Source organism: Amycolatopsis sp. NPDC031561 (assembly GCF_055580625.1).
The window spans coordinates 1-115343 of the sequence record NZ_JBVILA010000006.1 but is presented as its reverse complement, the minus strand read 5'-3'; the positions used below and the strand labels follow the sequence as shown (position 1 = coordinate 115343).

Sequence of the window (115343 nt, the reverse complement as noted above, 5' to 3'; positions counted from 1 at the left end):
ACTTCGCTCACCGAGTCGCGTGTGGACACCGTGCTGCGGCCTAAGGCGTTCGCCGCCTGGCACCTGCACGAACTCACCCGAGACCGGAACCTGGCGCGCTTCGTGCTGTTCTCCTCGGCCGCGGCCACCTTCGGCGTGGCCGGGCAGGGCAACTACGTCGCCGCCAACGCTTTCCTCGACGCCCTCGCCGCCGACCGGCGCGCGGCCGGCCTGCCCGGCACGTCCCTCGCCTGGGGCATGTGGGCCGAGGTCAGCGGCCTGACCAGCACGCTCACCGACGCCGAACGCGCCAAGATGGCCCGCGACGGCGGCGCGCTCAGCGCAGACGAGGGCCTCGAACTGTTCGACGACGCGCTCGACCGGGCCGAGGCCGTCCTGGTGCCCGTGCGTCTCGATCTCGGCCGGCTGCGGACCCAGGCGGCCCGAGGCGGCGACGTCGCGCCGTTGTGGCGGGCGCTGCTCGGCGGCCCGGCTCGCCGGAGCGCTTCGTCCGGCTCGGCGGGCGCGGATTCGCTGCGCGAGCAGCTCGCCGCGCTGTCCGCGCAGGACGGGCACGAGGTGCTGCTCGGCCTGGTGCGGACCCATGTCGCCGCGACACTGGGGCACGCGACCGGCGAAGCGGTCGATCCGGAACGGGCGTTCACCGACCTGGGCTTCACCTCGCTGACCGCGGTGCAGCTGCGCAACCGGCTCAGCACCGCGACCGACCTGCGGCTGCCCGCGACCCTGGTCTTCGACTACCCGAACCCGACCGCGCTCGCGGTGCGGCTCGCCGAACGGTTCGGCGGGGTCACCGCGGGCCCGGCCGCGCCGGTCGTCACCGGTGGGGCCACCGACCACGAGCCCATCGCCATCGTCGGGATGAGCTGCCGGTTCCCCGGCGGGGTCGACAGCCCGGAGGAGTTCTGGCGGCTGCTGGACGGCGGTGAGGACGTCATCTCGGCGTTCCCCGCCGACCGCGGCTGGGACCTCGACGGCCTGTACGACGCGGACGCCGCGCACACCGGCACCTCCTACACCCAGGCGGGCGGCTTCCTCTCCGACGCCAGCGCGTTCGACGCCGCGTTCTTCGGGATCAGCCCGCGCGAGGCACTGGCAATGGACCCGCAGCAACGCCTGCTGCTGGAACTGTCCTGGGAGGCGTTCGAACGGGCCGGGATCGACCCGACCTCGTTGCGCGGCAGCCAGACCGGGGCGTTCGTGGGCGGCTACACCTCCGGCTACGAGCAGAGCGTGCTCGCCGAAGAGGGCAGCGCCGACCTCGAAGGCCACCTGATGACCGGCATCGCCACGAGCATCCTTTCCGGACGGCTGGCCTACACGCTGGGCCTCGAGGGCTCCACGATGACCGTGGACACCGCGTGCTCCTCCGCGCTGGTGGCCCTGCACCTGGCCGCGCAGGCGCTGCGCAGCGGCGAATGCTCGATGGCGCTGGCCGGCGGGGTCACGATCATGGCCACGCCGGGCACGTTCGTCGAGTTCTCCCGTCAGCGCGGGCTGGCGCCGGACGGCCGGTGCAAGGCCTTCGCGGCGGGCGCGGACGGCACCGGATTCGCCGAGGGCGCGGGGCTGCTCGTCTTGGAACGGCTGTCGGACGCGCGCCGCGCGGGGCACCCCGTGCTCGCGGTCGTCCGGGGCAGCGCGACCAACCAGGACGGCGCCTCCAACGGCCTCACCGCGCCGAACGGCCCGTCGCAGCAACGGGTCATCCGGGCGGCGCTGGCGAACGCGCGCCTCACCGCGTCCGAAGTGGACGCCGTGGAGGCGCACGGCACCGGCACCTCGCTGGGCGATCCCATCGAGGCGCAAGCGCTGATCGAGACCTACGGGCAGCATCGCGCGGCGGAGCGGCCGCTGTGGCTGGGCTCGGTGAAGTCCAACATCGGGCACACCCAGGCGGCCGCGGGCGTGGCCGGGGTGATCAAGATGGTGCTCGCCCTCCGGAACCAGCGCCTCCCGCGGACCCTGCACGTGGACGAGCCCTCGCCACACATCGACTGGTCGGCGAGGGAGGTGCGGCTGCTCACCGAACCGGTGTCCTGGCCCTCGGACGGACGGCCCCGACGAGCCGGGGTGTCCTCGTTCGGGATCAGCGGCACCAACGCACACGTCATCGTGGAGGAAGCCCCGGCCGCGGCTGAACAACCGGAGCGGTCCGGCGGCCCGGCGGTGGTGCCGTGGGCGCTGTCCGCGCGGACCGGGGAAGCGGTGCGGGCACAGGCCGCGCGGCTGCGGGCGCACCTGCTCGACCGGCCGGACGCGGACCTGGTCGACGTCGGTTTCTCCTTGGCCCGCACCAGAACGGTCTTCGGCCACCGTGCCGTCGTCGTCGGCCGTGACCGCGACAGCCTGCTCGCCGGGCTGTCCGCGCTCGCCGACGGCACACCGTCGCCGGAAGTGCCGACGGGCGTCGCGACCGACCGCAAGGCCGTGTTCGTCTTCCCCGACAAGGGGTTCGGTCCGCTGGCTGAGCTGATGGACGAGTCTCCCGCCTTCGCGGCGAGCATCGCCGAGTGCGCGCGGGCGCTGTCCGTCGAGTTGGACGAGGCGGTGCGAACCGGCTCGGACCGGCCGGAAGTCCGCTGGGCCGTGCAGGTTTCGCTGGCCGAGCTGTGGCGTTCGGCGGGCGTGCGCCCGGCAGCTGTCGCCGGGCAAGGGATCGGCGAGCTTGCGGCCGCGACGGTGGCAGGGGAGTTGACCCTGGCCGAAGCGGCTGCGTCGCTCGCCGCGGACACCCCGGCGGAACGGCACGCGGGACGTGTCCCGGTGCTGCCGGTGGAAGAACTCGGCGGGTTCGGCGAATACGTGGAGTTCGGCGCCGAGCGGCTGAGCCCGGCGGAACCGGAGGCCACGGTCACCGCCGCACTGTCCGGTGCGGTGCCCGGCCTGAGCGCGGTGCTGACCGCGCTTTCCGCGGTGCACGTCCAGGGCACCGCGGTGGACTGGACCGCGCTGCTCGGCCGCGGACGAAGGGTGGACCTGCCGACGTATGCGTTCCAGCGCAACCGGTTCTGGCCCGCCCCGCCCGCTGTGCACAAGCAGGTGCCAGGGGAGCGGGAGTTCTGGGCCGCACTCGACGGCGGTGACCTGACGGCACTGTCCGAAGTGCTCGGTACGACCGAGCAGTTGAGTGCCGAAATGCCGCTTTCCGCGGTGCTGGAACGGATCGTCGCCTGGCGCGGTGCCGACGCCGAGCCCGGCGGGGAAGCCGCGGCGGAGTCGCGGTGGCTGCCGCTGCTGGCGGGGAAGACCGAGGCGGAGCGCCGGGAAGTGCTGCTCGGACTGGTCCGCGAGGAGATCGCCGGCGTGCTCGGCTACGCGTCGGTCGACGAGGTCGGGCCGAGCACGGACATCTTCGATCTGGGCGCGACGTCGATGTCGGCCGTTCAACTGCGCGAGAGGTTCGACGCGCGGACTGGTCTTAAGCTGCCCGAGGGTTTCGTCTACGACAACTACCTGCCGGAAGCCATCGCGGACTTCCTGGCGAAGGAACTGCACGACCCCGCCGGTTCGGCGGGGTAGGCGAAAGCGCGCGGGGCCGCCTTTTCCCGGGCGGTCCAAGGGAATCGTCGCGCGCGTTCGCCGTCCGCGAGCGCGGGGAACCTGGCCGTCCGACTTCGATGATGGGATCTACCAGTGCCGAACGAAGAATCGTGGAGCGTGCTCTCCGCCCCCACGTCGAACTCCGTCGTCCTCGCCGTCGATTTTCCCGCGCCCGGCCGTCCCGAAGCGGGATTCGCGGATCTGACCGCGGTGATGGGCTCCGCGTGGTCCGCCCACGGCGTGCTCCAGACGAAGCTGCCCGCGGTGACCCTCGCCGATCGGCCCGGCCCGGAGACCTACCTCGACTACTGGACCGGCGACGAGCAGTTGAGCGGCCGCGAGGTGGTCGCGGTGCTCGGCTACTGCCTCGGCGGCGTCTACGCGGCGGAGATCGCCGAGCGGATCGCGCGGCGGCAGAGCACCGAACCGGCCGTGGTGCTGTTCGACGGGCAGGTCACCGACAAGCAGCTGCTCGCGGTGGAGATCGACAAGCTGATCGCGCTCGGCGGCTCGGTGCTCTCCGCGGAGGAAGCGAGCCAGGCCCGGCTGCGGGCCGTCGAGATCGTGACCACGCCGGGGATCGCGCTGGCCGACGCCACCGAGGAGATCGTCGCGCTCTACCGCGAGGTGGCCACCGGCGCGTTCCGCAAGGTCGGCCTCGCGCCGGAACGCGGCGAAGAGGTCGTCCGGTTCTTCGAGATCTACATGGCGTGGCTCACCGCCGCCGAGGGCATCGACCCCGCCTCCGCCTGGGGCCGTTCGCTCGCGCTCACCTCCACCGATTACGCGGCGCTGGAAGAGGACGGCGCCCCCACCGCGGTCAACGCGACCAAGCTGATCGACAAGCGGTTCCGCCTCGAAGTCAGCCACGCCGACCTGCTGCGCGCCGACGAAACCGCGCGGGTGCTCCGAGACCACTCCGGGTTCTGAGCGCGATGGCCGCCACGACGACCGCGACGACCAACAAAGAAAAAGCACTGTGGCTGATGGAGGAACTGGTCCCCGGCGCGGGGATCAACAACCTCGGCTTCGCCCTGCACGTGGCGGGGCGGCTGCGCCCGGACGCGCTGCGCGAGGCGCTGGCCGTGGTGGTGGCGCGCACCGAGGCGCTCCGCACGGTCTTCCGCGCCGGTGGCGCTGACCTGGTCAAGGAGATCCTGCCCGCCGACTCGGCGGAGGTGTCCGAGGTGACGGTCGAACCGCTCGAACTTTCCGGCGCGGAGCTGGAAAAGGACCTCACCGCGTTCGTGGACCGCCCGTTCCCGCTGGAGGGCGATCTGCTGATCCGCGCGGGACACGCCCGCGGCCCGGACGGCGACCTGTTCTGCCTCGGCGTGCACCACCTGGCGTTCGACATGACCTCCGCCGCGCTGTTCCTGCAGGAGTTCCTCCCGGTCTACGAGGCGATCGTCGCCGGGCGTCCGGTGCCGCCCGCCCCGGCGCGGCCCTCGGCGGGCGTGGAAAGCCGGCCGCGGCCCGCCGATCTCGAGTACTGGCGCGAAAACCTGAGCGGCTTCACCCCCGGCACGCTCGACCTGTGGTGCGGACGGCCCCGCGTCCACCGGCCGATGATGCGCGGCGACCACGCGCGCCACCCGCTCTCCGGCGAAGCGCTGGCGGCGATCGGACAGTTGCAGCGAAAGCTGCGCGCCCCGGTCGCGGCGGTGCTGCTGGCCGCCTACTCCGCGCTGCTCGTCGCGCACGGCGCGGGCGCCGATCTGGTGGTCGGGACCCCGGTCGACGTCCGCGGCGAGAACAGCGGCGCCATCGGCTACCACGTGAACGTGGTGCCGATCCGGATGCAGGTGGATCTGGCGGCCGGGTTCGGCCCGCTCGTCCGGCACGCCCGGGACGCCTTCCTCGGCGCGATGGCGCACGCGCACACCTCGGTGGAGGAGCTGACCGGCGAACTGCCCGGCATCGGCTCCACCTGGCAGACCGCGCTTTACCGGCACCTGTTCAACTTCGTGCCCGACTCGCCGGTCACCGAACTGGCCGTGGCCGGCCATTCCGCCCGGCTGCTGCGGGTGGACAACCCCTACAGCAAGTTCGACCTCGAACTGGTCGCCTCGCAGACCACCCCGGAGATCCAGTTCCGGTACTCCACCGAGAACTTGGACCGCGCCGACGTGGCGGCGCTGCTGCGGCGGCTGGACGCCCTGCTGGTCGCCGCCGCCCGGTCACCGGACCGGCCGCTGGCCGAAACCGCCGGGTGGAGCGAGACCGACCGCGAGATCGTCGAACGTGCCCATCGCGCACCTATCGCCGTGACAGTCCCCGCAGCCACTCCGGCCCGCGCGGCGGCCGCGTTGGAGGAACGGCTCTCCCTGACTCCCGGCGAACGAGCACTGTCCGGCGGCCGAGTCTCCATCGTCGCTCCGGACGGACGGGAACTGCCCGTCGGCGTCCGCGGCGAACTGTGCCTGGACACCGGCGATGGCCCTGCGCGCACCGGAGAACTGGCCCGCTGGTCGCCCGACGGCGCGATCGAATGGCTCGGTCAGCTCGGCCGCCGGTTCGACACCGCGCACGGTCCGGTCAACCTCGGCGACCTCGAAGCGGCGCTGCTGGACGAGCCCGGCGTGTCCGCCGCGGCGGCGGTCGCCGTCCCGACGGACGACGGGGAACACACCGTCGTCGTCTTCGCGGTGGCAGCGAAACCGTTGGCAGCGAAGGAAGTTCCCTGGCCGGTGGTGTCGCTGGAGGCCTTGCCGGAGACCGCCGACGGCAGCCTCGACACCGAGGCGCTGCGGCTGCTCGCCGAACGGGAGACCCAGCCGGAAACCGGCGACCGCGACCACGAGGACGCAGTGGTCGAAGACCTGGTGCGGATCTGGGCGAAACTGCTCGGCGGTGAGGCCACCGCACGGACCCACTTCTTCGAAGCGGGCGGCCATTCGCTGCTCGGCGCCGTGCTGGCGCAGCAGGCCGAAGAGCTCACCGGAACCCCCCTCGGGCTGACCGAGGTGTTCGAGCACCCGACTCCCGCGGCGCTGGCCGCGTGGGTGCGCGCGTCACAAGCAAGGCAGGAATCGGCTCACGAGACCGCAGGGAAGAACGTATGACCACGGCTTACGAAGATCACCGTCTCGCCGTCATCGGCGCCGGGGTGATGGGCACGAACATCTCGACACTCGCGCTCGGCCACGGCGTCCCGGTCGTGCTGGTGGACATCGACGAGTCCGTTCTGGACACGGCGAAGGCCACCATCGCGCAGAAGACCCGGCACGCCCAGCTGATGGGCGTCCTGCCGGACCGCCCGGCGGCCGAACTGACCACCAGCACCTCGCTGTCCTCGATCGCGGACGCGACCACCGTCGTCGAGGCCGTCACCGAGGTAGCCGAGGTGAAGGAGAAGGTGCTCACAGAAGCCTCGCGGATCGTGGCCCCGGGCACCACGCTGATCTCCAACACCTCGTGCATCCCGATCGACGAGATGGCCGCCTGGACCGCGCGTCCGGAAGAACTGGTCGGCGTGCACTTCATGAACCCCTCGTACCTGATCAAGATGGTCGAGGTGATCCGCGGCCCGCGCACCGCGCCTGCGGTGCTGGACAACGCCGTCGGGCTGCTTTCGGTGCTCGGCCGGGAATCGCTGGTGATCGAGGACTCGGCCGGGTTCGTGATCAACCGGCTGCTGCACCCGCTGATCAACACCGCGGCGATGCTGGTGGAGGAGGGCGTCGCCTCCGTCGAGGTGGTCGACGGCCTGCTCGAAGGCTGCCTCGGCCACTCGACCGGACCGCTGCGCACCGGCGACCTGATCGGCCTGGAGAACCTGGTCGATTCCCTCAACGTGCTCTACGAGCGCCGCGGCGACGAAAGCTGCCGCCCCTGCGACCTGCTGCTGCAGAAGGTGGCGGACGGCCACCTCGGCCGGAAAACCGGCCGGGGCTTCTACGACTACGGAAAGGTCGCGTCATGACTACCGGGGAGACCACCGCCACGTCGCACACCGCGGAAAGCCTCCAGCAGGAGCTGCTCGGCTTCCTCAGCGAGCGCATCAAGACCGACGTCGAGGCCGACCAGGACCTGTTCACCTCCGGCGTCGTCTCCTCGATGTTCGCGATGCAGCTCGTCGTGCACCTCGAATCGACCTACGACATCGCCATCGTCGGCCCGGACCTCAAACTGGACAACTTCCGCACCGTGGTGGCGATGACCGAGCTGGTGCTCCGGCTCCAGGACGGCGATGTTTGAGAAGATCGCCGACGAGGTCGCCCTGCTCGGCGAGCTCGTCGGCGACCGGGCCGCGGGCTGGGACGTCGAGGGCGAGCTGCCGACCGGGCTGCTGCGGGACCTCGGCTCCCGCGGCCTGCTCTGCGCGCAGGTGCCGGAGTCGTTCGGCGGACGGGGCCTGAGCAGCGCCGAAAACGGGGAGTTCACCGCCGAGGCCGGCGGACTGTGCAGTTCGCTGCGCAGCATCATGACCTCGCAGGGCATCGTGGCGTGGACCGTCCAGCGCTTCGGCGACAAGGTGCAGCGCCGCGAGCTGCTCGGCAGGCTCACCGGCGGTGAGCTGACCGCGGTCGGGTTCAGCGAACCGGGCGCGGGCAGCGATCTCGCCGCCATGCGCACCCGTCTCAAGCCGGAAGGGGACGGATTCGTCCTCGACGGCGAGAAGAAGTGGGTCACCGGCACCCGCTACGCCGATTTCGTGCTCATCGTGGCCCGCCACGGCGACGGGGACGGCGCCGCCGCGGTCGTGGTGCCCACCGACGCCCAGGGCGTGCGGGTCGAACCAGTGCCGCATCCGATGGGGTGCCGGGCCGCCGGGCACGCGAACATTTTCCTGGACAACGTGGCGATCCCCGCCTCCGCGGTACTCGGCGGGGGTGAGCAGCCGCTGTCGCTGCTGTTCACCACGGCGCTGTCCTACGGCCGGATGTCGATTGCCTGGGGGTGTGTCGGCATCATCCGGGCTTGCCTCGACTCCGCCGCGCGGCACGTCGCGCACCGCCGCCAGGGCGGGGTGGTGCTCGCTGAACACCAGCTGGTGCAGGAACACCTGGCCGAGATGTACGTGGCCGAGCAGCTGAGCCTGCGCGCCTGCGAACACGCCAGCCAGGGCTGGGACAGCCTCTCGCCCGACCTTGGCGCGCTGACGGTGCTCGCCAAGCACGTGAGCGCCGGTTACGCGGCTCGTGCCGCCGCGGCCGCCGTTCAACTGCACGGTTCGACGGGCGCGGGGGACGGGCACGTCGCCGCCCGCGCGTTCCGCGACGCGAAGCTGATGGAACTGATCGAGGGCAGCAATGAGATCTGCAAGCTGATCCTGGCCGATCACGTCTTGCGCAACCGGGGAGGAGAACTTCCGTGACCGACAAGCCGACCTTGGTCAAATGCCTGGTCTGGGACCTGGACAACACCGTATGGGACGGGACCCTGCTGGAGAACCCGGACGTGGAGCTGTTCCCGGGGATCCGGGAGACCATCGTCGAACTCGACTCCCGCGGCGTCCTGAACTCCATCGCCAGCAAGAACGACTACGACCTCGCCTGGAAGCACCTGGAGAAGCTCGGCCTCGCCGAGTACTTCGTGCATCCGCAGATCGGCTGGGGCCGCAAGTCCGACTCGGTGACGCAGATCGCGGAGCGGCTGAACTTCGCGCTGACCACCATCGCCTTCATCGACGACCTGCCGACGGAGCGGGCGGAGGTGAACTACCACAGCGACGCCGTGCGGTGCTACGACGCCACGCAGGCGGGCGAGCTGACCGGGCTGCCGGAGTTCAGCCCCGAGGTCGTCACCGTCGACGCGCTCCGCCGTCGCGAGATGTACCAGGCCAGTTTCCGCCGGGACGCGGAGAAGGAGACCTTCAACGGCCCGGACGAGGACTTCCTGCGCAGCCTCGATTTGGTGATGGCGATCAAGCGCGCCGACGAGGTCGACCTGTCGCGGGTCGAGGAGCTGACCCTGCGCACCAGTCAGATGAACGCGACCGGCGTGCACTACTCCGACGCGGACCTGCGGAAACTGCTCGCCGACCCCGACCACGAAGTGCTCACCGTCACCCTCACCGACCGGTTCGGCCCGCACGGCGCGGTCGGCGTGCTGCTGCTGGAACGGCATCCGCGGCTGTGGCACCTGAAGCTGCTCGCGACCTCCTGCCGGGTGGTCACTTTCGGCGCGGGCGCGGTGCTGCTCAACTGGCTGATCGACGAGGCCGCGCGGGCGGGCGTGCATCTGGTCGCGGACTTCCGGGCCACCGATCGCAACCGGATGATGGAGATCGCCTACCGGTTCGCCGGGTTCACCACCGACGCCTGCGACTGCCTCGCCGTGCTCGGCGAAGCCGCCGCGGACGGCCTGCAGCACCTGCACTTGGTGGCCGACCGGCGCGACGCCTCGACGACGATGAGCCTCACCGCACCGGAGCTGGCCGTCGCCGCCGAAACCGCGGTGCGTCCCGGCTGACACCGGACTCGCCCCGACCCCCACCGGGCGGGGAAGGCCCGCGTCCGCGCGTCCTTCCCCGCCCGCCGCCCGTGCCAGGTAGCGGCGGGATTCGCGCAGCTATCGCAGAAGATCTCCGGAATGCCGAGGGTGTTGTGAACGAGACTGACCGAACGAACGGCACGGGATGCGCGGCCGACGGCGCGGAGCCGGTGGCCGTCGTCGGCATGAGCTGCCGGTACCCCGGCGGCGTCCACTCGCCCGAAGACCTCTGGGAGCTGCTGGCCGAAGGCGGGAACGTGCTGTCGGCGTTCCCTGAAGACCGGGCGTGGCGGCCGGACCTGCACGACCAAGATCCGGAAGCCGCCGGGAAGACTTACCTCGCCCGCGGCGGTTTCCTCGACGACGCGACCGGTTTCGACGCGCGGTTCTTCGGCATTCCGCCGCGCGAGGCGCTGGCGATGGAACCGCAGCAGCGGTTGCTGCTGGAAGCTTCGTGGGAGGCCCTCGAACGGGCTGCCATCGTCCCGGAGTCGCTCCGGGGCACCAGCGCCGGGGTTTTCGTCGGCGCGGAGCCCCGGGAGTACGGCCCGCGGCTGGAGGACGCGCCCTCGCCGGTGAAGGGCTACCTGCTGACCGGCACCACGACCAGCGTGCTGTCCGGCCGGGTCTCGTATCTGCTCGGGCTGCACGGGCCGTCCCTCACCGTGGACACCTCCGCGTCCAGTTCGCTGGTCGCGATTCACCTTGCCGCACAAGCATTGCGCGCCGGCGACTGCTCGCTGGCGCTGGCAGGCGGCGTCTCCGTGATGTCGACGCCCGGCAACTTCGTCGCGTTCAGCGGCCTGCGGGCGCTGTCGCCGGAGGGGGACTGCCTGCCGTTCTCCGCCGCCGCTGACGGCACCGTGTGGTCGGAGGGGGTCGGCCTGCTCGTGTTGCGGCGGTTGTCCGACGCCATCCGCGACGGACAGCCGGTGCTGGCCGTGCTGAGCGGTTCCGCGGTCAACTCCGACGGCGCGAGCGACGGCCTGACCGCCCCGAACGGCGAGGCGCAGCAGGCGGTGATCCGCCAGGCTCTGGCCAATGCCCGGCTCGACGCGTCCGAAGTGGACGCAGTGGAGGCGCACGGCACCGGGACCACTCTCGGTGACCCGATCGAGGCGGAAGCCCTCTTCGCCACCTACGGCCGGGAGCGGGACGAGCCGTTGTGGCTGGGCTCGGTCAAGTCGAACCTCGGGCACACCCAGGCCGCGGCCGGGGTGGCCGGGGTGATCAAGATGGTGCTCGCGCTGCGCAACGGCGTGCTGCCCGCGACCCGGCACGGCGAGGAGCCGACCCCGCGCGTCGACTGGTCGCGCGGCACGGTCCGGCTGCTGAGCGAACCGGTGCGGTGGCCGGCGGGCGACCGTCCACGCCGGGCCGGGGTGTCCGGATTCGGGCTCAGCGGCACCAACGCGCACGTCATCGTGGAAGAACCCCCCGGCACTACGGGGCAGGTGCCGGTGCCGGAAGCGGTCCCGGCCTGGGTGCTGTCCGCTCGCTCGGCCGAGGGGCTGCGGGCGCAGGCGGCCCGGCTGCGAGACTGGGTGTCGGCGCGGCCCGGGCTCGAACCGGCTGAGCTGGCCTGGTCGCTGGCCACCACCCGGACCCCGTTCGAGCATCGCGCGGTGGTGACCGGGGACCTGCGGACCGGGTTGGCCGGTCTCGCCGACGGGGTGCCCGGGGCCGAGGTCGTCTCCGGGGTCGCGCGCGGTTCCGGGCGGCCGGTGTTCGTCTTTCCCGGCCAGGGTTCGCAGTGGCGGGGCATGGGGCTTGCGCTGGCGCGGACGAATCCGGTGTTCGCGGCCCGGCTGGCGGAGTGCGCGGCAGCATTGGAGTCCTTTGTGGACTGGAAGCTGCCCGAGGTGCTCGAAGGCGAGCTGGAGTCGGCGGACGTCGTGCAGCCCGCGTTGTGGGCGGTGATGGTTTCCCTTGCCGCGGCGTGGGAAGCCGCGGGTGTCGTGCCCGCTGCGGTGGTGGGCCACTCCCAGGGCGAGATCGCGGCGGCCACGGTCGCGGGGATGGTGTCCCTCGAGGACGGTGCGCGGATCGTTTCTCTGCGGTCGAAATCGCTGACCGCGCTCGCGGGTCTGGGCGGCATGTTGTCGGTCAACGCGACCGTGGCCGAAGTGGAAGAGCGGCTCGCCCGGTGGGGTGAGCGGTTGTCGCTGGCCACGGTCAACGGGCCGTCCGCGGTGGTGGTCTCGGGTGAACCGGCGGCGCTGGCGGAGTTGAAGGCGGAGCTGGACGCCGAGGACATCCGGGCGCGGATGGTTTCGGTGGACTACGCGTCGCACTCCGCGCAGGTGGAGCGGCTGGAAGAGGAGATCCGTGCGGTGCTGGCGGGGATCGAGCCGCGTCGTGGCCGGGTGCCGATGGTGTCGGCGATGACCGGCGAAACTCTGACCGGCGAGGAACTGGACGCCGGGTACTGGTACGAAAGCCTGCGGGCGCCGGTGCGTTTCCACCGTGCCGTGCGGGTTCTCGGCGACCGGGTGTTCATCGAGGTGTCCCCGCATCCGGTGCTGACCGCCGCGATCGCCGACACCTTGGAGGACGCCGGTGCGGTGTGCGGCACGCTGCGCCGCGACGAGGGCGACAGCGCCCGGCTGCTCGCCTCTCTCGCCGAGGCGTACACGCACGGCGTGCCGGTGGACTGGACGGCCGTGCTGCCCGCGGCGAACCGCGTCGACCTGCCCACCTACGCCTTCCAGCACGAACGTTTCTGGCTCGACGCCGGAGCTCCCCGCCGGCTCGACGGCGTCGCCGCGAGCCTGCCGGAACCCGTGGCCGCCCCGGTCTCCGGGTGGGCGCGGACGCTGGCCGGGAAGTCGGCCGCGGAGCAGGTCACGCGGGTGCTCGACCTGGTCCGGGCGCAGGCCGCCGCCGTCCTCGGGCACGCGTCGCCGGAGTCGGTGGATTCCGCGCTGACCTTCAAGGAGATCGGCTTCGACTCGGTCACCGGGGTCGACCTGCGCGGTCGGCTGTGCACGGCGCTGGGGCGCAAGCTGCCCAGCACGCTCACCTTCGACCATCCGACCCCGCTCGCACTGGCCGAGTTCCTGCGAACCGAACTTCTCGGGCTCGCCGACGCCGCGCGGACACCGGAGCGCACCGGCGCGGCCGCGGACGAGCCGATCGCGATCGTCGCGATGAGCTGCCGCCTGCCCGGCGACATCAGCGACCCCGAGCAACTGTGGCGGCTCCTGGCCGCGGGCGGCGACGCCGTCGGGCCGCTGCCCTCCGATCGGGGCTGGGACGGCCTCGGCGACATCGCCACGCTCGGCGGCGGATTCCTTGCCGCGGCGGGAGAATTCGATGCCGCGTTCTTCGGCGTCAGCCCGCGCGAGGCGCTGGCGATGGACCCGCAACAGCGGATGCTGCTGGAACTGTCCTGGGAGGCGTTCGAACGCGCGGGCCTCGATCCGAAACGGCTGCGCGGTTCGACGACCGGTGTGTTCGTCGGCGGCGCGGCCTCCGGGTACGGCGGCAACGCGCCCGAAGAGCTTCAGGGGCATCTTCAATCCGGGATCGCGCCCAGCATTCTCTCCGGCCGGGTCTCCTACACCCTCGGCCTGGAAGGCCCCGCGCTCACCGTCGACACGGCGTGCTCCTCGTCGTTGGTCGCCCTGCATCTGGCGGCGCAGTCGTTGCGTGCCGGGGAGTGCTCGCTGGCGCTGACCGGCGGCGTGACGGTGCACGCGACGCCATCGTGGCTGGAGTGGTTCACCCGTCAGCAGGGCCTGGCGCCGGACGGCCGCTGCAAGGCCTACGCGGAGCAGGCCGACGGCATGGGCATGGCCGAGGGCGGCGGTCTGCTGCTCTTGGAGCGGCTTTCGGACGCGCGGCGCAACGGGCATCGGGTGTTGGCGGTGGTGGCCGGCAGCGCGGTGAATCAGGACGGTGCGTCGAACGGGTTGACGGCGCCGAACGGTCCTTCGCAGCAGCGGGTGATCCGCGCCGCGCTCGCCGACGCGGGCATCGAGGCCGCTGACGTCGACGCCGTGGAGGGTCACGGCACGGGGACCCGGCTGGGCGATCCGATCGAGGCGCAGGCGTTGCTGGCGACCTACGGTCAGGACCGGGACCGTCCACTGTGGCTGGGGTCGGTGAAGTCGAACATCGGGCACGCGCAGTGGGCCGCCGGGGTGGCGGGCGTGATCAAGACCGTGCTCGCGCTGTGTCACGAGGAACTGCCCGCGACCCTGCACGCGGGCGAGCCATCGTCCCAAGTGGACTGGGAATCGGGCGCCGTGCGGTTGGCGACCGAGGCGGTGTCGTGGCCGGAGGTCGGTGACCGTCCTCGTCGGGCGGGGGTGTCGTCGTTCGGTATCTCGGGGACTAACGCGCATGTGATCGTGGAGCAGGCTCCGGAGGTCGCGGAGGCTCCGGTCGAGGCTGATGTCGTGTTGCCGGTGGTGCCGTGGGTGGTGTCGGCTCGTTCGCCGGAAGGGTTGGCTGCGCAGGCCGGGCGGTTGGCGGGGTTGGTTGATGAGCCGCTGGACGTGGGGTGGTCGTTGGCGGCCAAGGCGGCGTTGGAGCACCGTGCGGTCGTGTTGGGTGATCATGGCGAGGGGTTGGCTGCGTTGGCCGGGGGCCGCGAGTCCGCCCAGGTGGTGTCGGGGTTGGTGGGGTCGCTCGGCAGGGTCGGGTTTGTTTTCACTGGTCAGGGTGCGCAGCGCTTGAAGATGGGGTTGGGCCTGTACTCGGTGTTTCCGGTGTTCGCGGAAGCCTTTGACGCGGTGTGTGCCGGGTTGGAAGAGCATTTGGACGGTTCGCCCGCTGGGGTGATCCGGGGTGAGTACGGGGATATCAAGGACACGGTGTGGGCGCAGTCGGGGTTGTTCGCGGTCGAGGTCGCGTGGTTCCGGTTGTTGGAGTCGTGGGGTGTGCGGCCGAGTGTGGTCGCGGGCCATTCGATCGGCGAGTTGGCGGCCGCGTATGTGGCCGGCGTGTGGTCGCTTTCGGACGCGTGTGCGGTGGTGGCGGCGCGCGGCCGGTTGATGCAGGAGTTGCCGACCGGTGGGGCGATGGTCGCGGTGGAGGCGACTGAAGACGAGGTTCGGAAGGTGATCGCGGGCCGTCCGGGCGTGGGCGTGGCTGCGGTGAACGGGCCGACGGCGGTGGTGATTTCCGGGGTGGAGGACGAGGTTCTCGCGGCCGCGGCGGAACTGGAGGGGTGTCGGACGAAGCGGTTGTCGGTGTCGCATGCGTTCCATTCGCCGTTGATGGAGCCGATGCTGGCGCGGTTCGCCGAGGTGGTCGCAGGGGTGGAGTGCCGCAGTCCGGAGCTGCCGCTGGTGTCGGGGTTGACCGGGCGCGTCGTGGCCGATGAGGTGACCGACCCGGGCTACTGGGTGCGGCATGTGCGCGAGGCGGTGCGCTTCGCCGACGTGGCGGGAACCCTGCGGGACCAGGGAGTCCGGACCTTCGTCGAGGTGGGTCCCGACGGCGTCTTGTCGGGGATGGGGCCGTTGAGCCGCCCCGACGACGCGGACGAGGCGTGGATTCCGGTGGCGCGGCGCGGACGTGATGAGGTCCGTGCGCTGCTGACGGCGGTGTCCAAAGTGTACGCGCGCGGCCTGGATGTGGAGTGGCACAACGTTTTCGACGGCACGGGTGCTCGGCGGGTCGAGCTGCCGACCTATGCGTTCCAGCGTCAGCGGTACTGGCTGAAGGCGGTCGCGAGCGGTCGCGTCGACGATTTCGGCCTGCACAGTCCCCGGCATCCGTTGCTGGGCGCGGCGGTGGAGCTGCCCGCGACCGGCGGGGTGATGCTGACTGGTCGGCTTTCGCTCGGCGAACAGCCGTGGCTGGCCGACCATGTGGTGGCGGGTCGGGTGCTCGTGCCAGGCACCGCGCTGCTGGACATGGTCGTCCGCGCCGCCGACGAGGTGGGCTGCGACCACCTGGACGAGCTCCTGATGGAAACGCCGCTGGTACTCGAGGATTCGGTGCGGGTCCAGGTCACGGTGAGCGGACCGGGCCCGGACGGCAGCCGCGAAGCTGCCCTATACGCCCGTACCGGCGACGACTGGGTGCGCCATGCGGCGGGCACCGTGCGGCCGGGTGCCGCCGTCGAGGCCGTGCGGTTCGCGCAGTGGCCCCCGGCCGGGGCGGTGCCGGTCGATCTGGAGAACTTCTACCCGGCGCTGGCCGAAGCCGGACTCGGCTACGGGCCGGTGTTCCGGGGCGTCCGCGCGGTCTGGCGGCTCGGCGCGGACCTGTTCGCCGAGGTCGTGCTGCCCGAGGACACCGAGGTCGCCGGTTTCGCCGTGCACCCCGCGCTGTTCGACGCCGCCCTGCACGCGGTGGTCGGCGCCGACGGCGGGCGGCTGGAGGTCCCGTTCGCCTGGCGGGACGTCCGGGTCCACGCGACCGGTGCGACGACCGCCCGGGTCCGGATCAGCCCCCAGGCCACCGACGGAGTGTCGCTGGTCCTCGCCGATCCGGCGGGCGAACCGATCGCCACCGTGGGCGCGCTGGCCCTGCGTCCGCTGCCGTCCGGCCGGGAAACTCCTCGAGACGACCTGTTCCGCCTGGAATGGGCGCCGGTGCCGTCCGGCTCCCCGGACGCCGGTCGCTGGGCGGGGTGGGGGAGCAGCGAAGACGCCGATTTCCTGGTCCTGCGGGTGAATCCGGCCGCGGGCCCAGTGCCCGAACAAGCGCACGCCGCGGCGGCCGAGGTGCTGGCCGTGCTGCGGGAATGGCTCGCGGCGGGCACCGAAACCCGGCTGGTCGTGGTCACTGAACGCGCGGTGGACGCCGGTGACGGCCTGCCCCTCGACGTGGCCGCCGCGACGGTGTGGGGCCTGGTCTCGGCCGCGCAGGCCGAGCATCCCGGCAGCATCGTCCTGTGCGATGTGGACGACAGCGCTGACGAGCGGACGCTGAGGGCCGGAGTGGCCGCCGGGGAATCGCGGTTCGTGGTGCGTTCCGGCGAGGTGCGGGTCCCGCGGCTGGCCAAAACGACCGCGCCGCGTCCGGCTCCCCGGACCCGTCCGGGCACCGTGCTGGTGACCGGCGCGTCCGGTGCGCTGGGCGGACTGGTCGCCCGGCACTTGGCCGGGACCGGCGCTGCCGCGCGGCTGATTTTGTTGTCCCGCAGGGGAGCCGAGGCACCGGGAATGCCGGGGCTGGCGGCGGAACTGGAACGGTCCGGTGTCGAGGTGACCGTCGTCGCGTGCGACGTCGCCGACCGGACGCAGCTGGCCGCGGTGCTGGACGGCGTGCCGATCACCGGTGTGGTGCACACCGCCGGAGTGCTCGACGACGGGGTCGTCGAGTCGCTGACGGCCGAGCGGACGGCCGCCGTGCTGCGGCCGAAGGTCGACGGTGCGTGGCAGTTGCACGAGCTGACCGAGGGTGCTGAGCTGGACTTCTTCGTCCTGTTCTCGTCTGTCGCCGGGGTATGGGGCACCGCCGGACAGGCGAACTACGCGGCGGGCAACACCTTCCTCGACGCGCTCGCCGCCCATCGCCGCCGGCAGGGCCGCGCCGCGGTGTCGCTGGCCTGGGGCCCGTGGGACACCGGCATGGCCGGAGAACTGACCGGGACCGATCGCACCCGGCTGTCCCGCCAGGGCCTGCGGACCCTGTCCGCGGCGCAGGGCCTCGCCGTGTTGGACCTGGTGACCGGTCCGGTCGCCGCTCCCGCGCCGCTGCTGGTCGCGGCCCGGCTGGACCTGGCCGCGCTGCGGCGGGCAGGGGAGGTGCCGCCGGTGCTGTCCGGGCTGGTCGGCGCCTCGGCACCCGCCCGGCGCACCATCGAGCAGTCGTCCGCCGACGGGAACGCGCTGGCCGAGCGGCTCGCGTCGCTGGGCGAGGCCGAGCGCGCGGACCTCGTGCGGGATCTGGTGCTGGCGCAGGCCGGACAGGTGCTCGGCCTGACCGGAGACGCGACTGTCGACATCGGACGGTCCTTTCGCGACTCCGGGTTCGACTCGCTGACCGCCGTGGAACTCCGGACGCGCCTGGGCACGGCCACCGGCGTCCGGCTGCCCGCCACCGTGGTGTTCGACTATCCCACCCCGGCCGCACTGACCGCGTTCCTGCTGGGCGAACTGACCGGCCGGAGCGAGACCGCCCCCGCGCGCGTCGCACCGCGCGCGGCCACCGGAGAGGACCGCATCGCCATCGTGGGCATGGCCTGCCGGTTCCCCGGCGGCGTGTCCTCCCCGGCGGAGCTGTGGGAGCTGCTCGCCTCGCGCACCGACGCGGTCGGGGCCTTCCCGACCGACCGGGGCTGGCCCGCCGACCTGGTCGACTCCGATCCGGACGCGGTGCGGAAGAGCGTCGCCGCGGAGGGCGGCTTCCTTTACGGGGCCACCGGTTTCGACGCGGAGTTCTTCGGCATCAGCCCTCGCGAGGCGCTCGCGATGGATCCGCAGCAGCGGGTGTATCTGGAGACTTCGTGGGAGGCGTTGGAGGACGCCGGGATCGACCCGAACTCGTTGCGGGGCAGTGACACCGGTGTGTTCGCCGGGCTGTTTTACCACGACTATCTGTCGTGGCATCAGGTCCACGAAGACTCGGAAGGCTACCTGGGCACCGGCAGCATGGGTTCGGTCGCTTCCGGCCGCGTTTCCTACGCGCTGGGCTTGGAGGGTCCGGCGGTGACGGTGGATACCGCGTGTTCGTCTTCGCTGGTCGCGTTGCATTTGGCAGCGCAGTCGCTCAACACGGGGGAGTGCTCGCTGGCGCTGGCCGGTGGCGTGACGGTGATGTCCACGCCGGGCGCGTTCTTCGACTTCTCGCGGCAGCGTGGCCTGTCGCCGGATGGCCGGTGCAAGTCCTATGGGGACGGTGCCGATGGTGTGGGTTGGGGTGAGGGTTCTGGGGTTTTGGTGCTGGAGCGGCTTTCGGACGCGCGGCGCAACGGGCATCAAGTGCTGGCCGTGGTGGCCGGCAGCGCGGTGAACCAGGACGGTGCGTCGAACGGCTTGACCGCGCCGAACGGTCCGTCGCAGCAACGGGTGATCCGTGCGGCACTGGCCAGCGCGGGACTGGAGCCGGACGGCGTGGACGTCGTCGACGGGCACGGCACGGGAACCCGGCTGGGCGACCCGATCGAGGCGGAAGCCCTGCTGGCCACGTACGGACAGGACCGACCGGCCGACCGGCCGTTGCTGCTGGGGTCGGTGAAGTCGAACATCGGGCACACACAGGCCGCCGCGGGGGTGGCCGGGGTGATCAAGATGGTGTCGGCGATGCACCGCGGCGTGGTGCCCGCGACCCTGCACGCGGAACAGCCCTCCACCCGGGTGGAGTGGGAATCGGGTGCGGTGCGGTTGGTGACCGAGGCGACGTCGTGGCCGGAGGTCGGCGATCGGCCGCGTCGGGCGGGGGTGTCGTCGTTCGGGTTCTCCGGGACGAACGCGCACGTCATCGTGGAGCAGGTGCCGGAGGTTGCGGAGCTTCCCGTCGAGATCGACGTCGAGCTGCCGGTGGTGCCGTGGGTGGTGTCGGCTCGTTCGCCGGAAGGTCTGGCCGCGCAGGCGGCGCGGTTGGTCGGGCTGGTTGATGAGCCGCTGGACGTGGGGTGGTCGCTGGCTTCCCGGGCGGCGTTGGAGCACCGTGCGGTCGTGCTGGGCGATCACAGCCAGGGATTGGCCGCACTGGCCGAGGGCCGCGAGTCCGCCCAGGTGGTGTCGGGCGTGGTGGGGTCGCTCGGCAAGGTCGGGTTTGTTTTCACCGGTCAGGGTGCGCAGCGGCTGGGCATGGGTGCCGGGCTGCACGCGGTGTTCCCGGTGTTCGCGGAAGCCTTTGACGCGGTGTGTGCCGGGTTGGAAGAGCATTTGGACGGTTCACCCGCAGCGGTGATCCGGGGCGAGTACGGGGATATCAACGACACGGTGTGGGCGCAGTCCGCGCTGTTCGCGACCGAGGTCGCGTGGTTCCGGCTGCTGGAGTCGTGGGGGATGCGGCCGAACGTGGTCGCGGGCCATTCGATCGGCGAGCTGGCGGCCGCGTATGTGGCCGGCGTGTGGTCGCTTTCGGACGCCTGCGCGGTGGTAGCCGCGCGCGGCCGGTTGATGCAGGAGTTGCCGACCGGTGGGGCGATGGTCGCCGTCGAGACGGCCGAAGACGAGGTTCGGAAGGCGATCGGGGGCCGCGCCGGGGTGGGTATAGCCGCGGTGAACGGCCCGAAGGCGGTGGTGATTTCCGGCGTCGAGGACGAGGTGCTGGCGGCCGTGGAGGAACTGGCGGGCGCGGGGTGCCGGACGAAGCGGTTGTCGGTGTCGCACGCGTTCCACTCACCGTTGATGGAGCCGATGCTGGCGCGGTTCGCCGAAGTCGTGAACCGGGTCGAGTGCCATCGTCCCACGATCCCGTTGGTGTCGGGGTTGACCGGGCGCGTGGTCGGCGACGAGGTGACGGACCCGGGCTACTGGGTGCGGCATGTGCGCGAGGCCGTGGACTTCGTCGCCGTCGCGGGCACCCTGCGGGACCAGGGAGTCCGGACCTTCGTCGAGGTGGGCCCCGACGGCGTCCTGTCGGGAATGGGCCCGCTGAGCCGTCCCGACGGTCGTGACGAGGCGTGGATTCCGGTGGCACGACGCGGACGCGACGAGGTCCGTGCACTGCTCACCGCAGTGTCCAAAGTGTACGTTCGCGGCCTGGAATTCGACTGGCACAACGTTTTCGACGGCACGGGTGCCCGGAGGGTCGAGCTGCCCACCTACGCTTTCCAGCACCAGCGGTACTGGCTCAACGCGATCACCGGCGGCCACGCCGACGACCTCGGCATGGACAGCCCCGAGCACCCGCTCCTGGGCGCTGTTGCGGAACTGCCCGCCACCGGCGGGGTCATGCTCGCCGGTCGGCTCTCGCTCAGCGAACAGCCGTGGCTGGCCGACCACGCGGTTGCCGGGCAGGTCCTCGTGCCGGGCACCGCGCTGCTGGACATGGTCGTCCGCGCCGCCGACGAGGTGGGCTGCGACCACATCGACGAGCTGCTGATCGAGGCCCCGCTCAAGCTCGAAACCGGGGTCTCGGCCCGGATTCAGCTCACCGTCGACGGTCCGGACGACACCGGCCGCCGCGCGCTCAATGTCTACGCGAAGAGCGGCGACGGCGAATGGGTCCGGCACGCGGCGGGCGCGGTGTCCGCCGGAGCCGCCCCCGCTGACGGCTCAGACCTGGCGCAGTGGCCACCGGCCGACGCGGAGCCGATCGACCTGGACGGTTTCTATCCGGAGCTGGCCAAGACCGGGCTTGAATACGGGCCGGTGTTCCAGGGCGTCCGCGCGGTCTGGCGGCGCGGCGACGAGCTGTTCTCCGAAGTCGAACTGCCCGAAGGCGTTCCCGTCGCCGGGTTCGGCGTGCACCCCGCCCTGTTCGACGCGGCGTTGCACGCGGCCGGAGTGGACACCGAGGGACTGCGGCTGCCGTTCGCCTGGAACGACGTGGTGGTGCACGCGTCCGGCGCTTCGGCGGCCCGGGTGCGGATCTCGCCGGTGCCGGGCGGGATCGCGCTCGCGCTGGCCGACGCCTCCGGCGAGCCGGTGGCGTCGGTCGGGACCCTGGCGCTGCGCACGGCAAGCGTTGAAGAGCTGACCGCGAGTTCCGACGGCTCGACCTACGCGGTCGAGTGGACGTCGGTCCCGCCCGCCGACTCCTCGAACGCCGACCTCGAACTGCTGACGGTGCCGACGCTCGACGGCGAACTGCCGGAACAGGCCAACGCCGTCGCGCTCGACGTGCTGGCCCGGCTGCGGGCATGGCTCGCCACGGACACCGAAACCCGGCTCGCCGTGGTCACCGAACGCGCGGTCGACGTCGGCGACGGGCTCGCCCTGGACCTGGCGACCGCGCCGGTGTGGGGCCTCGTCCGCGTCGCGCAGTCGGAGAACCCCGGCCGGATCGTGCTGTCCGATGTGGACGATCTGGCCAGTCCCGCCGTCCTCGACTGGGTGCGTGCCGGGATCGCGGCGGGGGAGTCCGAGTTCACGGTGCGCGCCGGCGAGGTGCGGGTGCCGAGGCTGACCCGGGTTTCGCCGCCTGCCCCGGACGACACCCGAGCCGCGGGCACGGTGCTGATCACGGGCGCTTCCGGGGCCTTGGGCCGGCTGGTGGCCCTGCGGCTGGCCGAAACCGGTATCGCCAAGCGGTTGCTGCTGCTGTCCCGGCGCGGCGCCGACGCCCCCGGCCTCGCCGAGCTGGCCGCGGACCTGGAACAACGCGGCGTCGAAACCACGATGCTGGCGTGCGACGCCGCTGACCGCGAGCAGCTCGCCGGAGTGCTGGACGGCGTGTCGCTGACCGGCGTGGTGCATGCGGCCGGGGTCCTCGACGACGGGGTCATCGGCTCGCTGACCGACGAGCGGATGACCGCGGTGCTGCGCCCGAAGGTGGACGCGGCCTGGCATCTGCACGAGCTGACGCAGCCGATGAACCCGGACTTCTTCGTGGTGTTCTCCTCCGTCGCCGGGATCTGGGGCAACGCCGGACAGGCCGCCTACGCGGCGGGCAACACCTTCCTCGACGCGCTCGCCGCGCACCGCCGCCAGCGGGGCCTGCCCGCGGTGTCGATCGCGTGGGGTCCATGGGAATCCGGGATGGCCGGCGAGTTCACCGAAGCCGACTGGCGGCGGATGGCGCGCCAAGGGCTGGCTCCGCTGCCGGAACCGGAAGGGCTGCGCGTGCTCGACGCCGCGCTGGGCCAGTGCGGTCCGCTGCTGGTGGCGGCCCGGCTCGACCTGGCCGGGGTGCGCCGGTCCGGGGAGGTGCCGCCGCTGCTGTCGGCCCTGGTGCCCAGCGCCCGGCCCTCGGCGCCGACCCGCCGCGCGGTCGGCGAACGCGTCGTGGACGCCCGCAGCACGCTTCACGACCTGAGCGAACCGGAACGCCGGGACGCGCTGCGCGAGCTGGTCAGCACGCAGGCCGCGCTGGTGCTGGGCCTGGCCGGGACCGGCGGGCTCGACGCGGACCGCCCGTTCCGCGAAGTCGGCTTCGACTCACTGACCGCGATCGAGCTGCGCAACCGGTTGAACGAGGCCACCGGGGAACGCCTTTCGCCCACCGCGGTCTTCGACTACCCGACCTCGAGCGCACTGGCGGACTTCCTGCTGGAAGGGATGTTCGGCGCCGAGACCGGGGAGGCCGCGGAGCAGCCCGCGCTGTCGGCCTACTCGGGCCTCGACCGGCTCGAAGCCTCGCTCGCCGAACTGCGGGCCGACGACACCGCGCGGGCGAGGGTCGCCGCCCGGCTCACCGACCTGCTCGCCGCGCTGACCGAATCGGAGGGCGGCGCCGACGATTCGGTCGCCGACCAGCTCCAGTCCGCCAGCGACGACGACATGTTCGACTTCATCGACAAACAGCTCGGGATCTGAACTCCGCGCACGAAAGAGGAAGGACTCCCGGATGTCGAACGAGGACAAGCTCCGCGACTATCTGAAGCGGGTCACCACCGAACTGCACCAGACCCGCGAGCGCCTCCGCGAAGCCGAGGAGCGCAAGCAGGAACCTGTCGCGATCGTCGGCATGGCATGCCGGTTCCCCGGCGGGGTCTCGTCCCCGGACCAGCTGTGGGAACTGCTCGAAGCGCGCACCGACGCGATCGGCCCGCTGCCCGCCGACCGGGGCTGGCCCGCCGACCTGCTCGACCCCGACCCGGACGCGCTCGGCAAGAGCATCTGCGCGGAGGGCGGCTTCCTCTACGGGGCAAGCGGATTCGACGCGGAGTTCTTCGGCATCAGCCCCCGCGAAGCTCTCGCGATGGATCCGCAGCAGCGGGTGTATCTGGAGACTTCGTGGGAGGCGTTGGAGGACGCCGGGATCGACCCGAACTCGTTGCGCGGCGGCGACACCGGGGTATTTGCCGGGCTGTTCTACCACGACTACCTGATCTGGAACCAGGCGCGCGAGCAGTCCGAGGGCTACCTCGCCACCGGCAACATGGGCTCGATCGCCTCCGGCCGGATCTCCTACGCGCTGGGCTTGGAAGGTCCGGCGGTGACGGTGGATACCGCGTGTTCGTCTTCGCTGGTCGCGCTGCATTTGGCTGTGCAGTCTTTGAACGCGGGGGAGTGCTCGCTGGCGCTGGCGGGTGGGGTGACGGTGATGTCCACCCCGGCCACGTTCATCGACTTTTCGCGGCAGCGGGGTCTGTCGCCGGATGGTCGGTGCAAGTCCTATGGGGACGGTGCCGATGGTGTCGGTTGGGGTGAGGGTTCTGGGGTTTTGGTGCTGGAGCGGCTTTCGGATGCTCGGCGCAACGGGCATCGGGTGTTGGCGGTGGTGGCGGGTTCGGCGGTGAATCAGGACGGTGCGTCGAACGGGTTGACGGCGCCGAACGGTCCGTCGCAGCAGCGGGTGATCCGTGCGGCGTTGGCGCGTGCGGGAGTGGGGCCGGACGGCGTGGACGTCGTCGACGGGCACGGCACCGGGACCCGGCTGGGCGACCCGATCGAGGCGGAGGCCCTGCTGGCCACGTACGGACAGGACCGGCCCGCGGACCGGCCGTTGCTGCTGGGGTCGGTGAAATCGAACATCGGCCATGCGCAGGCGGCTGCCGGGGTGGCCGGGGTGATCAAGATGGTGTCGGCGATCCGTCGGGGCGTGGTGCCCGCGACGTTGCACGCCGAGGAGCCGTCCACGCGGGTGGAGTGGGATTCGGGTGCGGTGCGGTTGGCGACAGAGGCGGTGTCGTGGCCGGAGGTCGGTGACCGGCCGCGTCGGGCGGGGGTGTCGTCGTTCGGGTTCTCCGGGACTAATGCGCATGTGATCGTGGAGCAGGCTCCGGCGGTCGCGGAGGCTCCGGTCGAGGCTGATGTCGTGTTGCCGGTGGTGCCGTGGGTGGTGTCGGCGCGTTCGGCGGAGGGTCTGGCTGCGCAGGCCGGGCGGTTGGCCGGGCTGGTTGATGAGCCGCTGGACGTGGGGTGGTCGTTGGCGGCCAAGGCGGCGTTGGAGCACCGTGCGGTCGTGTTGGGCGACCACGGCCAAGGGCTGGCGGCGTTGGCCGAGGGTCGTGAATCCGCCGGCGTGGTGTCGGGTGCGGCGGGTTCGCTGGGGAAGGTCGGGTTTGTTTTCACCGGGCAGGGTGCGCAGCGCTTGAGCATGGGGTTGGGCCTGCACTCGGTGTTCCCGGTGTTCGCGGAAGCCTTTGACGCGGTGTGTGCCGGGTTGGAGAAGCATCTGGACGGTTCGCTGACGGCGGTGATCCGGGGCGAGTGCGGGGATATCAACGACACGGTGTGGGCGCAGTCGGGGTTGTTCGCGGTCGAGGTCGCGTGGTTCCGGCTGCTGGAGTCGTGGGGTGTGCGGCCGAGTGCGGTGGCGGGCCATTCCATCGGAGAACTGGCGGCTGCCCATGTTGCCGGAGTGTGGTCGCTGCCCGACGCGTGTGCGGTGGTCGCGGCTCGCGGCCGGTTGATGCAGGAGTTGCCGACCGGCGGGGCGATGGTGGCGGTGGAGGCGACCGCGGAGCAGGTGTCGGAGGTGATCGCGGACCGTCCGGGCGTGGGGGTGGCTGCGGTGAACGGCCCGACAGCAGTCGTTATTTCCGGCGTCGAGGAAGAAGTTCTCGCGGCCGTGGCGGAACTGGAGGGGTGCCGGACGAAGCGGTTGTCGGTGTCGCATGCGTTCCATTCGCCGTTGATGGAGCCGATGCTCGCGCGGTTCGCCGAGGTGGTCGCCGGGGTGGAGTGCCGCAGTCCGGAGCTGCCGCTGGTGTCGGGGCTGACCGGGCGCGTCGTGGCCGACGAGGTGACGGACCCGGGCTACTGGGTGCGGCATGTACGCGAGGCGGTGCGCTTCTCGGACGTGGCGGGAACCCTGCGAGAACTGGGGGTGCGGACGTTTGTCGAGGTCGGCCCGGACGGCGTCTTGTCGGGGATGGGGCCGTTGAGCCGCCCCGACGAGGTGGACGAGGCGTGGATTCCGGTGGCGCGGCGCGGACGTGATGAGGTCCGTGCACTGCTGACGGCGGTGTCCAAAGTGTACGTGCGCGGCCTGGACTTCACCTGGCACAACGTTTTCGACGGCACGCGTGCCCGTCGGGTCGACCTGCCCACCTACGCTTTCCAGCACCGGCGGTACTGGCTGAACGCGGTCGCGGGCGGCCGTGCCGACGACTTCGGCCTGCGCAGCCCCGAACATCCGCTCCTGGGCGCTGTTGCGGAACTGCCCGCCACCGGCGGGGTCATGCTCACCGGTCGCCTCGCGCCGGGAACCCCGTCCTGGCTCGCGGACTCGACACTGGCAGGCCGGACGATCCTGCCCGCCGCGGCGCTGGCGGACCTGGCGATCCGCGCCGGGGACGAGGCCGGATGCGGTCAGCTCGAAGAACTTCTCGTCGAGACGCCGGTGGTGCTGCCGAGCCGAGACAGCCTGTCGATGCAGGTCACCGTCGGCGAAGCGGACGCCGAGGAGCGGCGGCCGGTGGCGGTGTACACCCGGATCGGCGACGCCCCGTGGGTGCGGCACGCGTCCGGCACGCTCGCCCCTGGCGGCCACGACGCCGGACTGGCCTCGTGGAGTTCGCAGTGGCCACCGGCCGGCGCGGAAACCATCGATGTCACTGCGCTGTACGAAGAATTGGCCGCCTCGGGAGCCATCCACGGGCCCGCCGTGCGCTGCGTCCGCGCGGCGTGGCGGCGCGGCGACGAGGTCTTCGCGGACGTAGCCCTGCCCGAGGGTACCGACGTCGCCGGATACGGCGTCCACCCCGCGTTGCTCGACGCCGCCCTGCATCTGACCCAGCTGGCCGAGTCCACCGGCGGTGCGCCGTCGCTGCCCACGATGTGGAGCGGTGTGGACGTGCACGCCTCCGGCGCGATCGCGACGCGGGTCCGTCTGGCCCCGGCCGCCGAGGGCGTCGAGGTGACCTTGGCCGACCCGGCCGGACAGCTCGTCGCCTCCGCGCAGTCGGTGGTGCTGACCCCGTTGACCGCCGCTTCGCTGGACCGCACCCACGACGGGCTGTTCCGGATCGAATGGGCGCCGGTAGAGCTGCCCGACGCGGCTCCCGTCCTTTCGTCGGCCGTCCTCGGCGCCGACGGCGGACTGGCCGTGCCGGGTGCCATGGGCTACGCGGACGTCGCGGGGCTGATCGCCGCGGTCGAGGCCGGGGCCGCGGTGCCCGAGGTGGTCGTCGTCTGCTGCCCTCGCGGCGAGGACCTGGCGGCAGGCATCGCCGGGCAGGCCCGCGAGGCCGTGCTGCACGTGCTGGACGTGGTACGCGATTGGCTCGCGGCGGACGCGATGGAGAGTTCGCAGCTGGTGGTGGTGACCGAACGAGCCGTGGCCGCGACGCCCGGCGTCGGCGTCCGTCTGGACGGGGCCGGGGTCGTCGGCCTGATTCGCGGCGCCGCGGGCGAACACCCGGAGCGGATCGCGCTGGCCGACGTGGACCGAGTCGACGGCACCGGCGCACTGGTGCTGGCCGCGACCGTGCTGCGCGAGCCCGAATTCGCGATCCGCGGCGCGGAAGTGCTGGTGCCGCGCCTGCACCGGGCCGAAGCGGACGGCCTCGCCGTGCCCGCCGGACCGGACTGGCAGCTCGGCTTCACCGCGCCCTCGCTGGAAGACCTGGAACTGCGCGAGAAAGACCGCGTCCCGCTCGCGGACGGCGAGGTCCGGGTGGGCATCCGCGCCGCCGGGGTGAACGTCGAAGACGTGCGCACCGTGCTGGACGGCGGTTCCGCGCCCCTGGGCCGAGAAGGCGCCGGAGTGGTGCTGGAAACCGGCCCCGGCGTGACCCGGTTCGCCGTCGGGGACGCGGTCCTGGGCGTGTTCGACGGCGCGTTCGGCCCCACCGCGGTGACCGGTGCCCGGTTGCTGCTGCCGACCCCGGCGGGCTGGTCGCACCCGCAGGCGGCCGCCGCTCCGCTGGCGTTGCTCGCCGCGTGGCACGCGGTGGCCGACATCCGACCAGGACAACGAGTGCTCATCCGCGACGCCGCGTCGGCGGCCGGGCTGGCCGCGGTGCGGCTGGCGCGGCATCAGGGCGCGGACGTCGTCGCGGTCGCGGAACGGTCCGCGTGGCGCGTGCTGTCCGAAGCGGGGCTCGACGAGGAGCACCGCACCGAGAACGCCGCTTCGGCTCCCGGACGGGAAACCGTGCGTGTCGACCAACTTCCGACTCCCGAAGCGTTCGGCCCGCTGCTGGCGTCGCTGTCGACCCCGCTCGCCGAAGGCGTGCTGCGCCCGCTGCCGGTGGAGTGCTGGGACATCCGACACGCGGCGGCGGCGTTCGCCCGGGTGAACCGCGGCGGGCCCGAGAAGATCGTGCTGACCGTGCCCGCGCCGTCCGGTCGGGCGGGGACCGTGCTGGTGACCGGGGCGTCCGGCGCGCTCGGCGGACTGGTCGCCCGGCACCTGGCGCGGCCGGGCGGGGCCAAGAACCTGCTGCTCGCCTCGCGGCGGGGCATGGGCGCGGCGGGCATGCCCGAACTGGCGGGCGAACTGGCCCGGTCCGGGGCGAGAGTGCGGGTGATCGCCTGCGACGTCGCCGACCGCGACCAGCTGGCCGAAGTGCTCGCCGGATTGCCCGAGACCGAGCCGCTGACCGGCGTGGTCCACGCCGCGGGCGTGCTCGACGACGGCGTCGTCGGTTCGCTCACCCCGGAGCAGATCCACCAGGTCATGCGCCCCAAGGCCGACGCCGCCTGGAACCTCCACGAGCTGACCAGGCATCTCGACCTCGACACCTTCACCCTGTTCTCCTCGGTGGCCGGGGTCTGGGGCAGTCCCGGACAGGCCAACTACGCGGCGGGCAACACCTTCCTCGACGCGCTCGCCGCGCACCGCCGCCAGCAAGGACTGCCCGCCGCCTCGCTGGCCTGGGGCCCCTGGGAGAACGGCATGGCCGGGGAACTCACCGAAGCCGGACGGCAGCGGATGACCCGCCACGGCCTGCGCCCGCTCGCCGTGGCCGACGGGCTCTCGCTGCTGGACGTCGCCACCGGGCGGACGGACCCGCTGCTGGTCACCGCCCAGCTGGACCTGGGCGCGCTGCGCCGCTCCGGCAGCCCGGTCCCCGCGCTGATGACCGGGCTGGTCCGGCCAGGACGGCGGACCGCCGGAGCCGCCGACCCCGGCCGGACCAGCGCACTGGCCAGGGAACTCGCCGCGCTGCCGCCCGAACAGCTCGAAGGCGCGATCCTGAACGCGGTGCTCGCGCAGGCGGCGCTGGTGCTCGGGAAATCCGGCCCGGAATCGGTCGAGGCGGCCCGGTACTTCCGCCAGCTCGGCTTCGATTCGCTGACCGCGCTGGAATTCCGCAACCGGCTCAGCGGCGCGCTCGGCCTCCGGCTGCCCGCCGCGGTGGTCTTCGACCATCCGACCCCGGCGGATCTCGCCCGCTACCTGCATGGGCAGCTCGCCGACCGGGAAGCAGACCACCGTCCGGTGCTGGCCGAACTGGACCGGCTGCGGTCGCTGCTGGCCGGGATCGGCGCGCGGGGCGAGGGCAGGGCCCGCCTGGCGGACCGGCTGGAGCTGCTGGTGGAGGAATTCCGGGGCAGCGCACCGGATCCCGGGTCCGTCGACGATTCCGACGACGACATCACCGAGGCGACCGACGACGAGATCTTCGATCTCATCGACAAGGAACTGGGTATCTGACATGGACACGACGCGTGCCTGGCAGGGCGAAGAACTGGCTTGCGTGGCACCGGCTTCCGGCGAACCGGCCGCGGCCGCGCGAATCGGGCACCGGCTGTCCGCGGACACGGTCCGCGCAGTCCGCGCACAGGCCGAATCCCTTGGCCTCCCGGAGTTCGAGGTGCTGCTCGGCGCCTTCGCCGTGCTGCTCGAAACGCATGGCGCCGGACGGGACCTGTTCGTCGGGAACGTGCACCGGCGACTGCTCGTCGATCCACTGTGGACCGTTCGAGAACTTCTTTTCCAGCAGGGGGAAAATCCTGCGGAGTCGTCCAGGCACGCGCGGTACGCGTTCTCCCGGGACCTCGGTGCCGACGACGGCGTCGAACTCGAGATCGCTGTCGATGGCGACCTGGTTTCGGCCCGGTACCAGCCCGAACTCCTGCCCGAAGAGCAGGTCCGCCTGCTGCTGGCCCGGTACGAGACAGTGCTTTCCGCCGTGGCCGAGGACCCCGAGCGCCGCGTCGGCGACCTGCCGTGGTGGAGTGCGAAGGACCACGAAATCATCTCAGCGGCCAACGACACCGCGCGACCCGTCGAACCGGCCTCGGTGCTCGAAGCCGTCCACACCCGCGCCGTGCGCGCACCTGAGACCAGCGCCGTCGGCGAAGGGGATCGCTTCGTCGACTACGGCCAGCTGTGGCACGCGGCCGTCGCCCAATGCGCCGTGCTCCGGGAAGCCGGGATCGGCCCGGGGGACAGGGTGGCCATCTCGCTCCCGCGCGGCCCCGAACTCGTCACCGCGGTCCTCGGCACCTGGCTCGTCGGCGCGGCCTACGTGCCCCTGGACGCGGCACACCCCGAGGACCGAATCCGTTACCAGCTCGCCGACTCGGGCGCGAAAATCCTGATAGCGGCTGGAAACATGGGCCAGTTCGCCACCTCCGACCTCGCCGTGCTGTCCGCCTCTCCCGCCGAGGACGCGCTCCCGGCGGACCACAGCGCGCCCCCGGCACCGGATCCGGCCTCCTGCGCGTACCTGATCTACACCTCCGGCTCCACCGGACGTCCTAAAGGGACACTCATCACGCACGGCGCGCTGGCCAACGTCGCGAGCCACTTCGCCCGGCAACTGGACGCCGGCCCGGCGGACACGATGCTGTGGACGACCACCTTCGCCTTCGACATGTCCGGCGTGGAACTGTTCGTGTCCCTGGTCTCCGGATGCCGCCTCGCCGCCGCGCCGGACCCGGCCCGCAGCGACGGCCGGGTGCTGCGCGAACTGGTCGAACGGTACGACGCGCGGTTCGTGCAGGCCACCCCGACCACTTGGCGGCTGGTCCTCGACCGCATGGCGGATTGCTTGCGCGGCCGCAGCGTCATCACCGGCGGCGAACCGGTTCCGGTATCGCTGGCCCGTCGCCTGCTGACCGCCGGCTGCGTGCTGCACCACGCGTACGGCCCGACCGAAACCGCGATCTGGTCGACCTCCCGCGTCATCGCCGACGACCCCGGACCGCGGCTCGACGTCGGCGGCCCGATCGCCAACACCCAGGTGCACGTCGTGGACCGGCACGACCGGGAACTGCCGGTCGGAGTCCGCGGCGAACTGTGCATTTCGGGGGCCGGAGTGGCCATCGGCTACCACGACCGCCCAGAACTGAACGCGGCCCGCTTCGGCGTGCACCCGGTGCACGGCCGCTTCTACCGCACCGGAGACCTGGCAGGCTGGCGCGCCGACGGCACCCTGGACCTCTTCGGTCGCGGCGACCGCCAGGTCAAACTGCGCGGCAACCGGATCGAACTCGGCGAGATCGAAACGACCCTGCTGGCCCACCCCGAAGTCGCCGCCGCCGCGGTCCTGGTCGTCGGCGACCCGACGGCCGATGCCGTACTCGTCGGCTGCCTGGAGCCGTCCGGGAGTGGTGTCGACCTGGACAGCGTCCGCGAGCACCTGCGCAAACGCCTCCCCGCCTCGATGACCGTCGGCGAGCTTCTGGTCTTCGAGTCGATCCCGATCAACGCCAATGGGAAGGTCGACTATCCGGCGCTGGACCGCTCGCTGGCGGAACGGCCTCGCACCGCCGGCCCGGCTTCGGCACCGGGGTCGGGTTCGGGTTCGGTGCAGATCACCGACGGGTTGATCGAGGTCTGGCGCACTGTGCTGCGTCGTGACGACGTGGACGAGGACACTGATTTCTTCGCCCACGGCGGGAATTCGATGCTGGCGGCGGTGGCGATGCAGGAGCTGCACAAGGTGAGCGGTGTGTCGGTCGGTCTCACGGAGTTCTTCGAATGCCGCACGCCGCGGGCTCTCGCGGAGCGGGTTCCGTTCATCGGGACCGCACTGAGTCGGTGACCGCGGCCCGCACCGTCGACCGCCATCCCCGTCAATCCGATGACAGACAGCGAACAGCCCCCTCGGGAAACCCGAGGGGGCTGTTCGACGATCGACGAGGGCGCTCGGCCGGAGCGTTACTTCACTTCTTTTGCTTGCGGAACGCCGCGCGGACCTGGCTGTTGCGGGTCAGCACCGCGACCCCGATCAGCGGCAGCGCGCCGATGCCCTGCATGACGGCGTACCAGGCCGGGCAGATGCCCGGGATCAGGTCCACCGCGATGATCGCGATCGGCAGGATGACGGAGACGGTGGCGAGCCGGTCGTACGGACCCCCCGCGCCGTTGGCGGCCTTGTTGACCCAGCTCAGCATCAGCGGGGCGACCAGGAGCAGGATCGCGCCCCGCACCCACATGAACGTCGTGACCTCCTGGTGCATGAAGGCGACCACCACGCAGGTGGCGAGCACGATGGCGCTGACGATGCCGAAGAAGCCGACGCACTTCTTGATCGTGTCGAACGCCTGCTTGGTGCGGGGGTCGTTGAGCGCCGCGGTGTCGATCGTGAAGTTGGCCATGTCCGGTTCCTTAAGTCTGGTGGTGCGTTCGAGGTCTTGCGATGCATTCGAAGTTACTGACCGGCCGGGCTGTCCGGTATGGGTCTGGACGTCCGGCCGAGTAGGGACAGCCACACTTCGTTTCCCGGCGGCTCCGGCTCACCGGCGCGTACGCCGTCGAGCCTGGGAAGCCTTGCTGCAGAAGTGAATAGCAGCACCCGTCGGCCGATGTCAACGACGCGGCGGCCATCCGGTGGAAAAGCATTAAAGCCCGGCCGGGACCGGCCGGCGAATGCGCTCGCCGACCCGGGAAAGGACCGGTGAACGGCGGCCTAATTCCCCGGGAAGCCCGCGCGGCGGTCCGGCCGCTCGGCCCCGGTCCGGCCCCCGCCGGGTTCTGGACGGCCCTGGGAGCCGCTCGCGCCGCGCACGGAGTCGATCACGCTTCGATCAAGAAAACTGCCAGGTCATCGGCCAGATTGGGCCATCAGGGGAGTGAGCGGCGGGAGACGAAGCGGGGAAAAACTACTGTCGGCGCGCCCTACCCTGTCAGTCGTTGACGGGCCTGCCGGGCCGTTGATATGTTCAACTGGCAGTTGAACAGGACTGGGACCTATCGACCACTCGATAATGGGGGACATTATCAAGCACGTTCAGCCATGAAGTAGCTAGACAAAACAAGCTTTGCCGGAAAAAGCGGCAAAGTTCCGATTTTCCGCGACGGCGCGGCAGACCGTCGGGGGAGTTCGCGGACCCGCAATCATGAGTCGTCGGCGTCGTCTGCGGGCACGGTCGAGCCGGGCGGTCTGGGGAAACACGATCCCGCCCGGGTGGGCGTTCCCGTATGTCCTCTCCCGCGCGGGAAGCACCGCCGCGGGGGAGGTATTGAGGAGTAAGTCGAATGTGCCGTGACCGAGCCTCTGCGATGAAGGACGCCCTCGCGGGTGCGGTTCTGGACCGGTCAGCGGGCGCCAAATCGGTCCTCGAGTGTCCATGGGGGAACGCTCTGGCGGCTGAATGTCTGGTTGATGGCTAGATGTGCGGTTTGAGGGGGGTCGTGAGTGATAAAGAGGGTTAGAACGCGCATTGCCACTCACGACCCTGCTTGCAAAGCGTTCAAATAGGCATCAATCAGACATTTGCTCGCTCGCAAGTGTCCTCTGTGGACTGTCGGGATGCGGCCGGCTCTCGTCGGACGGCCAGATCCGCGACGCTGTTGCCCTCCTCCTCGATAACCGCTGGGGAGCAGGCAGGCGAGAAAAGAGGCGAGACGATCCGGAGCCGAGTGCGGCGCCGGGTCTCTCGGGACCGCGAGAACCGGGGCCGGACGGCCGCGGGGAATCCGGGCGATCGGCGCCTGTTCCCCCGGCGCGCCATGCCCTTGTCTCGCGCTCACACCCTCCACTCAGGACATTCCGCGACACTGGCGAACCGACGAGGAAAGACAAGAGGCGGCTGGTCCGATGAAGCGGATTCGCTGTGGACAAGGGGGAGCCGGGTCTGGGAGCTGGGGAAGTCGAGGGAGATCCACCGGTGGGTCGTCGTGGTGCTCCGCGCCTCGGCGGCACGGACGGAGCAGCGCGTCGGTTTCGGTGTGGTGGAACAACTCCTGCTCGGCCTGCCAACCGGGAGATCAGCGCGAAACTGTTCACCACCGTCAGCACAGTTGAACAGCACCTCACCCGCATCCACCGGAAACTCCAGGTGCGCAGCGGGGCGGAGCTCCCAGGACGGCTCCGGATGGCCGATTGTGTCGGCGATGCGAGCTGATCCGGCCGCGACAGTGTGTAATATCCGCCCGGACATCGCGGGCGGGCCGGCGAACGCCCGAAATGTGACGGTATTGCCGGGAAGTGCGAATGTCCAGTTCGGCCGTGGGGGTTCTGAGCCGGAGCGGGGGTTCGCCCAAGAATTCTGGGGTCGTTGATGAATGCATTAGGCAGGTTTTTGCACGGCCGCGCCAAGCGGGTGGTGACGGTGGCCTGCGCCGCCGTGCTGCTGCCCGGCGCGGCCGCCTACGCGGTGACCGAAAGCGGATCCCCCGGTGGGCCCCGGTCTTCCTTCGGCCCGGAGCGCGTGCGGGCGCTGGTGGCGGAGATGACCGTGGACGAGAAGCTGTCGTTCGTCTCCGGGACGGCGGACCCGAATTCGGTCGGGGAGGCCGGGTTCATGCCCGGCGTGCCGCGGCTGCAGATCCCGCCGCTGCGGATCACCGACGGGCCGGCGGGCGTCCGGATCGGCAAACCCGCCACCGCGCTGCCCGTTCCGGTGGCGCTGGCGTCCTCGTTCAACGACGGACTGGCCAAACAGTACGGTTCGGTGCTGGGCGCCGACGCCCGCGCGCTCGGCGCCGACGTGGTGCTCGGCCCGATGATGAACGCGATCCGGGTGCCGCTCGGCGGGCGCAATTTCGAGACCTTCAGCGAGGACCCACTGGTCACATCGCACATCGCGGCGGCGGAGGTCTCCGGGATCCAGTCGCGCGGCGCGATGGCCTCGGTCAAGCACTTCGCCGGCAACAACCAGGAGCAGGACCGCTACAGCGTCGACGCCAGGATCGACGACCAGGCCCTGCACGAGATCGAGCTGAAACCGTTCAAGGCGGCCGTCGACGCGGGCGCGGCCTCGGTGCTGTGCTCCTACAACAAGGTCAACGGCGAACAGGCCTGCGGGAGTTCGTCGCTGCTGACCGACATCCTGCGCCAGCAGCTGGGCTTTCAGGGTTGGGTGATGTCGGACTGGTACGCCACGCAGTCCACCGATTCCCTCGTCAAGGGACTCGACCAGGAGATGCCGGACAGCAAGTTCCTCGGCCGGGCGCTGAAGTCGGCACTGGACAGCGGCACGATCCCGATGTCCGCTTTGGACACCGCGGTGACCCGGATCGTGACCCAGATGGGCCGCTTCGGGCTGCTCGACTCCCCGCCGCCGGCCCGGCCGGTCCAGGACCCGGCCGCCGGGGCGAAGGTGGCTCGGCAGGTCGCCGAACAGGGCGCGGTGCTGCTGCGCAACGAGGGCGGCACGTTGCCGCTTTCCGGTGCGACGGGCCAGAACCTGGCGTTGATCGGCCCCACCGCGAAGGTGCCGAAGGTCGGCGGCAAGGGCAGCTCTCTGGTGACCCCGGCGCACGCGTCGTCCCCGCTGGACACGATCACGGCACGGGCGGGCAAGGGCGCGCAGGTGTCCTACTCGCAAGGCATCAGCGAGGACTACGCGGCTCTCCCCGCAGCCCAGGTCTCGCCCCAGTTCCCCGCGGCCGCCGACGGCGCGATCACCGTGGCGCCGAAGCAGGTGCACCAGGGGACCTTGGACGTGCCCGAGACCGGCGACTACCGGTTCACCGCCGACGTGACCGGTCCCGGCGTCGCGCTGCTGACCGTCAACGGACGGGCGAAGGCGTTCATCCCCGGCACCCCGGCGACGCTGCGGGTGCACCTGGAGGCGGGCAAGGTCCCGGTCACGCTGGGGCAGCTGGACGGTTTCGCCAACGGCGACATCACCACCAAGCTGAAGTGGCTCACACCGACCCAGGCCCACCAGAAGTTCGGCGAAGCCGTCGCCGCGGCGAAGAAGGCCAAGACCGCCGTCGTGTTCGCCTACGACGACGAGAGCGAGGGCATCGACCGCGAGTCGCTGTCGCTGCCCGATTACCAGGGCGAGCTGATCTCCGCGGTCGCCGACGCCAACCCGAACACCGTGGTGGTGCTGAACACCGGTTCGTCGGTCGCGATGCCGTGGCTCGGCAAGACCAAGGCGGTGCTGGACATGTGGTACCCCGGCGAGCAAGGCGCCGAGGCGACCACGCGGCTGCTGTACGGCGATGTCGCGCCCAGCGGCCGGCTGACCCAGACCTTCCCGATGTCGGTAGACCAGACTCCGGTCGGCGGCAAGCCAGAGGCGTACCCGGGCAAGGACGGCACGGTGCAGTACTCCGAGGGCATCCAGGCCGGCTACCGGTGGTACGACAAGAACGGCGTGCGGCCGCTGTTCCCGTTCGGCTACGGGCTGACCTACACCAAGTTCGGCTACCAGGACCTGTCGGCGGCCTGGCGCAACGGCGGGCTCGACGTCGAATTCACCTTGTGCAACACGGGTTCGGCGGCGGGGGAGGAAGTGCCGCAGGTGTATCTGGGCGCCAGCCCGGAGGTCAAGGCGCCGCAGGCGACCAAGGCGCTGGCGGGATATCAGCGGGTCAAGCTGGCCGCGGGGGCGTCTACTCGGGTGAAGATGCATATCGACGGGGCCGAGCTGACTTACTGGGACACGTCGACGAAGAGCTGGCGGGTCGGGACGGGGGACCGGAGCGTTCTGGTGGGTCCGTCGGCCGCGGTGACGCCGTTGAGTCATTCGGTGCGGATCAGGTGACTGGAGGGGCCGGGTGAGCGGGAGTTCCCGTTCACCCGGCCCTGGTTTCGGTTCCGCGGTCGGGAAACCCCTACGCAGACCGCAGCGCAGAACTGGCGACCCGAGAGATCTCCTCGTTCACCGCCGCACCGTGTACGTTCAGGAAGAAGTGCCCGCCGGGGAAAGTCTTCATCTCGAAGTGCCCGGAAGTGTGCTCGCCCCAAGCCCGCACGTCCTCCACCGGGGCCTTCGGGTCCGCGGTTCCGCTCATCGCGTGGATCGGGCAGGGCAGCGGCTCTCCCGGCTCGTAGCGGTAGGTCTCGGCCGCCTTGAAGTCGTTGCGGATCGAGGGCAGCGACATGCGGAGGATCTCCTCGTTGCCCGAGACCGGGTCCTCGTCGCCGGACAGCTCGCGCACGATCTCGATCAGCCGGTCGTCGCTGCTGAGGTAGTTCTCCTCAGGGAAGTGCCGGGACGGGGCCCGCCGCCCGGTGACGACCAGCGCCAGCGGGGGACGGCCCTGTCCGGTGAGCACCCTGGCCACCTCGAAGGCCACCGTGGCGCCGAGGCTGTGTCCGAAAAGGACGACCGGTTTGTCCAGCCAGGGCAAGAGATTCTCCACGCACGCCGACACCAGGCCGGGCACGTTGTCGATGCCCGGCTCGGCGCGCCGATCCTGGCGGCCGGGGTACTGCACGGCCAGCACGTCCAGCTTCGGCGCGAGCGTCCGGGCGACCGGGAAGAAGTAGCTGGCCGAACCCCCGGCGTGCGGAAAACAGACGAGCCGGGTCGCCGCGTCTTCGGCGGGCTGGAACCGGCGGATCCACGGTTCTGTATCACTGATGCTTTTGGGCACGCGAAATCCGTCCTTCAGGGGTCACAGCAAGCGGCCGTAGTCACCCCTCACTGTTCTCGAACCCGGCCCGTGTGGACACCCCTACTGTCCACGCCGAACCCCAGAACCGGCGCTCAGGCGCGGACGGGCAGTTCGGTGAGACCGCGGATGAGCAGGCTGGACTGCCAGTTCAGCGAGCCGGGCTCGACGGCGAGGGCGAGCGTGGGCATCCGGTCGGCGAGCACCCGGAAGGCGATCTCGCCCTCCATCCGGGCCAGCGCGGCACCGAGGCAGTAGTGGATGCCGTGCCCGAACGCGAGGCTCTTCCCCCGCGGGCGCTGCAGATCGATCTCGTCGGGCCGCTCGAACACCTCGGGGTCCCGGTTCGCCGACCCGATCGCCAGCAGCACGGTCGAGCCGGGCAGGACGGTGGTCGCGCCGATGGTCACCGGCTCGGTCGCGAACCGCACGGTCGCGGTGTTCACCGGACTGTCGATGCGCAGGAACTCTTCGACCGCGCCGGTCAGCAGCGCGGGTTCCCGCCGCAGCCGGTCCCACTGGGCGCGGTCCTTCAGCAGGGCGAGCACACCGTTGCCGATCAAGTTCATCGTCGTCTCGTGCCCGGCCACGAGCAGCAGCGAGGCCATCCCGGTCGCTTCGGAGTCCGACAGCCGGTCGCCGTGCTCGTCCGCCGCGACGATCGCGGAGAGGATGTCTTCGCCGGGGCGTTCCCGTTTCTCCGCTACCAGCAAGGAAAGGTACTCCGTCATCTCCGCCGACGCGGTCACGAACTCCGCGGGCGAAGCGGGCGACAGCACCGCGTGCGACCACTTCCGGAAGGCGGTCCGGCGGTCTTCCGGCACGCCGAGGATCTCGCAGATCACCTTCATCGGCAGCGGGAACGCGAGCGCGTCGATGAGGTCGACCGACCGTTCGCCGTCGGCGAGGCGCTTGGCCAGCGCGTCGACCAGTTCCTCTGCCAGCTCTTGGATCCGCGGGCGCAGCCCGGCGACGGCGCGGGTGGTGAACGCCTTGGTGACCAGCTTCCGCAGCCGGGTGTGCTTGGGCGGATCCGAGTTGAGCATGTGGTCGTGCGCGTCGAAGTCGTCAAGCGTCACCGCCGCGACCCCGGCCCCCGCCGCGCGCAGATCGTCCAGCGCGGCCGTGATGTCCTTGGACAGCCGCCGGTCGGCGAGCCCGGCGCGCACGTCCTCGTACCGGGTGACCAGCCAGGCGGGCGGCCCGCCGGGCACCTGCACCTTGGTGACCGGACGCTGCGTGCGCAGCAGCGCGTACAGCGCATACGGGTCCTCCGCGAAGCGCGGGGTGAGCAGGACAGCGTCGCCGTCGGTGTCGAATTGCGCGTTCATCTCAGTCCGCCTCGCGGGTAAGCGTGATTTTCGCGCCATTCGGCGGGCGCTCGGGCTTTGCCGGAGCGTATCGCTTCGTGATCACCGGACAACCCCCTATGTCCGTTGCCCTGCCCCGTATCCGGTGCGGCCGAACGCGCGCCGACCGCCCCTGAACTCGGCAGCGCACGAGAGCGGAACGGGCAGTGCGGGGCGGAAGTCGTTTCCCCGCACTGCCGCTCAGTTTCCTCACTCGGCGATCTTGGTGCGTCCCGTCCAGTGGTAGACCGCGACGCGGGCCTCGTCGACCTGCTCGAACTCCCCGCGGTGCGAGAAGTGCTCGTATCCGCCGTCGACGCAGATCTTGACGTTCTCAGTGAGGTCGTCCACGTAATGCCCGTCGCCCAACGGGCTGAGCCGGGACGGGGAACCGACGAGGTTGATCCTGATTCGTGCCATGGTCATTCTCCCATTCGCTCGACAATCGTCAGTACAAGTCGTCACAGGGTCCGGGCGGCGGTGGCTCCGGTCGGCGTCAGCACGTCGACGATCGTCCGGACGACTTTCGGGGCCTGCGCGGCGAGATAGAAATGCCCGCCGGGATAGGTGGTCAGCGTGCAGGACGCGGTGGTGTGGTCGCGCCAGCTCTCGGCCTCTTCGACGGACACCTTGGGGTCGTCCTCGCCGAGCAGGACGTGGATGGGGATCTCCAGCACCGTCCCGGGCGGACAGCGGTAGGTTTCGGCGGCCCGGTAGTCGGCGCGCAGCACGGGAAGGACCATCCGCAGCAAGTCGTCGTCGCCGAAGACCTGCGCATTGGTCCCGCCGAGGGATTTGACCGCTTCGAGGAACCGGTTGTCGTCCGGTTCCTGGTGCACCCGCTCGTCCCGCGCCCGCGACGGCGCGACGCGGCCGGAGGCGAACAGCGCCCGTAATTCGGTGGCTCCGTTGGCTTCCAGCCGTCGGGCGACCTCGAAACCAAGGGTGGCCCCCATGCTGTGGCCGAACAGCACCGTCGGCCGGTCCAGCCAGGGCCGCAAGGCCTCGGCCGCCTCGTCGGCCAGTTCCGCGATGCTCTCCAGGCACCGTTCCGACCGCCGGTCCTGGCGTCCCGGGTACTGGACCGCCAGCACGTCGGCCGCCGAGGACAACGCCTTCGCCATCGGGAAGAAATAGCTCGCGGACCCGCCCGCGTGCGGAAAGCAGACGATCCGGAACGGCGCCCCGTCCCAGGGATGGTACCGCCGGATCCACCGGCTGCTGTCTTGTCCGCTGTCTTGTCCGGACACGGGCATCCCTTTCGTTGTCCGCGCTCTCGGCGAATGCGAGAAACCGCAGGTTCGAGGGTGCCGGAGGATCCGCGACGGCATCAACCCCTATTAAGTCCGCGCCGCCCCCAGCGGATCCGGCGGAAAAGCCCGCGCTTGTTTCACCTCATTGGCGGCTCCGTTCACCGAGCGCAGGCGGCCCGGTGAACGGAGGAGGAACGCGGGCGCACGCGGACAGGAATTCTAGCCGGGGCGAGGTGAAATGCGCGACGAAACGGCGTTCGGTCCCGTTGTCTGGGATGTCGGTATTCGGGGCAAGTCACCGGCGGTGTGCGGCGGTCGCGACGGCGCACTCGCCGACGCGGCGGGATTGCGAGCGCTGTGGGTGCTCGCTAAGATCAGCGATGACGGGAATAAACGTACAGAGACCCAATATTGTCGCTTATGTCCGAATAGGGTATCTGCTGCAATGGTTTCCGGATAGGTGAAGAAAAGACGGGCACGCATCTAGGGGGAATCATGGAGGCAGGCCGGACGGATCCTTCGCCGGCGCGGGACCGGCGGTGGCCGGGGCTGCCGAGGGCTCGGCCGGTAGCTGCGGCGATGGCCAGGGCACCGCGAGCGAGCGGGAGCCGCAGCGCGGTGGCCGGTCGGGTCGCGGGGCCGGTGTTCAGCGGCTGACTTCGTGGTTTGCCAGTTGTGACGTCTTTGGTCGGGTCGGGGTTCGGCGGGAGCGAGGAGTTGGCCCCTTGGGACCGCGCGTCGGTCGACAGGGCCGTCCTCGGGCGGGGCGGCCTGGCAAGACGGTGAAAAAAGTGCGGAACGAACTGGGGTGGGCAACGGTGCGCCCGGGGGCTGCGCGGCTTCTCGGGAGCGAGGCGAGTCACCTGGGGTGATATCGGCGGTTCTGCGGCGCGCTCGCGTGCTGCCCGGCGTTCCGCTGTCGAATGCTTGGGGGCAGGACGACAGTGTTGATCGAGCGCGGAAACGAAATGAAGTTCCTGGAGGAGCTGTTTTCCGAAACGGATTCCGGGAACGGGAGAATAGCTCTGGTCAATGGCGCAGTTGCCAGTGGGAAGACCGAACTGCTCCGTACGTTCGCCGAACAACGGGCGAGTGAGGGCGCGGTCGTGCTGACGATGACGGGAGACCGTGACCGGGAGACCCGCGCGTACGGCAGCCTGCAGCGGCTCGTTCGGGATTTGCCGGTGCCGCGGGCGAAAACCCTCGAGCTGACGCGGTTGATCGCGCGGTCCTCGAACGGTGTTCCGCCTTCTTCGTTCGACGTCGCGAACATCGTGCTCGAACTGATGTTGGAACTGGCGGAGAGAACGCCCCTGCTGATCACCGTCGACGACGCGCAGCACGTGGACGCGTCTTCGATGGACTGCCTGCTCCGCCTCGCCGAGCGCACGCGCTCGGCCCGGATCATGCTGGTGCTGGCGGAGTTGGCGCACGGCCGGTCGGCGCACCCGTCCTACCGCATCGAGCTGGTCCGCCAGTTGCACTTCCGGCGGCTGGGCCTCGCGCCGCTCTCGGCGGCGGGGGTGGCGAAGCTGCTGGCCCGGCATCTCGATCCAGACGCGGTGGAGCGGCTGGCCGCGGGGTGCTACAAGATCACACGCGGAAACCCTCTTCTGGTGCGTGCGCTGATCGAAGACCAGCTCGACTGGCCGGAACCCGGCCAGGACGCGCGCCCGGTGGTCGGCGACGCGTTCCGGCACGCGGTGCTGACGTGCTTGCGGCGCAGCGGATCCGACGTCCTGGCGCTCGCCCGCGTGGTGTCGGTGCTCGGCCCGGACAGCACGGTGGAACGGCTCGGCGGGCTCGTGCACCGCAGGCCCGCGGACGTCGCGCGCGCGTTGCGGGCCTTGCGCACGGGCGGTTTTCTGAACGGTAACGATTTCCGCGACCGGTCCTTCCGCGAGGCTGTGATCGACTGCATGGAGCCAGAGGACCTGGCGAAGCTGCACGTGACGGCGGCGCGGGCGCTGCACGCGGACAAGGCGGGCGCGGGCCGGGTCGCCCACCATCTCCTCGCGGCGGGCGGCGAACCGGACGCGTGGGCGGTGGAGCAGCTGCACAGCGCGGCCAAGGAAGCGCTGCGCGCGGACGACGCCGGACGGGCCGCCGAATACCTGGAGCACGCGCTGACCGGGCAGCCGGACGGACCGCACGCCGCCGCTCTGCGCGTCCTGCTGCTCCGCGCCGAGCTGCGCGGCGGTTCCGTCGCCGACCGGCACCTGACCCGCCTGTGCGAGCACGAGCGCGCCGGCGACCTCGAGCCGGAACAGAAAGTCTTCCTGGTGCAGCGCCTGCTGTGGGCGGGCCGACAGCCGGACGCTGAGCCCGTCCTCGACCGGCTCGGCCGCGAGTACGCCCGCCGCCGGTCGCTGAACAGCACGGTGGCCGACGTCGGCCATTGGCTGCGGCACGCGCATCCCGCGCTGGCGCCGCGCTGGGCGGAAGCGACCGGCGCGGCGGCTCGCGAGGAAGCGGAGTCGGCGCGGTGGGCGGCGTCCGCGTCGGAAGCGCTGATCACGGTGCTGGGCGGCACGGACGAGCACGGCGCGGTCTCGACGGCGGAAAGCCTCCTCGAGGCGACGCCGCTCGACGACCTGACGGTCGGCGCGATGTCGTCGGCGTTGCACACGCTGATCTACGCCGACCGCCTGGAGAACGCGACGAACTGGTGCGACGCGCTGCTCGAAGAGGCGAAGGCCAGAGGAGTGGCGTGGTGGCAGGCGGTGTTTTCGGCCTGCCGCGCGGACATCGCGCTGCGGTACGGGGAACTGTCGAAGGCGTCCGGCTACGCGCGCGACGCGATCGAGGCCGTCGGAGCCGAACGGTGGGGCGTCGCGATCGGGATGCCGTTGGCGGTGCTGATCCGCGTCGCCACGGTGATCGGCGACCACGAGGCGGTCCGCGAACACCTGCGGCAGCCGGTGCCGGAGGAGATGTACCGCTCCGGCTACTGCCTGCCGTACCTGCGGGCCCGCGGCCGGTACTGCCTGGCGACCGGCCGCGTCGAGGCCGCGCTCGCCGATTTCGAGCGGTGCCGGGAGCTGATGACGGCGTGGGGGTTCGAAGCTCCCACGCTCGCGCCGTGGCGGACCGACAGCGCGAAGGCGCACCTGCGGCTCGGCGACGCCGACCGGGCACGGGAACTGGCGAACCGGCAGCTGGCGCATCCCCGGTTCCGTACGCCGCGGGTGCGCGGCGCCGCGCTGCGGATGCTCGCCGCGACCGAGGACGTGAACTCGCGGCTGGCCATGCTGAAGGAAACCGTCGAGGTCCTGAACGCCAGCGGTGATCGGCTGGAGCTGGCGCAGGCGCTGTTCGACCTGAGCCGGACGCACCAGGCGATGAAGCAGTTCGCCAAGGCGCGGATGGTGCTGCTGCGCGCGCGGCGGTTAGGCCAGGCGTGCCGGCTGGAGATGACGCCGCCGCGGGGGAGCGAGGAGCCCAGGCCGGAGTCGGGTGCCGAATGGACAGCGCCGGCCCAAGCGGCCGCGGTGGCTCCGGCGGCTGATGCCTCCGATTCCTCCGGTGCTGCGGCCGCGGCTGAGCAGAATGACCAGATCCTGCGGAACCTGACGTCGTCGGAGTACCGGGTGGCGACGCTGGCTTCGTTCGGGTACACCAACCAGGAGATTTCGACAAAGCTGCACGTCACGCCGAGCACGGTGGAGCAGCATCTGACCAGAGTGTTCCGGAAGCTGAAGGTGAGCAAGCGGACGGACTTGCCGGTGGACCTCCAACTGGAGGCGGCACAGGCCGGCGGGATGCGGACGGCGGGGAAGTCGAGGGTGTCCGGGCGGGGGCCGCAATCGGACACGCCCTGAACGGACCGCCGAGTGGATTTCGGGGTCGATGGCCACTCTGGCACCGCTTCGTCGGCGAGTTCCGCCAGATCGCGGACGGGGCCGTTGCCCGGGTCGCCGCCCCGGCGACGGGAAAACCCCCCAATGCCACGTAGCTTAAGTTGATCTTGGGCAGATCTTGATCATCGCTGGTGATGATTGTCGCAGGTCATATGCTTGGTTGCCCTGACTGATGGGAGCCGACCAGTGCTAGGCGTCCACTGTGGACATTTGTCGCTGACCGGATACCCGATTTGCGACTGAATGGGGCAATTCCATCAAGGGGTCGTGAGTGGTAAAGAGCGTTAGAACGGACCGGTATTTGCCTTCCTGCGCGTGACCAGGGTGAAGGTGGGGTGCGGGAGTCGAGGAGCCCGCTCCGTTCTGGGAGCTTGATGACACCGGGATCTCACCGCGACAGGGTTCGTGTGTGGAGGATTTGGGACGTTCACCGTCCTGAATCCTCCACGCTCGGTTCACGCGGCCACCTGACCAGTACGGGGTGGTGGCTCAGCGGGTGCCGAAGTTGACGATGAAGGAATTGGGACGTTGAGTGTCCCGATTCCTTCATCGTCGAGGGGGGTGTTCGGGTCTCGGTGCTTGATCGACAGAGGATCGGGGGCATTCAACGTCCCCGATCCTCTGTCGATCAAGACCGTCCCATCCCCGCGACCCCGCGGACGGCAGCCGAGCGGGGAAGATTTGAGACGCTGAACGTCCCGAATCCTCCCCGCTCATCCATCACAACCCTCTCGTACGACTACGCAAAGCGCCCAAATCAGGCGCTTCGATCCCGGAAGCGTCCTCTGTAGACGGTCGTGCCCTGGTTCGGTGCTGGCGACTCATTCAGCTTGATCGATCAGAGCGACAGTCACCGAAGGGCGCATTCCAGGATCAACTCAAGCTACGTGGCATTGGGAAAACCCCGGCATAAATACCGTCCCCAAGACGAATCGTCCCGTCGGCATCCTGAATTCCGGGCTACCCCCTAAGCGCGGGAGCAGGGCACGATCGCGGCATAGGGGGTTGTCCGGCGTCGCGGGCGATCGCTAGTTTCGCTGGACCATTTCCGAGTCAGGAAAACGGAACTCGACGAAATCCCGATTGACGGGACGCCGTCGGCGCGGACCGTTTTCCGGCACGAGTCCGCGCGGGTATCGCCGAAACGGAATTCGTTCCGGCAGGACGGAAAGTGAGTGTTTGGCAATGGGAACAGCGAGCCGCTCCGGGCAGTTTTCGCCGTCGGACGCCACCAGCCCGCAATCCGCGTCGGTCGAAGGGGCTGACCGTATCGTGTCCGCCCCGGCGGCCGCCTGAGTCACCGACACTCGAAACGGAGACGGCTGGTTCCATGGCCTTCGACAGCGGCACTGCTTCCGCGTCCCTGGCGGTCGTCGGGCTCGCGTCCGGACCGGAGCCGGCGGCGGAGATCGCGCGCCGGGCACTGGAGAACTCGGCGATCGTCCCCGGGCTGGCGGACGTGGTCGGGGTCTTCGCCGCCGGGCACCCGCCGGTCGGCGCCGAACTCGGCCTGACCGGTCCGGCGGAGACAGCGGAAGACTCGGCGATCCGCCTGGCCGCGGACAGCCTCCGCTCCGGAGCGTCCACTCTCGCGCTCGCCGGATGGACCTCGCCGGACCGCACCGTCTACACAGTACTGAAAGGCGCCGACCGCGCCGTCGCCGACGACGATCCGGTCCACTGCCTGCTCACCCCCGACGCTGTCGACGAGGATTTGTCCGAACTCGTGCAAGGCCTCAGCCCGGCCTCGGCGCTGCCGCCGCCAGACCGTCCCGCGACCCCTGAGAACAAGACGGCGGTGCCGATCCTCCTGTCGGCCGAAAGCCCGGAGGAACTGCGCGGCAAAGCCGGCACTTTGCTGGCACACCTGGAAAAAGCCGAGCCCCCACCACTGCGGGACGTCGCGCACACTCTGGCGGTCGCCCGGCCGCACCTGGCCTGCCGCGCGGCCGTGGTCGCCGCCGACCGCGAGGAGGCGACCGCCGGGCTGGCGGAACTGGCGGACGGAACGGCAGCTCCGGTCCGAGCGGGGAACGGGCGCAAGGTCGCGCTGATGTTCCCCGGCGAGGGCGGCCAACGCCCAGGCATGGGACGAGAGCTGTACTCACGGCTTCCGGTGTTCGCGGAAGCACTGGACGAAGTCTGCGCGCACCTGGACGCCGTCTCGACCTGGTCGGTCCGCGAACTCCTCCTCGGCGAAGGCGGAACCGGTGTCGACCCCGCCGACGAAGCCCTCTCCAGCCAAGACGCCCTGTTCGCCCTGCAAGTCGCGCTGTTCCGTCAGTTCGAGCACTGGGGCGTACGCCCGGACTTCGTGGCCGGCCATTCCGTGGGCGAGTTGGCCGCGGCCACCGCCGCCGGGGTGTTCACCCTCCCGGACGTGTGCGCGGTGCTCGCCGAGCGGATCCGGTTGTTCCGCACGAAAACGACGGTCGGCGGCGCGATGGTGGCGATGCGCGTCACCGAGGCCGAAGCCCGCGAATCACTGGCCGGCCTGACCGGCAAGGCCGAGATCTCGGCGGTCAACGCGCCGCGGTCGGTGGTGCTCTCCGGCGACCGCGACGTCGTGCTGCGGATCGCCGAGGACTGGGCACGCCGCGGCCGCAAGGTCAAGCAGCTCGCGGTCGACCGCGCCTTCCACTCCCCGCACATGGCGCCGATGGCGGCCGACTTCGAAGAGTTCATCCGCGGCTTGCCCGCCCGGCCGCCGCGCATCCCGATCATCCCGGTGCATCCCGGGCTCGGCACCGGCTCCGACGTGGTGTGCCGTCCCGAGTACTGGGGCGCGCAAGTCCGCGGCACCGGCCATTTCCTCGACTGCGTAAGGGGCTTGGCCGCCGCCGGGGTCGACACCTATCTCGACATGAGCGCCAACGGCGTCCTCGCCGCGCTCGTCGAGGAAACGCTCCCCGAGGCCGCGCGCGGCGACGTCTTCGTGACGTCGGCGTTGCGCAGCGCCCGATCCGAACTCCACGCGGTGCTCGGCGCGGCGGCCGGACTGCACGGGCACGGCGTGCCGCTCGCGTGGCCGAGCATCGTCGCGGGCCACCGGGTGCACCTGCCCGCCGAGACCGCCGAACCGGTCGAAACCCGCTCCCCGGCAAGGGATCTGGCCCGGGTCATCCGGGCCGAGACCGAGGCGTTGACCGGCGCGGACTACCGGGCGGACCGGACCTTCCTGGAACTGGGCCTCGACTCCGTGGCGGCGGTGGAACTCGTCCGGGTGCTGCGCCGCCGGACCGGCCTCCCGATCGCCACGACCGCGCTGTTCGACCACCCGACCCCGGAGCGGCTCGCCGCGCACCTGGACGGCGCCGGACCCCAGACCGTGGTGGCCCCGCGCCCGGCGTCGGACGAGCCGATCGCCATCGTGGGCATGAGCTGCCGGTTCGCGGGCGGCGTGCAGAATCCCGACGACCTGTGGCGGGTCGTCGCGGACGGCCGCTCGGTGATCGGGCCGATGCCCGAGGACCGCGGATGGGACGTCGAGACCCTCTACGACCCGGACCGGGTCCGTCCGGGCACCAGTTACGTGCGCGAGGGCGCGTTCCTGCACGACGCCGCCGAGTTCGACAACGCCTTCTTCGGCATCGGCGGACACGAGGCGCTGGAGATGGATCCGCAGCAGCGGTTGCTGCTGGAACTGGCCTGGGAAGCGTTCGAGCAGGCCGGGATCGACGCGACCACGTTGCGGGGCTCCGACACCGGCGTCTACGCCGGTTTGGCGCACGACGACTACGGCGCCGGTGGCCTCGGCACCCACGAGAACCTCGCGATCGGGACGGTCTGCAGCGTCGCGTCCGGGCGGATCTCGTTCGCCCTCGGCTTGCAGGGACCCAACCTCGCCATCGACACCGCATGTTCGTCGTCGCTCGTCGCCGTGCACCTGGCGGCGTCCGCGTTGCGCCGCGGCGAGTGTTCGCTCGCGCTGGCGGGCGGCGTGGCGGTGATGTCCTCACCGACGGTGTTCGTCGAGTTCAGCCGGCAAGGCGGGCTGGCGCCGGACGCGCGGGTGAAGCCGTTCGCCGAGGGCGCCGACGGCACCGCGTGGGGCGAGGGCGGCGGAATGTTCGTGCTGGAGCGGCTCTCCGACGCCCGCCGCCACGGCCACCCCGTCCTCGCGCTGGTCGCCGGGTCCGCGGTCAACTCCGACGGCGCCAGCAACGGCCTCACCGCCCCCAACGGCGCCGCCCAGCAACAACTTCTCGCCACCGCGCTCGCCGACGCCGGGCTCACGCCCGGCGGGGTCGACGTCGTGGAGACACACGGCACCGGCACCAAGCTCGGCGACCCGATCGAGGCCGGGGCGCTCGCCGCGGTCTACGGCGCGGACCGTCCGGCGGACCGGCCGCTGCTCCTCGGCTCGCTTAAGTCGAACCTCGGCCACACCCAGGCCGCCGCCGGGGCCGCCGGAGTGCTCAAGATGGTGCTGGCGATGCGGCACGGCACCATCCCCGCCACGCTCAACGTCGACCGGCCCAGCTCCCATGTGGACTGGACCGGGGGCCTCCGCCTGGTCACCGAGGAGACCGAATGGCCGGACGGCGACCGCGTCCGGCGGGCGGGCGTCTCGTCGTTCGGCATCGGCGGCACCAACGCCCACGTGGTACTGGAACAACCTCCGGCAGAAGACGAACCCCCAGCGCCCGACGAGGCTTCCCCCGCTCCACTGTGGACTTTGTCGGCCGGCTCGCGGGACGCCCTGCGCGCACAGGCCGCCCGCCTGCTCGCGCACTCCGCCGCACAGGCCGACGCCCGCGACCTCGGGTTCTCGCTCGCCACGACGAGGGCCGCACTCGCGCACCGCGCCGTCCTCACCGGCGACCGTCCACAGTTGACCCGCGCGCTGGCTGCGCTTTCGGCCGGCAGGGCCGACCCCGCGCTCACCACCGGCGAAACCGTGGACGGCGGATTGGCTTGCCTGTTCACCGGACAGGGCAGCCAGCGCCTCGGAATGGGCCGCGTGCTGGCCGAGCGGTACCCGGTGTTCGCTCGCGCCTTCGACGAGGTGTGCGCCGAGTTTCCCTTGCCGCTGCGCGAAGTCATGTTCGGTGAGGACCAGGACCGCCTGGACCGCACCGAATTCACGCAGCCCGCGGTGTTCGCGTTCGAGGTCGCGGCGTTCCGGCTGCTGGAGCACTGGGGCATTCGCCCGGATCTGCTGCTCGGGCATTCGATCGGCGAGCTGGCCGCGGTGCACGTCGCCGGGATGCTGTCGCTGCCGGACGCGTGCCGGATGGTCGCCGCGCGCGGCTCGCTCATGCAGGCGTTGCCCGAAGGGGGCGCCATGTGGGCGGTGGCCGCCGCCCCGGACGAACTCGGCGAGCTGCCGCCGGGAGTTTCGGTGGCCGCGGTCAACGGTCCGCGTTCGGTGCTGCTCTCCGGCGTCGCCGAGGCCGTCGTGACGGTGGCGGAACGGTTCCGCGAGCAGGGCCGCCGGATCAAACGCCTGCGTGCCTCGCACGCCTTCCACTCCGAGCTGATGACGCCGATGCTGGCCGAGTTCCGCGCGGTGGTGGCAGAACTGGACTTCCAGCCGTCACGTGTGCCCGTGGTCTCGGGCTTGACCGGTCGGATCGCCACCGACGCGGAACTGTCCACACCGGACTACTGGGTGGCGCACGCCCGCGAGGCCGTCCGGTTCCTCGACGGCGTGCGGACGCTCGCCGAAGAGGGCGCCACCACGTTCCTGGAGATCGGCCCCGGCGCGACCCTGACCGAGCTGGCCGCGGACTGCCTGGACGACGTCGAGGACACGGCCGTGCTCCCTGTGGTCCGGGACGACGACGTGCGCGCCGCGATCGCCGCCCTGCACGTGCGAGGGCACGGACCGGACTGGGCCGCCTGGTACGCCGGAAGCGGAGCGCGCCCGGTGCCCCTCCCGGCCTACGCCTTCCAACGCAGCCGGTTCTGGCTGCCCCCCGAAACCGCACCCGCCGCGAAAAGCAGCGAGGACACGGAGTTCTGGGACGCCGTCGCCGGCGGTGACCCGGAGCGGTTCGGCAAGCTCCTCGGCACCGACCTCGACGTCACCGAGCTGCTGCCCGTGCTGGCGCGCTGGCGAAGCGGCCGCGACCAGGACGCGGAGGCGGACCGGCTGCGGTACCGGATCAGCTGGCAGCCGGTCGCCGACCGCGACGCCACTAAACGAAATTGGGCACTGCTGCACCCCGCCGGGCACGCTGTCCCCGAGCCGCTGGCCGCCGCACTCGGCGGCACCGTGCGTGCCGTCGAGCCCGGTGCCTCCCGCACCGAGATCGCCGCGCTCCTGCGCGAATGCGGGCCGATCGACGGCTTCGTGTCCTTGCTGGCGCTGGACGAACGGCCGCACCCGGACGCTCCCGGCGTCCCTGTCGGGCTCGCCCTGACCACCGCCCTCGTCCAGGCCGCGGCGGACCTCGATCTCGAAGTCCCGCTGTGGTGCGCGACCCAGTCCGCTGTCTCGACCGGCCCCGGCGACCGCCTCGACGCGCCCGGTCAGGCGATGACCTGGGGGCTCGGCCGGGTCGCGGCACTGGAACATCCGCGCTGGTGGGGCGGGCTGGCCGACCTGCCGCAGACGGTGGACCGGGCGGCGGCCGAACGGCTGGCCGGGGTGCTGGCCGGGGACGAGAACCAGATCGCGGTCCGCGCGTCCGGGGTGTTCGCGCGGCGTCTGCTGCGCGCCCCGGCGGCGAACGGGGCCGGCGGCTGGCCGCGCCGCGGCACCACCCTGGTCACCGGCGCGTTCGGCGCGCTGGGCCGCCGGCTCGCCCGGTGGCTGGCCGCCGAAGGCGTCGAGCGGCTGCTGCTGACCGGACGCCACGCCGACGACCCCGGGTTCGTCGCCGAACTGACCGCGCTCGGCGCGGAGGTCGAGGCGGTCGCCTGCGACGTCGCCGATCGGCAGGCGGTGGCGAACCTGCTGGCCGCGATCCCCGCCGACCGGCCGCTGACCGCCGTCGCGCACGCGGCCGGGGTGCTGGACGACGGCGTCATCGGCGCGCTGGACCCGCAGCGCCTCTCGCGGGTGCTGCGCGGCAAGGCCGACGGCGCCCGCCACCTCCACGAACTCACCAGCGGACTGGAAGCGTTCGTGCTGTTCTCCTCCGCGACCGGAGCCGTCGGCAACGCCGGACAGGCCAACTACGCGGCGGCCAACACCTACCTCGACGCGCTCGCGGACCAGCGGCGTGCGGACGGGCTGCCCGCGACCTCGCTGGCCTGGGGGCCATGGGGCGACGGCGGCATGGCGGTGGACGGCGCGGACGCGACGGTGGTCGGGGATCGGTTGCGCCGCAACGGCATGACCGTGCTCGATCCCGACGTCGCCCTCGCCGCGATGGCGAAAGCGGTCGCCCGCGACGAGTCCGGTCTCGTGCTCGTCGACGTCGACTGGGACCGGTTCCTCCAGGCGTTCGCCGGCACCCGGCCCAGCCCGCTGTTCCGAGAGCTGCCGGAAGCCCGCCAGAGCCAGGCCGCCGCACCGGCGGCCGAACCGGCCACGCTGCGGCTGACGGGCCTGTCGACGGCGCAGCGCCGCCGCGAACTGCGCGACCTGGTCTGCGAGCGCGCCGCGTCGATCCTCGGGCACGCCTCGGCCGCGCAGGTCCAGCCGAACCGGCCCTTCCACGAGCAGGGGCTCAGCTCGCTCGGCGTGGTCGAACTGCGCAATCAACTCGGCGCGCGGACCGGGCTGCGCGTGCCCGCCGGCGCCCTGTTCGACCATCCGACCCCGGTCGCGCTGGCCGGGTACCTGGAAGCCGAACTCGCGGACGCCCCGGCCGAAACGCCGACAGCGTCCGAAGAACCGACCGCGGCGGTCGAAGAAGGTTCCGAAGTGTCCGAGGCGGACGTGCTCGGCCGGGCCGAACGGGAAGTCTTGCTGGCGCTGGAGGATCTCATCGATGACTGACAACGGCGAGTTGCTGGCCACGCTGGACCGGGTGACCACCGCGCTGCGGGACACCAGGGAGCGGCTGCGCGCGACGCGGGCGCGGGCGCGGGAGCCGATCGCGATCGTCGGGGCCGGCTGCCGGTTCCCCGGCGGGGTGACCGACCCCGACGCGCTGTGGCGGCTGCTCGAAGACGGCAAGGACGCGGTGACGGCGTTCCCCGCCGACCGCAGCTGGCCCGCCGACCTCTCCGGCGCGGGCGGCTTCCTCTCCGACCCCGCATGGTTCGACGCCGCGTTCTTCGGCATCGGCCCGCGCGAAGCCGAGTCGATGGACCCGCAGCAGCGGTTGCTGCTGGAGGTCTCCTGGGAGGCGCTGGAACGGGCCGGCATCGACCCGGCCGGCCTGCGCGGCTCCCGCACCGGCGTGTTCACCGGCACCAGCGAGCAGGACTACCGGCAGCTGTTGCTGCCTCGCCTGGACGAGCACGCCGACCATCTGGCGACGGGCACCTCGGCCGCCGTGGTGTCCGGGCGGGTCGCCTACCTGCTCGGGCTGGAAGGGCCGTCGGTCTCGGTCGACACCGCGTGCTCGTCCTCGCTGGTCGCCCTGCACCTGGCGGTGCGCGCGCTGCGCGGGGGAGAATGCGACCTCGCGCTGGTCGGCGGCGCGCTGGTGATGTCCACCCCCGGCATCTACCGCGCGTTCGAACGGCAGGGCGCGCTCGCCGCTGACGGGCGCTGCAAGGCCTTCGGCGACGGCGCGGACGGCGTCGGCTGGGGCGAAGGCGCCGGCGTCGTCGTGCTGGAACGCCTGTCCGACGCCCTCGAACAGGACCGTCCCGTGCTGGCCGTGGTCCGCGGCACCGCGATCAACTCCGACGGTGCCTCCAACGGCCTGACCGCGCCCAACGGACTGGCCCAGCAACGCGTCATCCACGCTGCCCTCGCCGACGCCGGGCTGCGCCCCGAGGACATCGACGCGGTCGAGGCGCACGGCACCGGCACCCGGCTCGGCGACCCCATCGAGGTCGCCGCCCTGCAAGCGGTCTTCGACGGGGACCGGGCCGCGCCGCTCGCCCTCGGCTCGGTCAAGTCCAACCTCGGGCACAGCCAGGCCGCCGCCGGGGTCGCCGGACTGCTGAAAATGGTGCTCGCCCTGCAGCACCGCACCCTGCCCCGCACCCTGCACGCGGACACCCGTTCGTCCCAAGTGAGCTGGACCGGCGCGGTCGAGGTGCTCACCGAGAACCGCCCGTGGCCTGCCGAGGAAGGGCGGCCGCGCCGGGCCGGCGTGTCCGCGTTCGGCATCAGCGGCACCAACGCGCACGCGGTCGTCGAAGAGGCACCGGAGCGCCCCGCCGCGGCACCGGCCGGGAAGGACCAGCTGCCCTGGGTGCTGTCCGCGCGCACCGAATCCGCCTTGCTGGCCAAAGCCGGACAGCTGCTGTCCCATGTGGACGGACGCGATCCGGTGGCGCTGGCACACGCGTTGATCGCTTCGCGCAGCACCTTCGAACACCGCGCTGTCGTGCTGGACGAAGACCCGCGGATGGCGCTGGACGTGCTGGCCTACGACTCGGTCACCCCCGGCCTGGTGCGCGGGACCGCCGATCTGACCGGCAAGGTCGTGTTCGTCTTCCCCGGACAGGGCGGCCAGTGGGCGGGCATGGCCGCGGACCTGCTCGACAGCTCCCCGCTGTTCCGCGAGCACCTCGAACGGTGCGCCCGCGCGCTGGCCCCGCACACCGACTGGGACCTCCTCGCCGTCCTGCGGCAGGACCCGGACGCGCCGTCGTTGGAGCGCGTCGATGTCGTGCAGCCCGCGTTGTTCGCGGTGATGGTGTCGCTCGCCGCCGTCTGGCGGGCTTCGAATATCGAACCGGACGCGGTGATCGGCCACAGCCAGGGAGAGGTCGCCGCCGCGCACGTCGCGGGAGTGCTGAGCCTGGAAGACGCCGCGCTCGTGGTCTGCCGCCGCGCGAAGGCGTTGACCGCGCTGTCCGGCCTCGGCGGCATGGTCTCGGTCGAACTGTCCGCCGAGCTGCTGCGGCCCCGCCTGGACGAGCGGCTGGTGCTCGCCGCGATCAACGGACCGGACGCGGTGGTCGTCGCCGGGGCTCCCGAAGCGCTCGACGCGTTGGTGACCGAGATGGCCGAGTCCGGGATCAAGGCCCGCCGCCTGGAGGTCGACTACGCCTCGCACTCTCCGGCGGTGGAGCTGGTCCGCGAACGGCTGCTCGCCCAACTGGCCCCGGTCACGCCCCGGGCCGCGAAGATCCCGTTCCACTCCACGGTGACCGCTTCCGTGCTGACCGGCACCGAACTCGACGCCGGGTACTGGTACCGGAACCTGCGCCGGCCGGTGCGGTTCGCCGAGACGCTGGCGGGCCTGCCGGCGCCGGAGTTCGCCTTCTTCGTCGAGGTCGGCCCGCATCCGGTGCTCGTGCCCGCAATGGCCGCGACGGTCGGGGAAGACGCCGTCGTCACCGGCACCCTGCGCCGCGAGGAAAGCGGCCGGGGAGCGTTCTTCGGCGCGCTGGCCGAGGTCTACGTCCGCGGGTTGAGTCCGAAGTGGACGGAACTGGGCGAGCCGGGCGGTCCCGGGTTCGCCGCGCTGCCGACCTACCCGTTCGAACGCAAGCGGTTCTGGTTGGCGCAGAAGGAAGTCCGCCGCAGCACGCATCCGGTGCTCGACCCGCCGGTCGAGCTGGCGGGCACCGGCGAACTCGTGCTCGCGGGCCGGCTGTCGACGGCGGAGACGCCGTGGCTGGCCGATCACCGCGTGCTGGACGCGGTGGTGCTGCCCGGCACCGCATGGCTCGAACTCGCCTTGCAGGCCGCTGCCGCCGCCCGATGCGCGACGGTCAAGGAACTCACCCTGGAACGTCCGCTGATCCTGCCGAACGACGCGACGGTGGCGGTCCAGCTGCGGGTCGGAGCCCCGGATGCGGACGGGCAACGTGGCCTGGAGCTGCACGCGAGGGTTGACGGCTCGGCGTGGGTCCGGCACGGCGAAGGGATTCTCAGCCCGCAGCAGGCGGAACCCGAGCCGCTCGGCGCGTGGCCGCCGGAAGGTGCGGAATCGGTCGCGCACGACGGGCACTACGCCGGCCTGATCGAGCGAGGACTGCGTTACGGTCCGGCCTTCCAGGGCTTGCGCGAGGTGTGGCGACGCGGTGACGAGGTCTTCGCCGAGATCAGCTGCCCGGTCGACACCAAGGGTTTCACCGTGCACCCGGCGCTGCTCGACTCCGCCTTGCACGCCCTCGGCTTCGCGGCCGGCGTCCCCGCCGTCGACGGCCCGATGTTGCCGTTCAGCTGGACAGACGTGACCGCGCATTCCGCGCGCCCGGCGGCGTTGCGAGTTCGCCTGCGCGGCGAGCTGGGCGGCTCGGTGCGGCTGGACGTCGCCGACGACCACGGCACTCCGGTGCTGTCGGTGGCCTCCCTGGCACTGCGGCCTGCCGCGACCCGCGACGGCGTGCCCAGGGACGCGCTGTTCCGGGAGAAATGGGTCGAGGTTCCCGCCACCGGCAGCGCCGCGGGCACTGTCGTGGCTGTCGGCACGGACACCGCACAGTTCCCCGCGTACGCGGACCTGAACGCGCTGGCCGCCGCTGTCGTGGCGGGAGAACCGGTGCCGAACGCGGTGCTCGTCAACGCTTCCGAGGGCTCGGTGCGGGATTCCGCGCACCGAGCGCTGGCGCTGGTGCAGTGGTGGCTCGCCCATCCGGCGTTCGCCGCGTCGAAGCTGGTGTTCCGCACGACGGGCGCGGTCGCGGCCAGGGGCGGCGACGAGCTGCGCGACCTGGCAGGCGCGGGGGTGAGCGGCCTGGTGCGCTCCGCCCAGACCGAGGAACCCGGCCGGTTCGTCCTGCTCGACGCCGACGAGGTCACGCCCCTGACCGTGGCTGCCGCGCTCGGCACCGGCGAACCCGAACTCGCCCTGCGCGGGGGAGTGCTGCTGGCACGCCGCCTGGTGCGGGCGTTCGCCCCGACGCCCACGCGGTTCGCCGGCGCGGACGACGTCGTGCTGATCACCGGCGGCACCGGCACCCTCGGCGGACTCCTCGCCCGCCACCTGGCGACCGCCCACGGCGTGCGGCGGCTGGTGTTGCTCAGCCGCCGCGGCTCCGCCCCGGAACTGGTCGCCGAACTCGCCGGGCTCGGCGCGACGGCCGTCGTGGAGTCCTGCGACGTCACCGACCCGGCCCAGCTGTCCCGCGTGCTCGCCGAACACCGGCCGACCATCGTCGTGCACGCGGCGGGCGCGCTCGCCGACGGCGTCGTGGCGGCCCAGACCCCGGAGCAGCTGGACGCAGTGCTGCGGCCGAAGGCGGAGGCCGCGCTGCACCTGCACGAACTCACGAAAGACAAGCCGCTCAAGGCGTTCGTGCTGTTCTCCTCGGCCGCGGCCGTCGCGGGCAGTGGCGGCCAGTCGAACTACGCCGCCGCGAACGCGGTCCTCGACGGGCTCGCCCGTCGGCGGCACGTACTCGGCCTGCCCGCGCTTTCGCTGGCGTGGGGGCGATGGGCCGAGCGCAGCGATCTGACCCGGCACCTCGCCGTCGGCCCCGACGAACTGGCCACCGAGGAAGCGCTCGCGCTGTTCGACGTCGCGGTGTCGCTGCGCGATCCCGTGCTGGTGCCTGCCCGGTTCGACCCGGAGGGCGCCGGGGATCGGCCCCTGCTGCGGGAACTGGCCGAACGGCCGGACACCGAGGACGGCGACCTGCGGCAATGGCTGGACGGCCTCGCCGGCCAGGAACGGGAACAAGCGCTGCTCGACTTCGTCCTCACCACCGTCGCGGGCGCGCTCGGGCACGAGGACGCCGCGGAACTGCGCCCCACCGCCGGGTTCCTGGAGATCGGCGTCGACTCGCTGGCCGCGGTCCGGATCCGCAACCAGCTCGCCGGGGCGCTGCGGCTGCGGCTGCGCGCGACGGTGACCTTCGACCACCCCAGCCCCGTGGTGCTGGCCCGGCACCTGGCCGAACTGCTGGCCACCGGCGCGGAGGAGGCGATCGACGAGGAAGGCGCGCGGATGCGTGAATCGGTGCTGATCGCCCGCGACTCGGAATGGCAGGCGACCCGCACCTTCGCCGACTCCGTCGCCGATTGGGCCGAGCGGTCCGTCCCGGTCCGGCTCGCCGGCGGCGACGCGCGCACCGCGCTGGTCTGCGTCCCCGGCATCGTCGGCATGTCCGACCCGGTGCAGTTCGCGCGGCTGGCCAGGTCCTTCAAGGGCGAGCGGGACGTCTGGGCGGTGCGGCACCCGGGGTACCGTCGCGCCGAGGCACTGCCCCGGACCCGGGAAGTGCTGGTAGACCTCCACGCGGAGGCCCTGGGCGCCGAACTCGGCGACCGGCCGTTCGTGCTGACCGGACTGTCCGCGGGCGGACTGGTCGCGCACCAGATCGCGCGCCGCCTGCACGAACTGGGCACCCCGCCCGCCGGGGTGGTGGTGCTCGACAGCTACGTGCCCAGCGAGCATCAGCGGCTGGTCCGGCTGCTGCCGGGGCTCGGCGAGGAAGCACAGGCCCGGATGGACAACCCGGACCTCGCGGTCCCCGGCGACGACGGCTGGATCACCGCGATGCTGCACTACCAGGACTTCGACTGGGCCCCGGCCGAACTGCCGATCCCGGTGCTGTTCGTCCGCGCCGCCAAGCCGCTGGAGGGCTGGCCGTCGGACTGGGCGCCGGTCTGGCCGTTCCCGCACACGCTCGCCACCGCCCCCGGCAACCACTTCACCATCCTCGAGGAGCACGCGGCGGACACCGCGGCGCTGATCGGGGCATGGCTGCGCGACACCCTCTCGCCCGCGGGCGACGAGCAATCCGACCGGACGACCACCTGAGGGGATCCACCGTGCCACCCATGCGAACCGCCCGGCTGGCCGGGCACACCCTTGGCGAAAGCCTTGCCCTGCTGGCGAAATCGACCCCCGAGGCGCACGCCAGGTTCCCCACCGCGGGCGACGGGATCACCGCCGCCGAACTGGACCTCGCCGCCACCGCCGCCGCGCACGAGTTCCTCCGCGCCGGGGTGCGCCCCGGCGACGTGGTCGGCGTGCTGGTGCCGACCGCGGCCCGCTTCTTCACCACGATCTTCGGCCTCTGGCGCGCCGGGGCCGCGGTGAGCGTGCTGCCGGTGCAGGCCGGATTCGCGGACGTGCCCAACACCGCGCGGCGGCTGGCCCGCATCGTGACCGCCGCGGGCATGCGCAACCTCGTGCTCGACCCCGCCTACGCCGAACTCGGCGAGGCGCTGCGGGAACTCGGCACCGGCGTGGCGCTGGTGCCGCCGCCGGACCCGCACGGCACCGGCGACGCGCGCTCGCTGCCGACCGTCGAACCGGACTCGCTGGCCGTCGTGCAGTTCACCTCGGGCAGCACGAGCCTGCCCAAGGGCGTGATGCTGCCGCATGCCACCACCATGGCCGGACTCCGGGCCTGCGTGGTCTCCGGCGCGTTCAGCCCCGACGACGTGTTCCTCCAGTGGGTGCCGACCTTCCACGACATGGGACTGATCGGGCTCCAGTCGCACTGGCTGAACGGCGCGGACGTGCACGTCTTCGCGCCGACCACCTTCCTGCGGCGCCCGGAAGCGGTGCTGGCGCACTTCGCCGAGCACCGCGGCACCGTGATGACCGGCCCCAACTTCTCCTATGACTACCTCGTCGACCGCGTCCCCGCCGAGCGGCTGGCAGCCATGGACCTCTCCAGCTGGCGGCTGGCCTTCAACGGCGCGGAACCGGTCAGCGCGGCGACCGTCCGCCGGTTCGCCGAAGCCTTCGCGCCCGGCGGCGTGGACCCGTCGGTGATGTACCCGGTGTACGGGATGGCCGAAGCCACCCTGTCGATCAGCTACCCCAGCCCGGGTTCCCTCCCGCAGATCCGCGCGGTGGACCGCCAGGAGCTCAGCGGCACCGGCCTCGCGCGTCCGGTGCCCGAATCCGCGGGCGCGGCCAAGCCGGTGGTTTCGGTCGGCCGCGCGGTGCACGGCATCGAGCTGCGGGTGATGCGCGACGACGGCGCCGTCGCCGCCGACGGCGAACTGGGCGAAATCCAGATCACCGGCGAAGCGGTGACCACCGGCTACTTCCGGGACCCCGAAGCGACCGCCGCGGCGTTCGACTCCGGCTGGTTCCGCACCGGCGACCTCGGCTTCGAATGGGACGGCGAGCTGTACGTCACCGGGCGGCGCAAGGAGATGGTCGTGGTGCACGGCCAGAACTTCTTCCCCGACGACGTCGAGACCGTCGCCCGGACCGTGCCCGGGATCTACCGCGGCCGGTGCGTCGCCTTCGCTGACACCGACGACGAAGGCGGCGAACGGATCGGCGTGATCGTCGAGACCGCCGAAGACGCCGCCACGGTCAGCGAGGCGGTCCGTCGGCTGATCGCCGCCGAGGTGGACCTGCCGCGGGTGGCGGTCTACCCCGTCAAACCGCGCTGGATCCCGCGCACCACCAGCGGGAAATGGCAGCGGGTCCTGGCCGCGCGGCTCCTCGCCGAGGGCGCTGGGGGCACTGCGGGCGCCGAGGACCGGGCCGACGTTTCCGAGACCGCACCCGACGCGCAAGGAGAACGAGTGTGAACACCAGGACGACTTCGCGGGCCGGCGTGCCCCTGCTCGCCGACGAGCAGATGCACAGTGCCCGCATCTTCGCCGAATACCAGCACGCCACCTGGGAAATGCACCACATCCCGTGGCAGGAGTTCACCCCGCAGGCGGTGCGACCCGAGCACGTGGTCTTCGCCAAGGGCGCGATCATCGGCGAGTCCAATGTGGTCGCCGCGACGCACGGGCTGCTCAACGAGTTCGGCATGGACTACGACTTCTCGCAGTTCACCTGCATCTGGGGCTACCAGGAGATCCAGCACCACCTCGCGTTCCAGACCTGGTTGCAGCTGGCGGGCCACAGCATCGAGCACCGCACCATCGCGTCGATGCGCGAGGCGTACCCGCCGGGCGTCACCCGAGCGGCGACCTTGGCCACCAACGTGATCTGCGAGGTGCTCGCCACCCACGCCTACAAGTGCGTGGCGCGCAGCATGGAAGAGCCGGTGCTGGCGGAGATCCTGCGCAAAGCGAGCGGCGACGAAGCCCGGCACGCGCGCGAATTCGTGTACTACACGGCGCAGCAGCTGGCCGAGCGGCCCGAAGAACTCGCTTCGGTGGTCGAGACCCTCTACATCTACATGGGCACCACCCGCGACCTGTACCGCCACCCGGTGAGCCGCTTCAAGGGCAACCTGCCCGAGCTGGAGGGCCACGAGACCATCGACGAGATGTTCGCCTACTTCGCCGAGGTCGACGAGGACGGCGCAGAGTGGGCGAAGTGCTGCGAGCAGCTGTTCAAGTACTTCTCCACGATCACCGGGTACAAGCTGACGAAAATGGCCGACGTCCGGCGCGCGATCGCCGAGGAGTCGATCAAGGCCGAGGCGGCCGAGGTATGACCGTCGCGTCGTCTCTGCCGGGGGACGAGATCGAATTCCCCTGGCACGCCGAACCGTCGTTCAACTGCTTCGGCTGCGGGCCGCGCAACCCGGTCGGCCTCAAACTGCGGATGCGGAAGCTGCCGAACGGCGAATTTGGTGCGGTGACAGTGTTTTCGCCGGACTACGCGTCCTACCCGGGGATCGTGCACGGCGGCATCGTGCACGTGCTGCTGGACGAGGTCATGGGCGACACTCTCGCGCTGGTGCACGGCATGCTCGCGTTCTCGGTGAGCCTGAGCAGCCGGATGCTGCTGCCGCTGCGCGTCGACGTGCCGTACACGACGGCCGCGCGGATCGCCGGACGGGGCAACGGCGTGCTGCACACCGAAGCCGAGATCACCGGACCGGACGGCGAGGTGCACGTGATGGCGCGCGGCACCTTCCAGCCGATTCGCTCCGAACAGGCGAAGGACCTGATGGATCTGGACGAGGCCGCGTTCGGCCGCGTCAGCCACTATTTCGACCACGGAACAGGAGAATCATGAGCACCGACACGATCACCCGCGAGGAGATCGCGGCCGCGACCGCCGAGACCCTCGCCGGGGAGCTGAAGATCCCGGCCGCCGACATCGCCGCCGACGACGTCCTGCGGGACCTGCCCGGCGCGGACTCGATGAAGATGCTGCGCGTGGTGTCCAAACTGGAACGCCGGTGGGACGTCGAGTTCGAGGACGAGCAGATCTTCGCGGTCAAGACCGTCGACGAACTGGTCGAGCTGGTGCGGAAGGGCATCGGAGACGAGTTGGCGGGGTCATGACCGCGACGACCCCGCAGCAGGCGCGCGACGCGACGAACCAGCATTACGAGCTGCCGCCGGAGCTGTTCGCGCTCTATTTGGACCAGCGGTTGAAGTACAGCTCCGGGCTGTACGACGCCGAGCACACCGACCTCGACGACGCGCAGACGAACAAACTGCGCTTCGTCGCGCGCGAACTCGGCCTGCGCGGCGGGGAGCGGCTGCTCGACATCGGCTGCGGCTGGGGAAGCCTGCTGCTGTTCATGGCACAGGAATACGACTGCCGCGTGACCGGCGTGACGCCGTCCGGACCGCAGGCGGACTTCATCCGGGCGCGCGCGGCGGAAATGGGCGTCTCCGAACTGGTCACGCTGGTGCCCGGGACTTTCACCGGCGTCGAGGTCCCCGGGCCGTTCGACGCGGTGACCATGCTGGGCTCGATCGTGCACATGCCCGACCGGACCGACGTGCTGCGCAAGGTTCGCGGGCTGCTGCGGCGGAACGGGTCGCTGTACGTGTCGGAAAGCTGTTTCCGCGACCACGAGACCTACCGCGAGTTCTCCCGGCGGCCCGGCACCGTGCACGTCACCGACAGCATTTTCGGCTTCGCCGACATGGTGCCCGCGTCGGTGCTGGTGGAGGCGATGGAGGCGGCGGGGTTCAGCCTCGCCGGGCTGACCGACCTGACCGCGCACTACCACCGCACGATCGAGCAGTGGGAGGAACGCGTGCACGCCCGGCGCGAACGCGTCGAAGAGGTCGCGCCCGGCATGAGCGAACCGCTGGTCCGATACCTGCAGACGGCGAACGCGGGCTGGGGCTACACCACCAAGCACTACGCGTTCACCGCGGTCAAATCGCGCATGGGCCCGACGGAGGTGCGATGAACCCGGCCGCGGAGCCCGGCATTCGTGCGGGACTGCCGCCGGAGGAGATGCGGCGGCTGGCCGGCTTCGCGGTCAGCCGCGCGGGCGCCCGGCAGTGGTCGGTCGACGATCTGGCGTGGGACGCGCTGCGCCCGGAGGAGCTGACCGAGACCGACAGCTCGGTGGTCCGGTTCATCACCTTCATCGAGGACCACATTCCCGGGTACCTCACGTATTTCCTCGAAGCGTTCCCGGTCTCCGGCGGCGATCAGGCCATCGAGGAGTTCTGCTTCAACCGGGAGTACTTCCGGTTCCTGATCTCCTGGGCCAATGACGAGGAGCGGCACGCCTCGGTGCTGACCAGGTACCAGATCGAGGCGGGCATCAGCGATCCGGACACGCTGATGCGGGAGCTGGCGCAGGAGGGGCGGAAGAAGTTCGCGCTGCCCTATGAAACGCCGGTGCAGGCGTTCACCTACACACTGGTGCAGGAGAAGGCGACGCAGCTGTTCTACCAGCGGTTCAAGGCGGTCGCCGCGGAGCCGGTACTGCGCGATCTGCTGCACCGGCTGGCCCGTGACGAAGCCCGGCACTTCGCGTTCTACAGCGAACTCGTCGGCGCCTACGTCGAGCGACACGGACTCGGCGCGACGGTGGCGGACCTGAAGGACGTGCTGGCCACGTTCCGGATGCCGCTGGCCGACACGCTCAAGGGCTATTGGCGGTGGTCGATGAAGGTCGCCGACGCCACGTCGTACGACCACACCGAGGCCTACGACGCGCTGGTGCGGCTGGTCACCGGCTTCGCCGGCGAGAGCGGCCGGGCCTCCGCCGCGGACCTGACCGAGTTCGTGCGCCGGATCCGCGCCATCTGACCAGGGACGAGACGAGATGAGCACACTGTTCGACCCCCGCGACCCCGCGGTGCGCACCGATCCGTACCCGGTGTACCGGAAGCTGCGGGAGACCGATCCCGTGCACCAGTCGGACTTCGGGTTCTGGGTGCTCTCGCGCTACGCCGACGTGGATGCCGTGCTGTCCGCGTCCGGCGTGTCCAGCGAGTTCTACCGGAGCCAGAGCTGGACCGAACGGCGGGGCGGCCCGGACAGCCCGCTGGTGACCAGCGTGCGAAGCTGGATGCTGATGCTGGACGGCCCCGCGCACCGGCGGATCCGCGCGGTGATCGGGAAAGTCTTCACCCGCGCCGCGGTAGACCGCCTCCGCCCGAGGGTGGCGGCGGAGACCAACCGCCTCCTCGACGCCGTCGGCGAGGGGCCCGCAGACTTGATCGCCGACCTGGCCTTGCCGCTGCCGGTCACGGTCACCTGCGATTTGCTGGGTCTCCCGACGGAGCATCGGGACCAGTTCCGCCTGTGGACCGAACAGATCAGCCGGGTGATCGACCCGGCGATCTCCGTCGAGGACTCGGCGGAGATGAACCGGGCGGAGACGGAGTTCCGGGAATACGTCAAGGAGGAGCTGGACCGGCGCCGGGCCGAACCCCGGGAGGACATTCTGTCGCTGCTGGCCCACGCTGAGGTGGACGGCGTACGCCTGAATGACCACGAGATCATTGCGAACATCCTGTTTCTGTTCGTGGCCGGTCATGAGACTACGGTGAACCTGATCGGGAACGGGTTGCTCGCGCTCTTGCGCCACCCGGACCAGTTGAAGCTGCTGCGGTCGAATCCGGACTTGATCCCCGCTGCGATGGATGAGCTGACGAGGTACGACGCTCCGGTGCAGATCGTGTCGCGGCTGCTGGACGAGCCGGTGGGGCTTGGCGAGGCGGTGTTGCCGGCGGGGTCCAAGGCGATGTTGTTGTTCGGTGCGGCTTGTCGGGACCCGGAGCGGTATCCGGAACCGGATCGGTTGGATGTTACGCGGGGCGCGGTGAAGAATCTGGCGTTCAGTGGTGGGCCGCATTATTGCTTGGGTGCGGCGCTGGGGAAGATGGAAGCGGCGACGGTGTTGCGGGAATTGCTGGGGAGGTATCGGGGGATTGAGATGGTGGATGAGGGGGAGTTGCGCTGGCGGGGGAATGTGAGCTTTCGGGGGTTGGAGAGTTTTCCGTTGATGCTTAAGCGGTAGGGGGAGGGTGTTCTGTGGGGTGGCGGGGCTTCTTTAAAGCGGCGCGCAACCTCTGTCTGCCCCTCGCGTGCTCTTTAACCCGCACACGCAATCTTCCGCCCGCCCCAGCCCTGCTCTTTAACCGGCACGCCTACCTCTCTCGCCCCCAGATCAACTCTCTGTGCAGTAGCGGCTGACCCAAGCCAAGACCCGATTGGCGAGGCTTACACAGGCGATCGAGGCCGGTGCCGACCTGGAAGCCCTGATTGAACCGTTGAACCGCGCGAGGGAGGAACGCGACGCGGCACAGAGGAGCTGGCGAGGACTCCAGCTGGTTCAGAGCTGGGGAGAGCGGACGTCGAGGCGCTGGTCGACTCGCTGGCCGACGCCGGACGGCAGGTCATCAGCGCAAGCCCGGCCCGGCTGCAAGAGCTGTACGACGAGATCGGCCTGGAACTGGTCTATAACGCGAAAGAGCGGATGGTCGATGTGACCATCCGCTCACCCCGAAGGGTTAGTACGCGTGTCCGAGGGGGGACTCGAACACCTGTTCGTTGCATCCCTGCGCAGGATGCGTATTCATGCGACCGACCATAGCTCTGCTTGACGATGAAGCGCCAGCGTGTCGTGTGCGTTCGAGGCTCCGGAGGCGATTCGAACAGTATCCGCACGAAACCGTGTCCCGAGTGAGCTGCAGACTTCGGCGACAATCCGATTGTCCGGAGCCACTGCCAGTAGGTTCGCATCTTGTTGGTTGCACCCAACAATCCAGTATACGAACCTGAACATACTGGTCAGCGGCTTTCCCCTCGCTGTGAAGTCTGCCAAAGCAAAGATCCGACGCGACGGATACCGCCTGTCGTCCGACGGAAACCGAAAGAGTGGCTCTACGTGAACGCCAGGTTTGCTGTGGTCGGGCGGCGGCGCCCGAACGGGTAGGAGCTGCCCTCGCAGCAGTGGGTGGCACTGCGGCGACATTGTGCTGACTGTCTGGTAGCGATGTCCGGGCTTATCGCTGCACGACGCCGACCACCGAACCGCATGTCCGCGGGTGGTTACCGGCGCGAATCTGGAGGACATGCCGAACGGAGTCAAGGTGCCGGACCTGCGAAATCGCCGCAGCGGCGGCTTGGTCATGTGCCCGCTTCGCGGCACGAGCGTCGATAGCCTTGAGTACCTGCCTTGCCTCGATCCTCGCAGCCGGCCCGACCGTCTCGCCTGCATATCAGCGAAGATCTCAGATGTCACGGATCACCTATCAACGACCCCGCTCGCGCACCGCATCCCGTATCGCCATTGTCTCCATCTGCTCGATCACGAGCTTGATTGCTTCGGGCTGCTTGTCCGTCGGGTACTTGTACTTGGCCAGGAGCCGTTTCACCGACGAGCAGAGCTTCGCACGCACGTCGTCACGGACGGTCCAGTTGGTCTTGACGTCGCGCTTCATCACGTCGACGAGTTCGTGGGCGATCTCTAGGGACGTCCTCACCCCTGGAGGTCGCCTGCGAACTTGTTGCTGCTGATGGCGTCGTAGAACGCGAGTTTGCCGGTGCCCAGCGGGGGGTGAGAAGTGTCGGCCCCGGTCGGCTTCCGCAGCGATCTCCTTGGCCATTTCGACGAGCTTGGCGATGGCCTCGGTGGAGGTGAGTTGCTGGTTGGTTTACGTGCACATGAGCTCGATGATGCGTTCGGAGAACGCCCGCCGTCGCACGGGGTTGCGCCGGGTGACGGCGGGCGGATTCCTCGTTGATCAGCGACCGCAGCGCCCTCGATGGCCGAGTGTGGGTTGTCGGCCTGCTGCGTCTTTCGCTGGAACTCGGGCATGAAGTCGGATAGCGACGGCTTCGGCATGCCTGCGGCCTTGTAGATGTCGACGGTATCCGCGGCGCCGGTGGATTCCGCGACGAGTGCGGTGTACACATGCGCTCGATGTCCTTAGAGCACGGGATTTGCGCGGTCTGCCGCTGCCGTGCACCGAAATTCGCCATCCAATACCGCGACCGGCAGCCGCCTCAGACCGGTTTTTCGCGCTTGATAATCTCAAGATTCGGATCATCCTGTGGCTTGGTCGGTTTGGGTGAGGGTGGCGGTGAAGTCGACTTGTCTTTGTCTGGCGCAGTGGGTTCTGGCTTGTCCCATATCATTTGAGCACCTTTCCGTTCATGTGATTATGGATTTAAGAGTGCCTTGATCTGCGCAGTCGTGTCAATGCTCGGCCCCTGAGAGCGGGAAGGCCTTGCTCTATTCGGGTAGGTTACGTCAGGCGGCCGGAGTGGGGGTTCGCAGGTTCGGCCGCAAGGCTTTCTTGGAGTCTAACGTGTCTGAACTGATATGTCGCACCCGTTTGTCGAAGTATGCCACGGCTGTGTGCGTCCTCCAGGAAATCCAGTAAGCGCCAGGGGAGTCTGCCGGTGATTGGCAGCCAGAAGCGGGCAAAGATGGCCCAGCGCCCCCAAGCTTTTCCTGGGAACATGTTCACGAGGCCGAACCAGGCTGCGAAGTAGAGCGAGGTGCTTAACAAGGCGGGTGCCGACATGAAGCGGACGATCAGGCCTGCAATGATCGCAAGGAACAATGATTGCAAGAGTGTGTTGAGCCGGTCTTCTTGTAGGAGTTTGCGTGGAGAGGCCGCGGTTCGGATGTCGACTGTTCGCTCGAAACCTGTAGCGACCTTGAATAAGCTAACCAGTAGACCTGTGGTCACTCCGATGAGCCCTCCCATGACGGGGGCAATTCGGAGGTCTAGCGAATTAAGATCGGCGCTTTTCTTGCTTGAATCTTGCCAGAGTAAGCTGTCGGGTAAATAAACCAAGATGGAAGCGATGATGGCGCCGGAGATGGCGAACTTGAGGTGTCTTCGAAATGTTCCAAGGCGGATTTCCGGCTGCGTTTCGTGCTGTTCCTTTTTGAAGGTTTTCGGCACGGCAATCGTGACAAGTAGCGCGATCACTGAAAATAGAGGAAGGTCTTCCAGGTTGCCTAGTTTGACGCCCTTTGTCCAGAGTGTGCCAAATGTCAAGGATACTATCCAGGCGGCCAGTGCTATTGCCTGACTTTCTGCTACCCTTTTGTAGGAAAATACTACCTTGAATCCAGATAAATGTCCGACGATGAGTGCTATGAGTGCAGCAGTGGAACCGATTAGCAGGTAGGCTTGCGGCTTTGATTCTACGTCTAATTTTCCCATTAAGTCACGGTATGAGAGGGCTGCCGCAGCAAGAGTTGCGCCCGAAATCAGAAATGCCAGTTTTCTTCTTGTGTTTTCTAGCTGTGGTCGTTTCAGTTGAAATCTCGACGGCTTGACGGTGATGCCCTTGGCGAGTTTGTAAGTTATGGCGACTAGTAATGCGGTTCCTGCTACGTAGGTCACCTTGAGGTATCGGAGTGGTTGTTGGTTAGCCACTGCTAGGCCGACCGTGACTGGGAGCAGTATCCCGATAAAAATGGAAACTAGTACTCCGGAGGCTGGCCGTCTTCCGGCGGTCAAGCTTGCCGTGATTGTTATGGCAATAATCAGTACGACCAAGCTTATTGCCAATAGGGAAAACTCTGTCGAAGGAAGAATGAAGATGCTCGCCGCTCCGATCATCGCGCTCGTGCAGACACCGATGACCGCTCCGCTGTAGAACCGCGGAAACAAGTCGGTTAGCCGCCACCATGCCATGTTGGTCGTCTTCGTTCGGTTCAGGTGTTTCGCCAGGAAAACGAGCCAATCGTGAGCCCTGTCGGCTTGCCAGCGAGGTTGTCGTCCCGTGTACAGTCCCTGCCTGTAGAGCGCCGGTACGAAAACTTCGAGAAGATGACTTTCGAGTGCTCCTTCGGTGGGGAACTTTCTCTGGTCGAGCAGCTCGTTGGGATCGTAGTCGGGAGTGTCGCTGTAGATGGCGCGAGCCAGCCCGACCATGAGTGGCGTGGTGAGGACGGCTCGCAGGTTCTGGACTACCGGGTCCTCATGATCATGTGCGAGCCGGTGCAGGACGGGGGTCCAGATCGCAGATCGGGTCGTGCTTGGAAGGTATCCGCATAAGTCGTCGAGTGTCAGGTCGTCGAGCTGGATTACCGCGGCACGGGTAAGGACGTCGGTTGCACTTACGGCTCCGGCGTACTCGCCTTGCCTGCTCGTCAGCACCAGTCGCATCCTGGTGCTGTTGAGTGCCTCCAGCGCCGGGCGATAGAGGCCATCGGCGATCTCGTCGAAGCCGTCCAGAATCGGCAAGATCAGATTGGCGTTGATCAACGTGGTCGCCAAACGTGTGCCGGACGAGTCCTTGGTGGCCATTGCGGGGTGGTCGCGGATGAGCTCCTTGGCCAACCACTCGTGAAATGCCATTGAAGTCGGGTTCCACGAAGCCAGGTTGAAGATGACCGGTACGAGAGGAGAGTGCTCTCGCGTGGCGAGCAGACCGAGCGCGAGCCGGACGGTCAAGGTCGTCTTTCCAGAGCCAGCTTGGCCGAGAATCACAAGACGGCCGGATGGCACTGCCCGGTAGATGTCGGTGATCTCGTCAAGGGCACCTGCGAGCTGCAAAGGTCCTCGGCCTGTCTGCTGATCGGTACCGAGGATGTTGGCTTCGTGGTCGGACAATTCGTCGGGCGCTGCATGCCAGCGAACGGTGAGAGGAGCAGGGTCGTTGATCCTCCGGTGATTCTCTTCTCGCTGCCACTGGACTTGGGTGGCATCGGCCAGTTGTTCGGTTGCCCGTCTGAGTGCTACGTCGCCAGCGGAGGACAAGGTGGGAGCACTTCGGGGAGGTTTGGGTGGCAGGACACTTTGGGTGGACGTGTGTTGCACCTCGAGCGGCTGCTCGGCTGGCTTCGCGAACTGCCCAGTTTTGAGTCGATCCAGATATTGCAGTGTTTCTTCGACTGGCGGTGTCTGCGAGGTGATATTCATGAGATTGATGACTCGTGATGACCAATTTGTGATTTCGGCGTGGTAACCGCCGAAGGCAAGAGATTCGGCTCCGAGACGCAGGACGGCGTCGTTCGGCGTGACATGGTCGAGTAGGCCGGAAAGCGTGTCGTAGACGTGTTGGTAGTCTCCATCCTCATTGCGTAACCGCAGCAGCTCGAGATGTATGTCGCGCCGTTCAGCTTGAAGTTCCGCGCTCTTAGCCGCTGCCCACGGGTAGCGGAGAAGGCTCGCAAGAGCCAACGAGTCCGGGGGCCACAGTGACAGTGCTTCTTCGTAGAGCGCTCGATCGCCCGCTCGCCGAGCCGCGGCGGCCAGTTCGTTGAACCGGTGATAGTCGATTTGCCGTTTGTCGAGGTCAAGCGTGTACATCTCGACATCCGCGTCGTATTTGAGGGGTTGGGGGGCATCCCCGGCCGCCTCCCTGAGGATTCTTCTGAGGCGGTCCAGGTAGTCCTTGGTGGTGTTACGCGAGCCTGCGCTGCCGAATGCCTGAGTCGTCAAAGTGCTGAGCGAAACCGGCCTGCCGGGTTGAAGGGCCAGCGTGACCAGCGCGCAGGCGCCAGCGGACCAATTCACCTTGCAAGAGCCGGCCTTGCCTTCGACCTGCACCTTGCCGAGCAGAACAATGCGCATGTGCAGCCTCCCTGGGGCGCGTGGCCGCGGCCCGTGGCATCGATCTTGCATGATCGTCCGGGGGCGGTCTGCATGCGGCGACGGCATTCAGGCACGAGAGACAGATTCTCGCTCTGAATCACCCGAACGGACCACGTTTGTCGGGGTTTTGTCGGCGACCTTGTCCCCGGAGTTGTCGGTTCGGCGGCGGGAAGGTGGTGCTGGATGCGACCAACAACCAGGAGGCGACATGGTGCCACCGCGATTCCACCGGCCCGAGCCTGACAGCGGGCCATGTCCCCGGAGTTGCTTGACACCTCGGATGTTCTTCCCCCGACTGCGCGGAGGGAGGTGGCGAGCGTGATCGAGTTCGAAGAGATTGACGAACAGTTCACATTCAGCCAAGGGCAAACACAGGGAGGTTAACGATGTTCAGTAGGGGTCCTCGGTTTCGGCCGGTCATCAAACGGGAGCACCTGCCGGTCCGATTCGACACCACGGTCGTTCAGATCGGCGGCATTGTTCCGGCGATCGGCGCGAAGATCCCCGACCCGCGAGGCTGGGCGTGGGAGCTGCTAGGACTCCTCGACGGGACACGGACGGTGGACCGGATCGTCGCCGAGATGGTCCACCGTTTTCCCGCGAGTCCGGTGATCGAGGTGGTGCTGGAAACCGCCAGTGACATCGAGAAGCTCGACCTCGCGGGCTATCTCGAAGACGCGGCAGCGTACCCGCCCCCGGAGCTGACCGCGGATGAACTCGAGCGCTACAGCCGAGGCATGCCGTTGTGGCGGTGGATGGACCCGCATCCGCGGGAGTCGAGCTGGGATATCCAGCTGAAGCTGCGGCAAGCACGTGTCGTCATCGTCGGAGTGGGCGGCGTCGGCGGCACCGCCGCGCTGTCGCTCGCTCTCTCCGGTGTCGGGGAACTGCATTGTGTGGATCATGATGTCGTCGAGCTGAGCAATTTCAACCGGCAGGTTCTGTTCACAGAGCAGGATGAGGGCCGGTCGAAAGTCGAGGTGGCGGTTGAGCGACTGCGGAGCCACAACTCCACCATCAGTATCACGGGAGAAGAGAAGACCGTGACTGGGCCCGCGGACCTGGTCGCCTTGTCAGCCCGGTTCGACCTCGTGGTGCTCACCGCAGACGAACCGGGCACCATCCGCTCGTGGGCGAACAAGGCATGCCGGCTCACCGGGACGGCGTGGGTGCATGGCGGTTACCAAGGCCCGCAGCTCAACATCGGGGTGTACCGGCCAGGAGTGCCGGGACCGTGCCATGACTGCGCCTACGCGGCTGAACGAGAACGGCTTGCAGGCGTCTCGCTGACCGCGTTGGAGCGCGGTGATGACCCCACTTCCCATCCGACGAACGCTGTGACGGCCGGTGGTGCCGGCCAGTATGTGGCGCACTTCGCGATGAGCGTGCTCACCGGGGTACCGGACCTGGCTGTCAACCGGGAGTACCGGGTCAACCTCGTGACCATGGAGCACAAGGTCGCAACAAGCGTCGGCATGCCACATCCACAATGTCTGACCTGCGCCATGCCGCCTGACGTGGCTTTGTGAAGGGAATCTGGTCACCGGCTCTCCAAAACCGCGAGCCGGCCCTGTACCTGCTCGGCTCGCGGGTCCTCCAGTTGGGTGAGGATGGTCAGCGCCTCGCGGAGGCTATCGGCCGCCCCCACTATGTCTCCCACGTGCTCTTGTGAAGTCGCCAGTGCCAGCACGATTCCGCCTAGATCATCGCTGATGTCACCGAGCTCTCGATAGATTCCCGCCGCACGGTCGCACAGCGCGATGGCGGTTCGGTGATTGTCAAGGCCTTGCCAGGCGAGTGCCGCGTCGTACAGCGCGTATGCCTCGCCGAGCCGGTCGTCGCCTCGCCTGCGCAGTACGAGTTCTTGCCCAGCGTGAGCCAGGGCTTCGTCGAAGTTGCTCAGCTGTGTGTGGAGCTGGCTCAAGTTGGCGTGCACCACGGCCTCTGCCCGGCAGTCATCGGCCCGCTGCGCTGGTGCGAGAGCCTGCAGGTAAAGCTGAAGGGCCTCGTCGAGGCGCCCGGAACGCAGTCGCACGCGGCCCATGCCAGCGAGAGCGGAGAACTGGAAGTATGAGTCTTCGAGGCGCTCCGCGATCACGAAGACAGCCTGATAGTCGGCGTCGGCTTCGTCAAATGCGCCCAGATACTCTTTCGTGTCCCCGCGCATCGCGAGCAGCTGGGCCTCTACCAGCAGATCTCCGCAGGCCCGGGCTGATACCAAGCCGAGGGCAGTGATTTCGAGATGCAGCTCGCCCTGAGCGCGGCCTCGTGAATTGAGGAAACGGGCGGAGGCGGCCAAGGTAACAGCGAGTCTCGGCTGGTCGTTTTCGTTCGCGCAGCGGGTCGCGGAGATCAGGTTCGTGGCCTCGGTGCGCAGCCAATCGACGGCACCGACCCGGTCCGTAAATGTGACATGTCTGCCGACTTGACGCAGTTGCTCAGGTAGCCCCGGTAGGTCGGCGAAGGCCGTCTTATCTGCTTGCTGCGCTGTGCACGCGTACCAGCCCAAGAGGTTCGTGAGGGCTACTCGAAGATCTTCGGCGGTCTCGTCCTCCGTGCCACGACGCCTGGCAAAGGTATGCAGCAGGTCATGAGCGCGATAGCGCCTGCGTCCGGCGGGTTCGATCAAGTGAAGATCGACGAGCGACTCGAGAAGATGGTGCACAACTGATGGCTCGAGATCACTGAGCACGGCGGCCGCGTGGACACCGAACTCGGGCCCTGGGTGTAAACCTAGCCTGCGGAACACGAGTGCCTGGCAGTCAGTCAACTGCTGGTAGGACCATTCGAACACGGACCGCACCATCGCCGCGACAACTCCGCTGTCGGTGAAGCGGCTTTCGCGGTCCGGGTGGTTGCTCTCCCTGATGTCCGAGACGACGTCGGCCAGCGGAAGGTTCGGGCGCGCTGCGATCCTGGTGGCGGCGACCCTGATCGCCAGCGGCAAGCCAGCGCACACCTGAACGAGGTCGGCGGTTGCTCCAGGCTCCGTGTCGAGCCTGTCGGAACCTACGATTTCGCGCAGCAGGAGCTCTGACTCCGGCTCGGCGAGTAGTTCGACGTGCACGCGGTGGGCTGCTTCGGTGACAAGCAACTCGGTGAGTGCGTTGCGGCTGGTGACGATCGCGACTGAGCCGCCAGCACCGGGCAGTAAGGGGCGTACCTGCTCAGCGTCGAATGCGTTGTCCAGCACCAAGAGAATATGCCGCTGGGACAGGACCGACCGGTAGAAGGCCTCCATTGCCTCAGGCTCGGCCGGAATCTTGTCGTCCGGCACGCCGAGCGCATCGAGGAACGAGGTGATCACCATGGCCGGCTGCAGAGGAGCGCTGGGCCCGTAACCACGCAGGTTGACGTAGAGGGTTCCGCCAGAAAATCTCTCTTTGACCAGGTGAGCCCAGTGAACCACCAAGGTGGTCTTGCCAACACCGCCCATGCCGACGACCACGACGACACTCGCTGATGCCGTAGGGGTGGCGACAGCTGCGTCCAACATGGCCAAGTGCTTCTCCTGGCCCGTGAAGTCCCTGATCCCCAGTGGAACCTGGCGCGGTACTTCCGGTGCCTCGGTAGCGGATGTGCTGGCTTGGCTGCCACGGTCGCCGGCCGCCCGCGTTGGCATGGAGCTGCTTGTTTCTGATCTTGAGCCGGTTTTGTGGAGTTGCCAGACTAGGCCGAGTACCGCAGGAACAGCGAAGATCAGCGAAACCACTTGAGCCATGTTCGCGGCTGTTTGCAAGCCGTCCGCGCTGCGCAGGGCCCAACCTGTCGCGAAGAGGCCGACGCCAACTACAACCAGCAGAAGCCAGGCCATCCACCGATGCCGTTTCGGGGCTCTTTCGGTCTCCTCCATCCAACCATTGTGCTGGAGCTCTTGTGCTGTCCGCAGTCCGCCGCTGGCGGTAACATCTTGTCGGCATCCTCGCGAAGCATATGACCAGATCCAGAACCAGCCGGGGACCATCGGCGGGGACACCGGGAAAGCAAGGGCCGTCTGCTGTGTAGGTGGCCGTCCAGCTCGTCTTCACGGTCGAGAACCAGCTGATCCGACGCCGCTGTCGGATCAGTACGATCGTCCTTCCCGGACCAGCTGAAAGGTCTCTTCCTCGACACCGCAGAGTAGACGCAGCTGTTTGTCGACTCGATAGCTCAGGCGCGCATGCCGCGGAAGTAGACCACGGCCTCGCCGGTCATCCTGATCGTGCTGTCGAATGCTTTCGCTCAGGCGTCGGCGCACGTGGCCGCTGGTTGTGCGGAAAACGGGTTGGACGTGCTCGATCTGGGAGCATGAACCGGGCTACGCGAACCAGGAGCCCAGTCTCGCACCAGCTTTGACCTGGGTTGGCTCTGCGCGGCGATCGTCGATCCCTTGACTTTCGACGCGTCCATCCTCGAGACCGGCACTGAGCCGTTTCGGCTGCACACCAACAAAACGCCGCTGCGCTAACCTGGCCAGCTCGAGTATCGGTGGCAAGGTAACGGCCGAGCCACCATCGCTCGTCGTGTTGCAAAAGTTCGCACAGTTTGAGCGCTGGCGATTGTGTACCCAACAAGACCCTCCCGTTGGTGGCGGTAGTCCCTGGAGCCGCGCCACTAACGTTGGACTCGGGTGACAGCGCGTCGGTCAGCCACCGCAAGATCGCGAACAAATGGCTGAAAGGCACGGGCATCTGTGGGCGTTCGCTACAGTCACCCGCTCTCCGGAGTGCCGCGTCGACTACGACTGGCGCCGCGAAGCCGGGGACGCGCACAACGCCGCGCTGAGGAACCTGTCGCGGGCGTTGTCGAGCACGATCAGCATCTGCCGCGTGGCGACCAGGCTGCGGTAGAGCCCGACCTGCGCCGACCGCTCGGCGGGGATGTTGTCCGGGGCGACACCGAGGGCGTCGAGGAAGCCGCGGATCGCTTCGTGCGCTGGCATGAGGTCGTCGCTGGGATCGAAGCCGCGCAGGTCGACGAACAGTTGCCCGTCTGGGAAACGCTCCGCGTTCTGATCGGCCCAGCGCAGCGCTAACCAGGTCCTTCCGATCCCGCCGGCGCCGGCCAGCGCCGAGATCACCACCGTGACCCCTGGCCCTCTGAGGTCCCCACCATGATGGTCAGTGTGCCCGATCGCTTCCCGCGGTCCTCCGCCGCTCGCCAGACCACAGGGGGAAGAGCCGCAACGGCAGGGGACAGATGGGCATGCTGACCCGGCCGTGGCCGCGGGGGCCAGACGGTGTTGGTCGCGCAGCAACGGACGCAGTGGTCATTCAGATGTCCCGCCGGGACATCTGGATGAACTCGGAGGTTGTTCGATCATGTCGGTGACCCGCGATACGGTGCGAGGTGAATCTCGGGGAGGATGTTGTGGATCTCGGAACGTTGATCACGCAGGTTGCGAAGAACTATGACCGCAACGCCAGCATGGACAGTGCAGCACAGGTGCTGCTGCGCTCGGCCGGCACCGCGTTGGCGTCGCTGGCGCGTGGCTACACGATCGTGGGCCGGGGCGGTATGGGCCAGGGTGCCTACGTCCCGTGGATCGCGGTGTTCGACCCGGACGAAACCGAGACCGCAACTCGTGGTCTGTACGTTGTGTACCTGTTCGCCGCGGACATGTCGACGGTCTCGCTGAGCCTCAACTAGGGCGTCACCGACGCACGAAAGCAGTGGGGGAGTAAGGCACGTGGTCGTCTTGCGGACCAGTCCGCCGCGATCCGTGAGCGTCTCGAGCGCTCGTTGATCACGGGGCTGGCGGAGACGATCGATCTCCACAGCACCAGCCAGCTTCCGCGCGATTACGAGGCCGGCAGCATCGTGGCTCGGACCTACCCGATCGCCAGCATGCCTTCCGAGCAGGAGTTGCGAGCCGATTTGCAGCGGTTCATCCGGCTCTACCAGGTCGCGATCGATGTGCGGGACGGCCTTGCAGTGAGCAACCCCGCAGTGATCGTCTCACCGGGCCCGCAGCCGAAGCCGGAGTCGCAGGCGGAGTTCAAACCCAAAAACAGCGACGACTACGTCCAGACCATCACCGGGCGTACCATCCGCAAGTCACGCAAACATGAAACTTTGGTCAAAGAGTATGGCGAGCACCTGATCGCGACCGGTTTCGACGCCAATACCCGGGTGCATCCCCGTGACCTCGTGGCGACCCGCGGCGACGACGAATGGCTGATCGAAGCCAAGATCGTGCGGAAAGGCAACGGCGTCAACGCCGTGCGTGAGGCTATCGGTCAGCTGCTGATGTATCGCAAGTTCGTGTGCCCGAAGCCCGATGGTGTGCGCATGCTCGCGTTGTTCAACGAGCCGGTCGGTGAGGCGTGCATCGAGCTGCTCGAGGAGCTGCAGATCGCTAGCGTGTGGCAGGACGACGATCACTGGATCGGCTCGCCGACAGCGCACGCGGCCGGTCTCGCACCTACCGGCGCCGCATAGCGAGGGAGCCACCCCTGTGTCCTTGCAGGACCTGCGTGCCGCCCTTGCCGAGTTCGTGGACCAACGCGAGTGGCGCCAGTTCCACACACCGAAGAACCTAGCGATGGCACTCGCCGGTGAAGCCGGCGAACTCGTCACGCTTTTCCAGTGGCTCACGCCTGAGGAAGCTGAGGCCATCATGGAGGATCCGCAGACCGCGACGCAGGTCCGCCACGAGATCGCCGATGTGCTGTCCTACCTCATCCGCCTCGCCGACGTCCTCGACATCGACCTCACGGCCGCGATGCAGGAAAAGATCCGCCTAAACGAACAACGCTACCCAGTACACCTCGCCCGAGGCACTGCCGACAAATACGACCGTCTGCCGACGGATGGAGACTGCTGACGGTAATCGAGGTTGTATTGTGCTCTGTCACTCGAGTTGGCGGTTCACCGTGAGCCGACGGGATCGAACAGATAGGCTGTTTCGTCGAAGACAGGCGGGAAGGGCGTGAACCGAGACGCTATCGAAACAGTCCTGGTGGAGCTCGCTGCGGTCACCGACGAGGTCCAAGGCTCAGGCTGGCGACGCAGGCCTTCTCCCCATACTTGTCGGAGGGGTTGGCTGCCGGGGTGCGTTTCCGTGTTCTTGCCCGGAGGGCACGTCGCGGCCGCCGCAGGAATACCACCGCCAATGACCATCCCCCGGTACCGATTGGTCCGCACCCTAGCGGCTACGCGAGATCGGAAACCAGGGTCCCCGCGACGAATCAACCACGTCGCCGAGCGCGTTTCGTCGAATCCCCGTTCCGAACCCAACACCGGCGGCTCGTCTTGTGGCGCGGATTGCTGTGGGCTACGCCAGGCGCGAAGAACGTCAGCAAGCGCCGTCAGCAACGCAGGCCGTTGATCCGGCGTTGATCCCTTCAAGATCATCCCCAGGGCCACAAGGCCCGCGGCGACACCGACCGTCGCCGTGATCGCCAACCACATGTCCTTCGCATCCCCGCTCATCCGATGGTCGACAACCGCAGGTCAACCGGCTGCCGTGTGCTTGCCGATAAGCTCAGCAGACCGCGCCGCAGTGTTACGGATAATGTTGCGGGGTTGTAAAGTATGCAGATAAATTCGCGGGGTCGTGAGCTCCAGTAGTGGCAAGGGGAACGGTCAGCAGTGCAGACCAGGCGCTCATCGTAGCAGTGCGGGTGCTTCGGCTTGAGATGTCGCCCTACCAGCTCGAACGCTGGCGACAAGCCGGGTTGATACCGAAGAACATTCGTCGCTCCCTGGGCAGGGGACGAGGCACCACATCCGAGCTCGCCCCGGATGCGGTCGCCTGCGCGATCACCGTCGCCTCCGCAGTAGATCCCAGGCCCACCAGCGTGTTAGCGCACGCCGCGCTCGCTCTTGTCGGACATTACGAGGTCCCACAGGTGATCGCGACTCGGCCACTGCGCATCAGCCTGGCCGCGCTGATCACGGAAACTGATCTCCTCGCCCTCAACGAGGACGCCGCCTACGGGCGTGCTGCTGACGTGTCCAGCCCACTTCGCATGTCGTTCTCTCCGCAGCGCGGGCATCCCTTACTCGATCAGGTTTCCTATGTAGTCGGCCACAAACGCAACGTTCACGAGCATTTTCTTGTCGCCAGCTACCTCGGTGTCCCCGCAGTTGGACGCGGACTGCTTCGCCAGACACTGCTTGAACTTGGATATGCTCACGACGATTCCGTGGACCTGCTGCTGGACTTCCTCGAGGTGAATTTCACGCCCGCAGCAGACAGAATAGCGATCCTCGAGAGCGTCACCACCACCGAACTCGTCTATCTCCTCTACGCAGCGGACACAATTCTGCAGATATCGCCCCCTGCTAACTGGTTCGACACGCCCGTATCCGACGAGCTGCGGGCCCGGTTCGGCCGCACTTTTCCAGGAAGACTCGACATCGCCATCGTCATCTCCCTTATCGCAGACACCGCATTTCACCGCGAGGTCCGCCACATCCTCGGGCAACATTGGGAACACCAGGCCCGACAACGCCTCGAAGCCACCGACTTCGGCGTTCTCGTAACACCGCTCCCGCCCCAGCAGTGCGCCGCGCGAGAAGACCACTGGCGCAGGCGGTGGAATAGCGGCGGCGAACAATCGTCGCTGCTATCGCAGCTTGTCCACCACTTCGGTCCCTGGCCGGAATCCCCTGAGTAGACCTGCGGATTCGCCAGTATGGCTTCGGCGGTTTATGGCGCTGAATCTTTACCGGCTTTCGTCGGATGTCTCAGGACGCAGCGGTAGATCGTTCGACAGCTGACGCCGAAGAGGCTGGCGACCGAGTCGACGGTGCTGTCGGGCTGGTCGAGTAATTCTTGGATGCGCGTGATTTTGCTGGAGCTCAAGGCGTTAGGCGTCCGAATTTGCCCGCGCCGCGTTCCGGTATTCCTGCGACAGGCCATAGCTGCGTCTGGGTGTAAGGCGCCACTGTCTTCTCGACCGTATCTATGATCGCAGGTTGTTGTATTACAAACGCCGGGGTGCCGTCGCGATGCATGCGCGATTCCAGCGCGCTGGTCGATGGCTCGTCGTGAAGTTGCCAAGAACCGAGTTCAAGCGACCCTTTGACGAGGTCGCGGGTGGTTGCCAGCCGCGGACAACGTGTGGGTCGTTCCGCTGTTGGACAGCGATTGCGAGGGTCTGTCCTTTGGTGAACGGTTTTGCTGAGCGGCTTAGCCGCACCGTGAGAACCGAGGTCACCGACTGGCTGCTGATCACAGGTGAGCGACATCTGCGGGTCGTGCGGGCTCGGTGCGAGCCCACCGCAGCAGCAAACGCCTGGTCAGCGCTGGGGCCGAAGTTTGGACCCTGCATGCCAGTAGGCGTAGCACCAAGTGTTCCCGTTCGGTCCCCGCCAAGCTGCCGTCGATGTACCGTACTGAAGTCGGCGGTGAGCGCTGGCATGCTCCCCAGGACGCCCAATCCCACGCTCACGGCGGCGACATCGGCAATTCGGGCCCACCAGTGTCGAGAAGCGCTCGACTTCACGCCTCGCTGGACCATGGGTCATGCCGGGCTAGTGCCGACGAGGCGACGCTACTTTCGACTGGTGGCGTCGCTGCCGGGTTTCCGCGGTCTGCTTGAAGATCTCCTCAAGACGTCGCCGGATATCGGGCGGGGTGGCGGTTCCGAAACGAACCGGGGCCACCCCGCCCGGGCCTAGATGTCGTTGCTCCCGTTGCGGCGGGTCCACCATTTCCTGGCGAGCGTCCAGGACGCTCCACCGGTACCTGCGACGCCGGCGAGGGTCGCGAGGGTGCCCCAGAATCCGGGATTGAGCAGTCCGATGAGCAACAGACTTCCCGAAACCAGGGCTGTGAGGATGGCGGCGGTGACGCATAACGGGATGAGGAGTTCGCGCGCGCGTTTGGTTCGATCGTCGTCGTCGAGGATCCAGCACACCTTGCTCGAAGGCGGCGCTATCCGTTTAGATGGCCGGATTTCTCCGCCTGGGCCGGTCGACGAGGAAGCGGGGGCCCCGGTGCCGGGGACGCCGTTGGGACGGAAATCCACAGGTGTTCTCCAGAACGTGTGAGGGCATGTCCGCGATGCGGAAGCCCGAAGCCGTTTCTGAGTGACGGTGATGCGGTGAGGGTTCGTCCGGCGATTCCTTCCCTTTGGGAGTGCTGGTCAGTGTGCTTTCGAGGGAACGATCTTATGCAGCATGTGTCGTGTTTCCGGGTCCGTCGAATAGATGATCGTGCCCTTGCGGCTTCGACTCAGGAGTACGCCGTACGTCCGTCGGACGTGCTTGTCGAAAGCCTGGTCGTCCATGCGATGGAGGCCGGAGTCTGCATTCCCTGAGCGACGCGCGACCCAACGATCGGTGCGCCACACCAGGTCAGGCCCGAGGATGACGCCGGTCCAATCGAATTCGAAACCCTGGACGTTGTAGACCGAGCCGATCTGGCCGATCCCGGCCGGATCGCTGGCCCAGTGGCTGCTCGATGGTGCACCGTTCACTCCGCGGTCGCCTTTGACGCTCCAGGGCCGCTCCCAGTCACCGATCCGGACGTCGAGCGGGAGGTCCTCGCCAGGTTTGGCCTCGTGCCACGGCCAGCACAGCCCCGCGACGATCCGGGCGGTGCCGTCGATTTCCTGCTGTCTGATCCGGGCTTCCATTTCCTCGGGTGTGCTGGCGATTTCGACGGTGAACTCCCGGCCGCCGGTCCAGATCGGCAGAGCGCGCCGGTGCTCGTCCAGCAGTAGGCGTGTCCACGCGAGGTATTCGCTGCTCCCGTCCGCCCCGAAATGCTCGTCGAGCGTGATGAGGCGGACGGTGCGGCCGTTGTCCGCCGCAGCGGACGCGATCAGCTCTTCCGTGCCGATCTCTCCGGGGCGCAGGGCCTGCTCCGGGTCGAGGAAGAACACCGACACCCTTGCCGCCCGGATTAGTTCGACTACCTGCGGAACTCCAGTTCGCTGGTCTCGCCGGGTGTAGCGGGTCGCGGAGGTGTCTCTGACGCGGTGTGCCTCGTCGCAGATCAGGACGTCGAGGCTGCCCGGCTCCGCCCCCGAATAGCTGTTGAAGTAGGTGAAGAGGCCTCGCACTTTTGTCCCGGGGTTCCCGGTGCCGATCAATTTCCGCCAGGTCGAAGTCGCCGGGCGCGACCCCGTCGCGTGGGCGACCGAGTACCCGCGCCGTGCGAGTTCCGCGAGCAGGGAGATGGCGACCGTGCTCTTGCCAGTGGCTGGCCTCCCAGAGACGATCAGGGTCTCGTTCGCGCCACTTTCGGTCGCCTCGAGCGCAGTCGAGCGCGCGAGCTCTTGGTTGCCGAGGAGGACGAACTCATCGCGGTTCTTGAACTCGCTCGCGGCCGCCACCAGAAGAGGGCGTGGCTCGCGCACCGGCCTGGAGGAGAGCGTTTCAACGACGCGCCGGCTCGGATCTGGCGCGAGCCGGGTGCGGAGGAAGTCGGCCATCTCCGCCCGGCTTTCGGGTGTGAAGACCCGGGTGCCTTCTGAGCTCTCGAACTTGAGCAGAGAACATACGTCTGCGTCGCGGGCTTGCGGAAACCAGACCAGCCCGCTGATCGGGTGGTCGAGTGCGACCGTGCGTTCCCGGAAGTAGGTGATCATCTTGTCGAGCTGGGCCACGGGGTGGATCGTGCGGCGCAGGCCCGCGGGACTCTTCGCGAGAACGCCGCTGGCATGCTCTGGCTGCGCCGCCAGCCAGCCCTTGATCTCGATCGCGACGTAGGCGTTTTCCCCGGTCTGGGGGTGGACGCCCGCTAGCAGGAGGTCGAACTCGGCGCTCGTGTAAGGAAGGCGGAAGCTAGCCAGTGCTTCGATCTCGCCGAGTCCAGCTTTGGTGAGATCCGCTGCGAAAGATCGGACGTATGTGTCCGAATGGGAGTGCGCGCTGGGGTGGGCAGCCAGCTCCGCAAGGGGCTGTGCAAAAGCGCTCTGCTCCGTCCTCACGACGGGGACGGCGCCGGGACATTCGTGCGTCACGGTGTCTCCATACAGGTTGGCGTGTCCGCGAGCGGAAGCCAGATGGTTGTATGTCTGGCTGGACTTTACCACGGAAGCGGGTTGACTCGTGTTTCACAACCTTGCTCACGGCTGCGGTGTCCAGCGGCGTGCCTGGTCCACCACGACATGGGCGACCAGGCGCTGGCCGTACCTCGAGGCCGGCACGCCGAACACCGCAGCTTCGGGCACCTGAGGCATGGTGGGGGACCCTTGAACAGTCACGGGTCCCGGGACCGCAGGTCTCGTCTGGCGCGAGCGGTGGAGTAACCGGCAACAGAACAGGTGCGTGGCTGATGGGCGAGGCTCAAACAGTGTCGTCCGGCGGCGCCGGAAACCCAAGTTCGGTGAGCCGGCGGTCAAGGGCCCGGCCATCCCTGCTGTTCAAGGCGTGTGGGTTCGCGGCCAGGGTTTCGCGGGCTCGGAGGGCGACATGTCCGCGTTCCCGGGGTGTGTCGTTTTCGAGGAGTAACCGAAAGAGTTCAAGCGTGGCTTCGGTTACTTCCGCGGTGGCACATCGATCGGCGACTTCGATGATGAGGTCTACTGCCGGCGGTGATGCGAAGGGACGCCAGGGTCAGCTCGGCCCAGATGCTGTCGGGGATGGCGGTTACAAACGACCATCGTCCGGCTGATCGCAGAGCGGCACCGGGCACGAACCGCCTGTCGGCGGCGATCAACTGGCGCCACGGCGAGAGAGCACTGGCCATTTCGCGGGAGTCTTCCGCTACGTGCTGGCCGTGGAAGGCGATCTGGTTTCCGAGCGCCTGCACGGCGTCAGTATCGCCGCGTAAGGACTGGATGATGGTGTCGAAGGGGTACACCTCCTCGCACTGCTCGTGGCTCGCGACCCTGCCGCCCAGGTGGTCCCTGACGACCCGGACTACCTGGCCATGCTGCTGGAGCAGCTGGTCGGCGTGGCGCTGACGAGCAGGTAGCTGCGGTGCTCGCTCGCGGTCCCGCCAGTCACGTGTCCGTGGAAGTCCCGGAGTACGTGCCACCACTGCTGCGACAGCTGCGCGCGCTGGGTGCCCATGAACAGGCCGAGGCGCTGAGTCAGCGCGTCGCCGACGAGACTCCGCTCATCGAGCCGTACAACGTGACCGAGTTGCTGATGCTGTTGTGCGAGGCGGGCGCTGACGAGCACGTCGCGGCAGTGCTCGCCCGCGACCCTGCATCCCAGGTCTCCCTTAGCTTCCCGCTCGATGTGTCCGAGCTACTGGAGCAGCTGACCACGATCGGCGCCCACGAACAGGCCGAGGCGCTGGGCGAGCGCGCCGCCAGTGAGATCCCCCTGGACAGGCTGGACTGGGTAGCCGCGGTGGTGAAACAGCTGCGCGCGCTGGGCGCCCACGAACAGGTGGCCGTGCTAGCCCGGCGCGCCGCCACTGAGAGCGCCCTCGGCGAGTCATTCACGGTGCGCCCGCTGCTGGAGCAGTTGCGCAACGCGGAAGCCGACGAGCAGATCGCCGCGCTGATCAGGCGCCTGCCCGCAGCGGGCGAGTTCGACGTCTTCCTGGCTCCGGCGACCACAAGAACCGGTTCCGTTTCGGACGCGAACCAGACACGACCCCTGCTGCAGCCTAGACATGGGACGACCTCAAATGATCACTCGACAGAGCTTATCGCCTCGGATTGGCGGGCGAGGACATTCAAGGAGGTGAGAGGGCCCAGTCGCGAAGGGCGGGCGCCGCGGTGCCCAGGACTTCCTCGAGCTCTCGATCCAGGATCTCGTCAGGCTCCATTAGTCCCTCCCGGCGATTAACCCTTGCCACGCGAGCCTGCGTACCATGCGACCCACCCGATGAGTCGGTGTCCCGCAGACGAAGAACAGGCCGGAGGAACTCGTTGCGCAGCAGTGATTCCGCACGTGCGTCGCTCGCGGAGGCCCTGGGGACGGAGGCGGGTGCGATTGTGTCCCGCTGGGTCGAAGCCAACAAGATGCTGATCGAGGTGGATCACCGCCTGTACGGCCACAGTTCGGCACGAGTCGCCACCGCGTTCCTACAAGAGACGGGTGGCGCACCCGAGCGCAGGATCATCCTCAAGGCGTTCGATACGGAGTCGGCCCATGACAACGAGGCCCGCCGACACCTGGCTGCGCAGCAGGACGCGCCGGAGTTCGCCAAACGTCATCTCGTGGCCTTGCCGTTTCACTCGATTCCTCACGGCGCCAACGGTGTGTTGATGTTCCAGGAAGTCGCGGCCGGAGGTCTCCAGGGGCACGCCACACTCGAGTCCCTGATTGGCACGCCGTCGTTATGCTCCGCTGTCGGCCAGATCTGCGGCTCGTTGCTGACCGAGTGGAACAGCACCGGCACCAGGCCGCAACGGCTGCGCCTGGCCGAGCTGCTCCACCGGCACCTCGACGTACGCGTCCAGCCGGGCGGCAAGATCTGGACGTGGGTCGACCGGGTGCCGCAGCTTCTGCGGGAACCGGTCGCCTGGCTGAGGATCGGGGGCGACGTGCTGCCGAACCCGCTCGCCTTTGCGTTGTCATCCCGCCTCAGCAGGTCAGTCCAGCTTCGCGTGCAATCCGGGAGGGTGCATCGTGACCTGCACGCGAACAACATCATGTGCTCCACACCTCGCGACGACCAGCCGTTCGAGTACAGGCTGATCGACCTCGCCTCGTACGGCTCGGAGCTGCCGTTGGCGTGGGATCAGGCCTCGTTGTTCATGTCCGTGGTTCGTCATTCGCTCGACGCGATCACCGACCCGATGCAGCGGAAGCGCCTTCTTCTCCATCTCACCGGGGAAGGGAACACCGATGAGCTCCCTGCCGCGCTGTGCGCAGCTGTCGCCGAGATCAAGGTGGCCGGGGAACGGTGGGGGGAGCGGCACGGACAGCTTGAGGAGTGGCGCAGGCAGTTCCAGGCCGCGTCGGTGAGTAGCGCGCTGATCCTCACCGGGCGATCCACATTGTCCGACGCCGATCGATGGTGGTTCTTCCAACTCGCCGCTCGACTGCTGGCGGTGCTGCTCAAAAGGCTCGAAGTGTACGAGCCGGAGCCGCCGTTCGAGGTCGACGACACCATGATCGCGAAGCTGTCGCCCCGGCACGCCCCGGTCGACGAGCCCCGCCGCCGCGAGGTCCGCTCCGGCCAAACGCCTCCCCCGCTGACCAAGCCAAGGAGAGCGTGGAAGCAGCGGCAGCGGTATGCCGTCAACGTGAGTAACCTGCGGAATGCGGCGTCCGACGACGACTTCGTGCGGATCGCTTGTGCGTACCTGTTCATTGCTTTCGGTGGCCTCGGCGGTGACGTCCAGGTGACCCCGAGCGAGGCCATACGCGGCCTCGTCCTCGTGGACACGACTGATCACCACGGTCAGCCGCTCCGCGTGGCTGTGCAGCTGACCAGGCTGCTCCGGGGCGACAGCTGGCACGAGACGAATGCGAAAGAGTCCGTCGGGAGGATCAGGAAATTCCAGCTCTCGGATTTGACGGCTGACCACTACCTTTTCTTCCACAGCCAGGACCATCGCGACGAACGGTACAACTCGGCCGTGCTGACCGCGCTGGACGCGCTGATGTCGCTCGGCGACGTCAACTGGACGGGGTTGTGGGACTGTAACAATCTCGTGGGCCACGTATGGCAAGCAGTGTACGAGCAGTGCAAGACAGTTATCGCGGACTATACGGAGCAGGCGGCCGCCGTCGTGAGCGGCCTCGTGCGGGACGCCCCGATCGTCGAGGTTCCGTTCCGTAGGTATCAGACGACCTTCTCCTACCGAGGTCTGGAGACAATCAGCGAACTCACCGACGAACTCGGCGACCCGGTGCCCCGGCTTGTCGAACACTTCAAGGGGATCCACCTCGTCGTCGGTGAGTTTGGCTTCGGCAAGACCACCGTCGCGGTCCGCGCGTCGAGGATGTCCAGCAGACAGGTGCTTCTCCTACCTGCCGCCCGCCTGACGGCGGACAAAGCCTACATGCTTGACATCATGTCCACGGTGCTGCGAGAGGGCGACGAGCCCACCGACGAGTCACAGGGCCTCTCGCACGAGCTGTGGCGGGAGATATCGCCAGGCTGTCTCGAGGTGATGCTCGCCGACCCGAGCGAGGACCTGTACCTGATCGTCGACGGACTTGACGAGGCGCCGATGGCCCACCGGCGTTCGGGTGTGCTGGACTTCCTCCAGGCGCTGCGCAAGGTCAAGGTGCCGGTTCTGGTGAGCGTGCGGACCGAGTTCTGGAACAGCCGCCGCGATGAGGTGCGCGCTGCGATGCCTGAACCGAGCGAGAAGTCTGCACTCCAGCACATCACCGCTACCGAGCTGCAGCCGTGGACCACCGAGTGCATGGTGGGCTTGGTCGACAGGTCCCTTCAGTTCGACGGGCCCAATCCCCACCTCAGCGGGTTTCGCCGGCTGGTGGAGGAAGGGCGGTACGGCGAGTTGTACGGCGACATCCCCTGCCGCCCGCTGTTCCTGAGCATGCTCATCGACGATGTCCGGCACGAGGGCGTGCGGCCCCGGTCGAGATTCGAACTGTTCAGCAGCTGGATCGACCAGAAGATTGAACGGGACTGGCGCAACCCAAAGGCGACCGGTGGTGCGATCCGTCCCCCGATCCGCGGCGACCGCGCTGAGTCGCTGGACCGCACGAAGGCTCGCGCCTATCAGGTGATGGTGGCGGCCGCACGAAAGGTGATCTTGTTCGACGACACGGGTGAGCTTTCCCTGCTGCCGACGGTGGCGATCGACGACGTGCTGGTCGACGGCCCCGCGTGGTTTGTCGACGTCGACCCGGAAGCCCTTGCCGTACAAAGTGTTCTGCTCCCGATCGAGGAGAGATCGCTGGACAACGGGTCGCTGTTCCACTTCGCGCACCAGGCGTTTCAGGAGGACTTCCTCGCGCTCAGCCTGCACCGGATGCCTGACGAGACGATCGAATCGGCCGCGCCGGTCGAGGTCCGCGAGTGGCTGAGTGAGATGAGGTCAAGCCTGCCGCGCTAGCCGCGCGACCACCTTGCCCGCCCAGCGCTGATCGCCGAGTTCGCGGAACACGGCGAGAGCCCGTCGCAGCATGTCGCTCCCGTCCTCTTGCTGCCCGACCTCGAGCAGGACCGTGCCCAGCATCGCCAGGGTCTTGGCCTCACGGTAGCGATCACCGAGGTTGCGCCTGAGTTCGAGTGCCAGGGTTAGCCGGTCGGCCGACTCCGCGAACCGGCCGAGTTGCAGGCACACCACCCCATAGTTGTGCAGCACCTTGGCCTTGCGCTGCTCATCGTCCGTCGTGCGCACCAGGTCCAGTGCCCGCCCGAAACATTCGACGGCGGCGGCGTACGAGCCAGCACTCCTGTGGACAAGACCCATGTTGTTCAGCGCTCTCGTCTGCCCGAGCGCGTCCCCGAGCCGTTGCCAGACCGCCAGGGCCGTGTCGAGTTCGGCGAGTGCTTCGTCGAGCCTGCCGCACTTGCGCAGGACGACCGCGAGGTTGTTGAGCGTTTCGGCTTCGCGATGGCTGTCCCCGGCTCCCCGGAAGTAGGCCAGCGACTGCTCACAACAGCGGATCGCGTCGTCGAACCGGCCCAGGTCGCGAAACGCGACTCCCAGGTTGATCCTGATCCTGCTCGCTGCGTGCGCGTCGCCCGCGCGAGATGCTGACAGCAGAGCGAGCTGATCGACGTGAATCCAGGCGTCCCAGCATTTGCGGAGATCGAGGTACGTGAACATAGCCTCGGCGAGCTGGATCGCCACGTCGTCGAGGCCGGTCTCGTGCGCCTGCGTTACCGCCGCGACCACATTGGGCAGTTCGAGATCGATTTCGTGCAGTACCTCGTTCAGCTTGCCCCTTTCGGCCGCGGAGCGGACCGGCGTGCTGAGGCGACGGTGGGCCCGGACGCACAACCCGAGGTAGTGACCGGTGATCTTCCTGATCACGGCGCCCCGGTCGGGATCGTTCATGGCGAGCTGATGTGCGTAGAGCCGCACAAGATCGTGCATGCGCCATCGGCCACGGATACCTCCTGCGTCGATCAGGTTGGCTCGGTGCAACCGCCGCAGTCCTCCGCGGCGCCGCTCACCGAGGACGACATCCGCCATTTCCGTCGGGAACTCTCGACCGGGATGCACAGCCAGGAGCCTGAACAGCTGGGCGTCGGCCTCCTCGAGCTGCCGGTAGGACAGTTCGAACGCGGAGCGCACGGCGAAGCTGCCGTCGTAGCTCAGTTCCTCGAGCCGGACGCGCTCGTCGGCCAGCGTCTCGATCATTTCCACCAACGGCTGCCCTTGATCGGCCGCGAGCAGCGCGCCTGCGATCCGAATCGCGAGAGGCAGCCCCCCGCATATCCGCGCGATCTGCTCGACCTCGGCTGACTGCGTAATCGCACGGTCGTCGTCGGCTTCCGCCGTGGTGAGCTGATGGCCGAGCAACGTAGCCGCCTCACTGGGATTCAGCACACCCAGTCTGATCAGCGCGGCAGCCTCGACGTCGGCCAAGATGTGCCTGCTGGTGACCATGACCTCGTGCGGTGGCATTCCAGGAAGCAGCGGACGCACCTGACTGGAGCTCGAGACGTTGTCGATGATGATCAGCATGCGCTCGCCCACTGTGGCGCGCTCCGCCAACAGGGTGCGCCACAGGCGTTCTCTGCCCGGCCCGTCAGCGGGTATGTGCTCGCCCATGACACCGACGTTGCCGAGCACGCTGCCCAGCGCCACTTCGGGACGAACACGGTGCTCGGGTGAATCGTAGCCGAGCATGTCGATCATCAGCACACCACCGGGGAACCATCCGGCTCGCCAAGCACGGTGGGCGGCGGTAAGAGCGAGAGCGGTCTTCCCGACACCCGCCATTCCGGCGATGACGGCGACTAAGCGTCCGGAGGACTCGTCCAGATCACGAAGCCTCAGCATCCCAGTCAGCCGCGCGAGTTCCGCGTCTCGGCCGACGAATGCCGGTACCGCGGGCGGCAACCCGGTCAGTGCGGTGGGGCGCGGAGTGCCGGTGATTGTCTCCACGGTCGCGGCCTGCAGCACGTTGCCGATCACAGCTCCGCTGATTTCGTTGTGCGTCCGAGGATCATCGGGCATCAGGCGAGTATGAAGCCCATGTCAGGAGCCGAACACCGCCGGACTGGTCGTTTTGCTCCGCGCCGTAACGGTTTCCCAACCCGACCCAGATACCCCTGTACCGCTACCTGTACCAGGACGGGGACGGACATGATCGCGATCATTCGGTGCGGTACTCGGCCAAGATGACGTCAGTGGGCATCTATGGCGCGGTCGCGGACCCATCGCCGCAGGTCGGCTTGATCGTAGGCCTTGTCGGCATGCAGCTTGGCGGGCTTGCGTCGTCGCGGGCCGCGCCGGGACTTGATCGCCGGGATCGTCATGACCAGGGGGTGAGCGCGTGGATGTCGTGGTGTTGGCTGCTGAGACAGCCACGGCGTCGCCGACAACCTGCATATCGGCGGCTCTGTCCAGGTGCTCGTCGCGGCACGGATACGACTATGTTGGCGAAAGTGTACGACGTGTTCATCTGCTACAACTGGGACGATAAGGACTGGGCGGACGCCTTGCACGCCGCGCTCGTCGGTTGTGGCGTGGCGGTGTTCCAGGACGACAAGAACATCCCCTTCGGCGACACACTGGACCCCGCGCTCCGGGAGGCATTGCTCGGGGCACGGATGCTCGTTCCGCTGATGACGCCGACGTTCCACGAAAGTCCGAGCTGCCGAAAAGAACTGCTCATCGCCTTGACCGCGGCCTACCGACTCGAACAGGGCGCTACCGAGCGGGTCATGCCCATCAGTTGGCGCGTGCGTCCGAGCGCCTTGCGGCCGCGTCAGCTCAAGCGGCCGAAGCTGCTCACTCGCGAAGGTCATGACGTCGCGGAGCAAGCCGAGATCATCGCGGCGAAGGTCGCTCGTGTTCGTGCCACCGACCAGCGCAGATTCGGCGATGCCGCGCCGGTGGGCGAGCCGGACTGGTATCCGCGCCCGTTGCCCGCGAACAAGCGATTTCGTGGGCGCGGCGAAATGATGTGGGAATTGCACGAATCGTTGCGCGTCAAGTCGAAGCCGGGAAACCGTGGCCATCCGGTCGTCTCGGTCCGGGGTGACGCGGGCGAGGGCAAGACGGCTCTGTGTGAGGAGTACGCACGTCTGTTCGCCGAAGATCACCCTGGCGGTGTGTTTCAGGTCCGGCTTGGAGGTAGCGGTCAGCGCGGCCGGTTCGACCCTGCCGTCGTGTTGGCGCGCTTTCACCAACAGTTGCACGACATCGCGAGAATGCTCGGTGCGGACACCGAAGTGGACCGTACGGACGAGTTGACAGCGGCCATTGGCAGGAGGCTGCGTGCTGGGCAGCCGTACCTGTGGCTCGTCGATGACGTTCCGTCGGCGGTGGACGAAGCTTTGCTGGGCGTGATGTACGCCCCTACGGACAATGGCAAGACACTTCTGACCACACGTGGTGAGTTTGCGGGTCTCGTATCGGATGAGCTCGTCCTCGTCCCGCTGGACGAGCGGAGCGGCGTCGAGGTCCTAACCGCGGCTCATCCGCTTCCGGCCGGCCCATCGGCGCAGCGGTCGGCAGCGATAGGACTCGTCACCGACCTCGGACGTAACGCGCTGGGCTTGACGATCGCTGCTGGACTGACCAGGACAGTCGGGTTCGCGGGGTATGAGTCACTTCGACGGGAACTGCAGCGGAACACGCCTGATTCGCTGGAGATGGCGACACATCTGACGGACATCCCCGTCGCCTACCGCAAGCAGTTGAGTGCCACCGTGCTGCGTAGTTTCCGCGCGCTTCGCGACGATGGCCGTGACGCGCTGGCGGTGAGTAGTGTCCTTGGTGACGCCCCGCTACCGAGGGATCTCGTCGACGAGATCCTCGGTGCAGCTGTGGACCGCCGAGCCACCACGGCCTCGTTCGGCGCACTGGTCGAGCGCGGCCTGGCCACCCGGCTGGGCGACCACAGCTATCGGGTACATGCGCTGTTGGCCAGGGCGGCGAAATTCTTCTTCCCGCCCACGTACCGCCAACGGCTGCACGAGGCGGCAGTGAATGTGATCGGCGATTCGCTCGAATCCGCCCGCGACCAGTTCGACGTCACCAGAAAATTGTCGTCCTGGCTGGACCACGTGATCACCCTCGCTACTACCGAGGAGTGGCCTTGCGGGCCGAGCGAGTGGCACGTATTGAACGAGGCCGGTCGGTCGCAATACGAACTCGGAGACACCTCGGGCTCCCTGTACTCGTTCGAGGTTCTCCACCGGTTGTGCGAGAAGTCGGCGGAGGCCGACGAGGAGACGCGGCTGGTGGCACTGGTGAGCCTGGCGGCAGCGCATTTCGGGCAAGGGAACTTCACCATCGCGGCGGAATTGCAGGAGGAGAGCGTTGTGCGGTACAGCGCCCTTAAAGGGCCGACGCACAGCGACAGCTTGCAGGCCAAGGAGAACCTGGCGAATACACTCGGAAAGCTCGGTGCCGCTGAGAAGTCGTTGAGCCTGCACCGCGCAATTTACCGCAGTCGCTGCGAAGTCGACGGGTGTACTTCGCGCAGAACATTGATCGCGCTGAACAACCTTGTGCTCGCTGTGGGGCGAAGTGGCTCAAGAAAACTCGCCCTCAGACTGGCCTACGGCGCCTGGGCCCGCTGGCAGCGGACGGTCGGGCCGGACGCGCCCGAGACGCTGGAAGCGGTCGAAGCCATTGGCCACAACCTGCGTCGGCTCGGCCGGGCCGATGAGGCCGCGGACGTCTACGACTACGTGGCTGCCTGCAGGCAAGTGGTTCTCGGCCCCGATCACCCGGACACCATCGACGCCCGCGAGAACAGCGCGGACGCGCACGGAAAGTCCTACTGGGTCGTGTATGCCGAACGGCTCCAGGCACAGGGACCGGCGCACTTCGACACCCTGGTGACGGCACGGAAGTTGCTCAACGCCAACCTCAGCGATCACCGATCCGCCCGGAACGAAGAAGTCGTGACGTGGGAAGACACGGTGGTCGAGGTCATGGAGCTGGCCGTTGCCTTCGCGGAGGAGGAATCGGCGCACGGCCCGGATGACCCGAGGGCGTTGCGGGCGAACGTGGTGCTGGCACATTCGCTCGGGACAGCCTGCGAGGTCGTCGGAGATCAGCTCGAAGCCGCTGTGGCGATCGCAGAGGACGCGCGTGACCGTCTCGGCGAGGCGGCCGCGCGGACGCCTCTCATCTTGGAGCCGTTCGATCTCGCCATCGCTGAGGTGGTCCACCACTGGCTGCTCGGACTCGCAGGGGACCAGCCGAATTACTGATTGACCCCGAGCTGGGCGAGTGCCATCGCCACCACGCTGCCCTCGGCCGGGCCGAGCCTCCGGTACGAGCTCAGTGCGGCGACCCAGAAGTCCCGCGCTTCCTCGAACCGGCCTGCCGACGCGGCGAGCCCGCCGAGTTCCTGAAGGACACAGGCCTCCTCGTGCTGGCTGCCGCTGTTCCGCGCGTGCTGGAGGGCTCGGTGGAACGCGATCTCGGCCAGAAGGTGGTCGCCTGCCCGTTGGTGGATCCTGCCGAGCCTGCCGTAACCCTCCGCCGCGTCGACCTCCAGGCCAAGTCCGAGCGCGATATCGATGGCCTCTCCGGCGTGCTCGACGGCGTTGGTGAAGCGGCCCAATTCCATCTCCACGAGCGCTTTGCTTCGCAGGGTGATCCCCACGTTCCGGTGTGCCCCGCTTTCGCGATACCACTGGAGTGCCTGCTCTTGGTTTCGCAACGCCGCTATGAAGTCACCTCGCCTTCGCAGTACCGCTGCCTCGTTGGCGAGGGCGTTGCTTCTGCCGTGCCCGTTGCCTAGTTTTTCGAACAGTTCGCGTGCCCGCCGGTAGTGCTTCGCCGCTTCGTCCAGCTCGCCGATTTCGACCAGCGCCATGCCGAGGTTGTTGCGCGTGCGCGCCTCGGCGAGCGAATCGCCGGCACGAACGCATGCCGCGAGAGCGTTCTGATGGGTGCTCAGCCACCCGTCGCGGGCTTTGGTCAGGAAGTAGTAGTCCCGCAACGTGTATGCGAGCTGCCAGTGCCGTCTGTCGAGTGCCGGATCATCGATCGCGCACATCGTTTCGAGGTTCCGGCGTTCAAGATCCAGCCACCGCAGCGCGTCGTCGCGGCTCTGCATTCCGGGCAGTGCCACCGCCTGCCCTTCGAGGGGAAAGCGGAGTCGATGCGGCATCACGATTTGCCCCGCCCGATCTGCCGAGTGCAAGTAATGGTCGTACAACCGGGCCATTGCGACTTGCCGGTCTTCCGCTGTTTCGGTGCGGTCGCTCAGCTCCCGCGCGTAGGTGTGGAGGAGGTCGTGCCAGCCGAATCGGCCGCGACCCAGATCGAATAGGAGGTGCTTCCGCGCCAGTGACCTGAGTAAATTCATAGCGGCTTCCGAAGAGACATCAAGAAGCGCAGCAACGGCGTTCGGACCGAATTCGGAACCAGGGTGCGACCCGAGCAATCGGAAGGCGCGGGCCTCGCGGTCCGGCAGTGCCCGGCAGGACCAGGCGAATATCGTTCGCACTGCGGAACGGGGGTCGTCGTGAGTGTCGAGCACATCCAAGCGCGCTTGTTCGTCGGCGAGTTCGGCAACGACCCCATCGAGCTCGGCCGAGGTGGAGCGAGCGATTCGCTCGGACACGATGCGCAACGCCAGCGGCAATCCGGCACACAAACGCACCAGCGTGCCTGCATCGGGGTGGCGAGATCGGTCGCCGATGGCCGAGCGGAGGAGCATCAAGCCGGCCTCGTCCGGCAGCGGGTCAACTCGGATCGCGGTGGCCGCGTGCTGGACGACGAGGCCACTCAGCTGGTGGCGGCTGATGACGATGACGGTGCCTCCGGTGGGACCGGGTAGCAGCGGCCGGACGTGATCCGCGGACTGTGCGTTGTCCAGCACGACGAGCGCCCGACGCCCGCTCATCAACGTCCGAAAGTGCGCGGCGCGCTCGTCGAGCGTGGCCAGCTCTTCGGGGCGCGAGTACCCGAGCGCTCGCAGAAACCCCGCCAATGCGTTATGCGGGCGTAGAGGTTCGTTTATCCCGAAGCCGTGCAGGTCGACGTACAGCTGGCCGTCCGGGAACCTGTGGGCCGCGCTGTGCGCCCAGTGCAGGACGAGCGCCGTCTTGCCGACACCGGCCATCCCGGACAGGACGGCGAGTCCGTCGGGTGGCAACTCGTCCAGCCTGGCCAGCAGGTCCTCGCGACCGATCAGACCAGCGACGCCGGCGGGAAGCTGGCGAGGCTCGGGCCTGTTGCCGTCAGGCATCGTGATGTGCATACCGTCATGGATGACACCGGCTTGCACCGCGAACGTCTGGTCACCGGTGAGGCTGTTCCGCACGTGGTGCTCTGGGGACATGAGTCCGATTGTCGACTCATTCGCCCGCGGATGCGAGCGCCCCGATGGGTTCTGACCTCGTTAGAACGCGGTGTCGACCTCGACCTTGTAATCCTGGTAGCCGTCAACTTTGTCCTGCGTGGCCAAAGTGAAGGTTTTCGTCCGTTCCGGGGCGAGGCCGTTCAGCGCGCCATTGCCCGTGCCGAGGATCCTGCCGTTCGCATCGTAGAACGTGACTTTGATGATCAGATGCTTCGTCGCGGTACCGTTGTTGTGTGCCTCCCCATACACCTTGTGATCGGGCGTGACGGTGAAGTTGTCCAGCAGGATCCCGTCTTCGTCGGTCTGCTCCGGGCGAGCAGCCAGTCGCGCCAGGGTGACTCGCGCGTTCGTCGTCGTGGCAGGCGGGGTGAGGTCGCCCGCTTCCAGCCAGTCGTTCCCGCTGAGGTCGACCGCGCACCCGACGTTCAGCAGTCGCTGGGCGAGGAGCTTGCGTGGTGCCGCGTCGTTGCTCAACTGCACCACAAAGTGTCCATTGAGGTCGGTGAACCGTCGTACCTTGCCGAACTCGACCAGGATCGTGCGCTCCGGGATCAGCGCCATCGCCATGCCGGTCTCGTAGATGACGTTCGGGCGGGCCTGCCCCGCCAACTGGGTCTCTAAGTCGTGTTCGTCGTCGGCGTGCTCGGCTTTGAGTTGGACGAGGTCGTCCGGCGTGGATAGCGCGATGACGGCGCGGCCCTTGCTCAGGACTGCCTGAACCACGTCACCGATCTTCGGGGAGCCTTGCTGTACTTCGGCCAACACCTGTGACCACTCCAATGGCTGAAGGCCAATCGCACGGACGAACTCGAAGAGTGCGCGTCGCGCCTTCTTGTCGCGCCCGTGGATCACGAAGACCGTGCGGTCCCGGTCTAGCTCGGGCATTCAGGCCCGCCTCCTTGATTCGTCTCCGGGCCGGCCGGTCGAGCCGGGGACCCAGTGGATGCGCTCGACCGGTTCGCTGAAGCGGGCTTGCACCTCCACTTGGTGGAGTCTATCGACTCGTCTGCTCACGAGTGGTGCCGGTGTGGACGGTCGCCCACGCGGTGTGAGGTCGGTTGGTGGGATCGCACGCGGAGTCGTAGGGAACACCTCGCCGATCTCCCCTCAGCAGTCGTGCACCCCGCGGTGGCGAGCCGTTCGAACCGCACCGCGTCGATCGTGTCCGGTACAGCATCAGGAGGTAGCCGGGCGGGCGGGTCAGGATTAGCTCCGGCACCCCCGACGGCCGCGGCCGCCGAATCGAGCGCCTTGCGCAGCTGGGACACCGCATTCATCGATGATGCGGGATGGTGGTATGCGCACGAGCAAAGAAGCATGAATGCTACCAACGGTAGAGCCATTCTGCTGATGGCTTGCAGTTGCACGACGTGTGCAGCATGGTCGGTTCCGTTAATGAGGCCGGCTTGAGTGATCGGAGACGGCGTGGGTATCCAAGAGCAAGCCATGTACGCAGGGACTCCACTGTCGCGGTTCCTCGATGACCAGCTACCGAATCGCGGGTCCGTAGTGGAAGCATGGGTCCACGAGCTGACCTCGAATGCAGTCGACGCGAGCGCCCCCGTTGTCGGGCGTGACAGCGTCGGGTGGGCCGTCGAACTGTGTATCGGGCTCGACCTGGCGAACACCCCGCCCCGCATGCAGGAGCTGTCATATCTCCCCGTCGACCGGTGTGCTGCGACGCTGGCCGCGGCCGGCTTTGAACATCGTCCGCTGGCGTCGTTTGCTGGTCAGGGGACTACTGACCCGGTTCTGCTGCACTGGGAGCGCACACATCACCGTGTCGCGGTGGATGATGCCCAGCGCGGGGTCTTTGCCGCGTGTCTGGATCTGGCGTCGTTTCGGCAGCCGATGCATCGCTGGGGTAACTCCCGCACGGTCGATCGGCGCCGTTCATTCTTCCTGAGCTTGGCTATGGACGAGGACAGCATGGGCAGGAGCTGCGAGCTGCTCGACATGGTGTGCCACTGCTGGGACCTCTATCTGGCTCGTGGTCGCCGGGCGTTGGTGGCCTTGGGGGAGAAGGTAGTGGTCGCACCCGAGTGGGCCTCTGGTTTCGGTGTGGCTGATCTGGTGATTGGCAGGACGTTGATCGATGTCAAGTTAGCCGTCGAGCCCACCGCGGACGACGTGGCGACTTGGCTGCGGCAGCTACTCGGCTACGTGCTCCTGGACCGCCACGACAACTTCCGGATCGATGCGGTGGCGGTGTACAGCGCCTGGCACGGGTGCCTGCTTCATCATTCATTGGGAGATCTTCTCGCAACGGCTAGTTCAGGTCCGCGTCGCGACTTGAGGCAGCTGCGAGCTGAGTTTCACCATGCCCTGCGTGACGATGTGGATAGCTATGTGGCGTGGAAGGAACGCCGACGTTACGCGTGAGCACTTGCTGTTCTCTCGCATGCTGATCTGTCGCGGTGCTGGCGGCCTGTTGTTAGCGTCGTTGCAGTGCTGTCGAGGCATTTGCTAGGCGTCAGCGTCAGCCTGACGTGTGACACCAGCTGCAGGGCGGCGCCGCGCAGTAAAAAAAGAAGGTCACTCCGTTGCAGACAAAGGCACACGCCGGGTTCTCGGACATAGACAACGCAGCACATCCTGAAAATATCGTTTAGCTGACTGTGCTGAGCTTCTGACGGACGCGGTCGGCGTCCTTGGTGCGGTATTGCGACTGAAACAGCTCGAGGGCTTGTTCCCATGCCTCGCGCGCCGCCACCTTGTCCCGGGCCTCAACCGCATCCCCGAGGAGATCGAGCGTGGTGGCTTCAGATGCGGCATCGCCGAGTTCCCGGTAGAGGGACAGGGAGTGCTGGTAGGTATTGACCGCGTGATCGGTGTCACCGGTGTGGTGGGCGATGTATCCGAGGCTGAGCAGTGTGGTTGCTTCGCCGCTGCGGTCCTGTCGGCTTCGACATTGTTCGAGGGCATCGGTGCAGTGCTGATGTGCGTGGGCGAGGTTGCCGATTTTGGCGGTGTACCAGCCGATCTCGTTGAGAGCGTGAGCGCTGCTGACCGGGACACCGACGTCCTCATAGAGATGGAAGGCGCGTTCGGAGTGCTCCAGGGCTTTCTGGTACTCGTTGCGTTGGTCCCAGGCCACTGCCAGTGCGCGATGGGTGTGGGCCTCACCCAGCTGGTCGCCGTGCTCTTGTGCCCAGGAGATGCCGTCTTGCAGGTGGTGGAGTGCGTCATCATGTTGGCCGAGCAGCGCGGCGGCGCGGCCGCAATGGCGGTAGGCGCGGGTGCGGAGACGAACATCGGGCAGGTGATGGGACGCGGCCAGTCCTGCTTTCCATGCGGTCTGATAGTCCTGGAGGTGTCCCTGGCGGAGCTGGACGGTGGTCAGAGCCCAGGCGAGCTGCCATACCGCCGAGTCCCAACCCTTCTTCACCGCCAGTTGCAGGGTGGCCATCAGATTGGCCCGCTCGGTGGTGAGATAGGTCCAGGCGTCGTCACGGTCGGCGAGTTGGCGGGGTACACAGCCAGGAACCAGTTCGTCGAGCTCGATGGGGGTGTGGCTGGGTGCGATGAGCAGGTCGGCGGCGTGCGCGGTGTGACAGGCGAAGGTCACCAGGCGGCGCAGGCCCTGAGCTTCGGCGGCGGGCTCGGTGTGGCGTGCGGCGTAGAGCCGGACCAGGTCGTGCATCCGGTAGCGCTGAGGCGGGTGCTGCTGGATGAGCGACACGCGCTCGAGCGACCGCAGGATCGTGCGTGTCTGGGGTTCCGGTGTGCCGGTGAGGCTGGCGGCGGCGGGCACGCTAATGTCGGGTCCGGGCGCTGCGCCGAGCAGCGCGAACACAGTGGCCTGTTCTGGAGTGAGGGCACGGTAGGACCAGGACAGCACCGTTTCCAGGCTGCTGGTCGGGGTTCCCTCATCGAGTGCCTGCAGACGAGTGGCGGTGTCGCGCAGTTCCGCGGCCAGATCCGCCAGGGGAACATGTGGGTCCAGGATCGCGCGGCCAGCGACGATGCTCAACGCCAGCGGCAACCCTGCACAGCTGCTCACCAGCTCAGTCACAGCGGCGGGCTCGGCCGCCAGCCGAGCATCGCCCAGCCGGCGAGCGAGCAACACATGCGACTGCTGCTCGTCGAGTGCCTCGACGGTGACCGGTCGTGCGCTGTGCCGGGCGATGAGGCCAGCCATCTGGTCCCGACTGGTCACCAGCACCGTGCACCGGGAACCACCGGGCAGTAGCGAGGTGATGTGGTCGCTGTCGCGGGCGTTGTCGAGCACGATGAGCATCTGCCGCGTTGCGACCAGGCTGCGGTACAACCCGACCTGTGCCGACGGCTCCGCGGGAATGGTGTCCGAGGCGACTCCGAGGGCGTCGAGAAACCCGCGGACCGCCTCGTGCGGTGGCATCGGGTCGTCGCTGGGGTCGAAGCCGCGCAGGTCAACGAACAGCTGCCCGTCTGGGAAACGGTCCTGGTGAAGGTGTGCCCAGTGCAGCGCTAACCATGTCTTCCCGATCCCGCCAGCGCCAGCAAGCGCTGAGATCACCACCGTGGAACCCTTACCCAGTTCGTGCTCAAGCACCGCAGTTAGCCGTTCCAGCTCGGTTTCGCGGCCGGTGAACAGCGACGATGCCGACGGCAGCTGCTGCGGCACCACCGACGGGCGCCCCGCCTGCTTAAGGACGATCGTGCCGACATCCCTCGCCTGAATCGCGTTGCCCAGGACATCACCGCGGATCACGTTCTGCCCCTCTGAGGTCCCCACCATGCCCCTCAGTGTGCCCGATCACAGCCCGCGCTCCTCCGCAGCTCAGAGATCTGAAAGGAGGAGAGATATTGGCAGGGCAGGCGGGCGTGCCGACCGGATTGCGGCCGCGGGGTGGGCGAGGCAGCGCAGTCACCCAGCCGCCGAGGCGAAGAATCGTCTCGCTGAGGGGTTCCCGCCAAGACCGCTATCGCTCCCATGACGACAGGAGGGATCGACACCGCACGGAAGCCGTGGTGAGCTACCGCGGCCCCTGCTGACCCACACGTCCCGCCGCTCTCCCACCTGACCTCCAGCACGAGGACCAAGCACGTATCTGAGATCTGCTGGAGCAACCTCCATCGTTGAGCACCTGTCGGGCTCCTACGGCCATCCAGCAGTGACCTCGGCGTGGTGCTCAACGAGCACCTCAAGATCGGGTAGCAGAGCGTCGTCGATGGCGAGCCGCTGGCCGGCCAGACGGGCGTAGACGGGGAACCCCATCAGGCCTGGGTGAACGAGAACTGTTCGTTCGCGTGGATCGATAGTCATCTGGGCGGTGTCGAATAGGCCGTGGATGTCCGCCCGTAGCAGCAGCCCTTCGGTAGCGACGTGACGTTTGTACTTGGAGAAGGCGCGCAGGTGAGCAGCCTGCAGCGCTGCTGCGGGACCGTCGCCGGTCACCGCACAGACCAGCCCATACCGATCAATGAGATCCTGCCGGAACCCTGGCTGACCGGTGCGAACCTCGACCAACGTCGTCCGCGTACCAGCCTTACGCGTGGTGCCGCGCCGTTTCGCCTTCGCTGCGGCCACTTTTCGGCCAGCGTGTGTCACGGGAGCGGCAGCCTGCACCAAGTGGAACCGCCAGATGCGGAAGCCGTCGCCGTTCGTCTCTGGCCACATGTTGACGATGTCGAATAGCCCGTCGTACCGGTAGCCGGTCTTCGGGGAGTACGTCGGGTCTCCGGATGCTCCGCGGATGACCCGGACCGGGTGCTTGTCCCGGTAGGCCACGGCGAGACCGGCGTTTCCCAAGGTCAACTCTTGGTCGGCGACCTGCCGACGGGTGGTTTCGTCACGGCCGCCCTGTCCTGTGTAGATGATCTGGTCGCCGAGATCGACGTCATCGGGATACCCGCCGTTGACGACGATGGAATCTGATCCCTCCTTGCCCCCGGCGATGCCCGCCTGCAATGTCCGATGCAGGCCTACGGCATGCATGTCCCGGTACCTGGCGAACTGGTCCCCCACGCTGACGCCGGCCACGGCGCCGTACTGCACTTTGCCCACAGCTAGGCAGCGTAGTCACTCACACCGACAGCTCGAGACCAGGAAGCGATGACGTGGTCTACGGGCCAGGTGCTGGGCTTCGTCAATGGGGACTGTTCGCTGAACGGTACCTCTCTGTCACGACGCCGTGACACAGAGGAGCCGTTCGCCGGACAGACCCACGATCCCCTCATCCGTCTGCCGGGTGCTTCCTGGATTGGGAGCGCAAGGCGTCTGCGTCCCTGTGCTTGCCGAAGGCGGAGAGCATCTGTGCCAGTTGATCGTGGATTTCGTACCGCGCGCTTGGGGCGAGATCCGGGATCAACGCGTCGAAAGCGGCGATGAGTGCATCCACCGGAGGCAGGATGTCATCGCCGGCCACGATCTTCACCGTACGATTTAGGTCTTCGACAACTGAAATCAGCTCGGTGAGGTCGTGGTTGTGGTTTCGTAGCCACCAGAGGGTTGCCGATGCCGTGTTCTTGAAGACGGTGTTCTTCAGGTAGGTGAGTTCGGCGCGTTCGATCTCGTGCCCGGCGGCGGCGACTTCTCGCCGCCGGAGGTGTTGCGCGTGTTGCTGCGCCAGTTCGAGTTGGTCCGGATTGACGGTGAGGACGACATCTTCCGCCCATACACGGACTGGAGGTTTGTCTGACAACAGGCTGGTTTCCGCCAGGTCCGCGGCGAGCCGGGTTCCGGCGAGGTTTGCGTGGATAGGCGAGTAGCTGCTCAGCAGCCTGGCGGCACGGGCGGTGACCTCCTTGCAGGCTTTCTCTTGCCAAGCTGGTGATGCGCTCCAGACCACGGTGCAGCTCACCTCGAAGTCGAAGCCGGGCAGCTCACTGGGAATTGGGCCCGCGAACGGTGCGCGCCGGTCGGGCTCGTCCGGCGCGGGCTCGACCTGTGTCGTGCGATGGCGCCATCGCATGTTTAGGAGTCCTCGTTCCGGATGGGTTGTGGGGTGAACGGATGCCTGTTCAGCAGTTCTTCTCCCAGTGCCTGGTGTACGGCGAGGCGGGGGTCGGTGCGGTCGTGGTCTTCCCAATAGCGGGGGATGAATCCGAGCCAGCGGTCGGCAGCCATGCGCACCGCGCCGATCTGCGTGACCGGCGCGTCGGACGTTGCCGCGGCTTCGCCGAGTACGCCCAGTAGGAAAGCCTGCTGGTCCGAGGCGGTTACCAGGTCAAGCCAGGATCCGATCGCCTCGTGGACGAGCGCGTGGTCTTCCAGAGCCAGTTGGGCCCGCCAGATCCGGATCAGTGGCTGCCGGTGAACCCCGATGAACTCGCCGGCGTCCGCGGAGAGCAGTTCGCGCAGGATCCGCACCGCGACGGCCCGCTGCCGTTCCTTGCCGCTTCGCAGCCACTCGTCGAGTTTCGCCAGCACCTGCGGGAACGCGCCGTTGTCGCGGACAAGGGCGAGCACGGCCGCCACGACCTCGTCGTTGACCCACCGGTCGTTGTGCAGGGCGAGGTTGCCCAGCCGGGTAAGCGCCTTGTCTGTGTGCTTGCGGCCGAACTTGGACCGGCACACCGCCAGCACAAGATTGACGAGTTCGGGGGTGAGGTCGGATTTCCGGGCCCAATCGTTCAGCTGACGGTGCACCACTGGAGCGCTGCGATCGTCGAGCGCCCCAGCGGTGACCAGGTCGACGGCCATACGGGCGGGCACCGCCTTGCCAGAGCCTGTCCACCTTTCAGCCACCTTCGTGATGAACTTGGCGGCGTCTTGCGACGCACAGAGGTCGAGGAAGCGACTCACCAAGCCGGCCCTGGCGTCATCGTCCAACCGGAGCCGCTGCCCAAGTCCGAGCGCGGTCACCCAATCCACCAATTCCTCGCGGCGTTCGTGATACCCGTGCCAGACATGCCGGAGGACCGAACGGTCGTAGTAAAAGCGGTCGAACTGCGCCCGGTCGTCGGCGGAGCTAACGCCCTTGAGCTCGGTCAGCCGGCCGGCGAAGCCACGGCCCTCCAGCAGCTTCCCGGGTGGGGGTGGGTACCCGGCGAGGGTGAGCAGCTCGCGTTCCGCCCAGTATTGGGTTTCGGTCGAACAGCCGCTGAGCAGGGCGACGGTGAGCATCAGGCTGCGTCGGTTCCAGTCTTCTTCCTTGTCGAAGACGGTGATCAGCTCGGTCGTCCAGTTGCCGTAGGCGAGGACCGCCTTCTCAGCCACGGTGTCGATGGCGGCGCCTTCTCCTGCGAGGTGGTGTTCTCGCACGATCAGGTCGGCCAGCCAGGCCGCGTCGGCGGGATGGGCCGATGCGAGCGCGTCAGTAATCTTGGGGTTGGACGAGATCTCCGCGGGGATCGTGGTCTTCTGCAGGTGGGCGAGCAGTACGTTCCCGGCAGGCGGTTCGATGAGCTGCTTGGTCCGGCCCTGGTAGAGCGCCTGCAGTCCGGGCGGTGGTGGTTCGGGCAGGAGCACGACTAGATGGGCTTTCGCGGCCGTGACGGTACCTAGGAAGCTCTTGAGCTGGCCTTCGGCGTTGTCGAGTACGTCGTTGTCGGTCTTGGTCAGGTCAAGCAGGACGTGGGCGTTCTGTGCGACGCGCCGCAAGTTGAGCTGAGTGTCTTCATCGAATTCGATGACGTTGATCGTTAGTGTTTCGGCGCTAGATACGGCTTTGAGCGCTAAGACGCCGGCCGTCCACCGTCCGCTGTGCGGGCGGCCGTAGAGGAAGACGACTTTGTTGTCACGCAACGAGTTCACGATTCCGGTGAAGTCGTGCGGCTCGGCGAAGCGGTCCTTGAGCCAGCGGAGGTGGCCAGGATCGATCTCGTCCCGGACGATCAGGTCCCGGAACCCGCTGCCGGTGCCGAAGACCTGGAGAATGTCTCCCGATTTCTGCACGTCGACGGAAATGCCGCCGGTGACGTCGCCGCCCACGGTCACGTTGCCATCGCCGGTGACCGAGGTGCTGTCGGTGGGGGCCGTGAAGCTGTCCGTGGTGGTCATCAGTCCTTCTTCCCGTTCTTGCGGACGTTCTGTCGGATACCGCCGCTCACGCTGCCGCCGGTGACGATGTTCCCGTCGCCGACGGTGTGTTGATGCGAGTGCCGGGATTTGTCGGTCCAGCGATACTGGTCCCGCATTTGGAACGCGTTCCCGTACACCGTGCCGTTGATCGTGTTGGTCACCGCGGTGTCGGCTTCGAGAACTTGGTTCGGCGAAACCGGATCAGCGGGAACCAGCTCGTCCGGCGTGCCGATCCCTCGGGACAGCAGGTCACCCGAGGGCTTCGGCACGTGCAGGTAGGCGTCGCCCACATAGCTCTTCACCGACACCGGGACACGAACGAACTCACCCGGTGCCTTCGCCGCGTACCCGGAGAGCGCAACGTCCTCGTAAACGCGCGCCGAGAGCACCGCGGCGACGAACGTGACCTCAGGTTCGGAACTGGCGAGCAGCTCGCGCACCGGCTCGCAGTCCAGGAGTCGGTGTGTCTCGACCATGGCCGCACCTGAGCCGTCTCCGAGCCGGGCATTCCCGGAATCGATCAGCGGGCCCACCGCGACGCTCACCCGCATGCGGGTCGGCTCGCCGGATTGGCCGAGGCGCATACGGTGGTGGTAGGCCAGTTCGTCTTGCAGGGCGTCGAGGAACGACCCGATGAGGATCGGCAACGTCTCCGGGCGGAAGCCGACCACGAACCCGTCGCCACGACCGGCCGGGAATCGACGGTCCGCCCAGACCTCGGCGTGGCCCGCTCGCTCGAAGGCGCGCTCAAGGATGGTAGGGATCAACTCGGTGAGCGCGTAATGGTCGGCGGGGGTGACTCCGCTGAAGTTCTTGACGTCCACCGACAGCACCGCGTGGTACGGCGGTAGCTCGTCGGTGGGGGAGTACGTGTCCTCAGTCATGGGAAGCACTGTGGCCTGCTGGGCCGCGGGGTAATGTCCACCAGAAGACGAACAGAAGTGACCTGCGTCACTTTTGATTCGGGTATGCGTGACGCCGGAGCTTGTCGAACCGTTCGACGGTCAGGTTGCGCTCGGAGCTCAGGACGCCTTCCTGGCGCAGCTGGGCGACCAGGCCGGCAACGAGGCTGCGGGACAGCCCCAGCACGTGCCCGAGCCGGGTCTGCGAGAGCGGGATCAGGCGAGGGTCATGTCCCGGTTCGGCCAAGTCGGCTAACTGCACCATCAACCGCGCGATCCGCCGCAACGGGGGAAGGCTCAACATGTCCACCGAGTCTTGACCCGCCCGTTGCAGCTTGGCCGCCACGTACCGGCCGACCTCCCGGTGGACGCCGTCGGCGACAAGCACGCGCTCGAAAGTGCCTGAGGGCACTGCAAACGCTGTGCAGCGTTCCAACGCGTAAACGTCCGCGGTGCGCACCCCGCCGACCTCGAACGCCACCTCGCCGATCACGTCACCGGCGCCGCGCAGGGCGATGAGGCGGTAGTCGCCGTCCTCGGTGTGGCACCCCACTTCGACCCGCCCGGACGTCAGCAGCAGAACCGAGGTCGCCGGGGCGCCACGTACGAAGATGGGCTCGCCCTTGCTGAACGCGCGTCGGAAGCCGAGCTTGCACAATGTCGACCAGGTGCGTTCGGGGACGAGCGCGCGAAACCCCCGGTGTGCATGATCATCTGGCACGACCAATCACAATAGCCGGTCGGAGACTGGGTGCCGGGCGAATCACCCGTTCAGCCGGACCCGTTGTCTCACGCGAATCCGCGCCGGGGTGGGACGGGACTGTCCTCAGTGGACGAATCGTGGTCGGATCCGTCCACGGCATCAGCTGACCATGTCGGCGATCGGGCTGTTCCTGGTCACCGGCTTGTCTGTATCGGTGAACGCCGCGCACGCGAAACTTCGGCGGGATGGCTACCGGACCTCGGGAGCCACGTGACGAAGAGCGACCTTGGGGTCGTGTCCCGTCCTGCCCGAGCATGACTCAAGCGGATCGACGGCGTGCGCGAGGCAGTAAGCCGACAGCCGCTTGCGCGTGGTCGTTGGTGCGTGACGGGGGCCGCCTGCTGCTCGGGAAGCTGTAGCTCGGTGCAGGGTCGTCGAATGGGCGCAGTCGTGGCTGGGTGTCGGGCATGAGCATCAGCGCGACGCGGCTTCGGGACGGCGCCATCGGCGCCGGGTACGAGGGGCAGGAGATCGGGTCGGTCGTGGGGGACCTGGTCCGGCGCGGTGTGACGCGGCTGGTGGACGTGAGGTTGACGCCGATCTCTCGTAGACGGGGCTTCAACAAGACCGCGCTCGGACAGGCCCTGGCCGAGGTCGGGTCGTCTACGACCACCGTCGCGAGCTGGGGAACCTGGAAGGGAACTGTTCCGGATTCGCCGGCAACGAGGCGGAGCTCAGCCAGGCGAAGGCCTGCTACGTCGAGCTGCTCGGCAACGCCGAAGCGCAGACGAGTTTGGACGACCTCGGGTGGCCGAGTGCATCGCGGTGCTGTGTTTCGAGGCGGACCAGCGACGTCGCCACCGAGACATCGTGCTCGGCGAGACCGCCCATCGGCTACCGCGGTCCTGACCTGCGACGCGGTGGGTAGTAGACGCCCAGGACGCCGAACGCCCGGTGTGGGCTGCCACGTTGCCGACGTAGAAGGTGACGTCACGGTCGGGGCTGCAGATTTCGCGGAGGAACCGCTTGCCGAAGCCGTTGCTCCGCCTCTGAGGTGCTTAACCGCCGAAATGCAGTTGGAACGCGACGAAGTCTCAGTCGATGAAGCCTTGCTTGTGGCCGCTGCAGTCGGGGTTCCTCGCACGCGTAGTGATACGCACCGGCGAGCTGGGGTGCCCAGAGCGGACTTCGGTTCTCGTTGCCGAAGAGTTGATCTGCCGTATGTGGGCCTCGATCTTGGCCTGCTGGCTCGGCGACCAGCCCTGATGGCGGCTGGTCCGAAGAGCGGTGATCTTCTTCGGTCTAGTCCGGGCCAGAGACTTGCAGTCCATGGTGGCGCCTCGGCGCAGCCGGCGCATCGTCGTCTCGGCGATAGCGGTACAGCCGTATCCAGCCCGGCCGAGCCGGATCGAGGCTCAGGCCGGCGACGCAGACCGTCTCCCCGGAACTTGTCGGAGGGGTTGGGTGCCGCCTGGCGACGGCTGGCGGGTCGGCCCGCCAACGTCCCCTCACGTCGAAGAGCGGCACATCCGCTCTTACGAACAGCAATATGCCACGGCAGCATGTGTGGCCGTCTTAGCAGCGGTCGCTGAGCGAAAGCCTGGCTCCGCCGAGGTCGGGCCTGACAGACTAGCTCGATCTCGGCAACCCGCTGGTTCAGTGGGGCTATGCCAGGCCAGGAACTTCGTCCGAAGCGTCTCCGCAACATAGGCACGTTCCCCATCGGGGAGGTGCTGGCGACCGTACTACCGTCATGGCGTAGGTGCCTGCGCGCCATGACTTTTGCCCTTTATGCTCGCCTGTGAGCCGATGCGCTATTAGCGCGCCACGGAGAGGATTGCTATGCCTGAGCCTGTACTTGTGTCGATCGCCGCTGCCGCTGCGGGACGTGCGGTAGTCGGGCTGTACCAGTTGATCAAAGCTAAGTTCGCCGACGACCCCGACGCGTCTGCGGTACTTGATGCCGCGGAAGGCGCCGCAGAGGACTCTGCGGAAGTGGACGAACTCGCCGCCACCCTGGAGAAAAAGCAGGCTACCGACCCAGTGTTCGGCGAGCAGTTGCGGCAGGAATGGGAACGAGCAACGGTCGAGCAGTACGCTGAGTCCAACGGCGTGACGAACCACGTCTCCGGTCAGATCGGCGGCAACGTGGTGCAAGCCCGGGATATCCAAGGGGGAATCAGGTTCTGAAGCCGATTGGTAGCCCGCCCGCCGTGGGAGCTTCGTAGCCAGTGGCCCAGTGCCGGTCATGTCGCGGTCGAATTCTGTCGATTCCCGGTGCTCCGTTGGGGCGACGTCGATGCTCTGTTCGCCGTTCAAGACGGTATCCGGATACGGTCTCCCGTGCTTGTGCGGACGTGTGGCTTTCCGCGATCGCCTGTTCAGCGGTCGCGGAATACTCTGGGGCATGTGCCGCGGGACGCCCGAAGACGATCTACCTTCGCGAGCACTAGCTAATCGATGCCATTGCTGCGCATCTCGCCGACACGGGCGATCTCGACCTCCGGAGTCACGCGCGTGCCTGTATCGTCGCCGCGGAACTCCGAGCTAGCGGCGCCTCGTTCGACGAGGCGACTTACCGAAGCTCCGTGCTGTTCGATGACGCAACGGTGCAAGGCAAGCCTCTACGTCCCGAAGAGTTTGTTCCCGGCCCAACGTAACCGGGTCAAGCAGGCTGAGTCGAGCACTCGAAGAGTGCCGGTTACACCGCCCCAGCACCGCGGTCGGGGCCCGTGCTGATGGCGCGTCGAACACGTCAGGCCACAGTTCACCAGCCCGCCGATTGAAGGCGCCGGACCATCCGTGCAGTCGGATCAAGCCGGGATGGTCGAACCAGGAATTCCGAACTGCTGGTCGAGATCATCTGCGAGTTGGCGGGCCGCGCCGCGTAGTGCAGCAACGTCATCGTCGGCAGAGAAGGCGGCTTCAACCGAGACGGGCCGGCGAACTGCCCGCGAGCCCTGCACCTGGTGGTACAGGGAAGACAACGCATATCCGCCGCCCAGCCGGTTGTCGATTGCGACCAGCGGTAACCGGCCGGTGGTTTCGTCTCGCAGCAACGCGGCGCGGGCCAGGATCGTCCCGATACCTCCGAGATGGCGAACGTGAACCGCGGCCACAGCGACCGCGTCGGCGATCACCGCGTCGACGAGCCGGTACGGAACATACGAGACATCCTCGTCACCTCGGGCAATCTCGGTGCCGCGGGTGAACCCGGCCAGCCCGATCGCCACCGCGATCGAGCCGTCATGGTGGAGTTCCACCAGGCCCCAGTCGATGAGTTCCTGGGGGTTCGATGAGAAGTGGTTCGACCGGATTACCCAGCGCCGGAGGCCGGTCCGCGGGTTGTTCACCGCGTTGTCAGGAAGCTGATTCAGCATCGGGAGACGTTCTTGTTCATGGCCGAAGAAGTCGGACGCCAGCTGATCCGCGTCGCGCATCGTCGCGGTCGCCCCGTCGCGGTCCGGTCGTGTGTGCAGGAGCGGTAGGGGTGCGACCGGCCGGGCCGACACCGTTACCCAGATGCCGTTCTCCAGGTCGATCTCCGGGATCATGCCGTCGATCAGCGCGGTCAGCGCCGTCCGGTCGTCGGCGCGCCGGGTGAACCGGTCGCGGTAGGCGCGTTCGAGCTGGCTTTCCGACATCCAGTTCGTGTCGGTCCCGTACCGGTACGGGACACCCAGGGCGTTCTTCTCACCGATCACGTGGGGTGCGTCCGGGCTGGGCGGGACGAACACGGCGATCAGGCCACGAAGCCCGTTTTCGCCGGGGTCGTCCAGCGCCTCGATCAGGAGACCGTCGACCAGCGGTCGAACGCGGCCGTTGGCGTAGGAGCGGAGGGCTTGGCGGTCGCGCTCGCCGTTCGGAACACCAGTCAGCTCGACAGCTCGCTCGTTGTCTTCCCTTACTCCGTAGATGATCAGGCCGCCGCGGGTGTTGGCCATCGCGGCGACGTCCTTGGCGAACTCCCACCGCTTCTTGTCAACCTCCGGCGGCAGGGCCTGTTTCCAGTCGAGATCTTCCGACTCGGCCATCCCAACCTCGATCGCCCGCATCACCAGCTCGTGGGTCAGCGGAGTGGGAGAAACACCCAGTTCAGCGTGGATTCGCGACCACATGATCGGCATCCCCGGATGGTAGTCGCGGCCGGAGGGCGACATCGTCACGCCACACCGGCAGACGGATCCGCTGGCCGGGTCCCATCTCACGTCTGAGGCCCGGTGATGTCGCGCCGTCGCCGGCGGCCGGATCCACTCGTGCGCCGCGTGGTCAGCTGCCTCAGCAAGCCGATTGCTGCTGGAGTGGAACGAACTCGCCTCGTCTCACGACTATCCACACAGCCCGTGTCTCTTTCCGACGGAACGACTGGGCAAGAACGACCGTACCGGCACGCGGCGAAGGAGCATCGGTGGATCTCTCCACGTTGAACAACGACCAGGTTCACGCGGTCGCCGCTCATTTGGCGGTGGCCGAAGCGATCGTCCGGACCCGTTGTCCTGCCGAGGTGAAACCCGAAGCGCGCCGGTACCGGCTGGGTCTCAACGGCAAACTCGCGCAGGTAACCGCACGGCGGACAGGGGAGTGGCAGGTCACCGACGTCACCCGGCCGCTTCTGGCGGACACCGAGGTGTTGGTGCTGGTGGACTTCATCCCAGAACACCCGGAGTTCTACGTGATCCCCGCAGGCTGGTTTCGTGCCGACGTCGAGCAGCGCTACGCGGCCTTCAGGGCACGGGTGGGGACGCGGCCCCGGAATCCAGACAGCAAGCACTACAGCGTGCACACTTCCGATGTCGAGCGGTGGCGTGGTAGCTGGGCCGCTGTCATCGCGGAGGCGGTGTGAGCGAGCCGGATCTCGAGACCACCGAAGCGGACGAGTCCGAGGAGGACTATCGGGACAAGTCCCCGTCGGCGGGCCGGATGGGTAAGGCCGTCGAGTACCTGGTGGCGTCGGCGTGCATTCTCGCGTCTCGTGGCGAGCTGAACGCGGCCACGTCGCTGGTGGACGATGAGGGTGTGGACCTGGTGTTCAACCGTCGCGGTAGCTCGGCCACGCTGGCCGTGCAGGTCAAGTCCCGGATGTCGGACAGCAAACGAGTCCAGGCCGGATCCTTCGTGGCGTTCGTCCGTTCGCAGACATTCCGGCCGCGCCCTGATCTGGATCTCCTGTTCGTCGCTGTGGACATCGTTGAGGCGCGCTTGATGGCGGCGTGGCTGGTGCCGAGTGAGGACTTCGCCGCGCAGGCCGGCGCACCGAACAGCCGGGGGCACCTGCGGTTCTATGCCTCGCTGAAGCCCGGCTCGCAAGATCGTTGGCGCCGGTATCGGCTCACCCCCGCTGAACTCGCGCCCCGGGTGCTGGAGCGCCTTGCCGAGCGCGGCGACTCGTGAACCGCAGACCGTCCCACTGCCCGGATGGTCACGTCAGCTTCGAGCGGCATGTGCCGGTCTGGGGTGACCGTGGCGCTCTCGGGTCAGTGTCGGCCTGTGTTCCGGGGCCGGCCTAAGCGATGTCTCGTTACTGAAGGAGTGGCTGGTGAGGCTGGTGTTGCGTCAGGCTTCGCGGAGGACGTTGTGCAGGCGCGCGATTCCGGACACCGTGCTGGCAGCGCGGCGGTAGTCGCGAAGGATCTTGTATTTCTTCATCCGGGCCAGGACGTGTTCGACGCGAGCGCGGACCTTGCGGTGGGTGGCGTTGAGCTCCTCTTTCCAGTTCGGGAGTTCGCTGTCGTCGCGAGTTTGCGGTAGGGCATGACGATCGCCGGGTTGCCTTGGTAGCTGCCGTCGGCCATCACCGGCCGACCGGCGAGTTGCTCGGCTATGCCCGAGTCACGGTAGACGGTGCAGTCGTTGCGGCTGCCCGGCTGTGGGTCACCGGTCGCGATCACCAGCCAGGTCTCGGCGTCGATCGCGACCTGCACGTTAGCCGAGTACCGGTAGTTCTTCGACGGTGTCGCCAGCCGGTGAACCCGGGTGGGCGCCAGTGTGCCGTCCACGAACGCGACTGCATACATCCACCCGGCGTTTGCGGACCGGAGCCAGGGTCAACAGTAGACCGATCTTGACGATCACCTGATGCGCTGCCGAAGCGACACTCCGAATAACGGCCTGATCTGTCGCATCGTCAGATTCGTCCGTCAATACGTTGCGACCAGCAACACGCGATCGGCCAGTGGTAACGCCTACTGCCGGCCCGGGCGGCCGTCGGCGATCTCATCCAGCCTCGTCTCGCGGCCAGCCGCACGAGCTTGCGGAACTGGCCCGGCTCCAGCCCGGTGAACGGGATAATCCTATCCGGCCGCGACGCTGGATCACCTGCATCACACGAACATTGTGGGGACGATTGCCGGTGACCCTATCCCGTGCACGCAGGGCAAATGTGCCCGACACGGTCGCCACACTTACGGCTATTTCGCTCAGCTTGGGCAAGCTGGTGATCATTCGTTGAAAACGTTAGATCGTCACTACGGCGGACACCCCTTTCGAAGATCAAATGTGCCAGGTATACCCTGCGCTGACTGAGTGACAGGGCCCCTGTCGCGAGGAACGCAGCGAGACACACTTTCGGCCACCAGGGGGAAGCGGTGAGTGAGCAGAACGAGAACTCGGCAGAGTATGCGGAGAAAGTTCGACAGAATCTGAAGGAGGCGGTTGCCGACGGAGATCCTGACGCGATGCTGAAGAAGCTTGATCACTTGCGTGCGGAGGGTGATCCAGCTGCGGCGGAGGAACTTACGCGCAAGATTGTCGAAGTCGCAATTGAGGCCCTTCAGTCGCCGACGTCGCCGTCGGAGGAGACGCTATTCTCCCGTCGGCGTAAACTACTTCTTGTTATTTTCTTTGTGGTCGTCGTTCTGATGGTCACCGTGGTCTTGACTGTAGTGATCACTCGCACGACAACGGCGCGCCCGACGGCGACCCCCCGGTCTAGTCCAAGTATTGCCCTTCCGGCTGGCACGACAATCCCTCCTGCGGCAGGGACTTCCAGTACGGTGGGCGTGCCTGAGAATGGAACTGCGACTTCCTCAACTATCAGCACCTCTTACAAGATCAAGTCTCAGCAGCGCATCACGGTCGGCGCACCGACCACATCCGACTGCAGTGTCACCGGAATTGATCTTGATGTTCCGGCTGTGCATGTTGATGATGTCGGCGACGGGGACGACTTGAAGTACGATGACAACAACTGCGACCTGCACTTCAGGAAGGCGAGCGCCCCATTCGTGGGCACCGCCCCAACGCGACAACCTCAAACCGGCGAAGAGTGCTCGAAAATTGCTCAAACCAACGCGGCGCCCGGAACCATCAAGGTGGGCGACTTAAAGATCGGGCAATCCGCATTCTGTGTGGTCACCGACTCGGGAAATATTGCCTGGATTAATCTTGCCGACGTCGTCAGCCACGGCGGCAGGGAGAATCCGGACCTGAAGTTCGATCTCACGCTATGGGGCCGGGGTTGAGTTCGAAGTGTACAAAGCGCCGAACGGGATACTCTTCGGCCGAGCGACAGTTGTCTGATGTGAGGCCTTACAGAGATTGAAGTGCCGAGGTCTGAATGATCTTGGTCAGGTGCGGCGTGTCGACGTGATCTTCGCTCCTTGTGGGTCTAGACCGAGGTTGTGAGGTACCCGGATGGTGGCGGTTTGACCGCCTCGGGACGGGCCCGCCGAGAACAGGTCGGCTCTGTCATGATTTCCGTGTAAGCCACGGATGATTTCTTCTCTTATTCTAGTGGAGTGGCAGGCGATCTGGGAAGAGTGCGGCGAGGGTGTTTAGTGCCTGTTTCCAGCCTCGGGTTCCTGTTCCTGATGGTCCGCCTCGGTTGCTGGTGATGTTGCGGAGTCCGAGGTAGAGCAGTTTTGTTGCGTCGGTGTCGCTGTCGAAATGGCCGCGATTCTTGGTGATTTTCCGGAGCTGGAAGTTGATGTTCTCGATCAGGTTCGTGGTGTAGACGATCCTGCGGAGTTCGGGTGGATAGTCAAGGAATGGGGTGAATTCGTTCCAGGTGTGCCGCCACACCTGGATCGCGGCCGGGTATTGCGTGCCGAAGTCTTTGTCGAAACGGGTGAGTGCGATCTCGGCTGCCTCGAGTGTCGGCGCGGTGTAGATGTCCCGCATGGCTGCGGCGACTTTCTTCCGGTCGCCATAGGAGATGAAGCGCATGGCGTTGCGGATCACGTGCACAACGCAGGTTTGGACCACGGTGTCGGGAAACGCGCCGCGGATCGCGTCGGGCAGGCCGGTCAGGCCGTCGCAGCAGGCGATCAGGATGTCTTTCACACCACGGTTGCGCAGGTCGGTGACGACTTTGGCCCAGAATTTCGCCGCTTCGGTGTCGGCGATCCAGAGTCCGAGGGCGTGTTTACGGCCTTCCATGTCCACGCCGATGGCCAGGTAGGCGACCTTGGAGGTGACCACGCCCTTGTCCTTGATCCGCAGCCGCAGGCCGTCGACATAGAGGATCGGGTACATCTCATCCAGGGGCCGGGATTGCCACAACGCGATCTCGTCGGTCACCACTTCGGTCACGTTGGAGATCAGTTCCCGTGACACGTTCACGCCATATACTTCGCGCAAATGGGATTCGATGTCCCGGGTGGTCATGCCTCGCGAATACAGCGACAGGATCGCCTCGTCGATATTGCCCAGCCTGCGTGTGCGTTTCGGCACGATCGCCGGTTCGAACGAACCATTCCGGTCGCGCGGCACCGCCAGCTCGACCGGGCCGTTGGTGGTGGACACGGTTTCGGGGACCTGCCGTTCCGGGAGTTCCCGGACCCGTTCCCGGCGGGGTCTCCTTTCTCATAGCCGAGATGATGGGTCATTTCCGCGTCCAGCGCCCGTTCGAGCACCGCCTTGGTCATCTCGTTCAGCAATTCTTGCGCACCCAGCGCCCCGCCGTTCGCATACGCGTCTTTCACCAACGCATCAAGCGTTTCCTGCGGCAGCACACGAGCGAGTACCTCGCCGGCCGCGGATCCCGCGGCCCGATCAGACGATGTGTTCTCGGTCACAGATGGAGCCTTTCTGGGTCGCGGTCAGCGACCCGATCTTGGTCCATCCGTGGCTTACACGGTTGTCATGACACGGCCCCGTGCCCGCCGTGGCCGCCGACACCGTCCGGTCCGACCGGCGCGGTTTGCTGGCCTGTTTCAGCCACAGCACAAAGTCGCGGACTTCGGCCGGGGTTGCCTTGTCCCAGGCAACCTCGACTGCTCGTAACCACCGCCACCAGCGCAGCAGCGTGTATGCGTAGCTGCGTACCGACGCAAGGCTGGTGTCCCTGGCCATGAAATCGGTCAGGTATCGGCGGATCGGCTCTATCGGCACGCCGTCGTCATCGACCACCAGCCACGGCACCGTACCCTCGGCCAGCATCACCCGACCCCACCGGGGCAGCTCGATCGCCGCAATGTCCCGGCCCATGTCATCGAACAACTCACACCACCTTCGTGTTCAAGGTGTGTGAGATCTACCGATCAAGGTCAACCGAGTCATATCACAACGTCGGCGTGTCGCTCCTTAGTCCGGTCAACAGGCCGGGGTCGAGGTCGAATACCAGCCGGTCCGGCGGACGGCGCGCTGGTGCTGGGCCGAGATCGACAGCGTACTGGGGGACGTGGATTTCCAGTGCGGCCCTGTTCGCTGACCACACCAGCGCCGCCAGCTCCTTGAACAGTGGGTATTCGATCGGTTCGCCGCGTGCGCCTTGGCGGCTCCGGGTGCCGGTGCTCGGCAGTTTGACGGTGGGTAGCCAGTCGGGGGCGCCGCGGGGGATGTTCTTCTCGAAGAACTGCTCGCCGTCGACGCCGTCGGGGAACCGGATGACCGTGATCGGCCGTTCGGCGAGGTAGGGGAGCAGCACGGGCGCGATGCGCGAGAAGTAGTTCACGACTTCGCCTTTGGTGAACCTGTCCAGGTACAGCGGTTTGTCCAGGTTCGACAGTGTGAGTTGCCGGGCTCCGGCCTGCACGGTGATCTTGGTGCCGGAGGCCTTCGGTGGCTGGGTCTCGGCGTGCTCGGTCTCTGTGGCGGGTGGGGCGGCTTGGGCAGATCGCGGTTCGGACGAGAGCCGGTGTCGTGGCTGGGGCAGGTATACGTCGTGGGGCTGTTTGTCCTGGATCCACCGGTGTTGATGTGGTGTTTGGGGTGTGTCCGGGGACGCAAATGCCCTCTGGCTTGGGATGATTGTTCTTGCGACGGAACAAAAACCACCTAGCGAGAGGGCATCTGCTGGATGCGATCTTCTCATACCGCCGGATCGGTGTCGGTGAGGTTCGATGATGCGGGTCTCGTGTCGTGCGCGGGGCTGGTGCCGGTGCTGCGGCTGGTGGCGGTCGGGGCGCACTCGGGTGCGAAAGCACTCTCGGTCGTGGCTGGGATGGTGGCCGGGGCGGACTCGATCGAGGACCTGGACGTGGTCCGGCATGGCGGGATGCGCCGGTTGTTCACCGGTCTGCGGGCGCCCTCGACCTGCGGGTCGTGGCTGCGGGGTTTCACCCACGGCCATGTCCGTCAGCTCGCGTCGGTGGCCTCGGAGGCGGTGGTCCGGCTGGCGGGGCGGGTTCCGTCGCTGCTGGCCGGTGTCGAAAGGCTCGCGTTCATCGATATCGACGCGAAGATCAAGGAAACCTACGGTCACGCCAAGCAGGGCAGCGGGTTCGCCTACAACGGGGTCCGCGGCCTGAACCACCTGATCGCCACCCTGTCGTCCCCGGTCTGCGCGCCGGTGATCCTGGCCGGGCGGCTGCGGGGCGGGAACTGCGATTCCCGCCGCGGAGCGGC

At 68.2% G+C, this 115343-nt stretch carries 58 protein-coding genes and 7 pseudogenes (1 of these 65 running past the window's edge); 36 read left to right on the top strand and 29 right to left on the bottom strand.

The window, feature by feature from the left end; all coding sequences use genetic code 11:
* From ACZ5IK_RS16235 to ACZ5IK_RS16190, 10 genes and pseudogenes are all read left to right on the top strand, one after another.
* Nucleotides 1–3468, top strand: a pseudogene (locus ACZ5IK_RS16235) (SDR family NAD(P)-dependent oxidoreductase) (its annotated part extends 10635 nt beyond the left edge of the window); the annotation flags it as partial.
* A gap of 168 nt (nt 3469–3636) precedes the next feature.
* Nucleotides 3637–4473, top strand: a complete 837-nt coding sequence (locus ACZ5IK_RS16230; protein ID WP_465488386.1) for a hypothetical protein — start codon at nt 3637–3639, stop codon at nt 4471–4473.
* A gap of 5 nt (nt 4474–4478) precedes the next feature.
* Complete coding sequence (locus ACZ5IK_RS16225; RefSeq protein WP_465488385.1) at nt 4479–6608, top strand: condensation domain-containing protein; 2130 nt, start codon at nt 4479–4481, stop codon at nt 6606–6608.
* A complete protein-coding gene (locus tag ACZ5IK_RS16220) occupies nt 6605–7468 on the top strand; it encodes a 3-hydroxyacyl-CoA dehydrogenase family protein (RefSeq protein ID WP_400842525.1) in 864 nt (287 codons plus the stop codon). The genes ACZ5IK_RS16225 and ACZ5IK_RS16220 overlap by 4 nt, the downstream gene beginning before the upstream one ends.
* Entirely contained in the window at nt 7465–7743 is a 279-nt protein-coding gene (locus tag ACZ5IK_RS16215; protein WP_465488384.1) for an acyl carrier protein, read from the top strand. Before ACZ5IK_RS16220 ends, ACZ5IK_RS16215 begins: the two co-directional genes overlap by 4 nt.
* Complete coding sequence (locus ACZ5IK_RS16210) at nt 7736–8863, top strand: acyl-CoA dehydrogenase family protein (protein WP_465488383.1); 1128 nt, start codon at nt 7736–7738, stop codon at nt 8861–8863. Before ACZ5IK_RS16215 ends, ACZ5IK_RS16210 begins: the two co-directional genes overlap by 8 nt.
* Nucleotides 8860–9960, top strand: coding sequence for an HAD-IIIC family phosphatase (locus ACZ5IK_RS16205; protein ID WP_465488382.1), 1101 nt, complete (start codon nt 8860–8862; stop codon nt 9958–9960). The genes ACZ5IK_RS16210 and ACZ5IK_RS16205 overlap by 4 nt, the downstream gene beginning before the upstream one ends.
* Before the next feature lie 134 nt (nt 9961–10094).
* Entirely contained in the window at nt 10095–23315 is a 13221-nt protein-coding gene (locus tag ACZ5IK_RS16200) for an SDR family NAD(P)-dependent oxidoreductase (protein WP_465488381.1), read from the top strand.
* Between the two features lie 31 nt (nt 23316–23346).
* Complete coding sequence (locus tag ACZ5IK_RS16195) at nt 23347–29550, top strand: SDR family NAD(P)-dependent oxidoreductase (RefSeq protein WP_465488380.1); 6204 nt, start codon at nt 23347–23349, stop codon at nt 29548–29550.
* A gap of 1 nt (nt 29551) precedes the next feature.
* Complete coding sequence (locus ACZ5IK_RS16190; protein ID WP_465488379.1) at nt 29552–31888, top strand: amino acid adenylation domain-containing protein; 2337 nt, start codon at nt 29552–29554, stop codon at nt 31886–31888.
* 121 nt (nt 31889–32009) lie between these two features.
* Here the strand turns inward: ACZ5IK_RS16190 and ACZ5IK_RS16185 are convergent, their stop codons facing one another.
* A complete protein-coding gene (locus ACZ5IK_RS16185; protein ID WP_465488378.1) occupies nt 32010–32444 on the bottom strand; it encodes a hypothetical protein in 435 nt (144 codons plus the stop codon).
* 1458 nt (nt 32445–33902) lie between these two features.
* Here ACZ5IK_RS16185 and ACZ5IK_RS16180 point away from each other — a divergent pair.
* Both ACZ5IK_RS16180 and ACZ5IK_RS16175 read left to right on the top strand, forming a co-directional pair.
* Nucleotides 33903–34193 (top strand): helix-turn-helix domain-containing protein, encoded by a 291-nt coding sequence (locus ACZ5IK_RS16180; protein ID WP_465488377.1) that lies wholly within the window; start codon nt 33903–33905, stop codon nt 34191–34193.
* Nucleotides 34194–34349: 156 nt separating this feature from the next.
* Nucleotides 34350–36788, top strand: coding sequence for a beta-glucosidase (locus ACZ5IK_RS16175; RefSeq protein WP_465488509.1), 2439 nt, complete (start codon nt 34350–34352; stop codon nt 36786–36788).
* A 70-nt stretch (nt 36789–36858) separates the two neighbouring features.
* On the opposite strand, the gene ACZ5IK_RS16170 is transcribed toward ACZ5IK_RS16175, so the two are convergent.
* The 4 genes from ACZ5IK_RS16170 to ACZ5IK_RS16155 all read right to left on the bottom strand — a co-directional run bounded on the left by ACZ5IK_RS16170 (nt 36859) and on the right by ACZ5IK_RS16155 (nt 40246).
* Nucleotides 36859–37623 (bottom strand): thioesterase II family protein, encoded by a 765-nt coding sequence (locus tag ACZ5IK_RS16170; RefSeq protein ID WP_465488376.1) that lies wholly within the window; start codon nt 37621–37623, stop codon nt 36859–36861.
* A 113-nt stretch (nt 37624–37736) separates the two neighbouring features.
* Nucleotides 37737–38972 carry a cytochrome P450 family protein gene (locus ACZ5IK_RS16165; protein ID WP_465488375.1) on the bottom strand — a complete coding sequence of 412 codons (1236 nt, stop codon included), beginning with the start codon at nt 38970–38972 and terminating at the stop codon, nt 37737–37739.
* A 228-nt stretch (nt 38973–39200) separates the two neighbouring features.
* Nucleotides 39201–39410 (bottom strand): DUF5988 family protein, encoded by a 210-nt coding sequence (locus ACZ5IK_RS16160; RefSeq protein WP_101607299.1) that lies wholly within the window; start codon nt 39408–39410, stop codon nt 39201–39203.
* Nucleotides 39411–39451: 41 nt separating this feature from the next.
* Nucleotides 39452–40246: a thioesterase II family protein gene (locus ACZ5IK_RS16155; RefSeq protein ID WP_465488374.1), complete on the bottom strand. Its 795-nt coding sequence runs from the start codon at nt 40244–40246 to the stop codon at nt 39452–39454.
* Nucleotides 40247–41166: 920 nt separating this feature from the next.
* Between ACZ5IK_RS16155 and ACZ5IK_RS16150 the strand changes: the two genes are divergently transcribed.
* The 10 genes and pseudogenes from ACZ5IK_RS16150 to ACZ5IK_RS16105 all read left to right on the top strand — a co-directional run bounded on the left by ACZ5IK_RS16150 (nt 41167) and on the right by ACZ5IK_RS16105 (nt 64182).
* The gene (locus tag ACZ5IK_RS16150; protein WP_465488373.1) at nt 41167–44064 is read left to right on the top strand and encodes a helix-turn-helix transcriptional regulator; all 2898 of its coding nucleotides are present in this window, start codon (nt 41167–41169) and stop codon (nt 44062–44064) included.
* A 1369-nt stretch (nt 44065–45433) separates the two neighbouring features.
* The gene (locus ACZ5IK_RS16145) at nt 45434–51997 is read left to right on the top strand and encodes a type I polyketide synthase (RefSeq protein ID WP_465488372.1); all 6564 of its coding nucleotides are present in this window, start codon (nt 45434–45436) and stop codon (nt 51995–51997) included.
* 70 nt (nt 51998–52067) lie between these two features.
* Nucleotides 52068–57839 (top strand): annotated as a pseudogene (locus ACZ5IK_RS16140) (SDR family NAD(P)-dependent oxidoreductase); the annotation flags it as partial.
* Nucleotides 57840–57859: 20 nt separating this feature from the next.
* Entirely contained in the window at nt 57860–59581 is a 1722-nt protein-coding gene (locus ACZ5IK_RS16135; RefSeq protein ID WP_465488371.1) for an AMP-binding protein, read from the top strand.
* The gene (locus tag ACZ5IK_RS16130) at nt 59578–60447 is read left to right on the top strand and encodes a ferritin-like domain-containing protein (protein ID WP_465488370.1); all 870 of its coding nucleotides are present in this window, start codon (nt 59578–59580) and stop codon (nt 60445–60447) included. The genes ACZ5IK_RS16135 and ACZ5IK_RS16130 overlap by 4 nt, the downstream gene beginning before the upstream one ends.
* Nucleotides 60444–60974, top strand: coding sequence for a PaaI family thioesterase (locus ACZ5IK_RS16125; RefSeq protein ID WP_465488369.1), 531 nt, complete (start codon nt 60444–60446; stop codon nt 60972–60974). The genes ACZ5IK_RS16130 and ACZ5IK_RS16125 overlap by 4 nt, the downstream gene beginning before the upstream one ends.
* Nucleotides 60971–61246: an acyl carrier protein gene (locus ACZ5IK_RS16120; RefSeq protein WP_395882574.1), complete on the top strand. Its 276-nt coding sequence runs from the start codon at nt 60971–60973 to the stop codon at nt 61244–61246. Before ACZ5IK_RS16125 ends, ACZ5IK_RS16120 begins: the two co-directional genes overlap by 4 nt.
* Nucleotides 61243–62112 carry an SAM-dependent methyltransferase gene (locus ACZ5IK_RS16115; protein WP_465488368.1) on the top strand — a complete coding sequence of 290 codons (870 nt, stop codon included), beginning with the start codon at nt 61243–61245 and terminating at the stop codon, nt 62110–62112. Before ACZ5IK_RS16120 ends, ACZ5IK_RS16115 begins: the two co-directional genes overlap by 4 nt.
* The gene (locus ACZ5IK_RS16110; protein ID WP_465488367.1) at nt 62109–62966 is read left to right on the top strand and encodes an acyl-ACP desaturase; all 858 of its coding nucleotides are present in this window, start codon (nt 62109–62111) and stop codon (nt 62964–62966) included. Before ACZ5IK_RS16115 ends, ACZ5IK_RS16110 begins: the two co-directional genes overlap by 4 nt.
* A gap of 16 nt (nt 62967–62982) precedes the next feature.
* Nucleotides 62983–64182, top strand: a complete 1200-nt coding sequence (locus ACZ5IK_RS16105; protein WP_465488366.1) for a cytochrome P450 — start codon at nt 62983–62985, stop codon at nt 64180–64182.
* A gap of 1237 nt (nt 64183–65419) precedes the next feature.
* Here the strand turns inward: ACZ5IK_RS16105 and ACZ5IK_RS16100 are convergent.
* The 3 genes from ACZ5IK_RS16100 to ACZ5IK_RS16090 all read right to left on the bottom strand — a co-directional run bounded on the left by ACZ5IK_RS16100 (nt 65420) and on the right by ACZ5IK_RS16090 (nt 69709).
* Complete coding sequence (locus tag ACZ5IK_RS16100; RefSeq protein ID WP_465488508.1) at nt 65420–65761, bottom strand: type I restriction enzyme endonuclease domain-containing protein; 342 nt, start codon at nt 65759–65761, stop codon at nt 65420–65422.
* A complete protein-coding gene (locus ACZ5IK_RS16095) occupies nt 65647–66081 on the bottom strand; it encodes a hypothetical protein (protein WP_465488515.1) in 435 nt (144 codons plus the stop codon). Before ACZ5IK_RS16095 ends, ACZ5IK_RS16100 begins: the two co-directional genes overlap by 115 nt.
* Before the next feature lie 334 nt (nt 66082–66415).
* Nucleotides 66416–69709, bottom strand: a complete 3294-nt coding sequence (locus ACZ5IK_RS16090) for an AfsR/SARP family transcriptional regulator (protein WP_465488365.1) — start codon at nt 69707–69709, stop codon at nt 66416–66418.
* A gap of 581 nt (nt 69710–70290) precedes the next feature.
* On the opposite strand from ACZ5IK_RS16090, the gene ACZ5IK_RS16085 reads away from it, so the two are divergent.
* Nucleotides 70291–71259, top strand: coding sequence for a HesA/MoeB/ThiF family protein (locus ACZ5IK_RS16085; protein ID WP_465488364.1), 969 nt, complete (start codon nt 70291–70293; stop codon nt 71257–71259).
* Between the two features lie 11 nt (nt 71260–71270).
* On the opposite strand, the gene ACZ5IK_RS16080 is transcribed toward ACZ5IK_RS16085, so the two are convergent.
* Both ACZ5IK_RS16080 and ACZ5IK_RS16075 read right to left on the bottom strand, forming a co-directional pair.
* The gene (locus ACZ5IK_RS16080) at nt 71271–73583 is read right to left on the bottom strand and encodes an ATP-binding protein (RefSeq protein ID WP_465488363.1); all 2313 of its coding nucleotides are present in this window, start codon (nt 73581–73583) and stop codon (nt 71271–71273) included.
* A gap of 864 nt (nt 73584–74447) precedes the next feature.
* On the bottom strand, nt 74448–74792 hold the full coding sequence (locus tag ACZ5IK_RS16075) for a hypothetical protein (protein WP_465488362.1): 345 nt from the start codon (nt 74790–74792) through the stop codon (nt 74448–74450).
* Between the two features lie 344 nt (nt 74793–75136).
* On the opposite strand from ACZ5IK_RS16075, the pseudogene ACZ5IK_RS16070 reads away from it, so the two are divergent.
* The 3 genes and pseudogenes from ACZ5IK_RS16070 to ACZ5IK_RS16060 all read left to right on the top strand — a co-directional run bounded on the left by ACZ5IK_RS16070 (nt 75137) and on the right by ACZ5IK_RS16060 (nt 78333).
* Nucleotides 75137–76150 (top strand): annotated as a pseudogene (locus tag ACZ5IK_RS16070) (MrcB family domain-containing protein).
* A gap of 16 nt (nt 76151–76166) precedes the next feature.
* Nucleotides 76167–76535 (top strand): nucleotide pyrophosphohydrolase, encoded by a 369-nt coding sequence (locus ACZ5IK_RS16065; RefSeq protein WP_465488361.1) that lies wholly within the window; start codon nt 76167–76169, stop codon nt 76533–76535.
* Nucleotides 76536–77334: 799 nt separating this feature from the next.
* Nucleotides 77335–78333: a hypothetical protein gene (locus ACZ5IK_RS16060; protein ID WP_465488360.1), complete on the top strand. Its 999-nt coding sequence runs from the start codon at nt 77335–77337 to the stop codon at nt 78331–78333.
* Between the two features lie 1002 nt (nt 78334–79335).
* Here the strand turns inward: ACZ5IK_RS16060 and ACZ5IK_RS16055 are convergent.
* From ACZ5IK_RS16055 to ACZ5IK_RS16045, 3 genes are all read right to left on the bottom strand, one after another.
* Nucleotides 79336–79689 carry a hypothetical protein gene (locus ACZ5IK_RS16055; RefSeq protein WP_465488359.1) on the bottom strand — a complete coding sequence of 118 codons (354 nt, stop codon included), beginning with the start codon at nt 79687–79689 and terminating at the stop codon, nt 79336–79338.
* Nucleotides 79690–79806: 117 nt separating this feature from the next.
* Nucleotides 79807–81597: a DNA/RNA helicase domain-containing protein gene (locus tag ACZ5IK_RS16050; protein WP_465488358.1), complete on the bottom strand. Its 1791-nt coding sequence runs from the start codon at nt 81595–81597 to the stop codon at nt 79807–79809.
* A 138-nt stretch (nt 81598–81735) separates the two neighbouring features.
* Nucleotides 81736–81840, bottom strand: a complete 105-nt coding sequence (locus tag ACZ5IK_RS16045) for a hypothetical protein (protein WP_465488357.1) — start codon at nt 81838–81840, stop codon at nt 81736–81738.
* A 751-nt stretch (nt 81841–82591) separates the two neighbouring features.
* Here ACZ5IK_RS16045 and ACZ5IK_RS16040 point away from each other — a divergent pair.
* Together ACZ5IK_RS16040 and ACZ5IK_RS16035 are read left to right on the top strand one after the other, a co-directional pair.
* A complete protein-coding gene (locus tag ACZ5IK_RS16040; protein WP_465488356.1) occupies nt 82592–83413 on the top strand; it encodes a hypothetical protein in 822 nt (273 codons plus the stop codon).
* A gap of 83 nt (nt 83414–83496) precedes the next feature.
* Nucleotides 83497–86607, top strand: coding sequence for a hypothetical protein (locus ACZ5IK_RS16035; RefSeq protein ID WP_465488355.1), 3111 nt, complete (start codon nt 83497–83499; stop codon nt 86605–86607).
* Here the strand turns inward: ACZ5IK_RS16035 and ACZ5IK_RS16030 are convergent.
* A complete protein-coding gene (locus ACZ5IK_RS16030; RefSeq protein ID WP_465488354.1) occupies nt 86590–88686 on the bottom strand; it encodes a tetratricopeptide repeat protein in 2097 nt (698 codons plus the stop codon). The genes ACZ5IK_RS16035 and ACZ5IK_RS16030 overlap by 18 nt on opposite strands.
* Before the next feature lie 182 nt (nt 88687–88868).
* Nucleotides 88869–89043 (bottom strand): annotated as a pseudogene (locus ACZ5IK_RS16025) (IS5/IS1182 family transposase); the annotation flags it as partial.
* A 74-nt stretch (nt 89044–89117) separates the two neighbouring features.
* On the opposite strand from ACZ5IK_RS16025, the gene ACZ5IK_RS16020 reads away from it, so the two are divergent.
* Nucleotides 89118–91901 carry a tetratricopeptide repeat protein gene (locus ACZ5IK_RS16020; protein ID WP_465488353.1) on the top strand — a complete coding sequence of 928 codons (2784 nt, stop codon included), beginning with the start codon at nt 89118–89120 and terminating at the stop codon, nt 91899–91901.
* Here the strand turns inward: ACZ5IK_RS16020 and ACZ5IK_RS16015 are convergent.
* Together ACZ5IK_RS16015 and ACZ5IK_RS16010 are read right to left on the bottom strand one after the other, a co-directional pair.
* Nucleotides 91895–93985 carry a tetratricopeptide repeat protein gene (locus tag ACZ5IK_RS16015; RefSeq protein ID WP_465488352.1) on the bottom strand — a complete coding sequence of 697 codons (2091 nt, stop codon included), beginning with the start codon at nt 93983–93985 and terminating at the stop codon, nt 91895–91897. The genes ACZ5IK_RS16020 and ACZ5IK_RS16015 overlap by 7 nt on opposite strands.
* Before the next feature lie 60 nt (nt 93986–94045).
* Nucleotides 94046–94891 (bottom strand): TIR domain-containing protein, encoded by an 846-nt coding sequence (locus ACZ5IK_RS16010; RefSeq protein WP_465488351.1) that lies wholly within the window; start codon nt 94889–94891, stop codon nt 94046–94048.
* Nucleotides 94892–95431: 540 nt separating this feature from the next.
* Between ACZ5IK_RS16010 and ACZ5IK_RS16005 the strand changes: the two genes are divergently transcribed.
* Entirely contained in the window at nt 95432–96388 is a 957-nt protein-coding gene (locus tag ACZ5IK_RS16005) for a hypothetical protein (RefSeq protein ID WP_465488350.1), read from the top strand.
* A gap of 226 nt (nt 96389–96614) precedes the next feature.
* Here ACZ5IK_RS16005 and ACZ5IK_RS16000 read toward each other — a convergent pair whose 3' ends face one another.
* The 6 genes from ACZ5IK_RS16000 to ACZ5IK_RS15975 form a co-directional block, all read right to left on the bottom strand.
* Nucleotides 96615–98726 carry an ATP-binding protein gene (locus ACZ5IK_RS16000; protein WP_465488349.1) on the bottom strand — a complete coding sequence of 704 codons (2112 nt, stop codon included), beginning with the start codon at nt 98724–98726 and terminating at the stop codon, nt 96615–96617.
* Between the two features lie 360 nt (nt 98727–99086).
* On the bottom strand, nt 99087–99995 hold the full coding sequence (locus tag ACZ5IK_RS15995) for a YDG/SRA domain-containing protein (RefSeq protein ID WP_465488348.1): 909 nt from the start codon (nt 99993–99995) through the stop codon (nt 99087–99089).
* A 169-nt stretch (nt 99996–100164) separates the two neighbouring features.
* Entirely contained in the window at nt 100165–100902 is a 738-nt protein-coding gene (locus tag ACZ5IK_RS15990) for a hypothetical protein (RefSeq protein WP_465488347.1), read from the bottom strand.
* Nucleotides 100903–100904: 2 nt separating this feature from the next.
* Nucleotides 100905–102932: a hypothetical protein gene (locus ACZ5IK_RS15985; RefSeq protein WP_465488346.1), complete on the bottom strand. Its 2028-nt coding sequence runs from the start codon at nt 102930–102932 to the stop codon at nt 100905–100907.
* Nucleotides 102932–103837 (bottom strand): hypothetical protein, encoded by a 906-nt coding sequence (locus tag ACZ5IK_RS15980; protein ID WP_465488345.1) that lies wholly within the window; start codon nt 103835–103837, stop codon nt 102932–102934. Before ACZ5IK_RS15980 ends, ACZ5IK_RS15985 begins: the two co-directional genes overlap by 1 nt.
* A 67-nt stretch (nt 103838–103904) precedes the next feature.
* Nucleotides 103905–104576 (bottom strand): Crp/Fnr family transcriptional regulator, encoded by a 672-nt coding sequence (locus ACZ5IK_RS15975; RefSeq protein ID WP_465488344.1) that lies wholly within the window; start codon nt 104574–104576, stop codon nt 103905–103907.
* Between the two features lie 449 nt (nt 104577–105025).
* Here ACZ5IK_RS15975 and ACZ5IK_RS15970 point away from each other — a divergent pair.
* A pseudogene (locus tag ACZ5IK_RS15970) lies at nt 105026–105163 on the top strand (hypothetical protein); the annotation flags it as partial.
* 148 nt (nt 105164–105311) lie between these two features.
* On the opposite strand, the gene ACZ5IK_RS15965 reads toward ACZ5IK_RS15970, so the two are convergent.
* Nucleotides 105312–105449, bottom strand: coding sequence for a hypothetical protein (locus tag ACZ5IK_RS15965; RefSeq protein WP_465488514.1), 138 nt, complete (start codon nt 105447–105449; stop codon nt 105312–105314).
* Nucleotides 105450–106400: 951 nt separating this feature from the next.
* Between ACZ5IK_RS15965 and ACZ5IK_RS15960 the strand changes: the two genes are divergently transcribed.
* The gene (locus tag ACZ5IK_RS15960; protein WP_465488343.1) at nt 106401–106748 is read left to right on the top strand and encodes a hypothetical protein; all 348 of its coding nucleotides are present in this window, start codon (nt 106401–106403) and stop codon (nt 106746–106748) included.
* 623 nt (nt 106749–107371) lie between these two features.
* On the opposite strand, the gene ACZ5IK_RS15955 is transcribed toward ACZ5IK_RS15960, so the two are convergent.
* The gene (locus tag ACZ5IK_RS15955) at nt 107372–108685 is read right to left on the bottom strand and encodes an AlbA family DNA-binding domain-containing protein (protein ID WP_465488342.1); all 1314 of its coding nucleotides are present in this window, start codon (nt 108683–108685) and stop codon (nt 107372–107374) included.
* A 281-nt stretch (nt 108686–108966) separates the two neighbouring features.
* On the opposite strand from ACZ5IK_RS15955, the gene ACZ5IK_RS15950 reads away from it, so the two are divergent.
* Both ACZ5IK_RS15950 and ACZ5IK_RS15945 read left to right on the top strand, forming a co-directional pair.
* Nucleotides 108967–109401 carry a hypothetical protein gene (locus tag ACZ5IK_RS15950; protein ID WP_465488341.1) on the top strand — a complete coding sequence of 145 codons (435 nt, stop codon included), beginning with the start codon at nt 108967–108969 and terminating at the stop codon, nt 109399–109401.
* Nucleotides 109398–109949, top strand: a complete 552-nt coding sequence (locus tag ACZ5IK_RS15945; protein WP_465488340.1) for a hypothetical protein — start codon at nt 109398–109400, stop codon at nt 109947–109949. Before ACZ5IK_RS15950 ends, ACZ5IK_RS15945 begins: the two co-directional genes overlap by 4 nt.
* 162 nt (nt 109950–110111) lie before the next feature.
* On the opposite strand, the pseudogene ACZ5IK_RS15940 reads toward ACZ5IK_RS15945, so the two are convergent.
* Nucleotides 110112–110847 (bottom strand): annotated as a pseudogene (locus ACZ5IK_RS15940) (transposase family protein).
* Between the two features lie 295 nt (nt 110848–111142).
* On the opposite strand from ACZ5IK_RS15940, the gene ACZ5IK_RS15935 reads away from it, so the two are divergent.
* Entirely contained in the window at nt 111143–112018 is an 876-nt protein-coding gene (locus tag ACZ5IK_RS15935; RefSeq protein ID WP_465488339.1) for a hypothetical protein, read from the top strand.
* Nucleotides 112019–112286: 268 nt separating this feature from the next.
* On the opposite strand, the pseudogene ACZ5IK_RS15930 reads toward ACZ5IK_RS15935, so the two are convergent.
* The 3 genes and pseudogenes from ACZ5IK_RS15930 to ligD all read right to left on the bottom strand — a co-directional run bounded on the left by ACZ5IK_RS15930 (nt 112287) and on the right by ligD (nt 114531).
* A pseudogene (locus ACZ5IK_RS15930) lies at nt 112287–113572 on the bottom strand (IS256 family transposase).
* Nucleotides 113550–113996, bottom strand: coding sequence for a site-specific integrase (locus ACZ5IK_RS15925; RefSeq protein WP_465488338.1), 447 nt, complete (start codon nt 113994–113996; stop codon nt 113550–113552). The pseudogene ACZ5IK_RS15930 and the gene ACZ5IK_RS15925 overlap by 23 nt, the downstream one beginning before the upstream one ends.
* Nucleotides 113997–114057: 61 nt before the next feature.
* Nucleotides 114058–114531, bottom strand: coding sequence for a non-homologous end-joining DNA ligase LigD (gene ligD / locus ACZ5IK_RS15920; RefSeq protein ID WP_465488337.1), 474 nt, complete (start codon nt 114529–114531; stop codon nt 114058–114060).
* A gap of 297 nt (nt 114532–114828) precedes the next feature.
* On the opposite strand from ligD, the gene ACZ5IK_RS15915 reads away from it, so the two are divergent.
* Nucleotides 114829–115343, top strand: a 515-nt coding sequence (locus ACZ5IK_RS15915; RefSeq protein WP_465488336.1) for a transposase family protein, incomplete at its 3' end; no start/stop codon positions are given.

Bases quoted from the DNA above. Each gene is read 5' to 3' on its own strand.
- ACZ5IK_RS16105 (WP_465488366.1), top strand. From the start codon at position 62,983: ATGAGCACACTGTTCGACCCCCGCGACCCCGCGGTGCGCACCGATCCG.
- ACZ5IK_RS16030 (WP_465488354.1), bottom strand. From the start codon at position 88,686: ATGCCCGATGATCCTCGGACGCACAACGAAATCAGCGGAGCTGTGATC.
- ACZ5IK_RS15990 (WP_465488347.1), bottom strand. From the start codon at position 100,902: ATGCGATGGCGCCATCGCACGACACAGGTCGAGCCCGCGCCGGACGAG.
- ACZ5IK_RS16225 (WP_465488385.1), top strand. From the start codon at position 4,479: ATGGCCGCCACGACGACCGCGACGACCAACAAAGAAAAAGCACTGTGG.
- ACZ5IK_RS16015 (WP_465488352.1), bottom strand. From the start codon at position 93,985: ATGTCCCCAGAGCACCACGTGCGGAACAGCCTCACCGGTGACCAGACG.
- ACZ5IK_RS16165 (WP_465488375.1), bottom strand. From the start codon at position 38,972: ATGAACGCGCAATTCGACACCGACGGCGACGCTGTCCTGCTCACCCCG.
- ACZ5IK_RS16135 (WP_465488371.1), top strand. From the start codon at position 57,860: ATGCGAACCGCCCGGCTGGCCGGGCACACCCTTGGCGAAAGCCTTGCC.
- ACZ5IK_RS16185 (WP_465488378.1), bottom strand. From the start codon at position 32,444: ATGGCCAACTTCACGATCGACACCGCGGCGCTCAACGACCCCCGCACC.
- ACZ5IK_RS15980 (WP_465488345.1), bottom strand. From the start codon at position 103,837: ATGACTGAGGACACGTACTCCCCCACCGACGAGCTACCGCCGTACCAC.
- ACZ5IK_RS15985 (WP_465488346.1), bottom strand. From the start codon at position 102,932: ATGACCACCACGGACAGCTTCACGGCCCCCACCGACAGCACCTCGGTC.
- ACZ5IK_RS16155 (WP_465488374.1), bottom strand. From the start codon at position 40,246: ATGCCCGTGTCCGGACAAGACAGCGGACAAGACAGCAGCCGGTGGATC.
- ACZ5IK_RS16125 (WP_465488369.1), top strand. From the start codon at position 60,444: ATGACCGTCGCGTCGTCTCTGCCGGGGGACGAGATCGAATTCCCCTGG.
- ACZ5IK_RS15960 (WP_465488343.1), top strand. From the start codon at position 106,401: ATGCCTGAGCCTGTACTTGTGTCGATCGCCGCTGCCGCTGCGGGACGT.
- ACZ5IK_RS16210 (WP_465488383.1), top strand. From the start codon at position 7,736: ATGTTTGAGAAGATCGCCGACGAGGTCGCCCTGCTCGGCGAGCTCGTC.
- ACZ5IK_RS16010 (WP_465488351.1), bottom strand. From the start codon at position 94,891: ATGCCCGAGCTAGACCGGGACCGCACGGTCTTCGTGATCCACGGGCGC.
- ACZ5IK_RS16220 (WP_400842525.1), top strand. From the start codon at position 6,605: ATGACCACGGCTTACGAAGATCACCGTCTCGCCGTCATCGGCGCCGGG.
- ACZ5IK_RS16195 (WP_465488380.1), top strand. From the start codon at position 23,347: ATGTCGAACGAGGACAAGCTCCGCGACTATCTGAAGCGGGTCACCACC.
- ACZ5IK_RS15965 (WP_465488514.1), bottom strand. From the start codon at position 105,449: ATGGGCGGTCTCGCCGAGCACGATGTCTCGGTGGCGACGTCGCTGGTC.
- ACZ5IK_RS16080 (WP_465488363.1), bottom strand. From the start codon at position 73,583: ATGGAGGAGACCGAAAGAGCCCCGAAACGGCATCGGTGGATGGCCTGG.
- ACZ5IK_RS16160 (WP_101607299.1), bottom strand. From the start codon at position 39,410: ATGGCACGAATCAGGATCAACCTCGTCGGTTCCCCGTCCCGGCTCAGC.
- ACZ5IK_RS16115 (WP_465488368.1), top strand. From the start codon at position 61,243: ATGACCGCGACGACCCCGCAGCAGGCGCGCGACGCGACGAACCAGCAT.
- ACZ5IK_RS16000 (WP_465488349.1), bottom strand. From the start codon at position 98,726: ATGGTGGGGACCTCAGAGGGGCAGAACGTGATCCGCGGTGATGTCCTG.
- ACZ5IK_RS16150 (WP_465488373.1), top strand. From the start codon at position 41,167: ATGCTTGGGGGCAGGACGACAGTGTTGATCGAGCGCGGAAACGAAATG.
- ACZ5IK_RS15955 (WP_465488342.1), bottom strand. From the start codon at position 108,685: ATGCCGATCATGTGGTCGCGAATCCACGCTGAACTGGGTGTTTCTCCC.
- ACZ5IK_RS16175 (WP_465488509.1), top strand. From the start codon at position 34,350: ATGAATGCATTAGGCAGGTTTTTGCACGGCCGCGCCAAGCGGGTGGTG.
- ACZ5IK_RS16090 (WP_465488365.1), bottom strand. From the start codon at position 69,709: ATGCGCATTGTTCTGCTCGGCAAGGTGCAGGTCGAAGGCAAGGCCGGC.
- ACZ5IK_RS16190 (WP_465488379.1), top strand. From the start codon at position 29,552: ATGGACACGACGCGTGCCTGGCAGGGCGAAGAACTGGCTTGCGTGGCA.
- ACZ5IK_RS16110 (WP_465488367.1), top strand. From the start codon at position 62,109: ATGAACCCGGCCGCGGAGCCCGGCATTCGTGCGGGACTGCCGCCGGAG.
- ACZ5IK_RS16120 (WP_395882574.1), top strand. From the start codon at position 60,971: ATGAGCACCGACACGATCACCCGCGAGGAGATCGCGGCCGCGACCGCC.
- ACZ5IK_RS16145 (WP_465488372.1), top strand. From the start codon at position 45,434: ATGGCCTTCGACAGCGGCACTGCTTCCGCGTCCCTGGCGGTCGTCGGG.
- ACZ5IK_RS16215 (WP_465488384.1), top strand. From the start codon at position 7,465: ATGACTACCGGGGAGACCACCGCCACGTCGCACACCGCGGAAAGCCTC.